The sequence below is a fragment of the Paraglaciecola sp. genome, from assembly GCF_039964565.1.
Taxonomy (GTDB): Bacteria; Pseudomonadota; Gammaproteobacteria; order Enterobacterales; family Alteromonadaceae; genus Paraglaciecola.
On sequence record NZ_JBDVXF010000043.1, the window covers coordinates 115,343 to 230,685 of the forward strand.

Annotated in this window: 93 protein-coding genes and 1 pseudogene (2 of these 94 running past the window's edge); 28 read left to right on the plus strand and 66 right to left on the minus strand. The window is 40.5% G+C overall.

Features of this window, described 5'->3' with window-relative positions:
- Both ABJK37_RS18805 and ABJK37_RS18810 read right to left on the minus strand, forming a co-directional pair.
- Positions 1 to 286, minus strand: the 5' portion of a protein-coding gene (locus ABJK37_RS18805) for a DegQ family serine endoprotease (protein ID WP_348357109.1). 1,085 nt of this gene lie to the left of the window's left edge; only the first 286 of its 1,371 coding nucleotides appear in the window; it begins with the start codon at positions 284 to 286; the stop codon falls past the left edge of the window.
- An 86-nt stretch (positions 287 to 372) separates the two neighbouring features.
- A complete protein-coding gene (locus ABJK37_RS18810; RefSeq protein WP_348357111.1) occupies positions 373 to 810 on the minus strand; it encodes a DUF1043 family protein in 438 nt (145 codons plus the stop codon).
- A gap of 184 nt (positions 811 to 994) precedes the next feature.
- Here ABJK37_RS18810 and zapE point away from each other — a divergent pair, with 184 nt between their 5' ends.
- Positions 995 to 2,101: a cell division protein ZapE gene (gene zapE, locus ABJK37_RS18815; RefSeq protein ID WP_348357113.1), complete on the plus strand. Its 1,107-nt coding sequence runs from the start codon at positions 995 to 997 to the stop codon at positions 2,099 to 2,101.
- A gap of 136 nt (positions 2,102 to 2,237) precedes the next feature.
- On the plus strand, positions 2,238 to 2,960 hold the full coding sequence (locus ABJK37_RS18820; protein WP_348357115.1) for a YebC/PmpR family DNA-binding transcriptional regulator: 723 nt from the start codon (positions 2,238 to 2,240) through the stop codon (positions 2,958 to 2,960).
- A gap of 82 nt (positions 2,961 to 3,042) precedes the next feature.
- Here the strand turns inward: ABJK37_RS18820 and ABJK37_RS18825 are convergent, their stop codons facing one another.
- Positions 3,043 to 4,056, minus strand: coding sequence for a 5'-methylthioadenosine/S-adenosylhomocysteine nucleosidase (locus tag ABJK37_RS18825; RefSeq protein ID WP_348357117.1), 1,014 nt, complete (start codon positions 4,054 to 4,056; stop codon positions 3,043 to 3,045).
- A gap of 229 nt (positions 4,057 to 4,285) precedes the next feature.
- Here ABJK37_RS18825 and ABJK37_RS18830 point away from each other — a divergent pair, with 229 nt between their 5' ends.
- Positions 4,286 to 5,062: a YkgJ family cysteine cluster protein gene (locus tag ABJK37_RS18830; protein WP_348357119.1), complete on the plus strand. Its 777-nt coding sequence runs from the start codon at positions 4,286 to 4,288 to the stop codon at positions 5,060 to 5,062.
- A 37-nt stretch (positions 5,063 to 5,099) separates the two neighbouring features.
- Here ABJK37_RS18830 and folE read toward each other — a convergent pair whose 3' ends face one another.
- The 4 genes from folE to ABJK37_RS18850 form a co-directional block, all read right to left on the minus strand.
- On the minus strand, positions 5,100 to 5,654 hold the full coding sequence (gene folE / locus ABJK37_RS18835) for a GTP cyclohydrolase I FolE (RefSeq protein WP_348357121.1): 555 nt from the start codon (positions 5,652 to 5,654) through the stop codon (positions 5,100 to 5,102).
- Positions 5,655 to 5,842: 188 nt separating this feature from the next.
- Positions 5,843 to 6,025: a hypothetical protein gene (locus ABJK37_RS18840; protein ID WP_348357123.1), complete on the minus strand. Its 183-nt coding sequence runs from the start codon at positions 6,023 to 6,025 to the stop codon at positions 5,843 to 5,845.
- 48 nt (positions 6,026 to 6,073) lie between these two features.
- Positions 6,074 to 6,502, minus strand: coding sequence for a CopD family protein (locus tag ABJK37_RS18845; protein ID WP_348357125.1), 429 nt, complete (start codon positions 6,500 to 6,502; stop codon positions 6,074 to 6,076).
- Positions 6,503 to 6,517: 15 nt separating this feature from the next.
- Entirely contained in the window at positions 6,518 to 8,194 is a 1,677-nt protein-coding gene (locus ABJK37_RS18850; protein ID WP_348357127.1) for a chloride channel protein, read from the minus strand.
- A 181-nt stretch (positions 8,195 to 8,375) separates the two neighbouring features.
- Here ABJK37_RS18850 and ABJK37_RS18855 point away from each other — a divergent pair, with 181 nt between their 5' ends.
- Both ABJK37_RS18855 and erpA read left to right on the plus strand, forming a co-directional pair.
- Positions 8,376 to 9,080 (plus strand): DUF6776 family protein, encoded by a 705-nt coding sequence (locus ABJK37_RS18855; RefSeq protein WP_348357129.1) that lies wholly within the window; start codon positions 8,376 to 8,378, stop codon positions 9,078 to 9,080.
- A 225-nt stretch (positions 9,081 to 9,305) separates the two neighbouring features.
- Entirely contained in the window at positions 9,306 to 9,650 is a 345-nt protein-coding gene (erpA, locus tag ABJK37_RS18860) for an iron-sulfur cluster insertion protein ErpA (protein WP_215926995.1), read from the plus strand.
- 23 nt (positions 9,651 to 9,673) lie between these two features.
- Here erpA and ABJK37_RS18865 read toward each other — a convergent pair whose 3' ends face one another.
- From ABJK37_RS18865 to rpe, 10 genes are all read right to left on the minus strand, one after another.
- Positions 9,674 to 10,375 carry a hypothetical protein gene (locus tag ABJK37_RS18865; protein ID WP_348357131.1) on the minus strand — a complete coding sequence of 234 codons (702 nt, stop codon included), beginning with the start codon at positions 10,373 to 10,375 and terminating at the stop codon, positions 9,674 to 9,676.
- A 93-nt stretch (positions 10,376 to 10,468) separates the two neighbouring features.
- Positions 10,469 to 10,597 carry a hypothetical protein gene (locus tag ABJK37_RS18870; protein WP_348357133.1) on the minus strand — a complete coding sequence of 43 codons (129 nt, stop codon included), beginning with the start codon at positions 10,595 to 10,597 and terminating at the stop codon, positions 10,469 to 10,471.
- 337 nt (positions 10,598 to 10,934) lie between these two features.
- Positions 10,935 to 11,753, minus strand: coding sequence for a DUF1338 domain-containing protein (locus ABJK37_RS18875; protein ID WP_348357135.1), 819 nt, complete (start codon positions 11,751 to 11,753; stop codon positions 10,935 to 10,937).
- A 24-nt stretch (positions 11,754 to 11,777) separates the two neighbouring features.
- Entirely contained in the window at positions 11,778 to 13,250 is a 1,473-nt protein-coding gene (gene astD, locus ABJK37_RS18880) for a succinylglutamate-semialdehyde dehydrogenase (protein WP_348357137.1), read from the minus strand.
- Between the two features lie 2 nt (positions 13,251 to 13,252).
- A complete protein-coding gene (gene astA / locus ABJK37_RS18885; protein ID WP_348357139.1) occupies positions 13,253 to 14,287 on the minus strand; it encodes an arginine N-succinyltransferase in 1,035 nt (344 codons plus the stop codon).
- A gap of 10 nt (positions 14,288 to 14,297) precedes the next feature.
- Positions 14,298 to 15,518, minus strand: a complete 1,221-nt coding sequence (locus ABJK37_RS18890; protein WP_348357141.1) for an aspartate aminotransferase family protein — start codon at positions 15,516 to 15,518, stop codon at positions 14,298 to 14,300.
- Positions 15,519 to 15,775: 257 nt separating this feature from the next.
- Complete coding sequence (locus ABJK37_RS18895) at positions 15,776 to 16,939, minus strand: HDOD domain-containing protein (protein WP_348357143.1); 1,164 nt, start codon at positions 16,937 to 16,939, stop codon at positions 15,776 to 15,778.
- Positions 16,940 to 17,069: 130 nt separating this feature from the next.
- Positions 17,070 to 17,696, minus strand: coding sequence for an aminodeoxychorismate/anthranilate synthase component II (locus ABJK37_RS18900; protein ID WP_348357145.1), 627 nt, complete (start codon positions 17,694 to 17,696; stop codon positions 17,070 to 17,072).
- A 24-nt stretch (positions 17,697 to 17,720) separates the two neighbouring features.
- Complete coding sequence (gene trpS, locus ABJK37_RS18905) at positions 17,721 to 18,725, minus strand: tryptophan--tRNA ligase (RefSeq protein WP_348357147.1); 1,005 nt, start codon at positions 18,723 to 18,725, stop codon at positions 17,721 to 17,723.
- Between the two features lie 50 nt (positions 18,726 to 18,775).
- Positions 18,776 to 19,447 (minus strand): ribulose-phosphate 3-epimerase, encoded by a 672-nt coding sequence (gene rpe, locus ABJK37_RS18910; protein WP_348357149.1) that lies wholly within the window; start codon positions 19,445 to 19,447, stop codon positions 18,776 to 18,778.
- Positions 19,448 to 19,766: 319 nt separating this feature from the next.
- On the opposite strand from rpe, the gene ABJK37_RS18915 reads away from it, so the two are divergent.
- Positions 19,767 to 20,450 carry a TorF family putative porin gene (locus ABJK37_RS18915; protein ID WP_215927013.1) on the plus strand — a complete coding sequence of 228 codons (684 nt, stop codon included), beginning with the start codon at positions 19,767 to 19,769 and terminating at the stop codon, positions 20,448 to 20,450.
- A 194-nt stretch (positions 20,451 to 20,644) separates the two neighbouring features.
- Complete coding sequence (locus tag ABJK37_RS18920) at positions 20,645 to 20,947, plus strand: hypothetical protein (RefSeq protein WP_348357151.1); 303 nt, start codon at positions 20,645 to 20,647, stop codon at positions 20,945 to 20,947.
- A gap of 24 nt (positions 20,948 to 20,971) precedes the next feature.
- Here ABJK37_RS18920 and ABJK37_RS18925 read toward each other — a convergent pair whose 3' ends face one another.
- The 9 genes from ABJK37_RS18925 to pilM all read right to left on the minus strand — a co-directional run bounded on the left by ABJK37_RS18925 (position 20,972) and on the right by pilM (position 29,878).
- Positions 20,972 to 21,805 carry a Dam family site-specific DNA-(adenine-N6)-methyltransferase gene (locus ABJK37_RS18925; RefSeq protein ID WP_348357153.1) on the minus strand — a complete coding sequence of 278 codons (834 nt, stop codon included), beginning with the start codon at positions 21,803 to 21,805 and terminating at the stop codon, positions 20,972 to 20,974.
- Between the two features lie 73 nt (positions 21,806 to 21,878).
- Complete coding sequence (locus tag ABJK37_RS18930) at positions 21,879 to 23,417, minus strand: SPOR domain-containing protein (RefSeq protein WP_348357156.1); 1,539 nt, start codon at positions 23,415 to 23,417, stop codon at positions 21,879 to 21,881.
- Between the two features lie 70 nt (positions 23,418 to 23,487).
- Complete coding sequence (gene aroB / locus ABJK37_RS18935; RefSeq protein WP_348357158.1) at positions 23,488 to 24,555, minus strand: 3-dehydroquinate synthase; 1,068 nt, start codon at positions 24,553 to 24,555, stop codon at positions 23,488 to 23,490.
- A gap of 39 nt (positions 24,556 to 24,594) precedes the next feature.
- A complete protein-coding gene (gene aroK, locus ABJK37_RS18940) occupies positions 24,595 to 25,110 on the minus strand; it encodes a shikimate kinase AroK (RefSeq protein ID WP_215927021.1) in 516 nt (171 codons plus the stop codon).
- 222 nt (positions 25,111 to 25,332) lie between these two features.
- Positions 25,333 to 27,099 (minus strand): type IV pilus secretin PilQ family protein, encoded by a 1,767-nt coding sequence (locus tag ABJK37_RS18945; RefSeq protein ID WP_348357160.1) that lies wholly within the window; start codon positions 27,097 to 27,099, stop codon positions 25,333 to 25,335.
- Complete coding sequence (locus tag ABJK37_RS18950; RefSeq protein WP_348357162.1) at positions 27,092 to 27,631, minus strand: pilus assembly protein PilP; 540 nt, start codon at positions 27,629 to 27,631, stop codon at positions 27,092 to 27,094. The genes ABJK37_RS18945 and ABJK37_RS18950 overlap by 8 nt, the downstream gene beginning before the upstream one ends.
- On the minus strand, positions 27,628 to 28,245 hold the full coding sequence (locus ABJK37_RS18955) for a type 4a pilus biogenesis protein PilO (RefSeq protein ID WP_348357164.1): 618 nt from the start codon (positions 28,243 to 28,245) through the stop codon (positions 27,628 to 27,630). Before ABJK37_RS18955 ends, ABJK37_RS18950 begins: the two co-directional genes overlap by 4 nt.
- The gene (locus tag ABJK37_RS18960; RefSeq protein ID WP_348357165.1) at positions 28,242 to 28,826 is read right to left on the minus strand and encodes a PilN domain-containing protein; all 585 of its coding nucleotides are present in this window, start codon (positions 28,824 to 28,826) and stop codon (positions 28,242 to 28,244) included. Before ABJK37_RS18960 ends, ABJK37_RS18955 begins: the two co-directional genes overlap by 4 nt.
- A complete protein-coding gene (gene pilM, locus ABJK37_RS18965; RefSeq protein ID WP_348357167.1) occupies positions 28,814 to 29,878 on the minus strand; it encodes a type IV pilus assembly protein PilM in 1,065 nt (354 codons plus the stop codon). The genes ABJK37_RS18960 and pilM overlap by 13 nt, the downstream gene beginning before the upstream one ends.
- A gap of 138 nt (positions 29,879 to 30,016) precedes the next feature.
- Between pilM and ABJK37_RS18970 the strand changes: the two genes are divergently transcribed.
- The 4 genes from ABJK37_RS18970 (at position 30,017) to ABJK37_RS18985 (ending at position 35,971) form a co-directional block, all read left to right on the plus strand.
- Complete coding sequence (locus ABJK37_RS18970; protein WP_348357169.1) at positions 30,017 to 32,650, plus strand: penicillin-binding protein 1A; 2,634 nt, start codon at positions 30,017 to 30,019, stop codon at positions 32,648 to 32,650.
- Between the two features lie 76 nt (positions 32,651 to 32,726).
- Positions 32,727 to 34,421: an NAD-dependent malic enzyme gene (locus tag ABJK37_RS18975; RefSeq protein WP_348357171.1), complete on the plus strand. Its 1,695-nt coding sequence runs from the start codon at positions 32,727 to 32,729 to the stop codon at positions 34,419 to 34,421.
- A 74-nt stretch (positions 34,422 to 34,495) separates the two neighbouring features.
- On the plus strand, positions 34,496 to 35,260 hold the full coding sequence (locus tag ABJK37_RS18980; protein WP_348357173.1) for a YiiX/YebB-like N1pC/P60 family cysteine hydrolase: 765 nt from the start codon (positions 34,496 to 34,498) through the stop codon (positions 35,258 to 35,260).
- Positions 35,261 to 35,353: 93 nt separating this feature from the next.
- On the plus strand, positions 35,354 to 35,971 hold the full coding sequence (locus tag ABJK37_RS18985; RefSeq protein WP_348357175.1) for a LysE family translocator: 618 nt from the start codon (positions 35,354 to 35,356) through the stop codon (positions 35,969 to 35,971).
- Here ABJK37_RS18985 and ABJK37_RS18990 read toward each other — a convergent pair.
- Positions 35,968 to 36,342, minus strand: coding sequence for a DUF3703 domain-containing protein (locus ABJK37_RS18990; protein WP_348357177.1), 375 nt, complete (start codon positions 36,340 to 36,342; stop codon positions 35,968 to 35,970). The genes ABJK37_RS18985 and ABJK37_RS18990 overlap by 4 nt on opposite strands.
- Before the next feature lie 157 nt (positions 36,343 to 36,499).
- Between ABJK37_RS18990 and ABJK37_RS18995 the strand changes: the two genes are divergently transcribed.
- Positions 36,500 to 37,714, plus strand: coding sequence for a Xaa-Pro peptidase family protein (locus ABJK37_RS18995; protein ID WP_348357179.1), 1,215 nt, complete (start codon positions 36,500 to 36,502; stop codon positions 37,712 to 37,714).
- Positions 37,715 to 37,737: 23 nt separating this feature from the next.
- Here the strand turns inward: ABJK37_RS18995 and ABJK37_RS19000 are convergent, their stop codons facing one another.
- The 16 genes and pseudogenes from ABJK37_RS19000 to ABJK37_RS19075 all read right to left on the minus strand — a co-directional run bounded on the left by ABJK37_RS19000 (position 37,738) and on the right by ABJK37_RS19075 (position 56,903).
- A complete protein-coding gene (locus tag ABJK37_RS19000; RefSeq protein ID WP_348357181.1) occupies positions 37,738 to 37,983 on the minus strand; it encodes a YdcH family protein in 246 nt (81 codons plus the stop codon).
- Positions 37,984 to 38,024: 41 nt separating this feature from the next.
- Positions 38,025 to 38,936 carry a 2OG-Fe(II) oxygenase gene (locus tag ABJK37_RS19005; RefSeq protein ID WP_348357183.1) on the minus strand — a complete coding sequence of 304 codons (912 nt, stop codon included), beginning with the start codon at positions 38,934 to 38,936 and terminating at the stop codon, positions 38,025 to 38,027.
- Positions 38,937 to 39,095: 159 nt separating this feature from the next.
- A pseudogene (locus ABJK37_RS19010) lies at positions 39,096 to 39,512 on the minus strand (enoyl-CoA hydratase/isomerase family protein); the annotation flags it as partial.
- A 29-nt stretch (positions 39,513 to 39,541) separates the two neighbouring features.
- Entirely contained in the window at positions 39,542 to 39,691 is a 150-nt protein-coding gene (locus ABJK37_RS19015; RefSeq protein WP_348357185.1) for a hypothetical protein, read from the minus strand.
- Positions 39,692 to 39,978: 287 nt separating this feature from the next.
- Complete coding sequence (locus tag ABJK37_RS19020; protein WP_348357187.1) at positions 39,979 to 40,455, minus strand: Rid family hydrolase; 477 nt, start codon at positions 40,453 to 40,455, stop codon at positions 39,979 to 39,981.
- Between the two features lie 188 nt (positions 40,456 to 40,643).
- Positions 40,644 to 41,042, minus strand: a complete 399-nt coding sequence (locus tag ABJK37_RS19025) for a transposase (RefSeq protein ID WP_348357432.1) — start codon at positions 41,040 to 41,042, stop codon at positions 40,644 to 40,646.
- Positions 40,994 to 41,167, minus strand: a complete 174-nt coding sequence (locus ABJK37_RS19030) for a transposase (protein ID WP_348357189.1) — start codon at positions 41,165 to 41,167, stop codon at positions 40,994 to 40,996. The genes ABJK37_RS19025 and ABJK37_RS19030 overlap by 49 nt, the downstream gene beginning before the upstream one ends.
- A 442-nt stretch (positions 41,168 to 41,609) precedes the next feature.
- A complete protein-coding gene (locus tag ABJK37_RS19035; protein ID WP_348357191.1) occupies positions 41,610 to 42,716 on the minus strand; it encodes an SGNH/GDSL hydrolase family protein in 1,107 nt (368 codons plus the stop codon).
- A gap of 358 nt (positions 42,717 to 43,074) precedes the next feature.
- The gene (locus ABJK37_RS19040) at positions 43,075 to 45,042 is read right to left on the minus strand and encodes a serine hydrolase domain-containing protein (RefSeq protein ID WP_348357193.1); all 1,968 of its coding nucleotides are present in this window, start codon (positions 45,040 to 45,042) and stop codon (positions 43,075 to 43,077) included.
- 142 nt (positions 45,043 to 45,184) lie between these two features.
- A complete protein-coding gene (locus tag ABJK37_RS19045) occupies positions 45,185 to 46,270 on the minus strand; it encodes an AraC family transcriptional regulator (RefSeq protein WP_348357195.1) in 1,086 nt (361 codons plus the stop codon).
- Positions 46,271 to 46,938: 668 nt separating this feature from the next.
- Positions 46,939 to 47,631: a FadR/GntR family transcriptional regulator gene (locus ABJK37_RS19050; RefSeq protein WP_348357197.1), complete on the minus strand. Its 693-nt coding sequence runs from the start codon at positions 47,629 to 47,631 to the stop codon at positions 46,939 to 46,941.
- Positions 47,632 to 47,697: 66 nt separating this feature from the next.
- Positions 47,698 to 49,830 carry an alpha-galactosidase gene (locus ABJK37_RS19055; protein WP_348357199.1) on the minus strand — a complete coding sequence of 711 codons (2,133 nt, stop codon included), beginning with the start codon at positions 49,828 to 49,830 and terminating at the stop codon, positions 47,698 to 47,700.
- Positions 49,831 to 50,199: 369 nt separating this feature from the next.
- Positions 50,200 to 51,645 carry an SLC5 family protein gene (locus ABJK37_RS19060; protein WP_348357201.1) on the minus strand — a complete coding sequence of 482 codons (1,446 nt, stop codon included), beginning with the start codon at positions 51,643 to 51,645 and terminating at the stop codon, positions 50,200 to 50,202.
- Positions 51,646 to 51,675: 30 nt separating this feature from the next.
- Entirely contained in the window at positions 51,676 to 52,440 is a 765-nt protein-coding gene (locus ABJK37_RS19065; protein ID WP_348357203.1) for a SapC family protein, read from the minus strand.
- Between the two features lie 4 nt (positions 52,441 to 52,444).
- Entirely contained in the window at positions 52,445 to 53,995 is a 1,551-nt protein-coding gene (locus tag ABJK37_RS19070; protein ID WP_348357205.1) for a tryptophan halogenase family protein, read from the minus strand.
- 145 nt (positions 53,996 to 54,140) lie between these two features.
- Positions 54,141 to 56,903 carry a TonB-dependent receptor gene (locus tag ABJK37_RS19075; protein WP_348357207.1) on the minus strand — a complete coding sequence of 921 codons (2,763 nt, stop codon included), beginning with the start codon at positions 56,901 to 56,903 and terminating at the stop codon, positions 54,141 to 54,143.
- Between the two features lie 651 nt (positions 56,904 to 57,554).
- On the opposite strand from ABJK37_RS19075, the gene ABJK37_RS19080 reads away from it, so the two are divergent.
- Positions 57,555 to 59,156, plus strand: a complete 1,602-nt coding sequence (locus ABJK37_RS19080) for a glycerol-3-phosphate dehydrogenase/oxidase (RefSeq protein WP_348357209.1) — start codon at positions 57,555 to 57,557, stop codon at positions 59,154 to 59,156.
- A gap of 145 nt (positions 59,157 to 59,301) precedes the next feature.
- On the opposite strand, the gene ABJK37_RS19085 is transcribed toward ABJK37_RS19080, so the two are convergent.
- From ABJK37_RS19085 to ABJK37_RS19135, 11 genes are all read right to left on the minus strand, one after another.
- Positions 59,302 to 61,410 (minus strand): TonB-dependent siderophore receptor, encoded by a 2,109-nt coding sequence (locus ABJK37_RS19085; RefSeq protein WP_348357211.1) that lies wholly within the window; start codon positions 61,408 to 61,410, stop codon positions 59,302 to 59,304.
- Positions 61,411 to 61,447: 37 nt separating this feature from the next.
- Positions 61,448 to 62,779, minus strand: a complete 1,332-nt coding sequence (locus ABJK37_RS19090; RefSeq protein WP_348357213.1) for a DUF3526 domain-containing protein — start codon at positions 62,777 to 62,779, stop codon at positions 61,448 to 61,450.
- Positions 62,776 to 64,212, minus strand: a complete 1,437-nt coding sequence (locus ABJK37_RS19095; protein ID WP_348357215.1) for a DUF3526 domain-containing protein — start codon at positions 64,210 to 64,212, stop codon at positions 62,776 to 62,778. The genes ABJK37_RS19090 and ABJK37_RS19095 overlap by 4 nt, the downstream gene beginning before the upstream one ends.
- The gene (locus ABJK37_RS19100) at positions 64,209 to 64,919 is read right to left on the minus strand and encodes an ABC transporter ATP-binding protein (protein ID WP_348357421.1); all 711 of its coding nucleotides are present in this window, start codon (positions 64,917 to 64,919) and stop codon (positions 64,209 to 64,211) included. Before ABJK37_RS19100 ends, ABJK37_RS19095 begins: the two co-directional genes overlap by 4 nt.
- A gap of 322 nt (positions 64,920 to 65,241) precedes the next feature.
- Entirely contained in the window at positions 65,242 to 66,321 is a 1,080-nt protein-coding gene (locus tag ABJK37_RS19105) for a two-component system response regulator (protein ID WP_348357217.1), read from the minus strand.
- A gap of 2 nt (positions 66,322 to 66,323) precedes the next feature.
- Positions 66,324 to 69,671 (minus strand): response regulator, encoded by a 3,348-nt coding sequence (locus ABJK37_RS19110; protein ID WP_348357219.1) that lies wholly within the window; start codon positions 69,669 to 69,671, stop codon positions 66,324 to 66,326.
- 293 nt (positions 69,672 to 69,964) lie between these two features.
- Complete coding sequence (locus ABJK37_RS19115; protein WP_348357423.1) at positions 69,965 to 71,257, minus strand: HAMP domain-containing sensor histidine kinase; 1,293 nt, start codon at positions 71,255 to 71,257, stop codon at positions 69,965 to 69,967.
- Between the two features lie 8 nt (positions 71,258 to 71,265).
- Positions 71,266 to 71,949: a response regulator transcription factor gene (locus ABJK37_RS19120; RefSeq protein WP_348357221.1), complete on the minus strand. Its 684-nt coding sequence runs from the start codon at positions 71,947 to 71,949 to the stop codon at positions 71,266 to 71,268.
- Between the two features lie 113 nt (positions 71,950 to 72,062).
- Complete coding sequence (locus ABJK37_RS19125; RefSeq protein WP_348357223.1) at positions 72,063 to 73,502, minus strand: efflux transporter outer membrane subunit; 1,440 nt, start codon at positions 73,500 to 73,502, stop codon at positions 72,063 to 72,065.
- Entirely contained in the window at positions 73,495 to 76,632 is a 3,138-nt protein-coding gene (locus ABJK37_RS19130) for an efflux RND transporter permease subunit (protein WP_348357225.1), read from the minus strand. The genes ABJK37_RS19125 and ABJK37_RS19130 overlap by 8 nt, the downstream gene beginning before the upstream one ends.
- A 3-nt stretch (positions 76,633 to 76,635) precedes the next feature.
- A complete protein-coding gene (locus ABJK37_RS19135; RefSeq protein WP_348357227.1) occupies positions 76,636 to 77,826 on the minus strand; it encodes an efflux RND transporter periplasmic adaptor subunit in 1,191 nt (396 codons plus the stop codon).
- A 215-nt stretch (positions 77,827 to 78,041) separates the two neighbouring features.
- Here ABJK37_RS19135 and ABJK37_RS19140 point away from each other — a divergent pair, with 215 nt between their 5' ends.
- The 7 genes from ABJK37_RS19140 to ABJK37_RS19170 all read left to right on the plus strand — a co-directional run bounded on the left by ABJK37_RS19140 (position 78,042) and on the right by ABJK37_RS19170 (position 91,055).
- The gene (locus ABJK37_RS19140) at positions 78,042 to 82,337 is read left to right on the plus strand and encodes a DEAD/DEAH box helicase (RefSeq protein WP_348357229.1); all 4,296 of its coding nucleotides are present in this window, start codon (positions 78,042 to 78,044) and stop codon (positions 82,335 to 82,337) included.
- Between the two features lie 228 nt (positions 82,338 to 82,565).
- Positions 82,566 to 83,573 (plus strand): adenosine deaminase, encoded by a 1,008-nt coding sequence (gene add / locus ABJK37_RS19145; protein ID WP_348357231.1) that lies wholly within the window; start codon positions 82,566 to 82,568, stop codon positions 83,571 to 83,573.
- A 692-nt stretch (positions 83,574 to 84,265) separates the two neighbouring features.
- On the plus strand, positions 84,266 to 86,266 hold the full coding sequence (locus tag ABJK37_RS19150; protein ID WP_348357233.1) for a hypothetical protein: 2,001 nt from the start codon (positions 84,266 to 84,268) through the stop codon (positions 86,264 to 86,266).
- A gap of 152 nt (positions 86,267 to 86,418) precedes the next feature.
- Positions 86,419 to 86,892, plus strand: coding sequence for a hypothetical protein (locus tag ABJK37_RS19155; RefSeq protein WP_348357235.1), 474 nt, complete (start codon positions 86,419 to 86,421; stop codon positions 86,890 to 86,892).
- 201 nt (positions 86,893 to 87,093) lie between these two features.
- Positions 87,094 to 87,663, plus strand: a complete 570-nt coding sequence (locus ABJK37_RS19160; protein ID WP_348357237.1) for an ECF-type sigma factor — start codon at positions 87,094 to 87,096, stop codon at positions 87,661 to 87,663.
- Positions 87,664 to 87,667: 4 nt separating this feature from the next.
- Entirely contained in the window at positions 87,668 to 90,334 is a 2,667-nt protein-coding gene (locus ABJK37_RS19165; protein ID WP_348357239.1) for a serine/threonine-protein kinase, read from the plus strand.
- Positions 90,288 to 91,055, plus strand: coding sequence for a protein phosphatase 2C domain-containing protein (locus ABJK37_RS19170; RefSeq protein WP_348357241.1), 768 nt, complete (start codon positions 90,288 to 90,290; stop codon positions 91,053 to 91,055). The genes ABJK37_RS19165 and ABJK37_RS19170 overlap by 47 nt, the downstream gene beginning before the upstream one ends.
- A 59-nt stretch (positions 91,056 to 91,114) precedes the next feature.
- On the opposite strand, the gene ABJK37_RS19175 is transcribed toward ABJK37_RS19170, so the two are convergent.
- The 4 genes from ABJK37_RS19175 to ABJK37_RS19190 all read right to left on the minus strand — a co-directional run bounded on the left by ABJK37_RS19175 (position 91,115) and on the right by ABJK37_RS19190 (position 96,616).
- Entirely contained in the window at positions 91,115 to 92,461 is a 1,347-nt protein-coding gene (locus ABJK37_RS19175; protein ID WP_348357243.1) for a DUF1302 family protein, read from the minus strand.
- A gap of 2 nt (positions 92,462 to 92,463) precedes the next feature.
- Positions 92,464 to 93,297: an outer membrane lipoprotein-sorting protein gene (locus ABJK37_RS19180; RefSeq protein WP_348357245.1), complete on the minus strand. Its 834-nt coding sequence runs from the start codon at positions 93,295 to 93,297 to the stop codon at positions 92,464 to 92,466.
- Positions 93,297 to 95,636 carry an MMPL family transporter gene (locus ABJK37_RS19185; protein WP_348357247.1) on the minus strand — a complete coding sequence of 780 codons (2,340 nt, stop codon included), beginning with the start codon at positions 95,634 to 95,636 and terminating at the stop codon, positions 93,297 to 93,299. The genes ABJK37_RS19180 and ABJK37_RS19185 overlap by 1 nt, the downstream gene beginning before the upstream one ends.
- A gap of 86 nt (positions 95,637 to 95,722) precedes the next feature.
- Positions 95,723 to 96,616, minus strand: coding sequence for an alpha/beta hydrolase (locus ABJK37_RS19190; RefSeq protein ID WP_348357249.1), 894 nt, complete (start codon positions 96,614 to 96,616; stop codon positions 95,723 to 95,725).
- Between the two features lie 310 nt (positions 96,617 to 96,926).
- Here ABJK37_RS19190 and ABJK37_RS19195 point away from each other — a divergent pair, with 310 nt between their 5' ends.
- Together ABJK37_RS19195 and ABJK37_RS19200 are read left to right on the plus strand one after the other, a co-directional pair.
- Positions 96,927 to 97,505: an ECF-type sigma factor gene (locus ABJK37_RS19195; RefSeq protein ID WP_348357251.1), complete on the plus strand. Its 579-nt coding sequence runs from the start codon at positions 96,927 to 96,929 to the stop codon at positions 97,503 to 97,505.
- 224 nt (positions 97,506 to 97,729) lie between these two features.
- A complete protein-coding gene (locus ABJK37_RS19200) occupies positions 97,730 to 97,921 on the plus strand; it encodes a hypothetical protein (protein ID WP_348357253.1) in 192 nt (63 codons plus the stop codon).
- A 128-nt stretch (positions 97,922 to 98,049) separates the two neighbouring features.
- Here the strand turns inward: ABJK37_RS19200 and ABJK37_RS19205 are convergent, their stop codons facing one another.
- The 6 genes from ABJK37_RS19205 to ABJK37_RS19230 all read right to left on the minus strand — a co-directional run bounded on the left by ABJK37_RS19205 (position 98,050) and on the right by ABJK37_RS19230 (position 106,942).
- A complete protein-coding gene (locus tag ABJK37_RS19205) occupies positions 98,050 to 100,710 on the minus strand; it encodes a serine/threonine-protein kinase (RefSeq protein ID WP_348357255.1) in 2,661 nt (886 codons plus the stop codon).
- 201 nt (positions 100,711 to 100,911) lie between these two features.
- The gene (locus tag ABJK37_RS19210) at positions 100,912 to 102,444 is read right to left on the minus strand and encodes a flavodoxin domain-containing protein (protein WP_348357257.1); all 1,533 of its coding nucleotides are present in this window, start codon (positions 102,442 to 102,444) and stop codon (positions 100,912 to 100,914) included.
- 35 nt (positions 102,445 to 102,479) lie between these two features.
- The gene (locus ABJK37_RS19215) at positions 102,480 to 103,313 is read right to left on the minus strand and encodes a DUF4198 domain-containing protein (protein WP_348357259.1); all 834 of its coding nucleotides are present in this window, start codon (positions 103,311 to 103,313) and stop codon (positions 102,480 to 102,482) included.
- 30 nt (positions 103,314 to 103,343) lie between these two features.
- Positions 103,344 to 103,871, minus strand: coding sequence for a DUF2271 domain-containing protein (locus tag ABJK37_RS19220; protein ID WP_348357261.1), 528 nt, complete (start codon positions 103,869 to 103,871; stop codon positions 103,344 to 103,346).
- A gap of 93 nt (positions 103,872 to 103,964) precedes the next feature.
- The gene (locus ABJK37_RS19225) at positions 103,965 to 104,564 is read right to left on the minus strand and encodes a PepSY-associated TM helix domain-containing protein (RefSeq protein WP_348357263.1); all 600 of its coding nucleotides are present in this window, start codon (positions 104,562 to 104,564) and stop codon (positions 103,965 to 103,967) included.
- A gap of 53 nt (positions 104,565 to 104,617) precedes the next feature.
- A complete protein-coding gene (locus ABJK37_RS19230) occupies positions 104,618 to 106,942 on the minus strand; it encodes a TonB-dependent receptor (protein WP_348357425.1) in 2,325 nt (774 codons plus the stop codon).
- 564 nt (positions 106,943 to 107,506) lie between these two features.
- On the opposite strand from ABJK37_RS19230, the gene fur reads away from it, so the two are divergent.
- Entirely contained in the window at positions 107,507 to 107,932 is a 426-nt protein-coding gene (gene fur, locus ABJK37_RS19235; RefSeq protein ID WP_348357265.1) for a ferric iron uptake transcriptional regulator, read from the plus strand.
- 511 nt (positions 107,933 to 108,443) lie between these two features.
- Here the strand turns inward: fur and ABJK37_RS19240 are convergent.
- On the minus strand, positions 108,444 to 109,685 hold the full coding sequence (locus ABJK37_RS19240; RefSeq protein ID WP_348357268.1) for an ATP-binding protein: 1,242 nt from the start codon (positions 109,683 to 109,685) through the stop codon (positions 108,444 to 108,446).
- A gap of 759 nt (positions 109,686 to 110,444) precedes the next feature.
- On the opposite strand from ABJK37_RS19240, the gene ABJK37_RS19245 reads away from it, so the two are divergent.
- The 5 genes from ABJK37_RS19245 (at position 110,445) to ABJK37_RS19265 (ending at position 114,391) form a co-directional block, all read left to right on the plus strand.
- The gene (locus ABJK37_RS19245; RefSeq protein WP_348357270.1) at positions 110,445 to 111,299 is read left to right on the plus strand and encodes a MipA/OmpV family protein; all 855 of its coding nucleotides are present in this window, start codon (positions 110,445 to 110,447) and stop codon (positions 111,297 to 111,299) included.
- A gap of 18 nt (positions 111,300 to 111,317) precedes the next feature.
- Positions 111,318 to 111,755: a DUF3019 domain-containing protein gene (locus tag ABJK37_RS19250; RefSeq protein WP_348357272.1), complete on the plus strand. Its 438-nt coding sequence runs from the start codon at positions 111,318 to 111,320 to the stop codon at positions 111,753 to 111,755.
- Between the two features lie 26 nt (positions 111,756 to 111,781).
- Positions 111,782 to 112,471 (plus strand): response regulator, encoded by a 690-nt coding sequence (locus ABJK37_RS19255; protein WP_348357427.1) that lies wholly within the window; start codon positions 111,782 to 111,784, stop codon positions 112,469 to 112,471.
- A gap of 20 nt (positions 112,472 to 112,491) precedes the next feature.
- Positions 112,492 to 113,775 (plus strand): ATP-binding protein, encoded by a 1,284-nt coding sequence (locus ABJK37_RS19260; protein WP_348357274.1) that lies wholly within the window; start codon positions 112,492 to 112,494, stop codon positions 113,773 to 113,775.
- Between the two features lie 214 nt (positions 113,776 to 113,989).
- Positions 113,990 to 114,391: a hypothetical protein gene (locus ABJK37_RS19265; protein ID WP_348357276.1), complete on the plus strand. Its 402-nt coding sequence runs from the start codon at positions 113,990 to 113,992 to the stop codon at positions 114,389 to 114,391.
- 912 nt (positions 114,392 to 115,303) lie between these two features.
- Here the strand turns inward: ABJK37_RS19265 and ltrA are convergent.
- Positions 115,304 to 115,343, minus strand: partial view of a group II intron reverse transcriptase/maturase gene (gene ltrA, locus ABJK37_RS19270; protein WP_348357278.1) — the 3' end only. It continues 1,625 nt past the right edge of the window; the window shows 40 of its 1,665 coding nt (coding positions 1,626-1,665); the start codon falls outside the window, past its right edge; its stop codon occupies positions 115,304 to 115,306.

Consider the following 115,343-nt stretch of genomic DNA (forward strand, 5'->3'; position numbering starts at 1 on the left):
CGCCCGAACCTAACCCTTTGAAGGGGCGTTCTTGCACTTGTTCATCGGTGCCACCAAAAAAATGCTTAAACATTTCAGGTACCCTTTGGCGAGATACTTGTGTGCCTTCGACAGAAATGCTGACAATAGCCGGTGTGGCCTTATCTAACATTGGAGCTAGACTAGGTACCTCGTCTTTATCCTTCGAGAAAAAGGGTAGAGCGGCATGAGACACTAAACTGAGCGACATGCTTGCCGTCACAATGCAACAAGCTACAAAAAAACGATTGAGTACTTTTCTATTCATCGATTGTTATCTCCAACATCAAAATTTAATTACAATACTTAGGACCACTTAAAACACAAAGAGTACCTAGTACGTTAAAAAGTTCATTATTTGGTTTCTTTACTGGGTGTTTCTTCTTGGCCAGAAAACAACCCAGAACTTTCTGAAGAAAAATCTAAAGGTTGTATATCTGCCGTTGCTCTTTCACGAGCAGGTTGAGGGTTTTTATTGCGTAAGTAAGCAGTAGTGTGCTCACCAAAATAATTCAGCGAATTACCTTCAGGGCCAGCCTGTTGGCTAATTAGAAGGTTTTCATAGTTTTCAACCTGTCGTTGTAATTCAGTTGATTGAGTGACTAATTTGTCTGCAATTTGTTTGGTTTCTTGAATATGCATTGCAGCTTGTTGATGCATTAATTCTTGAATCGTTTGCTTACTAGCAGCCTCGTCGGATTCGTTATTTGGTTTATTGCTGAAAAATTTTGCAACAAAAAAACCAATAACTCCGCCAACAAGTAATAACAATACCCCTACCAACCAATCCATAATCACTCCTATTTCTTTACGTATTTTTGCTCATTCGATTCGCAATTAATTAATAATTTATAGCGTATTGACCATGAGCGCGCCTGCAATATGCGTTATTATACGCTCAGCATTTTTAATGCGGTCATTTTATTTGTATTCAAGTGTTAAATACACTCAGAAGTGAAAGGAAAAACGCCGAAAAATGATTGAGTTTACGCCATGGCAAAAATATCAAAAAGATTTACAAGATCCTGAGTTTCAATACGATGCCGCCCAAGAAAATGCTGTAAAAGAATTGCAGAGGTTATATGACGAGCTAACTCACCCAGAGAAAAAATTAACCTGGCGAGTCAAGTTGCAGAGTAAGTTTGGTAAAGGAATGCGTAAGCCTAGTATTCAAGGAGTGTACTTCTGGGGGGGAGTAGGGCGAGGTAAAACATACTTGGTCGATACTTTTTACGAATGTTTGCCCTTTGAAAGCAAACTGCGGATTCATTTTCACCGCTTTATGCACAGAGTTCATCAAGAATTAAAACAATTGCAAGGCCACTCTGATCCACTAAAAACTATAGCGAAGAAGCTTGCCAAAGAAACTAAAGTGATTTGTTTTGATGAATTCTTTGTTTCTGATATTACCGACGCGATGATTTTGGGCACGTTAATGGAGGAACTTTTTGGCCATGGTATCGTGTTAGTTGCTACGTCAAATATCGTGCCCGACGAGTTATATCGAAATGGCTTGCAGCGCGCTAGGTTTTTACCGGCGATAGAGTTAATTAATCAAAATACACGCATTGTAAACGTAGACAGTGGGGTAGATTATCGTTTACGTACTCTAGAGCAAGCCGAAATTTTTCACTTCCCTTTAGACCATCAAGCCACTCAAAATTTACATAAATATTTTGTGCAATTGGCCCCTGAACTGGGTTTCGAAAATCAAACAATTGAAGTAGAAGGTCGCATGATCCCCACCTTGCACCATGCTGATGGGGTGGTGATGTTTGAGTTTCGCGCCATATGTGACGGACCCCGCAGCCAAACTGATTATATGGAGATAAGCCGCTTTTACCACACGGTACTGATTGCTAACGTAGAGCAAATGGGACAGTCCAAAGATGATATTGCACGGCGTTTTATTGCAATGGTGGATGAGTTTTATGAACGTAATGTAAAATTAATTATGTCGGCAGAAGTCTCGATGGAAACCCTTTATTTAAAGGGGCAATTAGATTTTGAGTTTAGGCGTTGTCTGAGTAGGTTAAAAGAAATGCAGTCACATGATTATTTAGCCTCTCAACATATTCCATAACCGGCATAAGTGAAACGTAAACACAGTAGTGAATTCACGCATTAAATGGGTTTTGTTATCTACCTCGAAAATCGGTAAAATCCAGTTATTAAATCTAAATGAGTTAGAAACTCGACAATATTAGAAGAGCAAAAAAATGGGAAGAAAGTTTGAAGTACGCAAAGTCTCCATGGCTAAAACTGCAGGAGCAAAAACTAAGGTCTATTCTAAATACGGAAAAGAAATTTACGTTGTCGCAAAAAATGGTGGTACCGATCCACAAGCCAACCTGTCATTACGTCGGCTGATTGAAAAAGCAAAAAAAGATCAGGTTCCTAGCCATGTTATAGAAAAAGCCATTGATAAAGCTGCTGGTGGTGCGGGAGAGGATTACGTACCAGCCCGATATGAAGGTTTTGGGCCAGGTGGATGTATGGTGATCGTCGATTGTTTAACCGACAACAATAACCGCACAATTACTGATGTGCGTAATTGTTTTACTAAAACAGGCTCAAAGTTAGGAGTAGAAGGTACTGTTGGTCATATGTTTGATCACCAAGCTGTGTTTGCTTTTAAAGGCGATGATGAAGATGCTGTGTTAGAGACATTAATGGAAGCCGATGTTGATGTCACAGAAGTAGAGTGCGAAGACGGCTTGATAACGGTTTATGCGCCACACACAGAATTCAATAACACCCGCACAGCACTCACCGACAATAACGCTGATATAGAATTTGAAGCTGAAGAAATTACTTTTATTCCACAAACAGAATCAAACGTTAGTGGTGACGATGTTGCTACATTTGATAAGTTTATGGACATGTTAGAAGATTGTGACGACGTACAACACGTGTATCACAACGCGGTTGTTGAGCGCTAATTGTTGATAGTGAATAGGATGCTAAATAATAAGCTGAGCTTCAATTCAGTTCAGCTTATTATTTAAACTTTAGGTTTTACTTTTATTGTTCCAAGGCAACTATCTGGTCAAGCAAACCAATCATTAACTTGGTGCCCGTACCAGACGCTATGGCATCAAATACATTTTCGACATTTTTACCGTGTTGTGCGCCGGCTAAATCACTGATCGAACGAATAATTACCCAGTCTACGTCATTTACAAAACACACTTGTCCAACTGCAGCAGACTCCATTTCGGTGACCTCTGCGCTGTATACCCGCTGCAGCCAATTGCGATATTCAGCGTTATCTAGAAACACTGAACCTGTCACTCCGTTGCCACCGATCTTTATTTTGATGGGGTTTCCTGAAGGCATTTTGATTGGACTCACCGCTTTAACTGCTTTTTTCGCTAATTCGACTAATTCAGTTGTAGCGCTAAAATAAGGCATTTGTTTAGGCTGCTCCCAGCCTTGTTTGATGACTGCCATTTCTTCTGGGTGAATGTATCCAAAGTTTTCGTACGCTGGAGAATGAGGATCTTGTTTGCGCCTTTCTTGGTATTGCTGTTGTGCATTTTCATAATAATCAGGTAATACAAAGTTACCTGGCTCTTTCGGGTCGGGGTTCACATAAACAGACTCATCATGGAAGTACCAACGCTCTGGAACAGAAATGTCACCTGGTTGGAAATCAGGATTGACGGCACCAGCGATGCCCATCATTACGACGCGGTCTATAGGGAAGTAATCCAGTGCCATCTGCATGGTCATCGCCGCATTAGGTACACTTATACCTGTTGTAAATATCACAACGGGTTCGCCTTTATAGGTTCCTAATTGGTATTTGACACCTCTGATGGTTAGAGTCTGATTGATTTGTGCATCGGACAATTTGCTGAAGGCTTGATCTATTGCTTTAATTTCTGGCGCGTAGGCGGCCACAATTGCAGTCCACTTGTTTTGTTCTGTAAACTCTTTTGGTCCATAATTGTGTGGGGTTTTCGCAAATGTATGGTTAGTTATTAGCAACAGGCTAAAAACTAAAAAAAGACGGCTACTAAACTTTTTTAACATAGTGATGTTCTCGATAGTTTCATTGGTGAATGCCCCTTAAAAGTGCAAGGCAAATTATAAAAACTGACTAAGTGGTTCACTTTTAACCTGAATGCACCAGCTTAGATAGTTTTTAAAGAGTGTGGATCAAACATAGAAATTTTGTGCCAATATTCACATTTGGAATAACTAAACATTGATTGTAACGCCTTGTATCGTTAATGGTGCAATAAACGGAGTGCAATACTTAGTGAAAACCAAGTCTAAGGCAAAGCTTACCGCTAACTTTGATTTAAAAATTGGAGATGAGGTCGCTTCTTTGAGTGCCACCGTGCCAGATCAAAAAGTTACTGTTAGTGAGTTGATACCGGTTTATCAATTACTTGCTAACGACATTGTTTCCCATTCTATTGTTCAAAGCGCCAAAGCGGGCAAAAATATTAGTTGCAAAGCTGGGTGTAGTGCTTGTTGTACTCAGGCCGTTCCCGTTTCTGAATTAGAAGCATTACACCTCGCAAAGGTAGTTAAGAGTATGCCCGAGCATAGGCAGAAACGAATTCGACAGCGTTTTGCCGATACTCAAGCGGCAATAGCCGCTGCTGGACTGACTCAGCCCATGCAAGAGATCGCCAAGCTTGATAAGAAAAGCCGCAACGCCCTAGGAGTAAAGTATTATTCATTGAAGCTTGATTGCCCTTTTCTTGAAGATAAGCGTTGCAGTATTTATTCGGATCGGCCGTTAGAGTGCCGAGAGTTTGTAGTGACATCAGATCCCAAGCATTGTATTGAACTCAATCCACAAGAAATCACACACCTTGATTCTAAGCTAAGGCTAACACCTGTATTACGCACCCAGAGCCAAGAGCTTTTTGGGAAAAAATCATCTGGCTGGATGCTTTTGGTGAATTGTCTTGATTGGGCAAAAACAAACAAGACACGTTTAAAGAAAAAGTCAGCTATGTTTTGGTTACAGGACCTAATTGACCTTGCCACGAACCGAAAGGTTAATTCCCATAAAACACCATAGTAAATTTAATAGCCAAATAGACCTCACGCTATTAACGTTATTTACCAATTAAACGCAAAAACTCATTTCGAGTCGCATCGGATGATCGCATGGAACCTAACATCACTGAGGTGATCATTGATGAGTTTTGCTTTTGTACTCCACGCATCATCATGCACATGTGTTTACCTTCCATAACAACACCAACACCTGTGGCTCCTGTGACCTGTTGTACAGCGTCGGCAATTTGTTTAGTTAATCCTTCTTGGATTTGTAAACGTCGTGAGTACATATCAACAATGCGAGCAAATTTTGATAAACCCAATACTTTTCCATTTGGCAAATAGGAGATATGGCAGCGTCCGATAAAAGGTAAAATATGGTGTTCACATAGAGAGTAAAACTCTATGTCTTGTACAATTACCATTTCGTCTGTGTCTGCTTCGAAAATTGCGCCATTAACCACTTCGTCTAACTCTTTTTGATAACCGTCGGTTAAAAACTGCATTGCTTTGGCTGCGCGATTAGGCGTATCTAACAACCCTCCACGACTGACGTCTTCTCCCAAAAGTGAAAGAATATCTGAGTAGTGGCCGGCTAATTTATCTGACATGTAATTTGACTCTTCGATGAGTAATATGAATGAGTTATGTGTAGGTAATACAGGAATAACCCATAATTTGATTTTCTAATAGTAACATTTTCTGTTGATAGGATTAAATACTACTGTCAAATTAATATGTTATGTCAATCAGCATAAACAAATGAATAATTGGATTGGTGTCATGAGCAGCTAGTGGTTTAAGGTTTTCTACCTTTTTGTTGCATTGATAGGCGAATTTCTAGCATGTAATGGTCGAGGGCAGTTTTTGCTTCTTCATAAGCCTGTGCATAATCTTCTGATGAGGGGTGTTGTTTATACTCTTCAAATGCTGAGTCGGTTTGGTCAAGTAAGGATTTTAGGCGTTGCTGGTTGACATCCATATCGATTCTCCTGATCTTTTACCTAGAGTATAGTGTCCATTAAATATTTTAAAGAAACTTTACAATCGCTAAAATAATAATAGCCAAAACAAACAGAACAGGGGCTTCATTCAAAAAACGAAAGAAACGAGGCGAGTGTTTATTTTGGTCTATTGCGAATCTTTTCACTAACACCAGTAAGTAAAAATGATAGACATATAGCACAGTGACTAAGGTAAGTTTAAGGTGTAGCCATTTGGCAGCAACAAACCATTCTTTGCCATACAGGCTGATTAACCACATTCCAAATACCAAAGTTAGTAAGGCAAAAGGGGTAACAAAATACCAAAGTCGCCTTTCCATAATTTTGAATTGATCTTTAACCGCTTGAACATCAGTTTGTGCGTGATAGACCATAAGTCTTGGCAAGTAAAACAAGCCAGACATCCAAGCAACCATAAAAAATATGTGTAAGGCTTTAATCCACAATATCGTCATCGAAGGGCAGGCTTCCTAATAGTTAGCTTTATGCAAATAATGGCGTAAGGTTTCCCATGAAATTACACCGACTATATCATCAGTGCTATTCGCATAGATGTAAATAGCGCCAGCCCTATTAGGCGACAAAATGGCATACACTTCTGCCAAAGTCGCTTGAAACCTCACTGGCTTCATAGGGGTAAGTGTCATGCGAATGGCATCGCCATCTTGTCCATTATCGTAACTTACCAAGGCGAACTCAGTCTGGCCATCAACACTAGACTGATACACTAACGCCTTTTTTTCAGCGGTGGCCAATTCAGAAACTAAGCGCTCCTTATCTTGTTTAGTCAAAGTAAACTCTGTATTCATTATTGCCAATACACCTGTTCTTTGTAGATACTCCATCACTGAGGAGATCGTATAAGGTAATTTTTGATAATCCAGTTGGCGTATAAAGATAGAACGATTGCCAAGAAACTGAGTCGCAGTGACGTATGCAGGAACTATTACCAAAATGGCGGGTAAAACAAGTTCTGGGCTATAGGACAATTCCATAACTGCTGATAGTGCGGCTAAGGGGGCATGTACTACTGCTGCCATCAGCCCTGCCATGCCCAGTAATGAAAAACTGCCATGAATTTCGCTTACATCAGAAACAAACAATCCCAGAGGGCTGGCCAACAACACTCCGCTGAACATACCAATTACAAATACCGGGCCTATTATTCCTCCTGGCACTCCGAGTCCCAAGGCAACAATGGTTAAAACGAATTTGGCGCAAAGCACCCATACCAATAATTGAATGTCATAATTTTCAGAAAATAACGCGTGAGCTGAATTAAAATGCGTGCCCAGTGCTTCGGGAAGTATAAAACCCACCACACCAGTTATGACACCAGCAAAAAGTAAGCGGCGCACCATATTGAATCGTCGAAAACCGCGAATAATGGCCATCAAACTGTTATTAAAAAAGGTGGCCAATGCTCCAAGTACAATCCCAAATATTACCAAATACAGATATATCCAGTGATTAAAGTCGTTAAATTGGATAAAGGCTAATTCTTGGACTTCTCCAAATACAGCGCGTGTCATTACACTTCCACAAGCTGCGGCAAGCATGATTGGAATGAAAATATGAATCTTGTATTCGCGTATTACCACTTCCATCACAAATAGGACAGCAGCAAATGGAGTGTTAAAAGATGCCGATATAGCTGCAGCAATACCACATCCAGATAAAATACGAATACTGTTGTCGGGTAACTTCAACCACTGACCAATAAAGCTGCTACCGAAAGCGCCAAGATGAACCGATGGTCCTTCTCGACCCACCGAAAAGCCGGAAGCTAGAGCGATTGCGCCTCCTAAAAATTGGTTAATTGTGGTTCGAAAAGGTATATGGCCAAAGTAGTGTTTGACCCTGTGGATCACAAAAGGTATGCCCATACGGTAATGCTTAAAACCAGTTAAATAAGCAATAATGACAATCAATAATGCCCCTACCATAGGCACAAATAGACGAATGTTGGCTGGCAACGCGCTGAAATTATTTACTTCAGGCAAAAACAATAACTGTAACCACTCAATAAATAGACGAAACACTATGATTAACGCCGCAGAACAAACTCCAGCCACAATGGCGGTAGCGCACAATTGAATTGAGGTACGTGGTGTGGCGAGCTCTTTTCTGAAGGCGTTGAGATTCATAAATATAACTATTTATTGCTCAGAGGTTTAAGAGCTTATCACAAGTCCTTGTATTTTATAGAGTTAAACTACAAAAACAGAAAGGTTAGGTTTTTAATAAATCATTCAACCATTGTAAATCACTAAATGATAATATTCTGCCAATGTAGAAAAGCGCAGTGGCTTCATAAAAGGGTAAAAATTGATTATTTCTGATCTCAAAACTAAGCTGGGGGCTTTCCAGTTTTATTTCATACTAGGTGCGCTAATTGCTGCGATCCTTTATTTGGGTTTTTTTTGGGGAAACGCCCATTATTCACAGCAACAAACGACCATTTCCACCCATGAAAAAAGTATTCAAAACCTGAAACTAGAAAATGAACAACTCACCAAAAAACTGAATGTTTTGGGTGTTGAGCTGGAAGTGGCAAGACTAACGCAGCAGCAGCAATTTATTGAAATTGGAAAAAGTATCGATGTCGAAAAGGATTTGCGTACGCAACTCGCTTTTTATCAACAAGTGATGGCACCTGAACTAAACGAACAAGGATTTTTAATTGATGGCTTTAACATAGAGCCAGCTCTGAGTGATAATTCGTTTAGATTTGAACTCGTTTTGATGCAGCAAAATAAAACTAAAAATACGCTAAAGGGGAATTTACACGTTACCTTAATCGGCAGTGAAGAGGGCAAAGCTAAGCAATATTCCATCGATTCTATGCTATCTGACCAAGAACAAAAAAGCCTGACTTTTAGCTTTAAATACTTTCAGGTAATAGCTGGTGAAATAAGATTACCCGAAGGTTTTCAGCCAGAACAAGTATCCGTGCATGCCAATATTTTTCAGTTTAAACGTAAAAAAGGTGAGTTAACTACAGTATTTAATTGGGACATCAACTCAAACTAGCTCAATGCAATGATGTGCTCTTTTGATAGTATTTCTAAGCAACTCATTGGCGTAACACCTAATTTTTGCTTGGGTTGAATTTTTGAATGGCCACGGCACTAGGTTTACTAGAATATGCAGGACTGGATAGTAATTAATTAGTCTTAGTGAATACTTGACCGTATTAGTCAGGTACTGGATAATCCACATAATGATAAGTTATACCGAATTTTGCCGAGGCAAGTTATGACAGTGCAAGTTGCTTTACCTATTGAATTTTCTGATGCCGCAGCTAGAAAAGTAAAAACATTGGTGGAAGAAGAAGAAAATCCCAACTTAAAACTACGAGTGTATGTCACTGGTGGTGGTTGTTCGGGTTTCCAATATGGTTTTACTTTCGATGAAAAAGTGAATGAAGGGGACACCACCATTGATAAAAATGAAGTGACCCTGGTAGTTGATCCTATGAGCTTACAATATCTTGTGGGTGGTGAGGTGGATTACACCGAAGGGCTAGAAGGCTCACGTTTTTTAGTGATAAATCCTAATGCAACCACTACTTGCGGCTGTGGGGCTTCGTTTACTGTATAGAGTAGGGCTATAAGTCGATTAGACTATGAATGCTCTCTTTTAGTGTCTCGGCATAACGTTCTCTGTAATTTTAGGTATTGCATAACTTCTTTTGACGGATTTAACTCGAGATTTTCGTTTTGTCCCATTTTAAGTCTGTCTTTGCGCCATTGAGTAACTAGCTCTTCCAGTTTGTTTTCTAAAGATTCTTGCTTTTCCTTATCGTCAACATAAAAAAGGTTAGCAGGCATGGTTTTCTCTGAACTAGGTTGCATATAATCAACTAATGAGAAATAAGCTAAAAAATTGAGTTCAAGAGTCTGTTTTTCTTTGATACTTTCTGACTGATTTTTTTCATCGATATACGAAAAAGCAAGTTCACTCAATCCTTTCAATTGGTTGTTTAGGGCCGCCTGCATAAGCCAATACCTAGCTTTTTTCATAATATTTTTATCCAAAGGTTTTAGCGTATATACGATGTCGGGCTGATCTTTCGGCCGCAGTCTATCTGCTTGGAAGTTCTCATGAATAGCGTGCCACTTGTAATTAATTCCAAGCGCGAGCATTGCTGTCGAGTCGCCATTTTTTGCGGCTTGTAGCAAGTCAGCTTCTGATGAGTACGCGTATATATTGGCGAGTGTCGCAATGTCTATTCCCCCAGAATCTTCTATCCACTGGTACACAGCTTGTTGATCAACATCAGCGTTTAACTGTTGGTGTGTAGCGCATGATGACGTTTCTAACACGTCGCTTGGAATTGGTTGTGCCTTGATATTTGACTCTGAGTTATGATCAGGAATACTTAAGAGATTGGGATTTTTTGGAATTGTTTTGTATTTTTATTTGTCTATTAGAGACGTTGAAGTGGCTGTTTGTATTTTAGCGGCACTACTTTCAAAGAAATCATGGGGTATTGTCCAGAAAACTAACAATAACAGTACCGCCAACAGTCCAACTAATTTTTTCACTAATACCATTCCGTAATGATAACTGCTCACTCAGCGAGATTCTATAGTGCCTTAATCAAGGCGTTCGAATGAAGGCCTAGTGGTGCTAAGTCGAGTTCGGACAACGCAGAGTAAGGTGCTTTAGAATTCGCCCAAAGGGAATGCCCCAGCCGTTTTCACTCTTTGTTACAGCCATTTGAAAGGGGAATGCCATTCCTGCATGACTGCGCCTCGATTGAAAACGGCTGGGGCATTCTGAGTGGGTAGTTATCAATACGGATTGGTATTTAACATCCTTGTCTTTAAGTTTTTAAAATCTGGCAGGACCTGATTACAAATTCTATTTAATCGATACCTTTTAGGTGTGAGTACTTTCAAATATTTTGTCGGCAGAGGCGGCGACAAAGCCTTGGTACAATTTTCCTGTTGGTGTTTTATAACGTTGCGCAAATTCGTAAAAACAGCTAGGGACCAATTTCTTACCATTGGTGAATTGCACTTCGATTTTGTCAGCCATAATAGAAGATTGCGCCAACAATACCTCTGGACCACCTTTAATTTCACCGCCAGAGTTGTTCAACACAAAGCCGGAATCTTTCAGTAATGTATTGAGTTCTGCCAGAGACTGGAAGTGCCCCATGTGGTTTAAACTCACAGTAAAATGGTTGGCTCTAAATCCCCATGCTGACATCCAAGCAGCGTATTCAGAGTGTGCCACCAGTACATCATATTCTTGGGTACTAATTTGCCAGTGTGTACCTGAATACAAAAAGTTGTCTTGCTGAGCCGCATTTTCCGCGATGTTAGCTGTCATCTTGCGAATGATTTGCTGAACCTCAAGCGGCATTGCTTCAACAATTAGTTCACTGATAAATACTTTAGGTTGAGTATCATCCGGATGTTCGAAATGTTTGGCACGTAACTTTTTTTCTACAAAGTCATATTGCCCTTGTTCTGTGTAACCTAACGCCAAAAAATGTGCTGCAAGCTTTTCTAAATTAATCTTTTCAATATTAAACGTACGTAATGCAATATGGTCATTACCCAACTTAGAGTTTTTACCAGAATGCTCAAATTCATGGCCTTCTAATAAATCGTGTACTCTTTTGGCTGAAGGCGTAATGCTTAAATAATCTTGCCATAAATGGCTAAACAAAGTGTCTATTTGGTTGTGCATGGTGTGAAACTCAGTTCCTATAATTTAAATACTTAAGCCCGGACTCAAGGTTCCAGGCAGCGTAGTTTTTTCCAGTTCAACAGATGCAACTGGGAACGCGCAGTAATCTGCGGCGTAGTAAGCACTTGCTCTATGGTTTCCACTATCACCTATTCCTCCAAAAGGAGCGGCTCCGCTAGCGCCAGTAATAGGCCGATTCCAGTTGACAATGCCCGCTCGAATACGCTGGTAAAAGTGTTGATAGTCTGCCTGTTTATCAGCCAGTAAACCGGCTGATAACCCAAAGCTGGTATTGTTTGCTTCGTCTATGGCTTGGTCAAAATCGTTGTAACGGATCACCTTAAGAAGCGGACCAAAATGTTCTTCATCTGGCATATCTTTAAGAATATTTGTCACTTCAATTATGCCGGGGCTAACAAAGCCCGATTCGGTGTCTAGATGTTTAAGTTCAACGAGAGAGGTTGCGCCGAGCTCAAGTAATTGTTGTTGGGCCAACACCATTAATGATGCAGCGTGTTGCGAAACCATCGCGCCCATAAAAGGCTGTGCTTCTGCGTCATACATGCCTACTTGAATATTTTTGGTCGCTTCGATTAGCTTTTTAAGTATTGCATCACCGGCTTCACTTTGTTGAATAAACAAACGACGAGCGCAAGTACAGCGTTGTCCTGAAGTGACAAAAGCGGATTGGATAATGTCATGTACTACAGCATTAATATCAGCGGCATCTTTAACTATCAGAGGATTATTTCCACCCATTTCCAAGGCGAGTATTTTCCCCGGATGGCCAGCGAACTGCTCATGCAATAATTTGCCTGTGCGAGAGCTACCAGTGAAAAACAAACCGTCTAATCCATTATGTGCAGCAAGCGCTTTTCCAGTTTCTACTTCGCCTTGCACCATATTTAAGACGCCTGCAGGTAAACCGGCTTGTTGCCATAATTCTATGGTTTTTTCAGCAACGACTGGAGTCAGATCGCTTGGTTTAAAAACAATGGTATTACCTGATAGCAATGCGGGGACTATATGCCCGTTTGGTAAATGACCTGGGAAATTATAGGGACCAAATACCGCTACTACACCATGGGGTTTGTGGCGAATAAAAGCTTTGCCTAAAGGCATGGCGTTTTCTACTGTGCCAGTACGTTCATGGTAGGCTTTTTCAGATAACGCAATTTTGCCAATCATCGCGCCTACTTCAGTCGCGGTTTCCCACAGTGGCTTACCGGTTTCTTGTGCAATACTCAAAGCCAGTGCTTGTTTATTTTCTCCGAGTAATTCAGCGAACTTTTTCACATATGCTAAACGTGCATCGAAAGTAAGGTTGCTCCAAGACACAAACGCTGAACGCGCTGCTTCAACAGCTGCGTCGACTTGCTTGGGAGCGGCAGATTTAGCCTGCCATATAATGTTCTTTTTTGCTGGATCGATTGAGCTGATGTTATGACCTTCGCCAGCGTGCCAATGACCATCGATAAAATGTGTATGTTGATTCATATTTATGTCCTGAAATGAGTAGGAGCAAAGCGAATGTCATCGCCGTCACTTACGCCGAGAGCATCTGCGGCTTCTTGGCCAATAATTGCAAGTCCTGTATCCATATTGATATTCAGTAAAGTGCATACTCCGCGGAAATCTTGCACTTTCGTATTGATAACAAAAAAGGACGAATGACTGTCTGTCACTTCATCAGTTACTTTCACTTGCATTTTTCTACTGGCTTGGGCTGTTCGAATATTTTTCAAGTTTGCTTCAACAGTTGGACCTGCATCGAAAATATCCACATAACCTCTACAGCTAAAACCTTCTTGTTCTAGAAGCTGCAATGCCGGTTTGGTTTTTTCATGTACTTGCCCGATTACTGCTTGAGCCTGTTTGCTTAGTAAGCTCACATAAATGGGATACTTAGGCATCAATTCAGCGATGAACTGCTTTTGCCCTATACCTGTTAGATAATCAACAGTAGGAAAGTCCATTGAAAAGAAGTGTTCTTCTAGCCATTGCCAAAAAGGAGATTCGCCATTTTCATCATTAATGCCACGCATTTCTGCGATAATAATGTCTGCGAAACGCTGTTTATGTTCCATCATAAATAAAAAACGGAACTTGGATAGTAGCCTACCATTTAAGCCTTCTCTGGCATTTTGACGCAAAAACAAGGTGCAGATTTCTGATACACCAGTGTAATCGTTACACAATGTTAGGATATCCACATCATTATAAATTTTGAGTTCACGAGATGCATGCACCACTTTGCTTAAGTGATAATGATAAAATGCATCGTCTAAACCCACACCTGCTACTATCCCACTCGTACCTACAACTTCTTGGGAGTCTTGGTCTTCCATGACAAACAGATAACTCTCATCTGAAGGTTCGGTTACTTCTTTTGCAAACGCTTGAACGGATTTGTCTATTTTACTTCTAAGCAATACTTCATTGACTGGCAAAGATGTAAAACCCACCCCAGATTCTTGGGAAATGGCATACAGTGACGAATAATCGTCACTGTGGATCGGGCGAATGATTTTCATTTTCGCATACTCACTTTGAGGAAACGTCAGCGCCAACTACTTTTGCAACAGCACGCTCAAAACGCACTAAGCCTTCTTGAATATCTTCATCTGGGATAATCAGTGATGGAGCAAATCGCACTACATTAGCGCCTGCAATCAAACACATTAATTGTTCATCTGCTGAAGCGACTAAAAATTCTCTGGCTCTACCTGCGAATTTTTCATTTAATGCAGCGCCTAATAATAGTCCTTGGCCACGTATTTCCGAGAAACATTGGTACTTAGCGTTGATTGTTTCTAAGCCTTTTCGGAAAAGTTGTTCTTTTTGTTTTACGCCGTCCAATACTTCTGGAGTGTTAACAATGTCTAACACCTTTTCGGCTACTGCACATGCAAGAGGATTGCCGCCATATGTACTTCCGTGAGTACCTATTTTCAGATGTTTAGCAATGTCTGTTGTTGTTAACATCGCCCCAATTGGGAACCCTCCTCCTAATGCTTTAGCTGTTGTGAGTATATCTGGAATTACCCCAAGGCCCATGTAGGCATACAAATCGCCGGTACGGCCTACACCTGATTGCACTTCATCAAAAATAAGTAGTGCGTTGTGTTTATCACACAGGGCTCGCACCCCTTTAATAAAATCAATATCAGGACTAATTATGCCGCCTTCGCCTTGTAAAGGCTCCATCATAACCGCACAGGTTTTGTCGGATATCAATGCTTCCAAACTTGCTAAGTCATTATAGTCTGCATGCTCAATGGCACCGGGCTTAGGGCCAAAACCGTCTGAATAGGCTGTTTGTCCACCTACCGTTACGGTAAAAAAGGTGCGCCCATGAAAGCCTTGCTTAAAAGATAAAATTTGATCTTTTTGATCACCGCTGTTGTCTAGAGCAAAACGGCGCGCAAGTTTTAAAGCGGCCTCATTGGCTTCTGCGCCTGAATTAGCAAAATATACTTTTTCAGCAAAGGTCGCATCAGTTAACTTTTTAGCTAGGCGAAGTGCAGGCTCGTTAGTCAGCACATTACTTAAATGCCAAAGCTTTTGGCCTTGTTCTGTCAAAGTAGAAACAAGTTGTGGATGGCAATGCCCCAATACATTGACTGCAATGCCTCCTGCAAAGTCTATGTATTCGGTACCTGCTTGATCCCATAAGCGAGAGCCTAATCCTTTCACAGGAATAATTGCTGCTGGATTGTAGTTTGGAACCATTACGTCATTAAACAAGTCGCGAGTTACATTCATACTATTGCCTTTCAAGTGTCATATTTTGGCTTAAAAAAGAGCGATAGTATGGCAGAAGGTTTAGCGCTTGTCTTCAGAGATATTAAATGCAAAGCAGCATTTTTAAAGGGGTTCACCTAGTTTTGCATGATTTGTGAATAACTATCTATTCGAGGATAATGGCATTGTTATTGGTTGTGTCATATGAGGCCAATACTATAAACCGCTATCAGCCTTTTTAATAATTCAAAAGATCTTGCATGAATATGCTTAAAAAATTAATCGTTTCTCATTATTGCATCAAGAGAACGCATATCAGTTATTTTAAGTAACTCAAGTGAGCCTTTAGGCATCCCTATTGTGCGTAAAAAGTCTTTCGACTGTTGTAAGTCAATTAATCTATGTCCCTTTAACATACGATACTGAGCATAGGCTTTGCCCTGTTTTAATACTAATGCCAATGGCGACAACTCTGCGTTAGGTTCATTATGCGCAACTTCAAACATTGCGTTGGCGATAAATACGCGTTGCATTGCCATTTTATTGATTAGATTGGCGCTAACAGTTAGTGCATGTTTGTCGATCAATTGATTAAGGAACGGTCCTGAAGGGGTAATCCTTGTCAATGCTGAGTGTTCTTCATGCTTTTGTGCGAGTTGTGTTTCTTTTAACGCTTCACGGAGCACGTTTTCGAATAACCTAAAATACAATTTCGAGATTACAATTTTGCCCATGGTTTGTAACATGCCAAGGCAAAAAGCATGGTTTTGATTGACTCCCACTATAGATGCTATTTGTTTGCAGGAAATGGCCGTTGCCAAAGCTTCTTCCCAAATGCGTAATTTTATTTGTGGGTAAGGATCGGTTATTTGAGGTAGCGAACGTTTGAAAGCTAGGGATGTGAGTATGATTATTAAATTTTCTAAGCCAAAAAAACTCAGCCCGACTCGCATGGTTTCTACAATTATGGCTTTGCCCTTATTATCAAAACGTCGGTATTTAGGTTGGTTAACAAACCTCATCAAATCATTAAAAAACCAAGGTAATTCACCGGCAAGGGGTTCGATTTTGGAAATGGTTGCTGCCTTAACACCTACTAAGTCGAGTAACTTAGGCAGCGCTGGGTCAATTCCCATGACTTTTGAATAAAGGTGCTCAGTATCTTTTACACTTTCTTCAAGGCGCTTTGCTACTTCGGTATCTACTTGTTCAGATATATTTTCTAGGAAACTAAGATCGGACTTAGTATTGAGATCTTTTTCGCGAATAGCTTGTTTTTCGACACGCAGCAGTGACCGAGCAGTTTTACTTTGTTCAAGTTCAACCACGTTTTGTGCTGGTTTGCCTTCTCCGCTAACGACTTGTTGTGCCGACTTTACGTCTAAAAATAACGCCTCAAAGCGTTGTTTAACTAATTTTTCGGCCTGTGTATCTGTACTCATTAATTGTTGTTTCTTTTGAAAATGCTTTGAATGTAATTGATGAATTTTGGCGGCGAAATATTCCGTATAGCCTCGCCATTAAAATTCACGCGCAATGTTACATTAATACTTTGGAATTTCTACACTGTGACTATAGTGCTTTAGTCGAAGTTTTGCTGTAAATGAAGTTGTTTAGTATGTGATGTCCAAATTCAGTTAATAGAGATTCTGGATGAAATTGTACACCATAGATTGCTAAGGTTTTATGTTCAATCGCCATCACTTCAGCTTGTTTAGATATATGTTCTAACTCAATATTTTCAGTTTCACTATTAAAACACCAAGCTGTTATTTTAAATTCTTCGGGGATGCTAGCAGTTTCTAACACTAGTGAATGGTATCGCGTGGCGGTAAAAGGGTGCTGAATGCCATTAAACAAAACAGACTTCTGGTGTTGGATTTGAGACGTTTTGCCGTGTTTAATTTGTTGCGCGTTAACTAGGTTTGCGCCAAAAGCCAACCCTATTGCTTGATGTCCTAAACACACACCTAAAATTGGGATCTTACCAGCAAAAGTTTTGATGGCTTCGAGGGTTACCCCGGCTGAATGTGGTGTGCCGGGGCCGGGTGAAAATACTAAATATTCTGGCGCTAACGCTGCTATTTGTTGGCAACTAATTTCGTCATTGCGAACCACCAATACCTGTTGTTCTAACTCTTCAAAGTAGCGAGCTAAATTGTGGGTAAAGGAATCATAGTTGTCTATCAACAGCAGCATAGTAGTGCTTAATTACCGCGTAATTTAAGGGCGTTTAACAAAACCTACCGCATCATACGCTTTTGCAAGTGTCACCGCTGCCCGTTGGCTGGCTTTTTCAGAACCCTGACGCATGATTCTGTTTAGTTCGCTTTGATCGTCCCGTAGCGCCTTAAAGTTTTGCTGAATAGGTTCGATTAATGCCACCACAGCGTCTGCAACATCTGACTTTAAGTGACCGTACATTTTATCTTCATAGCCTGGAACTAAGGCCTCAACGGGTGTGTTAGTGGCACATGACAATAAGCTCAATAAATTTGAGACACCAGGCTTTTCAGCCACATCAAAGTATATCCGTGCTTGGTCGTCAGAGTCGGTAACAGCGCGTTTTATCTTTTTGGCTATCTTTTTGGGATCTTCTAAAAGACCGACAAAGTTATTGACGTTGTCATCTGATTTCGACATTTTTTTAGTTGGATCTTGCAAACTCATCACTCGCGCACCAAATTCAGGAATGTACGGATCCGGTATGCTAAATGTTTCGCCATAAACATTATTAAAACGCGTGGCTATATCTCTTGCTAATTCAAGATGTTGTTTTTGGTCATCGCCTACTGGTACTTGATTAGCTTGATATAACAATATATCTGCAGCCATTAATACGGGATACGAAAACAACCCAGCGTTGATGTTTGAGACATTTTTTGCGGACTTGTCCTTAAACTGAGTCATACGATTCAGTTCACCCATTTGTGTATAACAATTCATCAACCAGGCCAATTGCGCATGTTCAGGTACATGGGATTGCATAAAAATAGTACTTTTTGCCGGATCGATTCCACAAGCTATATAAAGAGCCAATCCGTCTAAGCAGGCCTGATGCAAGGCTTTAGGATCTTGTCTTACGGTGATAGCGTGTAAGTCTACCAACATATATAAACAGTCATGGTCATCTTGCATTGCGACCCACTGACGTAGTGCACCCATATAATTGCCAATGGTGAGTTGACCTGAAGGCTGACAGCCGCTGAGTACAATTGGTTTTGTCATGGTAATTGGTTCTACTTATATAGTGTTAAAAAATAGCGTTAAAAGAAAAGCTAATTAGCCAAAGCAAGTTCAGAGCGCATTTGCTCAATCACTAGCTGATAGTCTGCTTGGTCAAAAATGGCAGAACCGGCTACAAACATATCGGCTCCCGCTTCTGCGATGGCGCGAATATTATCGACTTTTACGCCGCCGTCAATTTCTAATCGAATATCAAACCCTGATTGATCAATTAATGCTCGGGTTTGTGATAGTTTTTCTAAAGTCTGTGGAATAAAAGATTGACCTCCAAAACCAGGATTAACAGACATTAATAAAATATGATGTAATTTATGCATGACATGATCTAAATGTTGTAAAGGAGTGGCAGGATTAAATACCAAACCTGGTTTACATCCTGAATCTATAATCAGTTGCAGACTTCTATCCACATGCTGTGATGCTTCCGGATGAAAACTAATATAACTCGCACCGGCGTCGGCAAACTGTTTAATCATGTCATCCACTGGTTGTACCATAAGATGAACGTCGATATCTGCTGTTATGCCATATTGACGTAATGCCTTACACACCAAAGGACCAATAGTTAAATTGGGTACATAATGATTATCCATCACATCAAAATGTACTACATCAGCTCCCGCGGCCAAGACCTTGTCTACCTCTTCACCTAACTTGCTAAAATCAGCGGATAAAATAGAGGGGGTAATCAAATAAGGTTTCATTATTTTCCTTGGCAATAAAAGCCAATACTTTACAGAAAAATCCAAATAGACAAAAGCGCCCTATCTGCACCATTAGTGAAATATTGTTCATTTATGGTGCACTTATCATTTACGAAAAACCCATTAAATACTTTCCATTACTTTATCTTTTTTATAATTAATCAATAAAAACAGCGTGTTAGGACTAGATGTCAGAGGGCATTCTAGTTGCCCGCAATTAGGCATCAGATTTGCGTTATGGAGTTAATAAATAAAAATAATATGACAGAAAGCCAACGTTCATTACTGAAAAATATAAAAATACTAACGGAGTACACACATGAAAACTTTAAAAATTACTTCTATCGCCGCCGCTGTTTTAGCAACATCTAGTTTTAGTCAAGTTGCACTAGCTGACGTCGAGTCTAATTTTGGTGCGACAAGTAACTACTTATGGCGTGGCGTAACCCAAAGTGGAAACGCACCTTCATTATCTGGTGGTTTAGACTACTCAAACGAAAGCGGTTTCTATGCAGGTACATGGATTGGCACAATTGATTGGTCTGATGAAACTTCTGATGACAAAGGTGCAGAAGTTGATTTCTATGCAGGATTTGGTGGGGAAGCAGGTGATTTTGGTTACGATGTTGGTTATATCTATTACTATTATCCAGCAACGGGTTACGAAGACAGTAATTTTGGAGAAATCTACTTAAACGGCAGTTTTGGTGATTTAGGTTTCGGTGTAGCATACACTATTAACAGTGATGCAGATGACGATGTACCTTTTGGTACTGGCGATTTGTACTATAACGTGAGCTACGGTTTTGAATTGAGTAACGATTATACCTTAGGTCTTACTTATGGTTATTATGACTTTGATACACCGAGCATTGATGTTGATTACGGCCACTTCCAACTAGATTTAGGAAAAGGTGATTTTACCTTAACTATCTCAAAAGCAGACAAAGAGTCTGGAAGCGACGATACCAACTTTGCAGTTAGTTGGGGCACGAGTTTCTAGAAGTATTGTAATTGCAGGTTATTACTAAAAGGAGTGTTTAGGCACTCCTTTTTCGTTTTGAGTACTAATTTTTTAGACTAGGTTATTGTAACAAGCGATGAATGACCTAACTATTCAGATAAAGCACAGTTGTTGATAATTTCATCACAGGTATAATGTCAGCAAATATTTCAACGCGGATCGCGGATAACACTGTGAATAAGTATTCAAAATCGTTATTTACCCTAACTGGAGTGACCTTAACGGGTTTAGCCGTTGTTGCTATATTGAATTTTTCTCAGCTTTCTTTAAATGATAGAAGTGCGTTTTGTGGAAGCCTAGAAAATGCTGTCTTAGATCATGAGCTACCTGTTAGCCATCCCATAAATAGATGTGCAAATGACCAACAACAAGGTGTAAGTTGGTCTGAGTGGTTCACTGGGCGTTCAAGTTCGTATCAGTTTCATTTCATCGATTTACTCGAGTTATTATCACGTATCGGAAATAACGAAGCCTAAGCTTTAATACATGCTTTATTACAGTTATTTAGTTTGATACAGCGCTAATAGTTCTGCCACCTTTAATCTAGTACTTCCATTTTGACTAATAAAACGACTTACCTGAAGTTGTGTCATGTCAGCGCCCTGATAAATGTCCCTAGTAAACTCAGTATCATGATTACTTAGCAATACGGGAATGTTGCGCGCGTGACCTGTGCGGCGCGCCAAAGACGCGAGTTTTAGTTGGTTGTCTAGGGTAAAACCACCCTTAGCATAACTATTAAACATAGCGGTTTTGCTGATGGGGGCATAAGGAGGATCACAATATATGACTGAGCCTTTTCTGGCTCTAGCGAACACTTTTTCAAAAGACTCGCAGGTAAAGGTGGCAAGTTGAGATTTTTCAGCAAAGTACCAGAGTTCTTTTTCTGGAAAGTAAGGGGCCTTGTATCTACCAAAAGGTACATTGAATTTACCGCTATTGTTATAACGGCACAACCCGTTGTAGCCATGTCTGTTTAAATAAAGGAAGTATATGGCGCGTTCGTAGATATCGTCACTATCATTAAATTTTTGCCTCATCAAATAATAGCGTTTTTCTTCGTTAAAGATTGGTGTAAAAAACTTGGCGCTGTCTGTGATGTAATCAGAAGAGCGATTTTTTACGATATTATACAAATTGATCAAATCAGGATTAATATCGTTGAGTAGGTACTTAGAATAATTGGTATTGAGAAATACCGAACCCGCTCCCACAAATGGTTCAATGAGCTTTTTTGCCGCCGGAAGTTTAGCGTTTATATCTTCGATTAGGCTGTATTTGCCACCTGCCCACTTCAAAAAGGCTCTGTTTTTTTTATCTTTTGTTACTGCCAATTTTTTAACCAAGTCAGAGCCGCTAATTTATCAGGCCGAATTGTAACGGCACTGAGCTAAAACAACAAATAGCTTAACGCCTAGCGCTAGTAATTTCTTGCTTTACTTGCGTAATGCGCTTAACAAAAGGGGTATTCATTAGCATAGCGTCTGATAAAGTGGTGATTTCCGCTCTGGCCGCTTCTATTGAATCAAAATCTTGATTTTTCAGCAATACATACCAGTCACCTCCGTAACGTTGGGTCTTATATAACCACAGCTGTTGGCTGAGCTGATTGTCAGAAACGTATTCCTGCAAAATACTGATATTAGCCATCGCTGCAATTTGAATCACATAATGGTTGCTGGGCAGTGCTAGCATTAATTCTGGGGTTGCGGTTAACACTCCTGATATTGGGTTTTGCTCGGTTTTATCCGGAGAATCGGCCATAGTATCGAGAGTTAAGCTATCGACGCTTTCTACACTAAGCTTTGGTTGATCAAGCATTGAACCTAACTCTACGATATCTTCAACCTTATAATCGTTAACCCTGGTGGTAGCTTCGCTGACTTCAGTCATTTTTTGCTGCGCTAATGTCTCATCTAATGGTGTTGTATCGTTATTAAGAACTTCTGGCACATCTACGACATCCACTACCGCTTCAATATTATCGGTTTGTAGAAGTATTTTGTTTGATTGTTGTGTAAGTCTGGCGCTAGCTGAATTCCAATCAGTGATCAATTCATCTTTGGTGATGCTTTCCTTAACATTGGGCTGATCGATAGGGTCCGCTAACTTAGTCGTTACTTGCAGAGGTGCTTGGGACTCTGGAGCGGCTACAAGTTCGGTTTTGTTGTGGATAGTAGACGTTTCAGATGGTGTAGCGATAAGTGTTTGTTGACCGCTAAAATAAGCCAATATATTTTCTACTTTTCCAGGGTATTGCCAGCCTAATATTCCAGAAAAAACAACCAAAAAAGCCGTAAAAAATAAGGTGGTCATTGCCCATTTCTTATAAATGGGTTTGGACTCGTCATCGTGGATCTGACGATCTTCTATACGTTGAGCAAACTTTTTCCGTTTATCTTGAATGAAAGTTTCCAGATCAGAAAATTCGTCGATCTCAGCCTGCTGGATTCGAATCGGACTATTTAACATGATCGGCTGTTCTTTGGAACCGGTGCCTAAACTAGCCTTAGTTGTTTCAGCCCAATTAGATAAACCCATCAGCAGCACATTGAGGTGTTGTTTATTGTTGGCAAAGCGACTTTGCAGTACCAAATCCCACAGCTCTTTAACCAACTTGTCAGGGAGTTTTTCGGCGTGAAATACACTGATTAAAATGGGACCGTTATGATTATTTAATGATGCCAATAATTGGTTGAGAGGCCGGTTAAAGTCTGCTTTTTGGCTTTGGCTAATAAGTTGGCGAAACAGCTTTTCACGATAGACCACTAATGGGGTGAGTTCATTGGCTGTTAGTAAAGCCAGATCAGCTTGTTCATTTTGGTGTGCTAAAAAGCTTTCTACAACCTGTGATTGTTGGCGTATTTTATCACTACACACAAACACAAGTTGAGAAGAGTAACTAATTAGATAGTCTAAGCGATTGTTGAATTCTGACGCTGCCATTGTATGTACCTAGGTAGAAAAGATTGTTACAAGGTGCAAACCCCTTTGTTATAACAATCAAAATTATGTCCTAAGTAAGAATGGCGCGTAACACCTCGTCTGAAATTTCATTTGTAACAACTGCTTTGCCAATTTCTTTGGGAATGACAAAAAATAGTTGACCGGCTTGCACTTTTTTATCGTGACGCATATGTCGAACGAAATCGTCGTATGTCATATCACTAGGTGCAACCGTAGGTAAATCAAATGCTTGCAGCAAAGATTCGATGCGACTGAATTCTGACGCTTCGAGCCAATTCATCTTAGTTGCTACTGCAGAAGCAAGAACAATGCCTGCTGCGACAGCTTCGCCATGTAACCAGTTACCGTAGCCTTTTTCTGCTTCAATAGCATGGCCAAAAGTATGTCCTAAATTAAGTATGGCTCTTAACCCTGACTCTCTTTCATCAATGGCAACAATTTCGGCTTTGATTTCACAACATCTGGCGATCATATATTGCAGTGCTGCTAGTTGTTGCTGTTTAATCGCTTGTTGATTGTCTTCTAACCATACAAAAAACTCGGGATCATAAATTACACCGTACTTGATCACTTCAGCCATACCCGCAGCAAATTCACGTTTGGGTAAAGTACTCAAGCTGTTGGTGTCTATTAAAACCGCCTTAGGTTGATAAAAGGCGCCAATCATATTTTTACCTAAGGGATGATTAACAGCAGTTTTTCCACCTACTGAGGAATCAACTTGTGACAACAAAGTGGTTGGTACTTGTATAAACGGCATACCACGCTGAAAACTGGCAGCTACAAAACCTGTGAGGTCACCTATCACTCCGCCACCTAATGCGATTAACGTGGTGTCACGACCTGCCGACATTTCTAACAATTTCGAGATTACCATCTCAAAGCTTTCTAGGTTTTTATGTTGCTCACCATCAGGTATCACAATTTTGCTGACTTCATACCCAGCTAAAGCTCGACTGACAATGGGAAAATAAAGTGGTTCAACTAAGTCATTTGTCACCACTACTACTTTTTTGGTGAGAAGATGTGAAGTTAAAACCTGAGGATCATCAAGCAGATTAGCTTGAATCAATATAGGGTAGCTACGCTCACCCAACTCAACTGTAAGTGTTGCCATAAGTAGCTAGCCCTATTATTGCTATATAAGAAAGAGGAGTTATAGACCTATTTTTGCTATGATCTGGTTAGCTACGGCGCGAGCACTTTGGTCGTCGGTATCAACAATGTAATCGGCAGCATCTTCATATAATGGATTGCGTTCTTCAGCTAGATTACGCAAAACGGTTTCCGGATCATCTTTCTGCAATAGTGGACGTCGCTTATCACGCTGAGTCCTAGCGACTTGCTTATCGATAGTAGTTTGTAAATATACTACTATGCCTCGCGCTGATAACCTGTTTCTAACGTTCTTACTGACTACAGAACCGCCGCCTGTCGCCAAAACGATGCCTTGTTTATCAGTTAAGTCGTTAATGATGTTTTCTTCACGTAGACGAAAACCTTCTTCCCCTTCAAGATCAAATATCCAAGCGATATCTGCGCCTGAACGTCTCTCGATCTCTTGATCAGAGTCAAAGAATTCTAAATGAAGTTCGTCTGCAAGGTGCCTACCAATAGTGCTTTTACCAGCACCCATTGGGCCTATAAGGAATATATTACGTTTTTCAGCCATTTTTGCTTATTTCACAACTATGTTTAAGGGGTAGAAAGTTCGTGCGGCTACCCTTTTATGGATTAACCAGACCTCGTCGAAAATTTCGATGCGGGATTATCTCAGTTTTACAGTGAATTTTGCAAGCTTTGTAAAGATTATGCGGCAGGAATTATAAAAAAACAGCCTAATCAACGGATTAGACTGTTTTTTCCTGAACCAAAGTTGCTACTTGGGTAAATATTAATTACGTCGTAATTCATCAGTTAAGATTTTTGGGGTAACAAAAATTAATAACTCACGTTTTTCTAATATTTCTGAGGTGTTCTTAAACAAGTAACCAACAAAAGGTAAATCACCCAAAAGCGGGACTTTTCGTACATCGTCGGAACTACTTTGTTGAAAAATACCCCCTAAGACTATGGTTTCGCCATTTTCAACCAATACTTGGGTACTAATTTCTTGGGTATCTATGGCTACCGCATCACCTGTTGAGGTTGTGACTGTGTCTCCTCGCGTATCTTGAGTAACGACTAAGTCCATGATTATCCGACTGTCTGGAGTAATATGTGGGGTGACCTTTAAACTTAATACCGCTTTTTTGAATTCAACTGAAGTGGCACCACTTGACGTGGCTTCGACATAAGGAATTTCCGTACCTTGTTCGATATAGGCTTCGTGCTGGTTTGCAACGGTAATTCGAGGACTGGCAATCACTTCACCTTTATTTTCAGACTCTAGGGCAGACAGTTCTAAATCGATAATTGTTCCATCAAGTAAGCGCGCAATTTGTATACCTATGCTACCAGCCGGTTCACTAACCGGTAGTGATACATTAAGACGATCTGATATAGACGGAACCACTCCGCTAGCAATGGAATCGGCACCGCTCAACGAACCTGAAATTGCACCATTATTCATCGTATCACTTAGTCCCCACTGTACCCCTAGCGATTCACTGGCGTTGTCTCTCACTGTTACCATACGTGACTCAATTAGTACTTGTTTAATAGGGATATCTAACGCCTTTACTAATAATTTGGCCTCATCGATTGACGTTTGTGTATCTCTTAGCAAAAGTGTGTTGGTTCTTTCATCAACTGCAACACTTCCCCTAGGGGTTAATATACTGTTTTCAGTACCTTTAAGGATGGCGGCAAGATCTTGTGCTTTGGCATAATTGATTTGTACATTAGTAGAAACTAAAGGAGCCAGTTCTGCTACTTGCTGTTTAGACTGTAACTGCTGGGTTTCACGTGCTGTGAGTTCTTCAGTTGGTGCTATCAGCAAGATATTGCCTTCTAATCTTTTATCTAATCCTTTGATTTTTAGAATCATATCTAATGCTTGATCCCAAGGAACGCCAGACAAACTGATAGTTACGTTGCCAGTTACAGTATCCGTTGTGACTAGGTTAAAGCCGTTTACTTGGGCAATAATTTGTAATACTTGGCGCACTGGTACATCTTGAAAATCAAGGGATATGGGTTCGCCAGCAAAGTTACTTTTTTGGTCTTCTTCTGGCGCATCCTTCAAACGTTTTTCAATTTTTATGCTTAGACTATTGGCACTTTTTTGATGACTGAAGGTGATTCTGTCTTGCAGAGCAAACACCACTTTGGTTTGTTCTTCTTCTTGAAAGGTTTCAATGTTATTGACTGGTGTGGCGAAATCTACAACGTCTAACTTAAACAGTTGATCGTCACCTAGTTTTGTTCGTGGCAAAACCAAACTTAAAGATTGACCTTTTTCACTCAACTGTAACTGGAAATTTTTATTGTTGAAGGTCATTAACACTTCTGCGCCGCCACTAGGTAAACGTGAAAACTCAACGTTTTGCAATTCAGAACGAAATACATTGTCTAACTTAGGTTGTGGGTCAATCAAAACCGCAGTCTTTTCTTGGCTTAATGACTCAAATGTAAACAGACCAAAAACTACGGCTAATACCCAATACCAAGTGGGATTAGTTCGATTAAGTTTTTTGTTAAAAATAAAACGCTCAGACATTGTTTTCTCCTGCCTTCGAAAGCATGGTGAGTGTGGCTTGCTTTTTTTGCCAGCAGCCAGCACCATCGGGCAGCATTTCAGTAAAAGAAACTGTGCCATTTTGAATAGAATCGATTTTCCCAAAAAACAATCCTAGGTAATCGCCAATTGTAGCTTTAAATAAACTGCCTGTATTGGACTGAATAAGTGCCCATTTTTTGCCATTAGATTGAAATACCCCAGTAACAGATAACGCATCGATACCAAATTTCTCTAAGGGCTGTTTGCTACGATTAAAGTCTGGTTGAGCACAATTTGGTTGTGCAGCGATGGTAAGCTCTACTTCGGCTCCAGTGTTTCTTGGGCGCTGAAAAGGACTTCGTAAAGTGTCGGCCGAATAGATAAAAGTAGGTTTGCTTTCAAATTCTGGGTAAGGCTCAATGTTAACAGAGGTCGTTTGTTTGACTTCATTAATAAATACCTGCAAATCGTCAACTTTAGCTTCACAGCCACTAAGTAGTAACACAGCAATCACTATCTTGAGTTGTTTCATTGTGTTTGCTCCTTAGCCGCAGTTTCCTGCTCATTGGAGGTTCTATAGGTTTTAGCCTGAACTTTGAGTTTAAGAGTATTGCTCTCTTGAGTCACTTCAAAATCGTGCACGGTAACAATACGTGGTAATCCTGCGATTTCCGAGGCAAATTGCCCAAAGTTGTGGTATCCACCGTATACTTCCATCTCGATAGGTAATTCTGAATAAAACTCTTTTGGAATTTCTCTTTGCCAATTTAGTAATCTAAAAGTGAGTCCGGCTGAGGTACCCACTAAGGTAATGTCATCTAACAACCCTGGGGTTTCATTACTGGTTGGAAGCGATTTCAACATAGAAGAAAAGTCACTTTGTAACTGGCTTAACTGTTCTTCGTAAGCGGCTAGGTTGACGGCAATACGATATTTACCTTGATAAGTTTGCTTTAGGGTTACTTCTTTATTTTGGGCTTCTTCTAGAACAGGTAATTTATCTTTCAATAAGAAATAATAACCACCCAATAGACCAAATACTACTACAAACAAAGCCACCAAAGACTTAACTTCGAAGGGCCAAGTGGCGATTTGTTCGAAGTCTAAATCGTTGATCTCTTTTAACTTGTTAACATCAAATTTCATTTGCTTGGCTCCTCGGTAATCACTGAGAAATCCGGTGCAACGCTAGGATTGATAGTAAATGTGAGCTTAAAATCACTGACGGCTTCGAGAGCTGATGTGTCGGCCTTAATTGAAGATAGTTCTCCGCTACTAAAGACGGTTGAGTCTTGCAACTGTCGCATGAAATCTGCCAACCTATTGTTAGATTCACTGACTCCTAATATTTCGATCAAATTGCCTTGACGAGAAAAACTACGAAACGATAAGCCATGGGGAACCAATCGCACTAACTCATCTAACACTATAGGAACCGCATTTCTGCTGGACTCTAATTGTTCGATCAAAGCCATTCTTTGCTCTATTGCTTCTTTGTCTTTTTTGATATTTTTAATTTTTTCAATTTGTTGATCTAAAATGGCTGTTTGTTGCTCGATAAAATTATTGCGATAGTTTTGGTTATCTATCATCTTATCCAATACATTTCCGGCGGCAAACATCAGGCCAAAAGCAGCGAATGCTAAGCCGCCAAGTAAGGTTAGGTAATTCTTTTTTTGCTCAGCTCTGCGACTCTCGCGCCAAGGCAATAAATTTATATGTGCCATGGTTGAAAACTCCTACTGGCCAAACCCGTAGCAATAACAAGTTGACCGGAGACTTGTTCGAAATCTCCTTGGTTAACTGTTTCTGCTATCGTCATATCGGTAAACGGGGAGAAGCATACAACTTCAATGCCTAAATCAGCGCTTAAGTCTTCAGGTAAAGATTTGAGATGATTTCCACTTCCGCATATTAGTAGAGAGCCGGGGCGGGTTTCACCTGTCGCACTAATATACAATTGTAAGGCTCGGTTTATATTCTGTTGTAGGTTAGCCAGAAACATTGGATAAGAGTCTTGTTTCCATGTTTCCGGTAACGTGCCATCAGTCAACTGTTGTTCAATTTGAGAGCGTTCTTGGCTATACAACATGGTTAAGTCTTGAATCAAGGCATCCATACCAAAGTTGTGATCTTTGGTATAAATAACGTTTCCATTTTTTACCGCGCACATTTGTAAGTGGCTTGCACCAATATTAATGCAACACACCGTTTCTTCATCAGTTTGAGGGTAAAAGTTTGCTACCGCTGCACCTAGGGCGTAACTTTCAACGTCAACTATCTTAGCCTCATAACCTACTTCACCTAGTAGGGTGATTCTACGGTCGACGAGTTCCTTATGCACTGCACTTAAGAGGACTTCAACTTTGTTATTGGTGGTTTGACTTATCCCTATCTCTTCAAAATCTATATACACTTCATTTAACGGGTAGGGAATTAAACTATCTGCTTCCAATTCAATTTGGCTTTCAAGTTCGTGATCTGTTTGCCCAGGATCCATATAGACAATTTTGTTCAAAACAGTAGAGCCCGATACGGCTATTGCAACGAGCTTATTTTTACTTTTTAACGCAAGCTTCACTTTTTTTAGTGCATGGCTGACAGCTTCGAAGTCTTTTATTTCACGCTCTGCAAAAGCATTACCCTGAATAGGCTCGCAAGCGTATGCCTGCAAACTATATTTTTCACCTGATTTTTCTAGTACCACGGCTTTAATAAACCGAGTTCCTATATCTAGGCCAATCATTTTTTGTACTTTAGGGCCAAATAATTTTTTCAATTGTTAGACATCCAAATGAATGAGAAAATTTCCACGCCATCATTATTACGTAATTTTTTGTGTTTTATGGTTCTAATAACTGTACATAGGTATAAAATGTAGATCATTTATTAGAAGTTGCCTTGGTATTATCTATCCGTGAAGTTACTTAAACCCGCATTAATAACCATCTCTGTCACATTTGTTGTCGGTATTGTAATCCTTTTAGGTACCTATTTTTATATCAAATCTGACCTACCCAGTGTCGACGTTCTTAAAGATGTTCGATTACAAACACCCATGCGCATCTTTACCCAAGATGGCAAGTTAATCTCCCAGTATGGCGTAAAACGCCGCATACCGCTTACCCTTGAGCAAATTCCAGAACAACTAAAACAAGCTGTAATAGCTACTGAAGACAGTCGCTTTTATGATCATCCGGGTATAGATCCTATCGGCATGATGCGCGCTTTTATTAATTTAGTCGTCACTGGCGAGAAAGGTCAGGGCGGTAGTACCCTGACTATGCAAATGGCGAGAGATTTTTTCCTTACACGTGAGAAAAAATACATCCGTAAAATACGAGAAATAATCCTAGCTTGGCATATGGAGCAGCTACTTAGCAAACAAGAAATCCTTGAGTTGTATTTAAACAAAGTAGAGTTAGGTCATCGAGCATTTGGTTTTGGCGCTGCGGCGCAAGTTTATTATGGTAAGTCACTTGATGAACTTACATTAGCGCAAATAGCTACCATTGCAGGATTACCTCAAGCGCCATCAGCTCTCAATCCTATTAGCAGCCCAGCTCGTTCTTTGGCCAGAAGACGCATTGTGTTAATGCGAATGTTAGACGAAGAATATATTGATCAGGCACAATTTCAGCAAGCCGTAAACGCCCCGGTAACCGCTAAAAAATATGGGGCAGAAATTGACTTAGATGCGCCTTACTTAGCAGATATTATTTACAGTGAGATGATCGAACTCTACGGAAAAGACGAAGCCGAAACTGGCGGTTATCAAATTTACGCTACGGTTTCCTCTGACATGCAAGCCGCGGCTCAACAAGCAGTGCGCAGAAATTTACATGATTATGATGAACGTCATGGCTATCACGGGCCTATCGAACAGCTATGGTCGACAGCGAGCGCGGACGACAATAATGTGCAAACTCACACAGTTGCAGAGACACAGTTAGATACTTCAGCTCCATGGTCTGAAGAGCAAATGTTAACTTATCTACAAGATGTACAAACTTTTGAATCAATGCATCCTGCTATTGTTGTTAAAGTGAACGAAAAAGACATCATTATTTTCAACCAACAAGGTAAGTACAGCATAATTGATTGGGACGGTTTAGATTGGGCTAGACCTTACATAAATGATTCTAAGCAAGGGCCAGATCCCAAAACTGCTTCAGATATATTGCAAGAAGGTGCGCTAATTTTGACGCGCCAAAGAGAAGACGACCAGCACTGGCAACTGGCGCAATACCCACAAGCTAGTGGTGCTTTTGTTGCACTGGATCCTAAAAATGGTGCGGTGCAAGCTGTAGTAGGTGGTTACAGTTTCTACCAAAGTCAATTTAACCGCGCGACTCAAGCCAAAAGGCAAGTGGGTTCAAATATCAAACCCTTTATTTATTCAGCCGCCCTAGAAAATGGTTACACTTTGGCAAGTATCATAAATGATGCGCCTATTACTCAGTGGCAATCAGGTTCAGGTAATGCGTGGCGTCCTGAGAACTCTCCTGCGGAATATGATGGTCCCATACGAATGCGCGTAGCATTAAGTAAATCAAAAAACGTGGTATCGGTGCGTTTACTGCGGGCTGTTGGGTTAGATAACGTCGCAGAATACCTGACTCGTTTTGGTTTTAACAAAGATGACATCCCCTTAGATGAAACACTATCGTTGGGTTCTGGCTCTCATACACCACTAGAAGTGGCAACTGCCATGGCAGTTATCGCCAATGGTGGTTTTTTAATTCAACCTCATTTTATTCAACGTATAGAGAATGAAATGGGTGACATATTATGGGAAGCGAACCCTAAGTATGCATGCGATCCTTGTGTTGCACCTGATCAAACGGCGCAAATTGAGACCGACCCAGAAGATATTGAGGCGTTGTTAGCCGCCGAATTCGGTTTGACACATCAAGAGGAAGAGCCCGTTAACGATATTTTATCCGCGCCACGGGTTATTAGTGCTGAAAACGCATTCTTAGTTGCAGAGATGATGCGCTCTGCGGTGCAAATTAATGGCTCATGGGATAATCGAGGCACGGGTTGGCGTACCGCATTATTGATGAACCGCCGTAGCGATGTTGCGGGTAAAACAGGTACTACCAATGACGTACGAGATACTTGGTTTAGCGGCTTTACACCTGACTTAGTTGCCACTGCTTGGGTTGGGTTCGACGATAATAACCGTCGTTTGGGACGTACGACTCGAAACCAAAATTTGGTGAACAAAAATCCGCAAAAATTTAATTATATCGGTAATGCACTAGTTGGTAGCGAATCAGGGGCCCATGCTGCGCAACCTGCGTGGATAAGGTTTATGCAATATGCGTTGGCGGATAAACCAGAACATATGCTTCCCATGCCTACAGACTTACTTACTATACGTATCGACAAAGGTACCGGTAAACTTACTAATAGAACCGACAAGACATCTATGTTTGAATACTTCACTCAGGGCACAGAGCCACAAACTTTTGTAGCAGATGCACAAATTATTGAGGCTGCCGATCAAAGTGAACAAAGTCAAAAACAAATAGAAGATATATTTTAAATACCTAACTGCTTTACTGGCCTGTAAGTGGCCAGTAAAAACTAAATAATAATATAAAACCACAGGACAAACGTTAATGGCCAACCCAGCTACAAAGAATGCACTCTACATTCCTCATTCTGGTCCCTCCTTATTAGAAACCCCTTTGTTAAATAAAGGCAGTGCATTTAGTTCAGATGAACGTATTACGTTTAATTTAACTGGCCTTATTCCGCCGCGCTACGAAACCATAAAAGAGCAAGTAGATCGCGCCTATATGCAGTATTCCAGTTTTGACGAACCTATTAATAAACACATCTACTTGCGGGCCATTCAAGACAACAATGAAACTTTGTATTACCGCTTGGTTAAAGAACATATCGACGAGATGATGCCGATAATTTACACCCCCACAGTAGGGGACGCATGTGAGCAGTTTTCAGATATTTACCGTAGCTCTCGCGGTTTGTTTATTTCTTATTCTGAACGTCATCAAATGGACGATATTTTACGAAACGCCACTAAACGTAAAGTAAAGGTCATAGTTGTCACCGATGGAGAACGCATTTTAGGCTTGGGTGACCAAGGTATTGGTGGTATGGGTATTCCAATTGGAAAGTTATCTTTATATACCGCTTGTGGTGGAATTAGCCCAGCCTATACTTTACCGGTAATGTTAGATGTAGGTACTAACAACGAAAAATTGCTGGCAGATCCCATGTACATGGGCGCGCGTCATAAACGTATTGGTCAGGAAGAATACAACGAGTTTGTTGATATGTTTATCAAAGCCATATACAGACGTTGGCCTGAAGTAATGTTGCAGTTCGAAGATTTTGCACAACCTAACGCTATGCCTTTGCTAGAACGTTACAGAGATAAAATTTGCTGCTTCAATGACGATATTCAAGGCACGGCGGCGGTTGCTGTAGGTACTATTTTGGCCGCGTGTAAAAGTAAGAACGTTAAATTGTCACAACAAAAAGTGGCCTTTGTTGGTGCAGGATCTGCGGGTTGTGGCATAGCCGAACAAATAATTCAGCAAATGTGCTTAGAAGGAATTTCTGACGCTCAAGCTCGCAGCCAAGTGTTTATGGTGGATCGCTATGGTTTACTCACTCAAGGTATGCAAGGTTTAAGAGACTTCCAGCAGCGTCTTGTGCAAACAAGTGATGCAATCCAACAGTGGTCATTTAGCAGTGAATATCCTTCATTGCTTGATGTTATTAATCGCGCCCAACCGGATATTTTAATCGGTGTATCTGGGCAAGCAGGACTATTCACTGAACAGGTTATTCGCAATATGAAAAAGCATTGCGAACTACCGATTATTTTCCCGTTAAGCAATCCTTCTCGTCAAGTCGAAGCGACTCCGCAGCAGGTTATTGAATGGACTGACGGTGAAGTCATTATTGCTACAGGGAGTCCGTTCAAACCCGTTGAGTATCAAGGCAAAACTTATCCTATTGCGCAGTGTAACAATAGTTATATATTTCCAGGAATTGGTTTAGGTGTCATTGTAGCCAAAGCCAGTTTGATCAGCGACGAAATGCTTATGGCAACGAGTTTAGCTTTGGCTGAAGCCTCACCGCTTGCAGCAACGGGTGAAGGTAATTTACTTCCCTCGTTAGGCGAAATTGCACAACTGAGTAAAAAAATCGCGTTTGATGTGGCAAAAATAGCAATGCAGCAGAACCTTGCCCTAGAAGTATCTGATGAGATTCTAGAAGAACGCATTGAACGAAATTTTTGGATGCCAGAATATCGACCCTACAAACGAGTAAGTATTTAACAATTGCGTATATTTCTGTAAGAAATGACTTGATGTTAAATTCAGGTAGTGACTTTCATTGGGGTGAGTGTTGAATGGGTTTGATGAACAAAATTGGCCGTTGGTTAGCAGCGTATTTGGAAAAACCAAGTGGCAGCATTCAGCCTTCAACCTGCACTCCAGAGTTGCTAGCTGCAACTATTAGAGTAGGTGATGTATTGTTGGTGGATGGTTCTAGCCGGATCAGTACTGCTATTAAATACCTCACTCAATCAACCTGGTCTCATGCTGCTTTATGTATCGCCGATGACAGTGAAAGTATCGAGCCTAGTAGTAGTAAAGTGATTTTAGTTGAAGCTGATGTGTTGGATGGAATTAGAACCATACCTCTGAATCATTACGAGCATCTACATACGAGGATTTGTAGGCCTGTAGGATTGAATACCGAAGACCTAGAAAATGTCACTTCCTTCGCGACTGGGAAAATTGGACATCAGTATGATATGAAAAACGTGTTTGACTTGATGCGCTACTTAGTTCAAACGCCACCAGTACCTAATCGCTGGCGCAGAAAAATGATTGTACTCGGTAGTGGAGATCCCACTAGAGCTATTTGCAGTTCGTTCATTGCACAAACATTCCAATCAATTCGTTATCCGATATTGCCGAATATTTTTTTCGAAAAAGCTAAACTGCCTCAAAGTCAGGCATATTGTGATGAAGTGTTACAAATTCGTCACCACAGTTTATATGTGCCGAGGGACTTTGATATGTCGCCTTATTTTAAAATAGTTAAGCCTAGCCTAACAAAGGAATTTGACCCCCATACATTAGAATGGGATGAGTACCTAAGGGGTTAGTTGTATCAATCTCTAATCCTTATTCTCTTTTAAATAGCTTTAAATTTGAATCCAAAATCAAACCGTTTAAACCTAAGTTGAAGTTCCGAAATTATGCCTACTCTTGCCACAATAGCCGTGTTTGTTCCTACCATGTTTTTTATATCAATTACCCCTGGTATGTGTATGACGCTAGCCATGACATTGGGGGTAAAAGTGGGGCTACGTCGTACCTTGTGGATGATGCTTGGTGAGGTATTTGGCGTGGCATTAGTTGCGGTGTTATCAGTAATGGGAGCCGCAACTATCATGTTGAACTATCCCACATTATTTGTGTGGTTTAAATGGATAGGTGGACTGTATCTGATGTATCTAGGGGCCAAAATGTTTTGGGTCAGCAGCCGGGTGTCTTTCGAATCTGACGAAGCTTTAACACTCAGCCGTAGCGCTTTGATATCGCAAGGTTTTGTAACTGCCATCGCCAATCCTAAGGGATGGGCATTTATGTTATCAATATTGCCGCCTTTCATTGATGCATCTAGAGAAATTACCTTTCAACTGTTGGTCTTAGTAGGCATTATTATGTTAAGTGAATTTATCTGTTTGTTGATTTACGCGACGGGTGGCAAAGGTTTAAAAACGCTACTTAACAAAGGTAATAATATCCGTTGGATGAACTGTATTTCTGGCGCTTTATTGATAGGCGTGGGTTTATGGTTGGCCCTAAGTTAATTCGCCTTGCTGTTATTGGCCTTAGCAATAATAGCGGCAAGTTTAGGATCGACAGGTAACACCTGAAAAGGGCTTACGCTGGTTCCTCCAGTGTTGCCGCTTGGTATCAAACCCATTGCCGTTTTTGTTGCCGCTCCAACTATACGTAATACTTGACCTACCCCCTCTTTAATATTGACTTGCCTCACTGCCCAAATCAGCATCAAAACATGTACTTTAGTATGTAAAAACGTTGATGCCTGACCCAACACATGAGCGTTTTCTAAATGGGTAAATTCCACCCTAACATGGCCATGTTTTCTGGCGCGTTTCGCTAAGCTTAATTCCTGTTCAACATATGGTTTGATATGTTTGTAAAAGTGTCTATCCATTATTATTTTCCGCGATTGTTGAGTGTCAGTTGAATTAAATCATAGCGGCATGATGAATATAAGGCTACTTAAACAGTGTGGGTGATATGATCATCACTATTATCGAATTAAAGTGAAGCCCAAGAGTGTACTTACGGGTAGCAAAGAAGGAAACAATATGACAACCATTGGTGTTGGTACTCAGACCGCAGAACAAGCATTAGCCTCATTAAATGATATGACCGCAACGCTTACCCCAATTCAACCAGAGGAATTTTTAGCTCGTATTGCTAAGGCGCAGTCCTATATGCAAGCCAATAATATAGATGCAATCTATCTCAACGCAGGTACCAATCTGACTTATTTTACGGGGATGAAATGGTATGCCAGTGAGCGTATGGTGGGGGCAATATTACCGGCAACAGGCCAGGTCCAATACCTAGCACCATTTTTTGAGATTGGTAGTTTAAATGGTTTTAAAGTCATAGATGGTCCTATACATGGCTGGCAAGAGCACCAAAACCCCTACGCTTTGTTTGTTGAGGTATTAAAGCAATTAGGGATAACGGATACAGCCACTATTGGTATTGACGAAAGTGCTCAGTTTTTTATTTTTGATGGTATCAATAAAGCGCAAACCGGCTTAACACTCATTAATGCACAAGCAGTGACCGCTCATTGTAGAATGCATAAATCAGCTAACGAATTAGCGTTAATGCAAGCTGCAATGGACATGACACTTGCCGTGCATCAAGCAACAGCCAGTATGTTACATATAGGAATAAGTACAACAGAAGTTGAAGCTTTTATCGAACAGGCACACCAAAAAGTAGGCGCGCCCGGTAACTATTTCTGTATCGTGTTATTTGGTGTGGCGACCTCATTTCCTCATGGTGTTAAAGATCCTCAAGTCTTGAAGGAAGGTGATGTAGTGCTAATTGATACTGGTTGCAAAGTACACGACTATATATCTGACATTACTCGTACCTATGTGTTTGGTGAGCCAACCACAAGACAAAAGCAGTTTTGGAATAATGAAAAAGCTGCTCAACTTGCGGCTTTTAACGCGGCTCAAATAGGAGCGCTTTGTGAGGCAGTGGATGAGGCAGCTCGCCAATACTTAGCTACACAGGGATTAGGACCAGAGTATCAAACCCCTGGCTGTCCGCATCGCACTGGTCATGGTATAGGTTTAGACATACACGAATGGCCTTATTTAGTTGGCGGAAATCAAACTCCCCTTGCCACAGGCATGTGTTTTAGTAATGAACCCATGTTAGTAATACCTGATGAGTTTGGGATTCGCTTGGAAGATCATTTTTATATGACAGACCAAGGTCCTCGTTGGTTTACCCAACCAAGCCACAGCATTGAGAACCCCTTTGGTCTATAGTTTCTATTTTACTTTTAACAACGCTAGCTGTTAGCTTTTAACAATTGTTGATACAACTGGTCTTTTAAGGCCGCACGCCGTAACTTTTTAGCGTGCATAGCTTCGTCGTCAATGGGTGAGTCTTGTAACTCTAACCCGCGAATTTCTTTGTCTAGCGCATCGTATTCTTGGGTTTGAGTTGCGAAATTTTGGTCGTTTTCGGTCAGACTTTTTATTTGTTCAATAAAATCTGGAAAATCGCTTTTTAGAGAGTGGTTTTCACCTAACATATTTCATATCCTCTTGTGATTAATGCCTACATAAGCGTAGGCTAAAATGGTGCAAAATCATCTTGTTTAGTTGCAGGCACAGTCCAGCGTTGCGTCGCATCGAAATTCACCTGATTGGTTTCACGTGGTGGCATGGCTCCATTGTTACCAAATAACCAAAGAACAAAATTGGACCGTGTACCACTGGTAATTGACTGAGCGGCATGTGGCACATGGCCTCTATGGATCACAGCAGTACCGGGTGTAAACTTTATTTCACTGGTTAATCCATGCTGAGGGTCATAAAAATTCAGCGCAGAACCAGCGTAAGACTCTTCTGGTGAGTTTAAGTTAATGTTTAAAGTTACAGCCGAAGCATCGGTATGCGGACGAATTGAAGTATCTGTAGAGGGTTGATAATGAATAGAAAACCCAAAACTTTGAGTGTCGTAACCGGTGATCTCTGGAAATAGCATACGCGCAATAGGGCGCATATATGTATTAATGAGTTCTTGATAAAACGCCTGAAAACTCGGCGCCGCAAGAAAACCTTCGGAGCGTCTATCTAACATCGCGCCACGACGATTTAACACTATGCCGTAAGGTGGGCGTAATGGAATTTGTGCATCCCATACGTTTTCTAAATAAGTGCATAGTTCAGCAAGACGCTCAGGATTAAAAAATTGGCATTCAAATACATTAGGCGCTACTTCTTGCCAAAGATCTTGCACCGCGTTTTCTTTGCTGGGATCTTGCCATGCTTGCGTTACTGCATTGCGCAAACGCCCATCAAGCAAAGTGCTATCTAGAGAAGGGATCAGAATATTCTCGTTTTCCTCCCACTCTTGCCAAGCGTTCCTTAATAACTGTTGATTAACATTCCAAAATTGTTGTACCGAAGGCGCGCGGTGCAACATTGCTTCCCGTGAAGGTAAAGTTAATTCACGGGCTTGTTGTAATTGATTAATTGACATAATTTACCTCCACTCAAGTTGAGTGTGTTTGTAGTGATACCCTAAAACAGCAATTTATTACATACCAACTCGTAGATAAACTGCTGCTCTAAGGAAACAGAATTTAGATTTTTTATATAATGACTAGTTAATATCTTGGACTTGCATAACCACATCGTTTCAGTTTCGCTGGGTTTCAATGTCGTCTTCCAAACGTTGCTCATCAGCTAGAGTGAATCGTTTGATTGCAGGCGTTTTGCTGGTGGCTTGATATAACCAGTAAGCTTCAGCTTTTAACGCGTCTGTAATCGGTTTATCAATTGATTCATAAACCGCTTGTTTACAGGCGTTGATAGACTCGGCTGGAAACTCTGAGATTCTTTTAGCAAGTGTATCCACGTATTCTCCGATTTCTTCAGGATCCAATGCTTTGTTGATGGTGCCGAGTTGTTCAGCTTCATCAGCGTCAAAATCACGGGCACTTAGAATTATTTCTAAGGCTTTCCCTAAACCAGTTTGACGTGCCATACGTGAGGCGCCGCCACCACAAGGTAAAATACCCATGGCAACTTCCATCTGCATAAATTTATATTTACCTCAGTCTCTGACCCTATCGATTACTGACCCTATCGATTAAGAGGAATTCTAACATGCAATATGTCTGGCCCCGTTAGAGCTGATTTTTGCTCTTCAACTGACAAGTGATATTGTGGGTCACGATGCCAGTAGTTGGCTTGTTGAGGTTTAAACGGATCGAAGAAAAGTTGTGATCCCATAAAAATCGGCTGAGGAATAACCTGATTAACAGCGTTTAATAACGCCTTATTACAAATCAACCTAAACAACACTAACCTTTGGTTTTCAGTTAAATATTGTCCGGAGGTTAGGCCAGAGCTATTGATTGCTTTACTGGCATAAAACTCATGATTATCTATGCACCAGGCTTGGTGAAAAGTATCTACAACCTGCTTAACCGCAGATAGGGCAGAAGGAGCAAAAAATTTACTTAGTTTTGCATACCCATTTTTTGCTTACTGTTGTTTAGTTTGATAACTGGTCATTACTAAGGATTAGTATCGCTACTAAATGCAGCGATACATTCCAATTCAAGTCGTGCATTTAGGCCTAAACCGTTAGTAGCAAAAGCGCTACGAGCCGGAAAGTGTTTAGTGAAATATCCTTTATAAACCTCATTAAAAATGGGCCACTCTTTTATATCAGCTAACATAGCAGTGCATTTTACTATGTCGTTCATGGTTAAGTTATGTTTAGCTAAACTCGCCTGAATGTTCTCCATGGCTTGTTTCGTTTCATTTTTAATTCCTCCCGCAATCAGCTTACTTGAGTTGGGTAGAGTGCCTAACTCACCGGACAAAAATAACAAATCACCTACGCGAACGGCATTTGAAAACGGATAATTATTATCAATATTTCGCTTTGATGAAAAATACTCTACTTGGGTTGCTAAGGCCTGACTGGCGCCTGTGACCCAAAGTAAGATTGAACAAAATATGGCTACTCGTGTTTTTTTTGATTTCATATCAATAGCTCTCTATGTTTAGACTAGTACGTGTTTTTTTAGGACTACAAACTTACCATACCTATTGATATCCGAATCGATAGGGTAAGAGACGTTGATTTAGTTAAATACTCTAAAAGCTCTATCATTTGGTTGAGCTTTTTCGGAAGTTACGTAAGTTATCAGGGTCTGAGTCATATTAAATCATTTCAACCATTTTTCTTCTTTCGCCAGCCCCGTTTACCTTCAATAACCCGCCTTCCTGTTAGACTCTCAATGTCCGCAAAAAAACTATCATTACGTAAAGCTAATCCTTTGTTAGTCGCTTGACGAATATCTTCCAACAACTTACCTTCGATTTGATGGGAAAACAATCCTCTATACGCCGACTGACGCGCCTGCTCATTTATATCAAGGCGAGTATAAATTGAATGAGGAGTTAACAAGTCACTCTTTTTACCAAGTGCATTGCATTGATAACTTGACCAAAAATAATCGGCTGGCTCATCGACCATTAATGCCCTCACAGGGTTCATCTCTATGTAGCGATAAACTTGCATTAGGTAAGTTTCTTCTTGTAGTAAATAGGATTTAAACCGTCCTCCCATAACGTACCTGTTCGTTTGTAACTGCGATTAAAATACATCACATACATTCTCCCAAGAGACTGCATCATCTGAGAAATACCATTAACATTACTTGGTGTGCATAAAAGGTGAACATGATTGGTCATCAGTACTCATGCATGAACACTGACTTTATATTTCTTAGAATACGTTTTGAGCCAACCAATATAAGCCTGCATGTCCTCTTCACATGCAAATATCGCCTGACGATTATTCCCTCTCTGGATAACGTGCTCTGGAACTCCTGCACTAGACATTCGCAATCTTCTCGCCATACAATTAACCTGTTTTTTTTAGCAGTGAAAGTAGTATAGTTCACTTAAAGTGACTCTGACTCTGAGGGATCCGATTGATTTGTGCAGAGGATTGTTTTTACGAATTTAGTCTTTGTTTAGCCAATAAAACAGTACCTCGAGAGCAAGCAAAAATAGAACTAATTAAAAGTATTATGTATTCTCAATCAGAGGCTTCGATACTGTCAACAATATCCTAATGAGGGCCAAATGAATTGCATTTATTTGATAGTGGTAACCCATTGTTTTTGACAATCTACCACTGCATTAATGACTTTATCTTGGCACTTAATTTGTCTGCGTTTTGTATATGTTGAGCAATTCTTGGATGGCCTCCATAGCCGGTAAAATCAAAAGATATGAATTCAATTTGATTGTGTTTGTTTTGTTTATTTAACTCTGAAATTGCAGTTTTGACATAAGCAACCCAATGTTTACGTTCGGCTTTTGTGGCATCCATGCTGCCTAACGCTGAAATAAATTGTGCTTTTGGATAGACCGCTTTCAGCTTCAACATGAAAGTTTTATACGCCTCAATTATCTCGCGTTCAGTTGGTGCAGGTTGTAAGCGTTTTTCGTTTTCAATCAACCAGCTATCGTTTTGCCCCAAGTTAACCACTACTACCTCAGGCTGCCATTGGGTGAAATCCCATTGAGACCCATTATTGCCTGCTGCAGAAATTTGGTCGAAATATTGTGGCATAATAAAGTCAAACCAGCTCACCATAATGCCAATGCCGCTTAAGGATATTGAATGAAATTCTGCGTTTAGATTACGCGCAGTAATAGCCGCGTAGGACCAGTAATGATTTTTTTCGGACTCTAAATTATCCTTGCCATTATTAGCCCCTTCATTACCCATGCCTGACGTAATAGAGTCGCCAAAAAAGGCAATTTTTCGTTTTAATGCTTTTGGTGGCGCTAACAATTTTGCACTATCGTCAAGCTTTAAACCCAGAAAATGTGTACCCCCTTCTTGGCCTTCGGTGCGTTTATATATTTCAATTTGGTTTGTTGTGTTGGATTGATTAAACAACAAATAACTCAAATCATATTCATGCAAACCTTTTTGCAACGAAATGACGGCTGGAAATTGATCTTTCCCGTTTAAAATGACATTAAAATAATTGTTACCATTTTCATCATCCATTAGAATCACTAAAGAATTACCAGTAAAATTAGCTTTTATGCTGGTACCTGGCCATGAAATTAATGGTTGATTGGGGTCTGAAAAATCGACTCTACCGGTATACAAAAATCCTTGGTCGGCTGCAGATATTGTTTGTGCTGAAAACGCAGGTGATATTATTAAACAGCTTAAAATTGCAGCTAGTCGACAACTTAATTGACACCAATTTTTCACTATTATTGCCCTCAAAATTTAACTCTATACTTATCAAGAACATCATCGATAAGCTGGTTATGTGATGTAAATTGTATCCTATATCTTTGTCCTGAATTCGGTGTTTTCTATTAAATTAAATGCTTAACTTGGGATTTATTCAGCAAATCCGAGTTTTGCTCCCCATGATTTTTTTGTTATACGCGTATTTTTGAAATTGCCTGTATATCTTTTTCATTTTCTTTATTTAACTTTTGATAATTGGAGTGTGTAAAAAACTTTGGACCAATCCAGCCATCTTCATGCGTAAAAGCCATTGACCAAGCTAAGTTATTAGGACATACATGAAAGTCAGCAAGGTTAGGATTTCCTTTCATTTTTACTGAATTTTGATAAATTTCACTTTGCTTATCAAGGTGCCAGATACATCAAAACCAATAATGTTGGCATCATGATTTCTATTAAAAAATGCTCTCAAGAAATAACCAGTGTTTCCAGAAAAAAGGTCATTGCCGAAAGTAGTTAAAAACACTGTGTTACGCAAGTTTTGGGCTTTGAGTTGGCCGTTTTCAAGCACAATGTCATAGCTTGTTTTTAACTCTGGACTATAAAATCGGCCAGTAAATTCCGCTAGGTCTACGCTAGGGTTTATGGGAGACGGTGTTATGGCAGGTTTGCCAACAATGCTTTGGCCACCATAAATGCCCTCTAGCATGGTAAATTCGCCTTTTTCAAGCCGCAACTTTCTACCATCGTTGCCAAAGCTAAATTCATTCCTGGTTAGGTGTGTTAGTGGTTGTTTGGCACCTCCCATAATTTGTACGTACAGTTGCTTTTTGTTGCGAGTGATTGTGTAACTGATGCCCCCTAAAATTTCAAATTCGCCGATGTAGTTATCTAATTCTTGTATTGATAATGGATTGGTTGTAGGTGATATTTGAGTTGGCATTGGCATATAAAATTCAGCAATTTCGTAAGCGGTATTTAATGGATTGATATAGGGTAAGTTGGCCAACACAACAACAGTTAAGTTTTCGCTCGGTATTCTCAACAAATAGGTTTTAAAACCCGCGATCGTGCCACCATGGCCGAATGTGGTAACGCCTTGAAAATTATCTATAGTCTGTCCAAAGGCGTAATTAGTTGTTCCACCATTGTTGAAAATGCCTGTGGTCTTCATTTGTTTGATAATACTGAGATTTCCAACTTTGGGTTGTTCAAAGTTGCTTGCCCATTTACCTAAGTCTTCAACAGTGGTTGTTAATCCCGTTGAGCCAACCATATTAGAGTTAAGCACACTTTTCATAAATCCATCAGTAGCGATGCGATAAGAGTTCGCTCTATTCTTGACGAGCTCTCGGTGGTCAGATGGAAAAGCACTGTTAGTCATGCCCAAAGGTTGGAAGATGCGTTGCTTAGTAAACGCCTCGAAAGATTTTCCAGATACTCGCCCTACAATCTGTGCTAACAAGAAATAGCCTGAATTACTGTATTCGAATGTTTCACCGGGTTCAAAATTCAACGCTTGTTGATTTTTCAAGAGCGAAAGTGCGGCGGCTTGCGTAGCTATATCATCATCTTGACGCCCCGCCAAAGCTTGTAAAACGTTTTCTTCACGTAAACCACTCGTGTGATGTAATAAATGTTTTATTGTGATGTTATTGGTAAAAGAGGGTAATTCAGGTAAGTGTAATTTGAGTGAGTCCTCTAATGACAACTTTCCCTCATCTGCTAATAGTAGTATGGAAAATGCTGTGAACTGTTTTGAAATAGAGGCCACATCAAACACAGTTTGGGCGGTTATTGGGATATTGTATTCAAGGTTAGCTAAACCAAAACCATTGCTATGTACTAGCTTACCATTTTTGATCACCGCAATAGCCAGGCCGGGTGAAGTCGCGCTATCCCACCTGGCAAGGTACTGGTCAACTTTGCCTGCAGGTGTTAGTGCTTTTTGATTTATGCTGACTAACTCTAAACTGTAGGCAAATGCTTCATTTGAGTCAGCGAAAGGCTGCACCTCAATGGCATAATTACCACTTTGTTCGGTTGTGATTGTGGCTAGTTCTTCTCCAAAGTTACTGGTTAAATCAAACGCTTGTATTTTGTTACCTTGAGGATCTAACGTCGTGAGCTTAAGATCCAAACCTTTTTGGATTAGTTGAAATTTAGCAAATTGGTTTTGCTCTAGTGAAATGTTGAAACGATGTTTATCGGTGCCAGCAATTTTAGCGTTGATCAGTTTACCTTCGCTTAGCTGCATTAATGTTGGCTGAGCTGTCGCCAACTGAGCAAAAATTAACAGTAAAGCAGCAAGAATGATTTTGGCAGTTGAAAATACAATCATGTTAATAAAGCCTTATTAAGTTTGTGTAAGACTAAATTAGAGTGATTTTCGTTGAGGTTCGACCGATTAAAAAAAGTCGTACCATTTAAAATTTATTTTAAGTTCGACTTTATTTTGAACCGTACGATTTTCTTTCAAGTCCTTATTGGTTTGGCGTTCTGCGATATTCAGTCGGTGTTAAACCGGTTTGGTTTTTAAAGGCCGTATTAAAGGAGGACTTGGAGTTAAAGCCTACTTGATACAATATTTCGAGTACGGTCATCTTTTTATTAGACGGGTCGATCAGCATTTTAGCTGCATCTTCAATTCTGTAACGGTTGATAAAATCAAAAAAATGTTGGCTCATCTGCTGGTTAATTAAAATAGATAAGTCTTTGGCTGGCATTCCCATGGACAAGGCCAATTTCTGTAATGTTAAAGAAGGGTCTAAATAAGGCTTATGTTGCCGCATAAAATCCGTCACCCGAGTAATTTGTGCCTTATTTTTACTATTATTGTCGTTATTTGTAGGCTGAGTTGCAGCTTGTTGTTGCACTAAGTTTTTGACCAAGGGCAGCTCGGAACTGACCCCACGGAATAACTCAGGAGAAATAAGCGCTTTAATCACAAACCAGGTGGTTGCTGATAAGGCTGTTAACCCAACTATTAATTGCAAGGTTGTAAACAAGTGCGTGTAAGATGTATAAGTAATCACACCTTTAAATGATGCCAAGGTACCGGCTACCACAAACACACAAGTCAGTTGCACTAACCAGCGAAAACCTTGGTTTTGGGTATTGGTATAGTTTTGCCGATAAATGCTTTGATATCTTCGCAGGGTTAACCCCACTAGCAGAATATAAGTAAGCCATTGTACTTTACTAAGTATGGCTATGATTTCTCTGTCCACAGACACAACCGTAGGTAGTAGGTTTGCCACAACAAAGGGGATTGTATGACCTAAATGCACCCATTTGACTCGAAAATTTTGATAACAGATTGCAAGCACATACAAGTAAAAAACAGGCATTTCTAAAAAAGAAAAGGAAACACGAAACGTTTCAAGATTAATGCTACCGGGAATGAAAGCCCAAACAAACCAACCACTTAAGTTTATTGCGGTTAAAAATGCAAATACCGCAAAAAGCCGATTTGCCAGTTTGTTAGTGGTTTTTACTGTTAATAAAAACACCATCAAAATCAATAATACAAAAACACATAACACGCCAATAACGCTGATAAACTGCAATGTATACAAACCTCTTCAATTAATGGCGGCGTTATAATGCCGATATGTATTATAACGGCTCATCATTTTTAAGAAAGTCTTCAAATAGCAGATAAAATTTTCCATTAGTTTTACGTTAACGCATATTCCTCTTGCAACCTGTGTGGGATCTCGAAAATGACTACTTAGCCTTGGACGAACTGGGAGACGACCCGACGAATGCAAATTCACGGGCATTCCATTATTTGACGCATAAAGGAAATTACGTTTTAAGCTACTTGGCGATGGACCGAAAATGAGCACTTTTGAGCAAAATAATATAATTATGCCAACGACCGACTAGTCGTAATTTTGTCATAAGAATGAAGGAAATAAAGTGCTGTTAAACGCTCTAAAAAGTCATAAAGATTTCAAGAGTCAATACTGACTGCTCACTGATATGCTCTTTACGACAAAGTCGCAAGGTAATGAAAGCAACAGAATCTCTTGGTAATCACACTAATTTAAAACTCCGAGCCTTTTAGTGGGTTGCGTATTGGGTGCTTGTAAAGTTGCAAGACGTTTTTAGTCAAATAGATTGTCTGCCGGTACAGACTAGGTAATACTCAAAGAAAGCAATGCATAGAATAACGAAGAAAATTCTGATACTAAGAGTTATCATGCGTTACAGAATAAAAAATAGTATCGCTTTATATTCGTGACTCAATCAAGGCTAAAGCATCAGCTAGGATATCTTCGACTAGTTGATAGGCTCGTTTTTCATCGCCTGATTTTATTGCATCAAACACATCAGCATGAAATGAGACATCAGTGTTTTTAACGCCTAGAGTTTGGTTGTTATAACGAATACTGACTTTTAATGCTGCTTTGACAAACTGAGTAAATTGAATGAAAAACCTATTTCCACTGGCTTGTAAAATTGCATTAAGAAAACAGATATGCGCATCAAGTTGATCATCTAAGCCTTCTTCGGCTTCTGCTATTCTAAATAGAGCTTCTTCAATTTGTTTTAGCTGTTTGGGCGTTGCGTTTCGTGCCGCAAGTTTCACTGCGTTGGGTTCTATTGCCGCTCTGACTTGTGTAAATTCTCTCAATAAACTCAAAGAGGGTTTACTTTGTAATATCCAAGAAAGCACATCGCTATCGAACAAATTCCATTCCGTTTCAGGTAATACTCTAATACCTTTTTTGGGTCTTGATGAAATCAGTCCCTTTGCCGAGAGCATTTTTACAGCCTCTCGGGTGGAACTTCTACTGACCTCGAATTGCTCACAGAGAATTGCTTCAGAAGGCATGCCCTCGCCGACAGGATACTTACCATTTACGATTGACACACCTAGAGTATGAGTAAGCTGTTGGGTTAAATTACGGTTTTGAGACATACTAATTCCATTCAAAAATACTAAGCCGCATATAAACGGCTTCAATCGAGCAGTGTACGGTAAATTCTACACCTTGTGTAGCTTGAAAATGAGACTAGTTTGCACGAAGGTGATCGGCAGTTGCATGCCATACTGCATTAGCACCTCTCCACTAAAGGTCTGGTTTTCTATTTTGCTTAAAATAGAGGGTGAATACTCTTTGAGTGAGGTTGGCCAGACTAAGTTGAAGCGGTATTCGCAGTTTTTTTCTAAACCAACAAACCTATAGCGTTTTGGCTGGGTTCTTCTGCTTTCAAGCACATGATTATAGGCAAATAATGCTTGTGTTTTACAGTCAGAGACCACGCCATAATCGATTGAATTTTCGTTTGAATCTAACCTATAGTGTCTACCACTATGAATTAAGTCTCTGTGAGCTTTGTATAGTTCCACCCCAGCTTTCAATTTATCTATGTCTTCTGTTGTTAATTCTCGAGGGTCCATTTCCATACCCATGCTAGCAAATAGCGCAACAGCTATGCGAGTGTCCATGCTAATCCGTCTGCCGGTAATATGACAATCGCGAGGACCAACGTGTGATCCTAAAAGTTCAAGAGGAAAGAAAAATGAAGCACCACGTTGGATACTTAGACGGTCGAGTGCATCATTTGAGTCAGATGTCCATACACGGTCGGTATGTGCCAATATGCCATAGTCGATGCGGCCGCCACCAGACGAGCAACTTTCAATTTCAACATGAGGATGTGCGCTTTTAATTCGGGCAATTAACGCGTAAACAGCTTTTGTTTGTAGGTGAATCGCACTTTTTCCGTTAGCATTGCCAGTGTGATTAATATCGCGATTCATATCCCATTTAATATAGACAATATCCGGATAAGCACTTAAAACGGCACTGATTTGCGAAAATAAATAATCGCTTACCTCTTGGCGTGTTAAATCCAGTACCAATTGGTTTCTAAACATGATTTGTGGATTACCTTCACTCGACAACACCCATTCTGGATGCGCTCGATACAAATCACTATCAGGGTTGACCATTTCTGGTTCAAACCAAATCCCAAATTCCATTCCTTGTAATTTCACATAGTCAATAATAGGACTCAGCCCTTGGGGATAAACCTTTTCATCTACCGTCCAATCTCCCAAACTACTGGTATCACTATTGCGCCCTTTAAACCAACCATCGTCAAGTACAAAGCGCTGAGCGCCTACCGATGCTGTGATATCGGCTAACTGTTTCATGGTATCTAAATTGTGGTCGAAATAAATTCCCTCCCACGTATTGTAGAAAACGGGACGCGAGCTAGCTGTATATTCCGGGCGGCGAAGGTTTTGGCGCACATAGGTATGGAAATGATGGGATAATTCACTAAAGCCATTTGCTGAATAACTGACATAAAGATTCGGAGACTGGTAACTTTCCCCTTGCTTAAGCTGAATTTCTTCTCCCCCTATTAACTCTCCCATTTGCACATAAGTGCGCTGTTCAGGCAAAAGCTCTACTCGAGTGCGGTGATTTCCGCTCCAGCCAAGATGAAATCCATAACATTCACCTTGGCGTTCATTTGCGAATTCTTCATGTACTAATACACCTGGAAAATTATCGTGTGAGGTTTTTCCTTTACGATTTTCACGGACGTAAGCACCCAAAAATAAGTCAATAGTGCTTTGCTGAAACTCAAGTGCCCAGCGGCCCTCAAAAGAAAGCACTTTAGTAACGTGATCAGGAATAACGAATGTTGGTGCCGCGCAATCGGTAACCGTAAGGGGCTGTTTTGATAGGTTGCGAACTACAGTATTAGCAATGACTACGTGACTAGATAGGTCGAGGGTTATTTGATGATTTATCTCAATCCCTCGAACTTTATCCTCAGAGATAAAACATACTTTGTTCGGTGCAGTTTGTTTGATATCAACAAGACTTGCTCCAACAGACCAAGCATTGGCGGTATTGCTTAAAGTGATACCTGGAGAGCCGGTAAAGCCGTTCCCCAAACAGGGAGAAAGACTAATAGGTACTTCTTCAGCCAGTGCACACTTAGGTTCTTGTCGTGTAGACAATACTTCTAGCATGCGGTGATTACTTTGCTGGTTGAGACGTTTACCGAAATAAAGGATACACGGCGTACCTCGACGGCAATCGAAAATAAGGCTCATGTAATCTGAATGTAAATCTATAAAATCCGCCGCTTGGCTCATGATGAGAGGCCTTGTACTGTGTTAATAAACTATAGGTATTTTAGTTTGAATACCTAAGAATGTAAATAAATCATATAAATATGTTAAATGTAAGATTACGGTGAGTTTTCGCTGTAATAATACGATTTTTCCAGCTGCTAGAGTGTGCTTTAAAAGGAGTCATACTTCACAGTTGAGCAAATCATTCACGTTACTAGAACAGGTCAATCTTCTGTGATTTATTGCGAGATATATTTTAGATTTTCCATTATTAGAGCCATATTAAAGCGCTAACTTTCATCAAATAATTTCAACACTTGTAGATCAATGAGGCGCGCTGTTTACTGATGCTACACAGCCCGCCTCATTAGACATCAGTGTTATTGATACTCAGCTGTTAACCCATTGGAACTGAGGTTTTTGCTTATAAACTACCCAGTTGAGCAATAAAGACAAAATAATGCAGCTAATCAGAGTAACAAACATCAAATGGATGTAATGCAAATCAAAGGGGGCAAAAAACGGAGAAAATTCAAATGAAAGTAGAGCGTATAAAGTTACACCAAAAATGACCGAAAATAGGCCGGCACCTGCATGCACATTTTTAAATACCAGACCTAAAATAAACACCGATAAAATTGGCATACTCAAAAGTCCGTAAAGTTGCTGGATGAGATTGATGATGCTATCGGCTTCTCGGTAAACTAATACTAAAGCTAACGATAACAAAGTGATCAAAATTGTCACAAAACCCGATAGTTTCTGCACGTTCGGTTTTTTATTAAAATACGCCTCGTGGATATCGCAAACATACAGGGCAGTTGCTGAATTTAGATTACTGTTGAATGTTGTCAACACTGCGGCTGCCATAGCAGCAGCAAATACACCACTTAAGTAATTGGGTAACAAATCGCCCACAATAGTCCCATAGGCTGCATCACCGATATCGCCATATAATTTGAAAGACACAATACCTGGTACCACGATAATAGTAGGGACAATTAATAGTCTTATTCCAGCTGCGGCAAAGACACCCTTTTGTGCTTCTTTTATATTGGGCGCTGCCATGGCTCGTTGTGTAATAACTTGATTGGTACCCCAATAAAACATTTGTATAAAAATCATGCCGGTAAAAAGGGTATGCCATGGGATGGGTGAATCATTGTCACCAATTAAAGTGAGACGCTCTTTGGGGATCCCTTCAAAGTTATAGTCAATGGCGTTTAATGCTAAAAATACCACCACTACCGCCATGATAAGAAGAATCACTCCAGAATAAGTATCTGAAACTGCGACCGCTCGCAAGCCACCAAAAATCGCGTACAAAGCGCCTACTATCGCGAATACACTAGCGATATACATTATTGGGATATCTATGTTAAACATGTTTTGCATAAATAAAGAGCCGCTATAGATAACCGCAGGACAAAAAATCAAGGCTGAGCCGAGAAAAAACAAAAGGCTAATTACCGCGCGTATATGTTTATTGTGGTAACGTTTTTCGAGTAATTCAGTTGTAGTAGTACAATTGTATTGGTAGTAAATAGGCAAAAATACTTTGGCCAGTATAAACAACCCAATAACGGCAGAAAATTCCCACAGGGCCAATAAGGCCATTTGATTACCGTTCATACCAACAAGTTGGTCAGTACTTAAATTCGTTAAGGTAATGGAACCGGCAACGTAATACCAAGCCAATCCTCCACCTGCTAAGAAGTATTCTTTGGTTTGATCGGTTTTGGTGTGTCCTTTGCCTTTGCATTGCAAATAGGTCAAAAAACCTATTGCGGCTGTAACCAATAAAAAGATAGATATCTGTGTAAAGTCTGCGTTCATATTGTTCTACTTATCAAAGTTTTAGGTGAGTTATGCAAGTGTGTTGGGCTTGCTTACTTCCATTTTTATAGTGCTAATTGAGGCCTTGCCAGGCAATGCATTATGTCTATTGATTAGAGAGTTGAGCTGATAAATAGACATCAACATAGCGTGAATAGGCGTCAGGTAACCTGCGTCATTCAAATTTACTAAAGTATCGCCCGGGAGACTTCTCAAGCGGTCTTCGTCAATAGTATGAAGTCCTGTAATTTTGTTGGTTTGACCGTTGCCATAAACAATATGTAAATCTAAGGCTTTGATCAGACTAAGCTGTTCAAGTGTTTGGGTTAATTGATGGGTTTGCGACAGACTGTTTATTTCGCTGTCTAGCGCTTGAGTTACTTTAGATAAATGCGGGCTAGCTTGTTTGTCTGCGTTAAATAAAGCTTCACCTTGTTGCTCCGATAAAGCAACGCTTTGTGCATCAAAGCCAACCCCATATTGTTTTTCTTGATTTTCTAATTGCATTAGATAGAAGGGGTAGGTTTGTACACTCAAAGGTTGGAACACTGATTGCCAATGCCCATCTATTACAAATAAGTTGTGTTGAAGTTCAATGCCACACATGGCTGAAAACGCCCAAGCGCCGTTAACATTGTTACGACTTAAAAATACCGGAAACGAGCAGGCAGCGTTGGCAATTTCAGAGGCTCGCAACTGAAGCAGGTGCTGCTTTGCTGCGTGCTCAATTACGCCACTGGGAATTATTTTTAAATTGTGGTGATTTTGACTGCTAAGCTCAGTTAATAGTGGCATGCTGCTATATTCCTTGGGGTAGTTGTTGACCTGCGCTCGTGGTATTTAACCATGTATTAATAAATGTTCGATGGTCTGGTAAAGACTGCAACATTTGTTGAGTGAGTTGTTGGTTTCGCTGCTTGATTACTTGTGCTTGTTGGCCTTGGTCATAGAGGTAGTGTTGCTGGGTGAAATCAGGTTTAAAACCCATGCCATAGATTACGTATTGATAACTGGCTGCTGGAAATAGTTCGATCGCACTTTCAAAATCAGCATGTATTGGGCCACGATAGGCCCACACCGACAAATCTTCTTTTAGAGACTCAGGTATAGTTTCACTCTTAGAATGAGCCTGCCAATAAGGCTCGGGCCGTTTTGTTAAGGTGTAATGTAATTTTAAAAAGTCGATGATTCTTGACCATTTGTAGTCCATTTGTTGATTAAAACGCTTGGCAATAGTCGTCATGTTTTTACGTTGTGGTGGTAAATTTTGAGCCACAAACCGCGATGAAATTTCAATTAGCATAATTGCAGTGGCTTCGAGAGGCTCTACAAACCCCGCTGACATACCTATAGCAACGCAGTTACGGTGCCAAAACTTCGCTCTATGTCCACATTTAAACGAAATTTTTCTCGGCTCAATGTTTTTCGCTTGCGGACCCAGGTAGGTTTTCAAATTATGCAGTGCTTCATCATCAGATAAAAACTGACTAGAATAAACATGACCCACCCCTCGCCGAGTGACTAAACCAATATCCCAAATCCACCCCGCATTTTGACCAGTTGCAATTGTGTGTGATGGGATAGGGGCATCTTCACTTGGGTAAGGTACGTGTAATGCAAGAGCTGTGTCGTTAAATAAGTATTCTTCTTTACTTATAAAGTCGACTCCTAAAGCTTGTCCCAGCAATAATGAACTAAACCCAGTACAGTCAATGAATAAATCTGCTGCTAGTTCTTGCTGGTCCTCTAAGATAATACTGCCAATATCTTGGTTTTCATTTAATTTGACTTGTTTAACTGTGCCAATAATGTGTTTAACACCTAAAGTGTTGCGACAATGTTGCTTCAGTAAATCCGCGAATGCGCCAGCATCAAAGTGATAGGCATAGTTACACTGGCCCGAATATTCTCCTTCGCTTATGCTTCTTGGCGCTAAGTTTGCTTCGCACAGGTGATGTTGATAATTCGCCTCTATCGCGAAATTTTCGATGCGATCAACGTAAGGTGCGAGATCGATGCGTCCGTAACCAAGTGGCACTGTAAAAGGATGATAGTAAAAATCATCTTGTTGTTTTACCCAATTGACAAACTTACCACCTTGTTTAAATGTGGCATTGCAGTGAGCAAAAAAGTCGCTTTCTTTAATCCCGATGTCTTTAAGTGTATTTTTCATCGTAGGCCAAGTCCCTTCACCTACACCAACAGTGGGTATATCTGACGCTTCCACCAAGCTGATTTGTATTTGTCCTTCTGTGATTGCTTTTTTGTGTTTCGAAGCAATGATAGCTGCAGCTAACCATCCAGCCGTTCCACCGCCAACTATGGCTATTTTTCTTACGTGATCAGTCATAATTAGCGTTGCCTTAGGTCGATTTCAAAAATACAAATTGGTTTTTACACATAATATACATTCACTAAAACAATTTAGGTTGCTCCTTAAAGTAAAAAAAGTGATGGTGTAAACAAACCACCATCACTTTAACAGGACTCTTTACTTAAAAGGTTGCACGTATGCCAACCGCATAGCGTGAACCATTATCTTCAATAGAATATATCTGATTAGCAAAACGTCCAGTTTGCACTAGCTCTTCTTCAGTAATGTTAATACCTTCAAAAAACACCGTCATTGTTTCGCTAATGTCATAACTTGCACTGATGTCGATTTGACCGAAAGTTTCGGTATTAACGGGCTCTCCATTGAAACCGTTATCTATATTACGTAGGAAGCTTTCTCGATTATTGTAAGCCACCCGAGCCTGCCAATTGTCTTGCTCATAAAACAATACCAAGTTTTGGGAATCTCCCAGGCCTTCTAACGCAAATGCAGTTGAGGTATCGCTACCTAATTCAACCGAACTGTCTACCACAGTTGCATTGGCTGTTATACCGAAGCCATTTTCGAACACGTGGGTCAAGGCTACTTCGAAACCTGTAACGCGAGCAGATTCACCATTTTGCGGACGGCTCACCAAATACGCTTCTTGTAATCCGTATAACTCTTGCGCCGTGATAGGATCATTTACGTCTAGATTTGAACATGCTTGATCTGCGCACAAAAAGTCAGGCTGATCGGCACGATTTTCCAGGGTAAAGGTTTCTTCTCCTGTCAAAGTGGTAATGAAATTTTCCACTTCTTTACTGAATAGCGCGAACGAAAATAAGCTAGTGTCGGCGTAATACCACTCGTATGAGATATCCCAATTGGTTGACCTAAATGGTTTAAGTGCTGGATTGCCACCGCTTGCAGTTAGGTTTTGACGTCGGGGTTCACCAAAATTTGTTGCTGGCGACAAGTCACTCATTGTTGGACGAGTTAAAGAATCGTAGGCCGCAAAACGAAGAACCATGTCATCTTGTATTTCCAATTTGATATTTATATTAGGTAGCAAACTCGAATATGAACCACCTTCCACAATATCTGTTGCAGGTCCAAAAACGTTAGAAAACAAGGTTTGGTCGCTTGTTGGTACAACATCAGCGATAAAGCTTTGAACGGCTTCTACGTCAACATTAGTGGTTGAATAGCGCGCTCCAATATTGATGTAAACCGGCATGTCATCTATGTCGCTATTAAAGTCAAAGCTAAGGTACAGAGACGAAATTTCTTCATTAATGGTATAACGATTGTTCAAAAGCTCTGGCGTAATGGGGTTGCCCGTTTCTGCCAAATAGTCTATATATGCGTCGCCATCATAGGTATAAAAAGTATCAATCAAACCGGTAAAGAAATTGTTTGCCGTGTACGGACGAAAATCAACACGATCCAATGGCGCAGCGTCGTTGTAACCACAAAAAGCACATTGACTGGCAAAAATTTGGAAGTTTTTCTTTTCGCGATCTTGATAGTAAGCACCAAAATTAGCGCCAGTGAAAACATCTCCTCCAGATTCATAGGTAAAGTCGGCTTTCAATTCAGTGATGGTATCTTCAAAACTTGGTTGGTTACCTTTTTCGTTGTAGTGCAGTCTAGCTAGGTTAGCATCTGGCAAGTTACCGTTTTGGAATCCATCGTGCTGTACTGTTGGTGTTGCACCAGTGCCATCGAAGGTATAATTGTTGATGATACCAATGACATTAAAACGGTCTTTACCGGCTCGGTCGTTTTCTGCGGTCGAACGAGAGGCGTCAAATTCAACCGAAAGAGCATCGTTGATTAACCAATCAACGTTAAGGCCGAAGGCACTATTGTTAATATCACGAGAGTTACGGGTGTGAGAAACCAAATCAGTCGCTGGGTTACCAGAACTGACAAATAACCCGACATCTTGAGAAAAGCTTGTTAGTGTTCCAGTTGCTTGGTCGATAGTGGCAGAACCGACACGGTCAGGCTCAAACCATGATGCTAAATCGGTAACCAAAGAGTCAACTTCAAACTTAGATACCATGCCATCTAGGGTAATAGTAATATCTTCTGACGGCGCATATTGCAAAACCAGATTCGCGTTTGTTCTAGTTCGTTCTTGGTTGTCTATTACTTGATCCCAATTTCTTGGGATATATGCGTTGGTAAATAACACTCCATCACGTGAGTTAGAGATTGTTTGACCTGGTCTCCATCCTGCTGTTTGTATGCTATTTATTTGAACATCTCGTTTTTCATGGCTAACCGAAAATAACACACCCATGGTGCCATCATTGAAAGTGTTGGATACTAAACCTGAAATGGAAGGCGAGGTTTCTTCAGAGAGGCTTTCATACATTCCCTTTGCTGAAACTGACGCGGTAAAGCCATCATAATCAAATGGGCGAGCGGTGATGAGATTAATAGTGCCGCCTATACCACCTTCCTGCATATTAGATGTTGTGGTTTTATATACGTCGGCACCGACGATTTGGTTAGCTGACACTGAATCAAATGCAAACTCGCGGCCTCCCGTTTCTGAAGACATTTGACGTCCATTGACCAAGACAGTGTTGAACTGAGGACCAAACCCTCGAATAGTTACTGCTTGTCCTTCACCGCCATTTCGATCTATCGATACACCGGTAATTCGTTGCAAAGACTCTGCAACATTTAAGTCTGGAAACTTCCCTATGTCTTCAGCTTTAATGCCGTCTGACACTACGCTAGCGTTTTTCTTATCGTCCATTGAAGCTTTTAAACTACTGCGATAACCACTTACTGAAATTACCTCGATATTATCTTCATTTGCGCCTGCTTGTTGCGCTACAACCGAATGAGACGAAATTAACGCGCCGATCACGGCTGAAGCTACTGCTGAATATTTGCCTATATTTTTAAAGGAATGTGTGCTCATGTCTTGCCCTCTCGTGTGTGTACAGGCGCGATTCAAGTTTTACAAATTAAATAATTAACTATTTATTTGCAGTATGTGTTTATGCGCCGAGTCATTTGTCATAAATAGGGCATTAAGCCTATTTATCATATAATAGATTCAAAATAGTAAGATGATCAACCTAAAATAAACAAAAAATTAACAACAAAGGCTGTAAATTACATTTTTTTGTGCTTCAGGTTGCAAGGATGTTATGTTGGTATTAATTTAAGTGTTTGATAAATATGTGTTATTCTGATCTTTGTTTAAATTTTTAACCGTTTTAATTATTATTGTTAATATAATATGATAAATATCACTTTAGTGATGTTTATCTGCCTGCGAATAATGTGGCTTATCAAAGTGACTATCTTCTATGGGATAAATGGGCTGGGTCTTCCGAATAAATATGTTCGTTTTCGCTAGAAAAAAAACCGGTAAATAGACTGATTTAGAGTGTTTGTTGATGATTTCAGTTTTCAGGTTTTTCAAATCTTGAACTTGTTAGTAAGCTAAATATTCATGGCGGTAAGGCGTTTATCCATTTTATGTCAATCGAATAAATAATAGTCATTGAAGAGTTAATATTCATGTCTTATAGTATTTATATGATAAATAGAGGTGGGAGTTAAGATGCATCTTCGTCAAAGCAATCTCAAAAAGTTAATTCAGCGAGAACTCGATGTGTTAATCATCGGTGGTGGTATAAATGGCGCCGTTTCAGCCGCAGCATTGTCACGAAAAGGAGCAAAAGTAGGATTGATTGATGCAGGGGATTTTGCTGGGAAAACGTCATCTAATTCCTCTAATCTTGCTTGGGGAGGCATTAAATATTTGGAGAATCACGAATATTTACTGGTAAACAAGCTGTGTAAAAGTCGTAATCATTTGATGCGAAGTTATCCTTCTACTGTTCAAGAGATTCGATTTTTAACCACGCTTCAACGGGGCTTTCGCTTTCCTGCTTGGTTCGTTTTTATCGGTACTTTGGTTTATTGGTTTATGGGGCGGTTTTTCACAAAGGCCCCAACTTTTTTGACCTCCAAGCAAATCAAAGCTTCTGAGCCCGCGATTAACATTGCTAACGCTCAGGGGGGATTTGAATACTCGGATGCTTACCTGCATGACAATGATGCACGATTTGTTTTCAATTTCTTGCGCACAGCCATGGATAATAATGCCTATGTTGCTAACTACGTGTTGGCCACAAATTGTGTAAGACAAGGAAGTTCTTGGTTAGTTGAAGCTAAAGACAATATCACAGGTAAGACATTTACTATTCGCTCAAAGGCAATTATTAATGCTTGCGGACCCTATGTGGATGAGCTGAATCATAAAGTCCAGCAAACAACCCAGCACCAGCATGTGTTCTCGAAAGGAATTCATCTAATAGTTAATAAGCTTACTAAAGTGGACAAAGTTCTGGCGTTTTTTGCCTCCGATGGGCGTTTGTTCTTTGTGATCCCTATGGGACAAAAAACTTGTATAGGAACGACAGATGAGAAAGTCGATGAACCTGATTGTACTGTCACATCTGCGGATCGAGAGTTTATTCTTAATAACGTCAACGTTTTGCTTGATTTGGACACTCCGTTGACTGCAGAGGATATTATTTCAGAACGTTGCGGAGTACGACCGCTGGCGGTTAAAGACAGCAATGGCAATCCAGATTGGGTCGCGTTATCTCGTAAACATGCGATTGATACTAATACTGATGATAAGTACTTAAGTATATTTGGGGGAAAATTAACCGATTGTTTAAACGTTGGGGAGGAAATTTGCGAGATTATTGAAAATCTGGGTATCGCATTACCGCATCGTTCAAGTATTTGGTACGGGGAGTCCGATAATAAAGTGAAAGCAGAATTTGAACATCGAGCTGACTTAATGGATTTAGACACCCTAACTCCGGCATATTCTTCTGAGAAACTAAGTACCAGATTATGGCGCAGATATGACATGCACGCGTTGCAGATTTTAGATGAAATTCAAAGAGATCCAAGTCAAGCCGAACAACTGCTTGAAAACGCAGAATACATCCGAGCAGAGCTACACTACGCAGCGAAACGAGAGATGATAACCAAACTAGAGGATTTTTTACGCAGGCGTTCGAAAATAGAAATGGTGTTAAGAAAACAAGATATTGTCAACACAAAAGGTATTAAGGAAGCCTGCGAAATCCTGTTTGCAGAGCAGGCCGACGCTAAGCTAAAAGAATATTGTGATTCACAATAGTGAGTGGATAGTGTTTTATTTATTTTTTTGCAGCTTCAGCCTATTGGATGTTGTATGTGCTGTGAATAACTTGATATAGATTCAATTTTAATTTTAGAAAAAAGCTCGCAGGTATATAAACCTACGAGCTTTTTTAGTTATAGATTTAAAATGTATAGTTGGCGGAAACTCTGACACTTCTTGGTGTACCAGGCTGGACCCAAACGCTTGCATAGGAGTTAGTGTAATACTCTTCATCAAACAGATTGTTCACTTCAGCTCGTACAGTGAGAGCGTCAGTCACCGCATAACTAGATGCGATACGTACCGTAGTATATTCAGGCAATTTAAAACTTGGTTGACCAAACTCGCCACTTCTTTCACCTACATAAACAACGCCCGCGATTAAATCTAGAGCTTTATCAGCAAGCTCGGTTTGCTGAACCAGTTGCAGGCTTAATTGATTTTCAGCAATATTCAGCAGCTCAGAACCGGCAGGTACAAAGTTATAAGAAATAAAATCGGTATAGTCATTTTTGGTTTCTGCATCAATATAAGAATAAGAAAGCCATAGGATTAAAGACTCAGTAATATTGCCTGTTAAGTCGAGCTCTACACCTTTACTGGCCGCTTCACCAATGGCGGTGGCGTTAAAGTCAGCATCGAAGGTGGCGATGTTAGATTGTTTCACATCAAACACTGCGAATGTACCTGACAGAGCGCCGTCATTTAGTGAAAACTTAACACCTAACTCTGAGGATTCTGACAAATTAGGATCTAAACCGTTCTCATCTGTTGCCCCAGAAAGAGGGCGAAAGTTTTCACCATAAGTGGCATAAAAAGATAACGCGTCTGAGGCTTTATAAACCACACCTAATTGTGGGGTAACTTTTGATTCTGAATACTCGAAGGTACTATCTGCAAGGCGATTAACCAGTTCTTGTTGGTAGTCATCAAAGCGAGCACCAATACGAATATCTAGTTTATCGGTTAAGCTAATCTGATCTTGGATGTACAAACCCATACTCTCTTGGGTTTCAACGCGATCAATATTACTTGCCAAGGCTAGCGATGATTCAGGGTATTGGCCGTAAACTGGGTCATAGATGTTAATGCTTTGGTCAGTTGACCTGTCTCGAAGAGCAAACTGATCATTCTCGAATTTATCGGCATCTATACCAATAATAAGCTTGTGGCTTAATCCTCCGGTATCAAAATTTCCGTTTAATTCAGCGCGCAATACTTGATAGACCGCATTGTAGTCGCGATAACGGCTAAAGCGACCAAAATTACCTTCATCGTCAGGTGCTGAAAAACCGTTTTCAGAGGCTAATCCCTCGAGCGAGGTATCACGATAATTAAAGCCAAGTAATGCACTCCAGTCGTCGTTTAAATCTTGATGATATTCCACTTGGTGGCCAAGCACGTCGGTTTCTATTTGGCCATAATCTGGCTCACCGAGAAAACGACTTTCTGGAATCACACCAAGCTCTCCGTTAACAGCAATCACGCCACGGTCAAAGGGAGTTTCTTGATGGCTATATTCAAGCTCATAAGTCAGATGACTGTCATCATTGATTGACCAAAGAACAGAGGGGCTAAAACCTTGTTTTGTAGTTTCAACTGTGTCGCGAAAGCTTTCGGCGTCTTCATAAAAGCCAACCAATCTAATCGCCACATCATCAGACAGCACCTTGTTGATATCTAGGTCGGCTCGAGCGGTACTGAAGCTACCCGCTGATAAATTAATCTCAGTTTTTTCGTTAAAGTTGGCGCTCTTGGTGACTAGGTTGATAGTACCACCAGGTTCGCCGCGGCCAAATAAAGCAGCACGTGGGCCTTTTAAAACCTCAACAGATTCGACCCCAGACAAGTCACGAGAGCCGCCAAATCCACGTCCAGCATTAAAGCCGTTCACTAGGTAGTTACTAGGCAAGTTTTCATCGCCCACAAAACCACGCACAGCAAAGCTATTCCATAAGCCTCCAAAATTATTTTGACGTGCTACAGAGGCCGACAAGTCTAAGGCTTGGTTTAGGTCGAAGGCACCGGCATTTTCAAGCACTAGCGAATTGATCCTTAATTCAGACTGTGGGGTTTCTAATGGGGTGAAATCTCCTTGATAGGCTTGACGAGCACCCATTACTGTGACTTTTTCGATGGCATCTATATTGGCTGTTTCCGTTTGTTGCTCGGCATTGGCATGAGCCATATTTAGGCCTGCTAAACATAGGCTTAAGTAGCGTAATTTGAGCCCATTTTTATTGATTTTCATGGTGTTACCTTATTGTATAACTTTGTTTGAACTCGAGTTAATTGGTATTGCTAACTGTGTCGGTTTTGGATACTTGACCTTGCATGACATCTTCAAACTTAGGCATAGTGTCTAAAAGCCTTTGTTTTAATTCCTTATCACCACTTTGACTAGCCTCAAGTTCATGCATTTTAAACAACGGTGGATAATAAAAATGCCTGAGTTGTTCATGGAATTTGCGTATTTGTGTTTCGTATTCGAAAGCTGCGAGCGCGTCGGTATTTGCCGCACGAGTTAACACTCTTTGTAATAAAAGAGGGGGTGATAGCAAGGATACAAAACCAGCCAAATCATATTTATTTTTTGCCGCTTGTTGATAAGCTTGGGCTAAAGGCGCTGCCTTTTGGTCGCCTACCTGTTGAAAGGCGTAGTACCACTTCCATTCGAACATACTGTTTGTTTCGGTGTAATCTTGCCATTGTGGATGAGTGGCGACAAAAGCGTCCATAGTGGTGGTGACTGGTAAGTCCCAAGCATCGTTCACCGCTTCTCGTTGCACCATCACTATGTCACCACCTTTAGGCGCATGAGTGCTTTGGTTAATCGCTAAGTCGCCTAAAATTGGAATAATAAAAGCAAATAACACCCATACACCCATTAATCCCGATGCTACCCAAGGGCTGTTAGTGGCATTTCGGCCCCACCAAATGCTCAATAGTGTCCACAATACTAAGTACACAAAGCAGGCAAAAGTAACGATAAATACATCGGTAGCAGCTGTGCCACTAATGTTCGCGCCTATCCAAAAGGGGAGTAACAAGCCTACAAATAGTGAACCAAATCGCACTATGCTACGAGCACCCCACAAGCTGATCGGTGAATGTGCAGTGGTAACCAGTAAATCAAAACGGCCGTTGGCTCGCTCGTTGGCAAATAAGTCATGAAACAGCAAAATGATAAACAACGGCGCTAACGCACTGATCACAAATACAAAGTCAAATTTACCTATTTGCGCCAGCTCAGCATTGGACGTATCACTTTCATAAATTTGTCCTTCTAGGGCTAACATTCTGACTCGATGTTTCCACGGGAAAACATCACGTTCACCTAAAGCAGCAAAGGCTAAATTACTAGGTGGCAGGTAAGTTAGATGAAAGGTGTAATAGGCCAACATGCCAAAATCGTCATGTTTGTGTTGTGCATCTTGTCGGTCAATTTCATCAGCAACTTTTAAGCGTTCGATTGTGGCATGTTGCTCATTGACCTCGTTAATGCCGCTGACCACGGCAAACCCAGACACCACTATACTGCAAAGTAAAAGCAGCAAAATATAACGCTGGCGGCACATAAAGGCCCACTCGCGTCTTAATGATTTGATTAAACTGCTCATTGCGCGCGTCTCCCTATAAATACGGCTAATATCAGTAACGCGGCTATCCACATAAATAATTGCATAAATGCCCAAAAGCTATATTGCAAACGTTTGGCTGGGGCATCGGCTGTAAAGTTGAAGTCTTGTAACACTTGCCAGTTTTGCGCACTCACTCGGGCTTGATTTGAGGCTTCTTTATCCACATTACGATTCATATCGTCTTGGTAACTGAGTTTGTCTATGTGCACTTGATTTAAAGCCTGAACAAATTCGAATCGCAGTGCTTCGGTTTCTCGTAAGAAGCGATGGTGAGTTTCAATACTGGTACCGGCTAAAATCATAGATAAGGTGCGGATAGCTACCACCGGCGACAACCAACCAAACTGCCGAGCGACTTGGCTTTGCGCCAGCTCTTCGGACATGCGCTGTTCGGCAAATTTATTTAAAACGTTGGTTAATTCGGCTTCCGAATTTTTTGCGACAGTACCGCGAAAGTTAACTGGCAACTCTTCGATTGAGTCCACATTGTATTGGGCCAATAAATTGGCTTTTAGTTTGGCGAACGCCGGATCGGCTGCGTTATGGCCGTCGCCTAATTTGCGTAATTGGGCGATCACCTCAAAGTCGCTTTCGAGTTTACCTGCTGATGGCACAGAAATGGCAGCTGTGGTACTGGCTACTCTTGGCACTATGATACAAAACAAAATCCACACAAACATTAATACGCCAAAGCTCTCACTGTTTTTACTCATGGCACATGAACATAGAACAATCAAAATGATCCACACTACTAGATAGGCAAAGTAACCGAACAAAAAACTCATAGCGGTGAGTAAGGACTCACCTTGGATCACAGTGACCACTGCAGACACCAGTATGGGTACTAAAATCAAGCCAATTACCGCAAGCATGGCCATTAATTTGCCGATTATCACAGTGTAAATAGACACTCCTTGCGACAAAATAAAAGTCAGGGTTTGTGATTCTCGCTCGCGGCTGATAGAACTAAAACCAATCAAAATTAATAATAAAGGGATTAATATTTGAATGATAAATGCCGGATCTAAACTACCTAGTTTAGTCAGTGCTGTGCCTTGTCTTTGGTCGGCAAACATGGCGCTATTTTGTCTATGGCCTTCTAGAAAAATCGAGTTTCCAGTAAAGGCATCGACACCGGGATCTAAGCGGCTTAAAGGTGATGGGGTACGAAAAGCGTAGTGCCCATAATGCACCATGCGGTGTGGATGGCGGTCAGGCTGCTCGGTAAATGTCTGCTCGGCTTGGTTTTGTAACTCCGCTCTTTGATGATCGAGCTCCATGGTTTTCACTGTGGTGACTATTACCGAGGAAACCGTCAGAAGCACTCCAAGAGTTAATACGGCTAAGGCCAGTTTTGACCTGAGCCAATATCGCCATTCATCTTTGGCTATGGCTATTATTTGCGATTTCATGCCGTGTCCTTTTGAGTAAAGGCCGCGTGGACGAGTTCTGTTTCTATTTGTTGTCCTGCTTGTGCAGAAAATTCGCCTACTAATTCTCCTTCTCTGAGTAAACCAATACGATTCGCCACTTGGCAGGCACCATACACATCGTGGGTGACCATCAAAATAGTCGAGCCATTGGCAGCCAGTTCACTGACGAGTTGATTAAATTCGTCAATCGCCACAGGATCTAAGCCCGAGGTGGGTTCATCTAAGAAAAATATCGGTGCTTCACGAAGTAAAGCTAAGGCAATCGCCGTTTTTTGGCGCATACCTTTTGAATAGGTGCTCATGTGGCGTTCTCGTGCTTGCGGTTGCAAGGCAACGCGGTCAAAGGCTTGATTCACTTGGTCATCGGTTTTGCTGATGTTGGCGAGTGATAAGAAGTAGTGGATATTTTCGCGGGCCGTTAAATGCTGATACAAAGTGGCTGATTCGGGCAAGTAAGCGGTGTGTTGACGTACGGCTTTTACGTCATCTTGCACTGCGCGGTCATTGACCATCGCTTGGCCAGTGGTGGGCTGTAAAAAGCCTAAAAAGGTTTTTAAAGTAGTGGACTTGCCGGCACCATTACCACCAAGTAAGGCATATATTTCACCTTCTGCTACTTGGAAGTTAAGAGATTTTAAAATATTACTCTGATTAATCGTAATACAAAGATCTTTTGCCTCGATCATCGGCTTTTGTTTGTTAGGTGCTGAGACGTCCAATTTAATTTCCACTTTTGATAAAAATAAAACGTGGATGATAATGTTATAACATAACGTTATCAAGAGGGAATCTTAAATCATCAAACGAAAAACGCGTTCGGTGAACGACAAATATACACGCTCACTAACTAGTTTTTTTCATCATGAGTACTTTTTAATTCGAGATTAAAGAAGTGTCCAGCAGCCAATACAACTAAAATTTAGCACGACCTGATAACTAACTCGGGCGTTTTTTAGTCAAAACCATTGGTGGTGTTTACAATTTTTCCACTAGTTGAAGAAGTCTTTATTAGTCGTCTGCATATTTTTGTGCGGTAGCATAACAAGATTCTTGTATGCGTAAAAAAGCTTCAACCATTTCAGGATCAAAGTGGCTGCCTTTTCCTTGTTCAATAATCGCCACTGCTTTTTCGTGAGGGAAGGCCGGTTTGTATACCCTTTTACTAATTAAAGCATCATACACATCGGCTAGTGCCATTAGTCGTGAAGACACAGGAATGTCATCACCAGACAAGCCTTGAGGATAGCCACTACCATCCCATTTCTCGTGATGACCATAAGCAATTTCTTTAGCAAAACGTAGAAAGTTATTGTTGCTATTCATTGTGCGAATAGCTGACTCAATGGCGTCATGGCCAAAGGTAGGATGTAACTTCATTACTTCAAATTCGGCTTCTGTTAATTTACCTGGTTTGAGTAAAATACTGTCGGGTATGCCTACCTTACCTATATCATGGAGGGGAGCGGACTTGTACAGCATAGTAATATTTTCGGGAGTCAGAAAATCTTTGAATTTGTCTAACTTGCTTAATTCTTCTGCCATAAGTTTCACATAATATTGGGTTCTTCGAATATGGTTACCTGTTTCCGGATCCCGTGATTCGGCAAGAGCACCCATTGAAACCATGGCGACATCTTGAAGCTCTTCCATTTGCATGGTGCGCTCAACGACTTTCTGTTCTAACTGAGAGTTTTGTTGGGCTAATTGTTCTTGGGCTTCTTTTAAGGCTAAATGATTTTTTACCCGTCCAGCTAAAATAGCCGGTGAAAATGGTTTGGTAATGTAGTCTATTGCACCTAACTCTAGACCTTTAGCTTCATCTTTTATTTCAGATTTAGCGGTGAGAAATATAATAGGAATATCTCGAGTTGACGGGTTAGCTTTTAGTTTTTGACAGACTTCGTAGCCATCCATTTCAGGCATCATGATATCCAGTAGGATAAGGTCTGGCCGTTGTTTTTCGACTATTTTTAACGCAAGGGCCCCATTAATAGCTGCCATAATAGAGTACTTTTCGCTTAAGACACTTTTGACTACATTGATGTTACCTGGCGTATCATCCACTGCTAAAATAATTTTTCTATCCATTGTTATTTCTTTCCTAGGTTTTGAGTGGCAACAAAATCTCTTGAAAACGTGTCAATAATTGTTTTTGCTTTTTCGTAATCATAATCTTGCAACGTAGTATACAAATGTTTAAGTGAATTTCGGTACGTGAGCTTCACACTTTTAAGAAGTTGCTGGCAAGTATCTAGGGCTTCTACGTCAAAATTGTCAATTTGAGCATTTATTTTCACCAATAACGCTTCTACGTCAATATCCATTATTTCTGGTTTCAATGGATTTTTATCAACAGCACGACGAATAATAGCTAGGGTTGTTATTAGCGATTCAATTACAGCATTGACTTTATCATCTGCCACTAAGTTATTCTCTATTGCCTGCTCTGCTTCTTGGGTTGCAGTGAATAGTTCAGTGGCTCCAATATTGCCTGAAGTCCCTTTTAATTGGTGTATTTGCGATGTTATTGTCTGCCAATTGTTTTCCTCAAGAGCTCGCTTAAGTGTTGTTGCGGTTTGCTCTTCATGTTGTAAAACTTGAGATAGGATTTGCAAGTAGGTTTCTGATTTTCCGCCTACTCTTAACAAAGCATTTTCCACATCAAAGCGAGTTAGTTCTGTTAACTCAGGTCGTTTAGAAAACGTCTCGTCGACGATTAATTGCGAGGCAACAAGGTTGCTCTTGTCAGTTAGTACATCAATTAAGGTATTAAAAAACTCTGAGGTATTAATTGGTTTACTGATGTGCCCGTCCATCCCAGTAGCGATACATTTTTCTTTTTCCATACTCATCGCGTTAGCTGTCATGGCTATTATTGGTAAGTTATTTAATTCACTCACACTGCGAATTTGTCGAGTGGCTTCATAACCATCCATTTTAGGCATTTGAATGTCCATCAGCACACAATCAAATTGTTGTGTTTGTAATACATCCAACGCGTGTACGCCATCATTGGCTAACGTCACAATTATACCAGCCTGCAGCAGTAACTCCTGTGCCACTTGTTGATTAATCAAGTTATCTTCTACTACCAAAACTCGTTTACCCGCTAGATAATTTTTATTTAACTCGAGTTGGCGTTGAATATACGATGATTTATGTATTTCAAAGGAATGTTGTTCTCGATTAATTACGGATATGATTGAATCAAACAAAGTCGAAGAGCTGATTGGTTTTGATAATAAACTGGAAATCCCTACTTCTTCACTTTGCTTCTGAATATTTTGGGTGTTGTAGGCATTGACCATTATAATGCGAGGAATTAATTTGATATCGGGATCTTCCTGAATCAAACGACTGGTTTCTATGCCGTTTAATTCAGGCATTCGCCAGTCCATTAAAATTAGGTCGAAGGGAGAAGTGGCATTTTTTAAAGTGCTAATAGCTCGCTTGCCACTTTCAACTAGGGTCGGTTGGCAGCCATATTGTGTCAATAAACTACTTAAAACTTGCCGAGAAGATAGGTTGTCATCAACCACTAATATTTTTAGGTTGTTAAAGTCTTCGGAATGGATACGCCAATATTCAGGTTGTTCAATATTATCAAATTTGGCGGTGAACCAAAATTGGCTGCCCTCGCCGAGTATACTATTTACCCCTATTTCACCGTCCATCATCTCTGTTAGCCGTTTACAGATAACCAGTCCTAATCCAGAACCGCCATATTTTCTGGTAGTAGAAGTATCTGCTTGTGAAAATGATTGAAAGAGGTTTTTAGTGTGAGTCTCACTTAAGCCTATCCCTGTGTCTAATATGTTGAATCTTATGGTGGTTGAAGAATTAGACTGTTCTTCGCAGCGCACTTGCACCAACACCTCGCCCGACTCAGTAAATTTGACTGCATTGTTAATTAGGTTTAACAAAATTTGTCCTAAGCGAACAGGGTCACCCATTACTAAGCGAGGAACATCTGAGTGGATATAAAGTATTAGCTCTAGTTGTTTCTTCTCAACCTGGATTTGCACTAAATTCGCTACATTTTGTAACACGTCTTCGATGGAAAACTCGGTTATTTCGAAGTCTAGTTTGCCCGCTTCAATTTTAGAGAAATCTAGGATGTCGTTGATGACTCTGAGCAACGCTTTGGTCGAAGTATCTATATTGACTAGATAGTCCCGTTGTTTAGGGGATAAATCGGTCTTTAAAGCTAAATGAGACATGCCTAAAATAGCATTCATCGGGGTTCTAATTTCGTGACTCATATTGGCCAAAAAGTCTGATTTAGCTTGGGTTGCCAGCTCTGCTTTGGCTTGAGCTTCTTTTAAATCGGTGATGTCAACTATTACACCTAATAGGCCACCACGTGTTCCATCACTTAAGTCAAAAGTATTTACCCAATACAATACATGGTGATCTTTACCATCGGCAAACCGCTGCACCAGCTCGTGGTGTTGTGAGCCGCCTTTGGCCAATAGTGTTGAATCTTCTTGATGATAAATTTTACGGCTTTCAAGGGGAAGATACACTAAATCCATGACTGTCTTGCCAATGATATCGTCTCTATTGATACCATAGGCTCGTTCGTAGGCAATATTACAACCTACAAACTTACCTTGTGGATCTTTAATAAAAATGGGGTTAGGGATGGTATCAATTAATGCTGACTGAAAACGAATATGGTTTTGCCGCTCTATTTCTACTTTGTGATGGGCCGTTATATCGTCAACAATCCACAGTATGCCTTTGCCTAAATCTGGAGGGGAAATCGGGTCTAGGGCTTTACCCGATAACGAACACCAAATATGGCTTTTTTTACGTGTGCAGAGCAAACGTCGAGACTTAAAGTGCTTTCCTTGCCTTAAATAATCTTTTGATTCAATTCTTAGTTGTTCGAATTCATTAGGGTTGGCAAACAAGTCTTTTACTTCGATACCAAGAAGCTCTTGCGAGGTATCGTAACCTAGTAACGTCGCTAAGCAGTCATTGCTTCGCTCTATTTTACCCAATTTTCGGTGCAACAGCATGCCAATTTGGGCATTGTCAAAAATATTTTGTAATTCCCAATTTACGTCACCTAACTCTGTCTCTGCACGCTTTCTTTCAATCACTTCAGTTTTAAGTTTACGATAATGACGTATAAATAAGAAAATTAAGAAAAGTACTACTACTAAAAATAATACAACGACTGTTGATTCCACCCAGCCATAGTTTTGCTGGCTTTGGGCTTTTAGTGCAGGGGAAGAAATGGCAGCTAATTCTACTAGATAAGGAGCACTTAACTGTGAGGCATCAAATTGGCTGGTAAAAGAGTTAAGGGCTAATGGTTCTACATGAATTGCTGTTTGGGCTGTACTAGAGACACAGAAACTAACCACTATTGCGTTTATCAGGCGAAGCATAAAAACAAAATAACGACCTTCCTTTTTGTTATTTGGCACCTTCAAACCTCTAGATCTTTCAATACATTATTGTGAGTCTGAGTAACACTATATCACTGGATATTCATAAAAATTAGAGGTATACGCAAATTAAAGGATAATTTTATTCACTTATTGATAGAGGACAAGGAAAAACGAGTTCAGTTATTTTTAATCTCTACCAACAATCTCGGGTCTCAATTGACCATCTGTGATGGTCTATATAATAAAACCGTTACTAATTTGAGATTATGATTGGTCATTAAAGTCTACAGCTATCGGGTAATTATCTTGTGTGTTGTGAAAGTCTAGATTCAGTGGCTTTCAAAATCGATGGTTGCTCGATAGCTACCTTGTGAACTGTGCTTGGAATATTGCCAGTTATGATGCGTTATAATTTTTTCACTTAGTTGTAAACCCAAACCATAGCCATGGCCAAAGGCGATGGGGCTTTTAACTGATTTGCCGTTAAATTGGTCGTTATTATCAGTTACGTTAGTGTTTATGATGGTTATGCAGCTGCCGAGTTGTTTAATAGTCACAAACCCTTCTTGGGTATGCTGGTATGCATTTCGAATGAGATTGTTTATAACTATTTGACAGGCCACAGATACTACATTGACACAGGTGTTCTCACTTTCAATTTCTACATCAACGTTTTTTCCATCCAGTAAATAAGCTAAATCGCTGCAGGCTTGACGGATTATTTTACTCAGATCAACTGGCTCTGGGACAATGGCGATATCTTCATTGCGACTGAGCCATAATAATGTGTCAGTTACATTACTCAAATTGAGTCCTGCTCTTTGAATTCGTTGTAACGTTAATTGTTGTTTATCGTTGGCAGGTTGTTTTTCGTTGAGACGTTGTAGTAAGTCTACATTGCTGCGGATCACTGCAATAGGGGTGCGTATTTCATGGCTAGCATAACTCAAAAATCGTTGTTCTCGTTCTAAACTTTGGTGCGCGGACAGCAAGCTGTCTTGTATTAAAGTCGCTAATATATTTAATTCGTTGTAGTTAAAGTCTGGAGGGGTGTTTTTTAGGGTTTCCTGATTTAAAGATTTAGCCCAGTCCTTTAACGACTCTACCGGTTTAGTGATTTTTTGCATGATTATGAACAGACAAACAGAAAATAATACGATGGCAAAAATCGCTATTACAAGGGCCCAAATTAATGGATTGGTTGGACGGCGAGTTTCGGTAATCAAAATGATATCTTTTTCAAGCATAATTTTTGAAACAAATCTCTGCTCGCCTTCGGCGGTCCTATGCAAAACCACAAAAAATATATTTTTGGGAATAGTGAAAAACAAACCTTGGTCTTTGATTTTATGCAGTCGCCCTTCTTCAATAGGAGGATTTTTAAAACGTTGCCGTATAATTTCTGGTGTATCTTGCCAGCGGCTAGCAATAGTAAAGCTAGCGATATCTCGAGGTTGACCATCTTCTACTTTTGTTGTTTTTGCTAAATCAAACATAGTGCCATTGATGCCGCGATCTAAGCCATCAATATAATAATTTGCGCTTAGAAAAGAAAAGCCTATTGCCATAGCCGAGCCAAGCAAAACCACACTGATAAAAAAGTAAAGTCTTAGACTTGGCATGATTTTCACTATTGGCTTCCTTTTTCTCGTTGTTTTATGGCAAAACCAACACCTGAAACTGTGACTAAGTCGATATCAGCTGATACGGCTTCTAGCTGTTTGCGCAAATGATGAATATGTACTTTCAAACTATTACTGTCTGGTTGCTCTTCGCCCCATACTAACTGCATAATTTTTTGCCTAGAGACAGCTTGAGGTGCCGCTCTTACTAAGATTTCTAACAACTTAAAGGTAATAGGAGAAAGTTTTAATGGGCTTTGTGCGATAGTTGCAATTTTTTGAGTTAGATCTATTGATAATTCACCAAGCACTAAACGTTTCGCCTCTCCACTGCGGCGTTTAGCCAGTACTTGCACTCGAGCAACTAATTCTTTCATGGCAAAGGGTTTAACTAGATAATCATCGCTACCGGCTTCAAATCCTTGTAATTTATTTTCCAAACTATCCCGTGCAGTTAGCATTAATATTGGAATATCCATCCCTCGTTCACGTAGTGTGTTGCAAAGGGTTAAACCGTCCATTTTGGGCATGTTGATATCTAGTATCATCATTTGATATTGATTATTTTCGACTAAGTTCAAGCCCATTAAACCGTTGCTAGCATGGTCACATTCAATTGACTCGATTTCTAGGTAATCCACTATTGTGGTTGCTAAGTCAATATCATCTTCAACCAACAGTACATTCATCATTTAGACAGTTTTCCTAAATATTTTAATGTGTTAAATCTCCCGTAAATATTGAATTTAAGGGGATTTTATAACGACTTATCTAAGCTAGCATAGGGTATTAGCCACATACAGGTTTAACCGCTAACTTCATTCGAATTTTGCTGGGCCAAGCCTCCTCCCAATACACGATACAAAGTCACACGATTATTAAGATCAGCTTGTTTAGTCAAAATAAGTGACTGCTTGGCTTGATACATAGTGCGCTGCGCTTCTAGAGCATTTTGAAAACTATCCACTCCGCCTTCATAACGAGCTAAAGATAAATCATAACTGCGGCTAGCCGCTGTCACTAAAGCTTGTTCAGCGTAGAGTTGGTCTTGAATTGTGGCTCTACGAGCTAAGGCATCGGCGACCTCAGAAAAAGCACTTTGAATGGCATATTCGTAGGCTGCTAGATATTTCGTTTGTTGTGCTTGGCTTAACGCTAAATTGGCGTCATTAGCGCCAGCATCAAAAATGGGCAGGGTTAAATTAGGCGCTAAGGTCCAAATAGAACTTGCGCCACCACTGAATATATCGGCTAACACATTGCTGGCTAATCCACCTGTCGCTGTGAGTGATAAGCTTGGAAAAAATGCTGCTCTCGCTACGCCAATATTAGCGTTAGCTGATTTAAGTGAATGTTCTGCAGCCAGCACATCGGGGCGTTGTAATAATACCGATGAAGACAATCCAGCGGGTACATCGCTCAGTAAGCTTTCACTACTGGGTAAATCTTGAGGCAATAAGTTGTCAGGAATGGATTCGCCCACAAGAAGCTGCAATGCATTAAGGTCTTGCGCTACTTGAGTGGTAAAATTAGCAATATCTGAATTGGCGTTGTGATAGATGGTTTCGGCGCTGGCCACATCTATTCTCGAATCAACCCCAAGTTGCAAACGTTTGTTAGTAATCGCCATGACTTTTTCAGCGTTAACAGCGGTTTCTTTAGCCAAGCTCAATTGGTTTTTATCCGCAGCTAAGGTTAACCAAGCATTGGTTATTTCACCAATTAGTGAAATTTGAGCGGCTTTAGCTACTTCTTCACTGGCTAAATAGGCCTCCATTTGCACAATGTTCAAGCTACGAGTTTTACCAAATAAATCAATTTCATAGTTAGTTAATCCCGCTTGTGCCTGATAGCTAGTAGTGATCTCTGACGAAGTAGTTTTAGAGCGGTTGCCACTTAAACCAAGATCAATTTGCGGATATATATCGGCTTTTTGAATGCGATAAGTGGCCCTGGCTGATTCAACGTCGGCCAGGGTTTGACGCAAACTACGGTTACTGTTTAACGCCAGTTCTATGACCTGAGTCAAACGTGAGTCTTGAATAAAGCTTTTCCAAGGTACCTGATTAGCATACTGCTTGGAAAACCCTTGGGGTTGTAGTTCAGTTGAATTATTCAAGGTATTCACTATGTCTATTTCAGAACGAATATAGTCAGGCGCCAAGGTGCTGCATCCAGCTAATATTAAGGCCCCCGCTATGGGTAATAACCTAGCGCATAAGGTTCTGGTAGAGATATTAATCATGGCCATGCTCCAATGGTTTTTTATTCGGGAATATGCTGCGAATTATTACGAAGAACATAGGGACAAAAAAGATCCCTAGAACTGTTGCAGTTAAGGTGCCGCCAACAATACCAGTTCCAATGGAAATGCGACTATTGGCGCCCGCCCCTGTGGATAAAGCCAAAGGTAATATGCCAAACATAAAGGCCAAAGAGGTCATAATGATGGGGCGTAATCGTAATTTCGCGGCATTCATGGCCGAGTCAATTAACGACATGCCTCGCTGGTATGAAGCTTCGGCAAATTCCACAATCAGAATCGCATTCTTAGATGCTAATCCTATGGTGGTTAACAAGGCCACTTGAAAATAAATATCGTTTTCTAGCCCGCGTAGCGTGGTGGCTAAAGCAGCACCAATGATACCCAGAGGAATCACAGTAATAACCGACAAAGGCACCGACCAGCTTTCGTACAAGGCTGCTAACGCTAGAAATACCACCAAAATAGAAATGGCATAAAGGGCGGTTGACTGGCCACTGGATATTTTTTCTTGGTACGACAGGCCACTCCATGAATAGGTGAGTTTGCCTTGGCCTACTTCTTCGGTTAAACGTTCCATTTCTGCCATAGTCTCACCCGAGCTGACACCATCGGCACCGGCTCCTTGAATTTGGAATGAAGCTATACCATTGAAGCGAGATAAACTTTGAGGCGCACTTGACCAAGATGTAGTACTAAAGGCCGAAAATGGTGTCATGGTGGTTTCACCTTGAGCATTTTGCCCTCGAATATGCCAGTCCTCTAGGTTTTCTGGTTTTGAACGATATTCTGCATCACTGGATATATACACCTTTTTCACTAGCCCATCATCAAGGAAGTCGTTGATGTAAGAGCCCGCCCACGCATAGGTTAATGTGTTAGCAACATCTTGCAGTGATAAACCCAGTGCCGTGGCTTTGCCATTATCAATATTAATTTTTAATTGTGGAGTTTCGCTAAGTGCCCCTTCGCGAATACCCACTAACGTATCGCTTTGTTGAGCTCGGCTAACTAACTCATTTTTCAGAGCTGTGAGTTCTTCACGGCTAGTGCCTGATGCAGCTTGCAGCTCAAATGTGAAGCCATTGCTTTGCCCTAAACCTTGTATAACCGGTTGCGACATAGCAAATACTCTGGCGTCGCGTATTCCAGCTAAGTTTTGATTCATGCGCGCTATCAAGGCGTCCGCGCTTTGGTCTTCTTCTAGGCGCTCATCCCAAGGTTTTAAAGAAACAAAACCCATTCCGGCATTTTGACCACTGCCAGAAAAGTTGAATCCGGAAATAGAAAATTTGCGAATCACAGTGTCTGACTCTTCTTCGGTTAAGTATTTTTCTACTTGTTCTGCGACGGCTCTGGTACGTTTGATAGAAGCCCCTTCAGGTAAACTAATTTGAAACATAGTGCTGCCTTGGTCTTCTTGAGGTAAGAAGCTACTTGGTAATCGGGTGATTAAAATACCTAACACAGCCACAATAACGCCATATACCAATATCCATCTTATTTTTCGGCTGATAACATTTTGTACTTTGTCGCTATAAGAGTGGGTCATACTGTCAAAACCACGGTTAAAGCGGGCAAAAAAGCCTTTGCCTGTTTCGTTATGTTCGGTCTTAGTTAATATACTGGCGCAGAGTGTTGGACTCAGGGTTAAGGCTACAATCACTGACAGGGTCATAGAAGAAACAATCGCAATTGAGAATTGCTGATAAATCACTCCAGTTGAACCACCAAAAAATGCCATAGGTAAAAATACCGCTGACAACACTACAGCAATACCGACTAAAGCAGTGCTGATTTCGTTCATGGATTCTATGGTGGCGTCACGTGGGGATAGGTTCTTTTCGCGCATTAGTCGTTCGACGTTTTCTACTACCACTATGGCATCATCTACCAAAAGGCCGATAGATAGCACTATGCCAAACATAGTTAAGGTATTGATTGAAAAACCAAAAAAGGACAACACCCCAAAGGTACCCAATAACACGATAGGTACTGCAATAGCGGGGATAAGCGTAGCACGCCAGTTTTGCAAAAATAACCACATCACCAATACCACCAAAACCACCGCTTCAACTAGGGTTTTCACCACCTCGCTGATGGATATTCTAATAAAGTCGGTGCTATCTCGGGGGAAAGTCACTTCGTAACCGTCAGGTAAATTTTGTGCTAGTTCAGCAACGCGGTCTTTTACTCTAGTCGCTGTGTCTAGTGCGTTGGCTCCGGGAGATAGCATAACGGCAATACCTGAAGCAGGGTGACCATTTAAACGAGCGATAGAATCATAACTTTCACTACCAATTTCTACGTTAGCCACATCTCCCAGCAGCACGTTGGCACCATTGGCGTCGTATTTTATGATGATATTTCGAAACTCATCTGGTGTAGACATCATAGATTGCGCGGTAACTGTAGCATTGAGCTCTTGAGTATCTATCGCTGGAAGTGCACCAATTTTACCTGCAGGTACTTGGATGTTTTGCGCTTGAAGTGCGCTGCTGATATCAGAGGGCATCAGTTCATAAGCGGCAAGTTTGGTTGGATCTAACCAAATTCGCATCGCATATTGTGAACCAAATACACGTACGTCACCCACGCCTTCGATTCGGGCTAGAGCATCTTCCATATTAGACGCAATGTAGTCAGATATATCATAAGCGGTAGCTTGGTCGGTGCTGTCGTAAACAGCGGTTACCAATAAAAAGTCAGAGTTTGATTTTTTTACGGTAACGCCCTGATCTTGTACTGACTCAGGAAAACGCGAGTTAACTTGTTGTACCTTATTTTGCACTTGTACTTGTGCGTAATCTGGATCAGTACCCTCTTCAAAGGTCACGCTAACCGACGCTCCGCCGTCAGATGTACTTGAAGATGAAAAGTATAAAAGCCCATCGAGTCCAGTTAGTTGTTGTTCCAGTATTTGCGTGACGCTGTTTTCGACGGTTTGCGCGTCGGCACCTGTATAGTTGGTACTAATACTAATAACAGGTGGTGCAATACTCGGATACTGAGCTATTGGCAGCGATAAAATCGACGCTAAGCCAGTCAGCATGATAATAATTGAGATAACCCAAGCAAAAACCGGGCGGTCAATAAAGAAACGAGCAAACATAAATTATACGCCCCCTTGTGACGATAACGAATGTTGTTCTGGGTCACTGATTGTGACCATCAAACCTTTGTTATTCATCTCGACTTCGACTGGATTTACTTCGGCGCCAGGGCGCACCTTTGCAGATCCTTCCACCAACAATTTATCATTTACTGACAATCCATTCGCGATGACCCATTTATTCTCAAAGGGTTCAACTGTCTGTACTTGGCGTTTTTCAATGAGATTGTTATCGTTGATTACATAGGCATAGGCCTCACCTGTGGCAGAATGAAAAATACCTTGTTGTGGTACTAAAATAGCGTGTTTGTTGATTGCTTCGTTCACTTCAGTTCGCACAAACATACCGGGCAACAATATGCCGTCCGGATTAGGAAACTCCGCCCGTAAAGTCACAGAGCCGGTTGCAGCATCTACCGCTACTTCCTGCATTTTTAACTTGCCTTTGTGGTTATATTCAGTGCCATCTTCCAAGGTCAAAGTGACTTGGGTATCACCTCGTGAAATGCCATTTTTACTCATTAAATTACGCAGTTTTAATAGTTCTTTACTGCTCTTTTTCATATCGACGTAAATAGGATCTAAGGTACGTATTGTGGCTAACGCACTGGCTTGTTGCGCCGTCACTAATGCACCTGGAGTAATACTAGATATACCAATGTGGCCAGAGATAGGCGCCTTAATTTCAGTGTATTCTAGATTAATTGCAGCAGAGGCTAACGCCGCCTGATACTTTTCGATATTCGCTTTGGCTTCAAGATAAGCGGCGTGGGCGTCATCAGCATCTTGTTGCGATACCCCTTCAAATTTTAGTAATTCAGCGTAACGGTCGTCTTTTAATTTCGCGGTGGCCACTGATGCATTGGCGCTATTTAAGTTGGCTTTTGCTTCATTGTAGGCAGCTTGATAGGTGGCGGGATCAATTTGATAAAGCAATTCACCTTGCTCGACAGAATGCCCTTCAGTAAATAGGCGTTTTTGCACTATACCGCCCACTTGAGGACGCACTTCAGCACTGAGTGACGCAACGACTCGCCCTTGCATTTTAGTGTCGATATTATGTTCGGTTGCGGCCACTTCAATATATGAAACTGCAGTGGTGCGTTTGCTTTGTACTGGATCACTATCTGGTTGACAACTACTTAGTAAAATAGCGGTAACTAGTAAGCTTACGATATATTTTGAAGGTTTCATGTTAAAACATTCCTCGTTGAAAACTGTGATAAAAAGTTCTGGCCAATACCGTTTTAATGTGGATTACACAAAAGTTTAAAGAGTAAAAGCGTACTATTGAGCAAAGATTAACAGCAGCAAGGTTAAGACAGGGTTAAGGTGGTTATAAATTGTTTACGCCGCATAATTTTGTTAATTTCTGCGCACATAAAATAAAGGTCGTAAGTGTAGCTGTAATGAAGTGTGCCTCATTGATCCATTCACAAACCGAACAAAAAATTGAATCTCTTTATCACACTTTTTTGAGTTTTGATGAGGCACAGCAAAGTGTACTCACTATTTTGGCTGTCATTTATAAACCTATTGGCGTCACAAAATTACGGTTGTTGTTAGATTTATTAGTAGAGAGAGGTTTTTTACCTTTAAGTAAAAAAAACTATCGCTTAGCTCTTCAAAACAAAGACCCAATGAGGCAACAGTCTCTATTGGATGTGAGCAAGGAAGGTTTGCTGCTAAATAGGTTGTTGGCTAACCAATTAGTTGTGCATATAGCGCAACTATCTACGGTTCATGCAATATCAGACAAAGATAAGTTATTAGAAATCATCATGGCAGCCGAAGAAGTGGTACCTGTGGTGGATAGTTATAATTGGCAAAATAAAAAAACAAATCAACATAGAGTCGTGCGGGATCTTTATTATTTGTATTCTAGCGATAAATTATATGAAGAATTAGAGTTTAATAAAAATCCACAAATTATCGATCACCAGCAAAACCTTGTGTTAGTTGGCTTATTCTTTATACCTTTTAATTTTGATGTGTTTACTAAATTGCCGAACAGCGTGCAGTACCAAGCCTTTGCCACTCTGATTAGGCTGTGTCAAAGAGAAGGGCAAAGTTGCGAATATCCTATTCAGTTATTAGAACAAGTTTGTCAGGCTCACAGTGATCCGCAAGATGTACTGTATAACCTTGAGTGCCAACATTTATTGGCCGAACAATACTTGTATCAAATGCGCTTTGAGGATTTTATCGCATTGCATAGCCCTCAAGATACCAGTAGTTATGGCTTACAGTTGTGGGGGGCGTACAGCTTTTTACGTGGAGAAAACCAGCAAGCCTTGAGTTATTTTGAACAAGCGCTTAAAGCTAAAAACAAATTAACTAAACGTAAAAAACAATATCTAAACGAAGTATTGGGTTACTTTTACAAACTGGCATTAATGGTGGAGGCCAATCAACATGATGCGAGTTGTTTTATCACAGCCAAACAACAAGTTGAATTTGAAGATAGTGATCGTAAAGCTAATAGTGATTTTTATGTGCTTGGGCGTATTTTATTTAGGCCAATTAATAGCTTGTCTAGTGCTGAACAATACTCTGTACAAATGGAATACAGCTCGATTGATGAAGACAACGACTTCTTTTGCCATCAGCTCTGTTATCTCACTTTTTTAATCGGCCAAGTGTGGTGTAACAAAACAAATGAACAGAAGTTTGTAGACTTAGCGACTAAACATCAGGCTAATTTTACTAAATTAGGTTATTCCCTATTTGCAGAATTATGTGGGCAAATAGCGGTAAGTATTGGCAAGCAAGCTTCTATTACTAGCGCAAAGGCGGTTGATGTAGAAGTCGCGGATATTTGTTCTTTGGTCACTATCAAAGAACAGTGGGATTTAGCTTTAGATAAGCTGATTGCCCTTAATCCTAAAGGGCCAAATAATGCCGCGCCCGACAAACCAAAAGTGGTAAAACCTATACGTTTGATTTGGGAGCTGGAACATGATTATTACGATTCGATAAAAGCGCGAGAACAAAAACTCAGTAAATCGGGTTGGAGCAAAGGGCGCACGATTTCGTTAAAACGCCTTAAAGAAGAAACCGATAGTATTGAGTACTTGAGTGACAGTGACAAACATCTTTGCCGAACGATTAAAGTGTATCAGTCTTGGGGCTATTACGGCAAAACCGAATATGTACTGCAAGGCTTACCCGCATTAAACGCCGCCGTGGGTATCGACAATTTGTATTATGCTGATGACTTAAGTCAAGTTATTGAACTGACTAAGTGTGGACCAGAATTATTAGTCAGTGAACAAGGTGATCAACTCTGTTTAAGTATTGCTAATTTGTCTGCTGAGATCGATGAGGAACAACAAGGGCAAAGTGTTTACGATCTCAGACCTATTTCTGACACCCAACTGCAACTTACTGAGTTTTCACCAGAGCATATTAAAGTCGCGCAAATTATTGGTGAAAGTGGTTTGTTAATTCCCATTGGTGCTAAACAAAAGGCGCTAGATGGTATTGCAGCTATCGCCCCATTCTTAAATATTCAATCGGATATGTCAGAGCTTGATACTGGCCTAGATACGTTAGAGTGCGACCATAATTTAGTGATCAATATTGAACCAGTGCAAACTGGACTGGCTTTTACCTGTGTGGTGATGCCCTTCGGCGAGCAAGGGCCAGCCTTTAAGCCGGGTATTGGTAACGCCAGTTTAACCAGTGACATAAACGGTAAGCGAGTCGCTACGCAACGAGACTTAGTACGAGAAGAGACCTTGTTAGACGAGCTCGATAAAGCTTGCCCTGTGTTTTTAAACATGGCTGATAACAGTTTAGTACTTGATGAGCTACAAGCTGCATTGGAGGCCTTAGAGCAATTAGAGGCGGCTGTTGTAGCGGAAAAGTTTGAGCTAGTGCTGCGCTGGCCAAAAGGTAAGAAAGTGACGTTAAGTAAAACCTTAGAAAGCCAACACTTACAATTAAAAATGGGTAAAAAGAGCGAATGGTTTGATATTAGCGGCGACTTGCAAGTAGACAACGAACAAGTCATAGAGTTACGTAAATTATTGGAATTGGTCAAAACCAGCAACGGCCGATTTATCGAATTAGGTAGTGAACAAATACTCGCTTTGTCTGAAGATTTACGTCACAAGTTAGAGCAAATTAACCAAGTCACAGACGATGGTAAGTTCCATCCCTTAGCTAGCTTACAGCTAGAAGAAGCCACCACAGGCATGCGTATGAAAACCATCCACGCCTGGGACGAACAAACCCAAAGAATGCACCAAGCCAATGGCATAAAACCAATCATTCCCTCGACCTTTCAGGCTGAATTACGTGATTATCAACTGGTGGGCTTTGACTGGGCATCACGCTTAGCCCATTGGGGAGCAGGCGCATGCTTGGCTGACGATATGGGCTTAGGTAAAACCTTACAAGCCTTGGCTGTGTTATTGGCCAGAGCCAATGATGGCCCAAGTTTAGTGATAGCTCCCACATCAGTGTGTTTTAACTGGCAACAAGAAGCGTTAAAATTTGCGCCCACACTGAATATTAAATTGTTTGCCGACTCTAGCGGTACCTTGCAGCGTCAAGACTTGTTGAATGAGTTAAATCCTTTTGACTGCGTGATCATCAGTTATGGCTTGCTGCAACGAGAAAGCGAGTTACTTAAAAGTGTCCATTGGCACACTATTGTGGCTGACGAAGCTCAAGCTTTAAAAAATCCATTAGCCAAACGGACTAAAGCTGCTTTCGCTTTAAAAGGCGACTTTAAAATGATCACTACAGGCACCCCCATAGAAAACGACTTAACCGAGTTATGGAGTTTATTCCGCTTTATTAATCCAGGATTACTGGGCAACATTAAACGTTTTAATGAACGCTATTCGCTGCCCATTGAAAACGCCAAAGAAGACCCACTCGCCGCCCACAAAGCCAGACAAGGCTTAAAAACCTTGATCCAGCCGTTTATTCTGCGTCGCATGAAAAACCAAGTGTTAACCGAGTTACCGCCCCGTACCGAGATTAATATTCAAGTTGAAATGTCTGCCAAAGAGCGCGATTTTTACGAAGCGTTACGATTGAACGCCATAGACAACATCAGCCAGAGCGGCCAACAAGGCAATGTTGGGGAACAACGCATTAGAATGTTGGCTGAGTTGGTGAAACTGCGCCAAGCTTGTTGCCACCCCAAGTTAGTCATGTCAGAAAGCACATTATCCAGTGCCAAACTGGCTGCGCTTGATGAGCTATTAGAAGAGCTTCAAGTAAATCACCATAAAGCGCTGATTTTTAGCCAGTTTGTTGGCCACTTACAAATCATCAAACAACACCTCGAAAGCAAAGGCTTGAGTTATCAATATTTAGATGGGTCAACCCCACAAAAAGAGCGGCAAAAACGCGTTAACGCTTTTCAAAGTGGTGAAGGGGATATCTTTTTAATCAGCTTAAAGGCTGGTGGCTCTGGCTTAAACCTCACTGCCGCAGATTATGTTATTCATATGGATCCTTGGTGGAACCCTGCGGTAGAAGAACAAGCCTCTGACCGCGCCCACCGTATGGGGCAAAAGCGGCCAGTAACTATTTACCGTTTGATCACCCAAAACACCATAGAAGAAAAAATTGTGGCATTACACCAACATAAACGAGACTTAGCCGACAAATTATTATCAGGTAACGAAGCCGCCACTAAGTTATCGGTTGAGGACATGTTGGGGTTGTTGAAAGAAACGTTTTAGACTGATTTGAGAACAACATCTTCGCTTTCTAGAATGCCTAGATAGCTGCTTCTGACTATGGCGATGACTGTTATTTTGCACAGAGTTAGTGCGAATGTATGTGATTATTAAGCCATTAATACGTGCAATGTATAGCTAGGTGCTGCCTAAGTCTTGCAGAACAAGGTGTGAGACATAGGTATTAAATTTGCTTAATCAAACAAACATAAACAAATTTGAGTGAGTCGTATGCAAACCTTTATTGAAAATATCCCTAAAGCAGAATTACACGTACATCTTGAAGGCACGCTTGAGCCAGAATTAAGTTTTGCTCTGGCTAAAAAGAATCATATCGAACTTGCCTATGACTCACCTGAGGCATTAGTGGCCGCTTACGACTTTCATGATTTACCCTCGTTTCTAACTATATATTATGCGGGTATGAGTGTGCTGGTAGACGAAGCCGATTTTTATCAATTAACTTATGCCTACTTAAGTAAAGCGCGTAGCCAAGAAATTATTTATGCTGAGTTGTTTTTTGATCCACAGGCACATACGACCCGAGGAGTTGACTTTGAGACTGTGATTACAGGGATCCATAAAGCACAACTAGCAGCGGAACAAAATTTAGGTATCAAAAGCCAGTTAATAATGTGTTTCTTGCGAGATATGAGTGCAGAATCGGCCAAGCAACATTTAGAAATGGCGCAACCTTATCTTGACTGGATAATTGGTGTTGGCCTTGACTCTGATGAAAGAAACAACCCACCCATTAAATTTGCTGATGTATTCGCTAAAGCTAAATCGATGGGGTTAAAGTTAACCATGCATTGCGACGTTAATCAGTTGAATACACAAACACATATAGAGCAATGCATAAATACAATTGAAGTTGACCGTATTGACCATGGGATTAATTCGCTAGAAAGTGAAGAGTTATGTGAACTGATTAAGGATAAAAAATTAGGATTGACAGTTTGCCCGGTTTCTAATCGATTTGTGGTGCAATCCCTGACTTCTAACGAAATTCATAAAATGCTCAAAAAAGAGATGTTAGTGACCATTAATTCAGATGATCCTGCTTATTTTAGAGCTTACCTAAATGAAAATTTGTTTGAGTTACAAAAGGAAGGTCAGTTTAGTGAGGCTCAAATAACCACTATGGTAGGTAATGCGTTTAAGGTTGCTTGGTTAGATGATGAAACCAAAAAAGGCTATTTACAACAACTCGAAAACTACACTCGCCAATATCAGTAGTTTGTCGATTAGCATACTTACAGCCTGCATAGCGCTATCCAGGCTGTTTGTTTTTACGTTGAAATAGACTGTATCCCCACAGAACAAAAACGGGGGGGCCGTTAAGTTTCCATGGACATTACGCGACTAAAAACGTTTTTCAAACAGCAGTCACTACCAAGCCATATTTTTGAATCAACGCCACTGTCATTTCACTTCAATTAGAACCATTGATTATTGCGCCTCAACTTTCTGCTTTTTAAGTTGTGTTAGAAATCAGACGATTCAAAAATTGTCTGGCTAGCCTTCCGATATAGAAAATAAGCATCGGCAAGAGCATACCACCGAAAAAACAAACCTGTAACGCAAGAGGTCGTTGACAAATCGACCTAAATTGCAGCTAGCTTTTTATTCATGCCTGTACAGATTCTTCTATTCTCTAATCGCAATGCTAACCCTTGGCATCGTATATTTGTGCTGATTTTTGCAGAAGTAACTTTGTTGTCTAGATCTAGCCACCTTTACCTAGGAAGTTCCTAAATCGCCGGATTTATTGCACAAATCACTAAATCATATGTCGCGTTTTTCTCCGCTTTGCTTCAATAAATTTGACTAAAACGAATATTTTTCAAAAAAAATGAGGGGTTTTTCAATTCCCTTACGCTTCGTAAATAAGACGTTTAAAAACAAGTTATTTAACTGAGGCGGAAAAAATGAAATTACCTTTTAATGAAATCAAGGAACGCTTAAATAATTGCGGTCTAAATTTATATATACCAATTGTTGCGATTGGCCTATCAGCTTGTGGAGGTGGTGGCGGTGACAGTAGCAGTGGCGGCCAAAGCCAAAAGGCAGGAAACCCACCCACTGTGACTGTTGATGCTCGTCAGATAGTAAGCGTGGGTGAAGCGGTAACCTTAACAGCTTCTGCAACGGATCCTGACGCTGACACCATAAGTTACTCTTGGCAACAACTCAACGGCGACTCAGTGGCCAATACTCAAGGCTTCGATACTGCCAGTGCAAGTTTTAATGCGCCGGATGACGTGAACTCCATTCAATTTAGAGTAACGGCTACTGCTGGAGGCCAGAGCGATTCGGATACGATTACCTTGGTGGTGGTGGAAGATGTTAACACTGCTGTTTTTGTTGATGCTAATTTTGCGGGTACGTCGACTGGCAGCATAGATGCGCCTTACACTGATTTTAGTCAGGCCGTTGAGCAATCTTCCGAGGATGCCGATTTCTACCTGCAAACCCCAGATGCGCAAGCTTCATATGCACTTTGGCATGGTATCGATGTATCTGCTCGGCCTAGGCTAAGCGGCGGAAATAGTATCTACGGTGGCTACAATGACGACTGGCATTATGATCCACAAAATAACCCAACACCATTAACTGCTGAACGAGTTGGATTGATTTTCGAAAATATCGACCAACCCTCCAAGGTGGCAGGTGTTGCTCTGCAAGTTGCCGAACAAGTAGATACCGACCTCCCAATGCTTGGTATTTATGTTGAAGACGGTGCGAGCGAATTTACCCTTGAAAATAGCATCATTAAGGTTGATGGATTTGCACCTGATAGCGCCATGGGAAATTTTGGTTATGTAGTAGGTGCATACTTTGACAACGTAAACAGTACTTATGTAAAGAATAATCAAATTACCACCGGTGACGGCAGGTCTACCGCAAATATGGCGATTAGGCCGAATACGACGGGAGCAGATGGTAATGATGGCGAAGATGGTCGTGTTGGCCTGAATATTGTCGGTGGTGATGGTGGGGCAGGCTCAGAAGGTTGGAATGGCGGAAAAGGGGGGGATGCAGGTAACTCCTCATTTGAAACCGGAAAGGACGGTGTAGCTGGCAGTGGCCGAACGTCGGCTCCGTTTGTATCAGGAGGTAGTGGTGGTATCAGAGGCTTTTCAAACAGTAATGATGGAAAGGGAGGAGCCGGTGAAAACGGAGATAACGGAGCCAGAGGAAACCCAGGTAATGGCGCTACGGGCTGGGGAACGATAAATAACAGTGGTGCTTATGTTACCAGTAACGGAGAAAGAGGCAGCACAGGTTACTCTGGGGCTGGTGGCGGTGGCGGCGGAGGCGGCGCTGGAGGATCTTTTGGGCAAAATGGTGGCGCTGGTGGCGGCGGCGGTGAAGGTGGCGGCGGTGGAACAGCTGGTTACGGTGGCCGCTCTGGTGGTGCATCTATTGCCCTACATATAGTGGCGGGGACCTTAAATGAAATCATTGGTAACACACTTGTTTCTGGCAATGGCGGAAATGGTGGCCGTGGAGGCTTAGGTTCCGATGGAGGTGAAGGCGGCAGCGGTGGCGAGGGTGACCCTGGTAACCTTAGTGGCGGCGAAGGTGGTGACGGCGGTGATGGTGGCAAAGGTGGTGAAGGTGGCGTTGGAGGCTCAGGTGCAGGTGGCCCCTCATTCGGTATTTTTATTGGTGTTTTTACTCCTGCAAAGATTACAGATAACGACATCACTACCGGTACTGGGGGCAACGGTTCAGAAGCGCGTTTTAGTAATGAAGATGATGTGGCTGCCGGAGAAGGCGGTTGGAGTTACGGCGTATTTGATGTTCTTACTACGGATAATTTTAGCGTCGAGCTAAGTGGCAATACGTATAACATAGGCTCTGGTGGAGAGCATGGCGGTACAAAAGAAGGAACAGGGCAGTCTGGAAACAGCAACGTTGAATAACGATTTCACGTGAAAATCACGCTGCTTTTAAACCGTTTTGCTAGCGGCAGTTTATGTCTGCTAGCAACCTCACAACTGGTAATTTTTTATACTTTTTTTCTACTAGAAATCAAGTCACTGATTATATACCACTAAAACAAAGGAATCTGATTATGTTAGGCAAAACTAAGGTAAGCACTTTAATGTTAATCTGCCTTGTATGGGAGACTGCGTTACAAGCACAGGTGACGCAAATACCAGAAATTTCAGCATTTTTACCCTCTATTACCGACGTGAAACCAAAAGAAGTCACTCCGTTAGATGGGCTATGGACCATTTCCAGTCTTGACAAAACCGTGCGCATTGACCGCGGCCGAATTTATGCAATCGACGGTTGGACCCATTTGTTCGTGTTAAAGATACAACCCGGCATGGTGGTCAATCACCCATTTAAACAACAATCTCTTGGAGTATTTGTGGGTGACGATCTGCCTTTGCAGGGATCTTTGAAGGCTGTTTTGACTGGTGATCGTATTCTTGACATCAACGTCGATGGAGCCCTTGGCCCAGTGAATTATCAGATGATCCCTCAGCAATTAGACGATTCTGACACCTTTAATCAACTTATTAAGGAGATTAGGCAATGAGAGCGCTAGAGCGATTTATTTTACGCGGTGCACATCTAAAGCGTGCAAATACCTAAAAAGTTATAGCTAAGGGGGCGTTCATGGCCTTGAAGTTTTTGGTTACCTTTGAGGTGCTTGTTTTTTATGCAAAAATAAAATACCTATCGAGGGCACTAAAATGCACAACTCGAATAGAAAATACTATGCAGGGAGTCAATTGTTATGTCTACTTTCTCAAATAAAATTGAGTCTTTACCAACGGAAATACAATCATTGGTGCTTGAAGAGTTGCATCGTATTGCTTCACGTTTTATGCGTGGTGAACAACAAGGTCATACGCTACAAGCCACAGCTTTAGTTAACGAAGCTTATTTAAAGTTGGCGAACAAAACGATGCATGTAGTAGACAAAAAACATTTTACCGCTATCGCTGCCCAGCAAATGCGTAGAATTTTAGTAGATCATGCGAGAGAAAAAAACGCCGCCAAACGTGGCGGAAATCAAGTAAAAGTGACACTAGTTGATCATCATGGTGATATCAATGCTCTTTGCGGACACAATCAACTTGAGTTGATTTACATTGACGAATTGCTAAATCAACTAGCGACATTTGATTCTCGTGCTTCGCAAATTTTTGAACTAAAACTATTTTCGATGTTAAGTCACCCTGATATTGCTGAATTATTACAGCTATCTCTAGCGACTATTGAGCGCGACATTCAGGCGGCTAAAGCTTGGTTTAAAGTGCAACTGCAAGCCGAAACGCTAAATTCATCGGTACCTGAAGGATAAATTCATGGATCAGCAAAAATGGTCTTTAATAAAAGATCTGTTCAATCATGCACAGACGTTGCCTAAAGAACAGCAACGTGGCTATGTCACTGAGCATAGCAATGGTGACTCTGAGATTATCGCCAATGTTTTGGAAATGTTAGGGGTAGATGATCAAAAACAAAGTCCCCCTAACTTAACTAATATTGTGGCTGCAACGGCATCAGATTTACTGTTGGATGAACAAGTTCTGCGGGTTGGTGATTTAGTCGAGCACTTTGAAGTTGTTGGCCCCATTGGAGAGGGGGGAATGGGCAGCGTGTTCTTAGCAAAACGAAAAGAAAACGACTTCGAACAGTTCGTTGCGATTAAGGTTATTCATCGTAAACATATCACTTCGCAAAATGTCAGACGCTTTAGGCGAGAACGGCAGATTCTAGCGTCTTTGAATCATAAAAACATTGCTAGTTTTATTGGCGGAGGCGAAACACAACAAGGCCAACCCTATATTATTTTGGAGTATGTTAAAGGGTTAACTATTACGCAGTATTGCCAGCAAAATAACCTGAACATTGAGCTGCGTATTGAACTATTTAAGCAGGTATTGGCCGCAGTTATTTATGCCCATCAAAACCTAATTGTACACCGTGATATTAAACCCAGTAATGTACTCGTAAATGCTCAAGGAGAGGTTAAACTTCTTGATTTTGGGATTGCTAAGCTTATTCAAGACACTAGCGAAAATTCCAATACTTCAGGTGATTTCACTCAAGAGTTTGCTCGCGTGTTAACGCCTGCTAATGCCTCGCCCGAACAAGTGCTTGGTAGCAATATTACTACCCGCTCAGATGTGTATGGTTTAGGTGCGCTGTTAATGCACTTGTTAACCGATGAACCTGTTTTCGACAGCACTGATTCTTCTAAAAGCAGTATTGAATCAATGATACTCGATAGTTTGCCAGTTCGTCCGAGCGTTAAATGTATGGCTTGCGACGATGAAAACATACGTAGCCGAGCAAAAGCCCTTAAAGGTGATTTAGACACAATTGTAATGAAGGCATTGCAAAAAGAGCCTGAAAGACGCTACTCGAGTACCGAACACCTGTTAGAAGATATTATTCGTCATCAGCAAAACTATCCTATTTCGGCAAAGCCTGACAGTGTGACCTATAGAGTGTCGAAATTCATTCAGCGTAACACCTTGAGTACCCTGTTCGTTTCATTGTTTGTGGTGAGTTTGTTAAGTGCCAGTATCATCATCATGCAGCAGTCTAAAGTCATTCAACAAGAGCGAGACTCGGCGGTACAACAAGCATTTGTCGCTAAAGAAACCGCCAGATTCATGACCAACATTTTTGATGCTGCCAGTCCTAACGTGCATGCGGGCGAATCCATTAGTGTCAAATCGGTGTTAGACCAAGCCGCCACAGATCTAGCAAACTTGCAGAATGATCCTTTTATCAAAGCGCAGTTAAGTATTACTTTGGCCAAAGTGTATAACCAGTTAGGTGAGTATCAACAGTCGTCAGGATTAATCGAACAGGCAGAGGGGTATGTGTCGGAGTCGACACGCACATCTGTGTTCAGTGGAGACATTTCCTTGAAGTACTTATTAGGGAATGAGAAGGGGAGCCTTTTATTAAATACCGGACAATATAAAGAAGCATTGCAATTGTTCAGTGCGCTTAGTGCCGATTTAGCCCGTGACCAGTTTCAGGGGCTGAGTTCTGATAATTTCGACTTATATTATATTTGGATTGAACATGGCTTAGGTAGTGCGTATTCCTACAATGGCCTAGAAGAAAAAGCGCTTGTGCATTATCAAAATTCTTTGACACGCTCTGAACAAGTTATTGCGATGGGTAAAGTGCATGTTGATGAATTGACCAAGGATTTGGCCAGTCGTTATTTTGGCTTAGGCCATTCGTTACGCCACACTGGAGATTTTGCAGCTTCAAGTGAAGTATTGTTGCGGGGCATAGAAATTGAAAAGTCACTCAATAGGCCGCCAAGTCTAGACTTAGCCCACGGCCTTAATCAACTCGCCAGTACCCTAACAAAGCTTGATGAATTTGACAAAGCAGAAGTCTATGCCCTAGAAGGTTTGCAGATTAGGCGGGATATTCTTGAATACGGCCATATTGAAATTATTGCCAGTACGGGCATGTTAAGCAACATATATGCAAAACAAAAACAATTTAGTAAAAGTATTGAGATGCGAAAAGACATGCTTGATATGGTTGAACAAGCTTTGGGTATTGAACATCCTTTTTACGCCACTGTCATGAATGCACTAGGTAAGTTACATATTTTGGTTAGCGATTATGACAGTGCCCAATCTTATCTGGTTAGTTCACATCAGAAATTTATAAGACTGTTTCCTGAAGGTCATAAACATATTGCAGATGTATTAACTACTTTAGGTGATTTAGCTTTGCATCAGGCACAAAATGATGAAGCGCTGATGACCCTGTCAAAAGCATTGAAAATGTTAGCGGAAAAAGCCCCTGATATAAGTCATTTGATGGCTAAAACCAACGCACTTTATGGGATCGCGCTATATCGTGACAACCAAGGTGAAAAAGCACTTGAATATGAAACCAAAGCATTAACCATTCTAAAAAACTTGTATGGCGAGGAAGGGAATGAGTACCAAGGGTTATATCAACGCATACAAGCTGCGAAGCTATAAAATGTATCACTCACATGGAAATACTCACAGTGGCTTAATTCGCGCAAACAACCAAGATGCTATTTTTATGGATGATACGGCGGGTATTTGGATAGTGGCAGATGGTATGGGTGGTCACAATGCGGGTGAAGTCGCATCGAATTGGGTTTGTGAGTACTTACCAAACGAAGTAAAAAATCAACCAATTACAGTTACTCAAGCCATTCAAAATGTTCATCAAGAACTACAGGAGCTAGGTTCACAGCGCCCCGAGTTTAAGGGCATGGGCACAACTATGATAATGGCAATTGTACATAAACAACATGTCGAACTTTATTGGAGTGGTGACTGTCGAGGGTATTTAGTGGGTCACGACACGTGTACCCTTGTAAGTAAAGATCACTCGGTGGTGCAAAACTTAATTGAATTGCAGGTGATTGATGAAAAAGCTGCGGCCCGTCATCCGCAACGGCATATTGTCACTTCTTGTTTAGGTGGTAATCATTCGAAACCTAAAATTGATACAATTCGATTATCGCTAAACGAAAACGATACCTTACTATTGTGTTCAGATGGACTTTACCGAGAATTAAGTGATAGGGATTTGTTAGGCATTATTAGCAATACCAATCACCCAACACCAGTAGCCGAAAGGTTAGTTAAACAAGCCAATCAACTAGGAGGGCGAGACAACATTTCGGCTGTGTTGATTACTAAAAATGGACTTGGGGAGGTAAATTAAAAAAGCCAAACATCGCTATTTGAGCTTTTTAGATGTTTTGCAGCCGATTCTCAGATTGTTCAAAAGGTATAGGTAGCTGCAAACCATAATCTTGAATTGTCTTTAAATTGACCAAATTGGCTGTTTTCGTCGCCAAACAACCAGTCTATGCCGCTGCGTAGTTTTAGCTTATCGGAGTATTCATAAACAAGTTCTGGGCGTAACACACCGTCCCGTTGATTGATGGTGCCTAACAACTCTACTTTAAATAATAAACGGCCATTTATGAATAAGCGCTGGGCTCGCAGTGTTAAAATCGTGTCTGTATCAGGGCGCAACAAGTCGAACTCCTGTGAATCGATATAATCAAGCGCCAGTTGTGCGTTTACAAACCATTGCTCTGGTGCGCTCCAGTCAATACCAAAACCGGCTAACAAGCGCTGTGCAACTGCAGACTGTAAAGGTGTATCACCTATAATATTAATAGGCTGATCAGGTATGTAGGCAAGTTCGCCACGTAACACTGTTTCACCTATCGTGGCATCATAGGTTGCGCCATATAGCGTGCGGCGCTGATAGTTAAGTTCTACAGCAATCTGTTCATTCATTGCTTGGAGAGTTGTTAAGCTGAGTATTGGGTCTGTATCTGGGCCTCTAAATAGTAAAAATGATATGTCACCTTCACCTAAAGGATGAGAAACACGCGCTCCAAATGTCGATTGTGCAAGACTGTTGTTGCGGTTTTGACTGCTTATATTAACTGGTGTATTGGTGACATCTACCCCCCCAGTAAAACGTGTTGAAGTAGTAAAAAACAACGTTCCAGGTTCTGCTTGTTGGGTTATTGTGCCATCTAGTGCAAATGAAGTGTCTAGTTTAAAGTTACCTATTTTATTGCGCCACCGTGCTCCCCACCTAGCTATACGTTCAGGTCTAACGTCAGTAAAAATAAAATCACGTCTGCGCACAGGATCAAAACGGTCGGTAATTTGAACTCCGTCTAACACTCCCCATGGCGTGACTTGTTTACCTAATGTAAAGCTATGAGCTCGTTTGCGCCATTGAATAAAGGCTCTATCTATTTCAAGACGAGTATGTTTTTTATCAACTAAAGGGCGACTCAGTGATGAATAACCATTGATTGTGCCTAAGCCAACATCATCATTAGCAAACTCGGCTCTTGCTTCAAGTTGGGCACTCCAGTTACGACTCAAGCTAAAACGTGTTTGTGAAGCGAGACTAAATCGCGAAAATTCTAGATCACCGTTGTGTAGATTAGTGCTAAATCTGTAGTCGATAGACCAAATGGTTGACGTATTTGTTGCCGCATATACTAAATTTGTAAGGCCTAAATATAATATGAGCATGACTAACAATGGGGGAGCCATATTTTCACCGGTTTTTTTAAAGGGCACAGTGACCAACATTGTTATTCACCTTCATCCAACAGCATAAGTGGTGCGCCATAAGCTAGCTCGTCGGCAGAGAGCAGGTTTGATGGTAGGTTAGGCAGGTATTGCATATCGCTAAGTACAATTTCCGTTTGATGGGACAGCTGTGAATTGAATACAGAAAAGTGAGTGGCTATCCAAGTTTCAGCAATCATTTCCAACTTTGAAATAGTGATTTCTTTTAACGGGGCATGATAAACATCGGTATATTTTATGTTTACTGGAAACCATGTGTCAGGGTCAATTTTAGATGTGAAACTTGCGTAGCCAAGTTCTTGTTTAATACCTTCATTTTTAGGCGTTCCTTGCAAAAAATAAAAGCTTTTGCCATTTTCTATTTGTTGTTCACCTAGACTAAAATCCCAATCTTCTAATGCAAACTTAAAGTTGTCTTTAATATCGCCATAACTTAAGTCGGTACCCATAAAGTAGTCACCTCTGCTAGATGCTGGCAGTTTTCGTACTCTGTCGGTCGCAGGCAGATATAACCAGTTTTGGTCTTGGCTGTTGCTGTTGTCGTGACTTAAAAAACTCGTGTTTTGTAGCCCAGCAGGTTTGGTAAAGTAAATGCCTATCTTAGTTTTAGCAGGCTCTTGAGAATGAACTAATAGTGCCGAGCGCTTACGTTCTGAGCCCGACTCATTTCGCATAATAAAATGCATGTAACCGACACGCGCTTTACTAGCTGAACGATTGACTATGTTTTCAGCGACCTCCATTGGACTTAAACTTGTTGCAGGTTCTGTCGCCTGTACGACGGATGAAAATAAGCACAGAAGGCTGATATTTATATATAAGAAAAAGTGTTTCATTAGCAGGTCCCTTTAACATTTACTAAAAACGGTTCTGTTTTACCCAAAGAGTAGAGTGCTGGTATGATAAATATTGCCCCTACTAAACTGCCTATAGCGGCTGAAGCCACCAACGTACCAAACCACTGCAATGGTGGCGCAGAGCTTAAGCACAAAACACATAACGCAACAGCTAAGGCCATTGCCGAAAATAAGCAGGCTCGAGCTGTCACTAAATAATCCCCTGTAAATGCCTCTTTAGTACTCGCACCTTGTTGTTTAGTTTGCTGAATACTCCAAATTAGGTGAATCGCAAAGTCGACACCTAAGCCGGTAGAAATGGCTGCCGTCATTGAGGTGGCAGGTGCAATGTCGATGCTAAACGCGCCCATAAAGGCGTAGGTAAATAACACACCAGTGGCAATGGGTACTAAACTTAACAACGCTCGTAAAAATGACCTAAATACTAACAAAGAGGCAAGGAACACAAACAATACTGCTAATCCCAAACCTTGAAAGTGTGATTCGGCTAATAGGCTCATCCAACCTACATTAACCGCAACCCTGCCGCTAACCTTGGCTTCTAGGTTGTTTTCAAGGGACCATTTGTGGGCAATATTATTAAAAAGAGCAACCGTGCCAACAACGTCGCTATATTTGTCGGTTGTGAGCTGCGTGCGTATCAATGCATACTGATAATTAAAATCAATTTCTTCGTTAAAGTCGCCAGGATCCCCCGAAGCTTCATACAAAAACATATATTGTGCGGGCGCATTACTAGCAGTTGGGAGACTGCCCTTTGGCGCATCAGTCAACACACTATGCATTAAGGTCATATAGTCGACAATTGAGGTGGTTTTTGCGACAAAGGGCTGCTCACTGAGTTTACTTTGTAAATCTGCGATCCCTGTCATGGCTTCTGGTGTCATTAACCCTCCCTCTTGCGGTGCAGATACCACTACGTCCAAAAAATTTAAGCCTTGTAAGCGTTCATTCATTGTTAGGTCGGCAATACGCACTTGTTCATCAGTTTGAAAATAACTTTGTCTTTGGTAATTAAAGTGAGCGTGAAGCGCAAAGTAAGACATAGTAATGATTAAAAAAGCCGTAATGCTGGTCGTCAGTACAGGTTTGTTAAACGCTTTTTGGGTGACAGTTTTAATGAAACGGTCGGTCAGGATAAACTCAGATTCAGTTCGCTTACTATTAGGTTGTAAGTTACTCAAAACAATAATCGCAGGTAAGGCCGTTAGGCTAAGTAGCCAAGCCATGAGTGAACCTATGGCTGCAAACCAACCAAACTCAGAAATGGGCTGTATGCTTGAACCTAAGGCTAAGCCCGTAAATCCAGCAACAGTTGTGATTGTAGTTAATGTGACTGGCAAAGCCGTATGTTCAAGTGCATCTAGCAAATTCTGCTGTCGTGTTTCTGTAATTTGAGAGCGGCACTTGTGTAAAAATATGCTTGATATGTGCAGGCTATCGGCGATAGCTATAGCCATTATAATGACAGGCAAAGCAGTAGTGATTAGGTAATATTCAGCCCCTAACCACCCCATCAAACCTATGGTCATTGCCCCAGAACCAGCGATAATATAGAAGGGACCAATCAAACCACGCACATTACGTAACGCTAACCAAATAATCACTAGGGCGGTGAATACCGCAGCAGGGATAAACTTGCGACTGTCTTGGGTAATCATCTGGGCTAACCGACCGTTCATAGATGCCACACCGGTAACATGGACTTTTAAATAAGGTGTAGACTCTGCATTCGCAATGGCTAGTATTTTACTATAGGTGTCGGTGGCGTGATTGGCATCTTCAACGGGAACAATCAAGGTTAACGTATCACCGCTTGGTGACGCCAATAATCCTCTCATCATACTCATGCTATTGACTCGTTCAAATGCTTGCTGTGCACCTAACATAGAAATTGGTCCGGAAGGTACAATTGGCTCTACAATTAAATCGCCATTTTCACCTCGAATAGCGCTTTCGTTGAGAATGCTAATAAAGTTTTGCTTTTTGACATTGGGTAAGGTGCTTATTTTTTTTTCTATACGGCGTAAGGTTTCGATGTTTGTTGGTGTAAATACGGACCCACTTTTCGGTACAACGAGGCCTACTATTATGGGATCTTCTAATCCAAAAATAGCCGCGGCTTGTTCTCTGGCGACTGAGGCGGGATGATTATGCGGGACAAAAGCATCTACCGATGATTCTTTGTGCACTTTGGCAATGCCCAACCCCAAAAGCAAAACTATTAAAAACGACCCAAAGGTTACCCGCTTGGGCCGCTGAATGACCCACTTGAAATAGCGAGTTTTGAAAGTGTTTGTGTCCATATATGTACTCATAGTGTTGCTCCGTGGCGTGCTGCGTTTTATCAAAATTTAAACACGTCCGTTTATACAAAGATGTCGAATAGTCAGTTGTGCTGACATTAAGCTAGCCCCAAAATATAATTAGTCGCTTCGCGAATAACCTGCGGGTCCTGTAAAATCTTTCTATGGCCTAGTTCACGGGTTTTTAAATAGCGGGCACCACTCCATGCAGCTGCCAAATGATTTCCATCAGCAACGGGTATCAAGCGATCGTCTTCATCATGAATTAACAAACCGGAGACGTTTATGCTTTTGATTAATTGGGTTATGTCGGTCTTTTTTGCTTCTAGGGAATAACGCTTTTTGAGTGTTAAAAAAAGCTTATTCATAATAGATTCGGATAGCCCTGTCACTGTGTTAAAGACTTGCAAGTGCTTGTCGAGAGACTTCATGGGGGCAATTAAACACAGCCTTTGAGGCAAAAAATCTCGGCTTTGGCTAAGTAGCAGTACAGTTGCGGTACCCCCAAAAGAGTGCGCCACAATACCAAATGGTTTTCCATAAACGCATATAACAAACTCTAGGGCCGATGCGAAATCACCTAAATGAGTGGCTTGTTTACTAGAACGACCATGGGAGGGCATATCAAAGGCAATGACCTTATATCCATCTTTAAGCAAGGGGGCAATAAACCCTTTCATCCATATAGAGTTACTCTCCCAGCCATGAACAAGATAAATAATTTTATCTCCACTGCCCCAGGTGTGGGTAACGATATAGCCATTTCGATAAGGTAAGGTCGCAGTTTGAAACTCATGTGGAAGTTCATTGACCCCATAAGGCCGACGCTTACGAGTGTGCATAAAGTGATAAAGAGCAATGTTAACACCCAGTGTTGGTAGGGCGTTGCAACAGAGCTGGAGAGCCGTTCTTTGTAGTTTTTGTGATAGATTTAGTGCATAGGTTTTGTCTACTCGATCGTTAGAGTATTTAGGAGCGATTGTTGTTGTCATCACGTTAATCCTTCAATGATAATGAATCTAATGAAAGGCTTCTTGAACTCATCGAACTGTGTTTTCAGAAGCCTTTTTATATGGGCTATATCAGTAAGCGACGGCTTGATGTAAAAACGACAACAAAATTACAAATAATTTAAAATGACCTCTTAGAGTGCTTTGTAAATACTATGTTATTTGCTTTATTCTGAGGTTGGGCTGTATATTTAGTTAGATTACCTACACTCTTACTTAATCGTGAATTACAAACCGAATAAACGTAGTAAGTTAGCCGTATTAAACACAATCAACTCATAGGCTTTTTTGAATGACTGCAAAAATTTGCAAAGAGAATATTACTGAATTGTTGGACCAATGGCAGAATGGTGATGAAGCGGCGTTGGCTAGTGTTAGTAATCTCGTGTATTCAGAGTTAGAAAGACGAGCTCGGGTTTATATGAGCCGAGAACGAGCGGGTCATACTTTAGAAACTGCTGCACTGGTAAATGAAGTGTTTTTAAATTTATTTGATGCGGATGTGAGTTTTGTAGATCGCCAGCATTTTTATACTTTAGCAAGCAGAACCATGCGCCGTATTCTAGTCGATCATGCCCGTAGTATTAGTCGCAAAAAACGCGGTGCGAATGCCTTGAAAATCACACTTAACACCCAGTTAAATGATGCTGAATTAGACATGACACAGTTTCTGTCATTACATAACGCATTAGAAAGTTTAATCGTATTAGATGATCGTAAGGCCAAAATACTTGAGCTAGAAACATTCGCCGGCTTAAGTATTCAGCATATAGCCGATTTATATACGGTATCAGTCAGAACAATAGAGCGAGAATTGAAGTTTTCTAAGGCTTGGGTGTATCGAGAGTTGGCACTTGAAGAGTCTACATAGCTGTCATTATTGATTAACCGCTACAGGGTTTAGCACCTTGGCATAGAGATACTTCGCTCTAAGGCTGTCTTGATTATCCGGATTAGGGGATCACCTTTAAGCTCTTTTTAATACAACCGTCCTAATCCCGCTCCGAGTTTTATTGACATTTTTTTGAACCATAGTAAGTTTGTTTAACTTATTTGGTTTTCGAATGAGTTGAATTATATTAGGGATAAATAAATATGAATAAGAAAAAATTATGTGTAGTTTTAACTTGTGTAGTCGGTATGTCTTTTACTAATTTTGCGTATGCTGAAGTAATTCCTGAACAATCAATATTTGAGCAATTATTAAGCTTTTTTGGTAATATGAATAACCCTCTTTATCAAGGTGATGGGAATAGAGGTGAAAACCCTCTTTATAAACAACAATAGGTAATCCCTGATACTAAGTGGGTTGAGCGAGAATCATCGTCTCACCCTGCATTTTCTCACCCTACTCGATGGCTTGTTTTTACACGAATTCAAGTACCAAGTGCGCGATCCTATCAATATTCTACACACTATTGAACATTGTCATTTGGGGTATGTTGTTGCATCAATTTTTTCAGTAATTGAATATTTTCGGCTAAGTTAGGGTAGTCTTGTTCGCTGTCTATTTGAGTCACTTCTATGGCCTGTTTAAGAAACTTTATGGCACTTAATGGTTGGTTGCTGATTAAATCGAGTGCCAATAATTCTGTGTATAAAAAGTAAAGTGATTCGGATTTGTCTTTAATATCAAACGGGGTAATTGTTGTAAACCTCCGCCATTTCTGCAGCACTGATGTATAAACTTCTCTGGCTTTATCTAGATTTCCGGACGCTTTGTAAAGCTTCCCTAAGGTGCGATATTCCAAAAGCGTTTTCTTACCAAGTTCACCATATTTGGCTGTTATATCATCGATGACTTCAAGTGATAACAAAATGGCTTCGTTGTGCAAAGACAGTTTTGATAACGTTTGGGCCTTGAACGTTTTTGTATTAAATACGTGAAAATGGTTTTCACCAATAATTCCAGGTAGGGTTTGCAGTGATTGATTTAAAATCTGCAAACACTCTGTATAACGTTCTTCCGAGCTTAATAATTTGGCATAGAGGTACTTCGCTCTATGGCTGTCTTGGTGATCTGGTCCTAACACTGAGTCGGTGAGCGTCATTAACTCTTCAACAAATGGTTTACTAATATCAAATGCCCCTTGCTCGTGATGAATAGTGATTAACCTTTCGAGTATATAAATGACCAAGGTATGTTTGTCACCCAAGGTTTCTTTTGCTAACGATAAAGCTTGATGATAAAAGCTTGTCGACGTCTCGATATCACCATATTGCTGATAATCATTACCTAAACTTGCTAATGCAAGTACCGTCATTTGGCTTTTCTCACCTAAATGTTTTTTAGCGCTTTCAAGCACTTGTAAATGAGTGTCAATAGCTTTTTGATGTTGCCCGGAGTTATTGTAATAACCACCTAGGTTGAGCGTATAACCTATAGTACGCTCGTGCTGTTCTCCCAATACTTGTTTAGCTTGGACAACTATGGTTTCTAATATGATACGCCTATCACTTTGCCGGTCTGCTCGACTATAAGCATTACTTAGCTCATTTAAGGCGGTGATATGTCCGTCTATATCTTTATCAGGAAACTTTTGGTAGAGCGCATTAGCTATTTCTAATTGTGCAATTGATTCTTGGAGCTTTCCAATTCGCATATAAATGTAACCAATTGTTCGGCGTATTTCAGCCAATACCATGGGTTGTTCAGCCAGTTCTGATTGTTCAGGATCGTTAAGTTTTTCGGTCGCCGAATCCAGTACGTTACGTACCGTTATTTCGTTACCTTGAGCCTTGTCGGGATCGATACTATCGAACATGTTCGTAATAAACTTAGTGACGGCCTTGGATTTTTGTTGTTCTGTCAGCGCAGTATCCCGCTCTTGCTGTGCAATATCTCGTTGAAGTTCTACTTGTGTTGATTGATACCAAATAGCAGCACTTGCACTGATTACTGATAAAAAAAGTACTATGCCCATGAGTGACGATAGTGCATTTCTTCTAAAAAACAGATAGCTATGATGAGGCCAACTAGGCGAACGGGCAAGCACTGGGTGTTGACCTAGCTTACGGGTTATATCTTCTGCAAAATCAGCTGCAGAATTGTATCTATCGCTGCTACTAGCTTGAATCGCTTTTGTGACAATGGCATCAAGGTCAGTATCAATGAGTTGCGCGGTATTTTTATAATAGGAAACTGGGTTATTGCTGGCCTTTTTACTTGGGATGGTGACTTGTTGAGCCTCAATGTACTCAAGTACTTTTTCTTTACTCGTTGCGTCCACAGGAAAGGTAATACTGCCTGTTAGCATTTTATATAAAACTGCGCCCAAGGAGTATATATCTGAAGATACACTTATGGTGCCTCCTGATATTTGTTCGGGGCTAGCATATTGTATGGTGAGTAAGCGGGGAGCGTCTGAACTTAATTCTGTCTTGTTTAATAAATGGGAAATACCAAAGTCCATGACTTTAGGCTCGCCGTCTTGGTTGACTAATATATTTTCGGGCTTTAGATCACAATGTACGACCAAGTTTTGATGGGCATATTGAATCGCGTCACACACCTTTACGAAAAGATTTAGGCGTTGTTTTAAAGTCAGTTGATGCTTTTCACAATATTGGTCTATGGGTAGGCCTTCGACATACTCCATAACTAGAAATGGGACCCCGCCTTCTGTTGTGCCGCCATCTATAAGACGCGTTATATTATTGTGTTCCAGATTAGCGAGTATTTGTCGCTCTTCTTTAAATCGGATCAACAAATACTCACTAGTGCTCATCGACTTTATGAGCTTAACAGCCACCCTTTTTTCATATTGGTTGTCTGCTCTTTCTGCAATATAAATTGCCCCCATGCCGCCCGTTTCGATGCATTTTATTAGTTTGTATGGCCCTGCCATAGTGCCGCTTAAATCTTGCTGGGAATCAAAAACACTATGGGTGACTTTTCCTACAATTTGGCCAAGCGCTTGGGTTTCTTGGGTATGTTTTAATAGGCTGATAATTGCCTGTTGAATGTCGGGTTCGTTTGCAAATTCTTGGGTGATAAATTCAAGTCTAGAATCAATAGGTAACTCTAGCGCTTTATGAAAATACTCCTCGATGGTTGGCCAGTTATCACTTTTCAAGATTATCTTCTACGTTTACATTCAATTTACAACCAAAGTAAACTATAAGTTTGATTTGTACAACAGGCACTTATGGTGTGAGGTAACACCGCAAATTTGCTTACTGATAGATTTTTTGAAACTTTTTAGGGGAGCATTCACAGCTGTTGTTTCATTTTTTTAGGATGTTGTTGACTCGCCAACTTATTACTTATGGTTAGCTTAATAAACATCCCGAATATAATGTCCTTGCTGTTGTAGTTTTTCAACAACCTTTTGTCCTAATATATCGAGTAAGGCTTGCTGAACACTTTCTCCCATACCTGATAAACAACCACATACATATATTACCGCGTCATTATCAAGCCACCGCTTGAGTAATAACTGTTCATTTTGCAGTATATTTTGTACATATTTAGGATGTTGGCTGTCTCGTGAAAAAGCACAGCTTAGTTTAGTCAGATTTTTTTCTTTTAAAGAAAATAAAAGTTGATTAATAGGTAATTGAGGATCGCTATTTCGTTCGCCAAAAATTAACCAGCTATCTCCAATGTCTGAGTTACCTTGTTGCTTAGCTAGTATTCGTGCTGCTAACTGGGCTTTTAAGCCGGCTATACCACTACCTGTACCAATCAATATAATAGGTTTGTTTAGTTGATGGTTATGATGCTGAGGAATGGATTTAATTTGCCCTTGGATTATGTCGCCCAATTGACAAAAATGTCCTAAGTAGCCAGAAGCCAAGCCTAAGGAGTTATCATTCTTTCTTAATAATCGTACCACTAATTGCAATTGTCCATTTTCAGAAACAGACGCAACTGAATAACTACGTTTACTTAAGTAAGGTAACTGTGCTAATAAGTCATCAATAATAGTTGGACAGGAATTCGGTAATTCTCTTACCGCAAGCCATGCTCTTAAGCTTTGTTGCTGCCCTTTGTAAGTTAATAATAAGTCGCCATCTAAGTTGTTCTTATCTAACCAACTTTCAACTCGATTGATGGGGTGTTGTGGTTGGATGTCGACTAAATCACCTGCTTGCCAAACTGGCGAAGCTCCAATACTTTTAAAACTAAGGTGTAATAACGCCTCGTCGTCATATCCAGGATTAAGTATTTCTCGGCCAGTTAATTGCCAATATTGTGGAGAAGAGACTGCTGTAATTGGTTGTGTGTCTTGTTGCAGATTCAGCCACTTAGGTGTGATGTCTGCTAAATGTGTATGCTGTTCATCATAATTGTCAACTGTGATGACGTCTTCTAATAACTCAGCTTTTGCCTCTAACATGACTTGGTTAACGTGAAAACCAAAGGCACAAAATTCAGGGTAGTTCCTATCACCTAATGCAATAACGGAATACTGTAAATGACTCAAAACCATAGAGCCCGCAGCAGTAGCTTGTTTTTCATCTGCTGCCGGTAATTCACTGGTGAGGTGTTTTGCGAAGAGGTTACCGTTGTCCGGGGCTTCTCCATCACCATAGGTACTTACTACAAACAGTACTTTTTTTACCTGTTTTAAATGCTCAAGAGTTACATTGTTTAATGTCATGACACTTGAGGTGGATAAACTCAAAGCTTGAGCACAATTATGGGCAATGGTTTGTGCATTACCTGTTTGACTGGCGTATACAACTAAAACTGAACTATTAAGTGTAGTGTCTACCCTTTGTCGTGCTTTGTGTAAACGCCACATAACACCACAAAGCACAAACCAAGCGACAATGAGTACAACTGTTAGATACAAGCTTTGCATAAATTTACTTTAATCAGGGAACATTAAACCAATAGTTATTCTGGTAACACAGAAAAAGTTGCGCCATAACTACCTGTTCTTTTGGTGGCTGGGGCTTGAGCAAGTTCATCTTCAAATTCAGCTTCAAGCAAGTACATACCCGCTTCTGGCCATGTGACATTCACGTAACCTTTTTTATCCGTGACTAGGTCAATTTGATTTTGTTCGTTACGGTAGCGTGTATTACCCTTCACAAAAGCTAATTTAACGCCCACAGCTGGTTTACCTTGGAATATAAATTGGAATTTAGCCGTTTCGCCAACAAATAAATCATTTGGATGTGTAACAGGTACTAACTCTAGACCTGAGTTGGAGGGGTTAAATACTTTGTTGCTGGGTTCTCCCGCTGTGACAAATGTTTCTAAGGTTCGGTAACTTTGTGATACTTGTAACTCATCAGCATTTTGGGGAACTGCTGTAGCAAAGTCCGCATCATTAGCGGTTTGTCCTCGTCCTGGCCATCTTTTACGATTACCTTCTTTATCTTTCCAAGATGCACGTAAACCACCAGAAGCATAACCAATTTTGTAAGTTCCTTCAGTCACTAGATTTAAGTCAAAAGTTGTGCGGTATTTTCCTGTATGGGCATTTTCCACGTCAATTAAGTTGCCATTTGGATCTGTCACCTTTAACCCTTTTACTCGCAATGGTACATGTTCTGGGACAAACAAAGAGTTTGACACCGCAGCGTCAAATGTTACCCAAGGAGCGTCACCAGACAAGTTAGTACTACTCGGCACTATCCAAGCTCTATGGGCAGAAGCATTAAAACTTAATCCTATGAGCATGCCCATAGAAATTAACACTTTAAACGGTCTAGATATTTTCATTATTCGATTCCTTTATTTTATTAAAATTTGTTAATTAAGCTGAATATTTACATTGCCCAATTCTGAGCTGCCCTTGGCTGATTTAGGATAATCACTGGCTTTAGGTGGCCAAAACAAAGGTATGTTAATGACCTCTTTGCCACCGACTTCTCTAGACGCTTCTATGCGTAATTGATAATCACCTGAGGGTATACTTGATAAGTGTTTTGCATCTAAATCTATCGACAATCTATGTTTACCAGGACCTTTGGTTGCTGACGTTAAACCATCAAATGGCTGTTCGGCTTTTCGGCCAACACGTCGCCACCATTGGCGAATGTCTTTCAACCATTTTTTCCCTTCATTGTCTTTCATATCCAAGTCGTACCATAAGGCAACTTGTGTTGCTCTGCGGTTGCTGTCTTCTAACCAAACCGCTACGTAGGGTTTATGATATTCGGCCACATTCATACGAGGAATTTCTATTTCCACCGATAAACTATTATCAGCGGCATAACTAAAACCACCAAAAGCAAGACTATAAACAAGGGATAAACGTAAAAAAATTTTGGACTTCATGCATTTTCCTTACAAATATTTAAGCTTAATAGACCCAATAAAATACCAAGGCATTTAAAATAAACGCACCTAGCAAAACACTGTTATTAACGCTTAATGTAAACTGGTTAAAATTATAACTAAGGGTAAAAGTACGCCTAACGCCACTATTGGCCAGGTAGACAAGCGAAATGTTGATTGTTTATAGAGCAACCATAAACCACTTAAACAAAATACAATTGAACAGACTGCAAAAATATCTATAAACCAAACCCAAGCAGTATTGGTATAACGACCTTTGTGTAGATCATTAAAAAATGAAATCCAACCTCGGTTAGTTTTTTCATAAATTAATTCACCACTTTCAATATCGATTGAAAGCCATGCATCCACACCAGGGTTGGGCATTGCTAAATAAAATTCGCCGTCATTCAGTTCACCCACTAACCTGGCAGAAATATCTAGTTGATGTTCGGACGATAAGTACTGCCTAATATTGTTAGGCAGAGTATCTTCATTTTTAGCAGTGGTTTGCCAAGCTTGTAACATCACTTCAGGGATACTCGCCTCTATGGTGGTGATATCTGAATTAGCAGGAATATCCGCCGCATGGTTAAGTGTTATGCCAGTCCACGAAAAAAATAACATGCCCACAATACAGATGGCTGCACTTATCCAATGCCATTGACGAGCGTTACCTAGAGCTAATTTCATTGTGTATTCAATATTCCTCAAAATCAGGGGCAAAAGCCCCTTTCGAGCATTAGTTAAAAAGTAGCGTTAAGACTAACCCAGAAACTACGTGCTTTATCTTTGATATTGTAATCATCGGTAAATATAACTTCATTGTCATCGTCTAAGTACTGACCGTCATTAACTAATTCAACATAGTCCGTAGCATACGAAGTAAAGTCTTTATCAAGTAAATTGTTAACTCGTAAATTTACACTGACACTATCGGTAAACTTATAGCGCGCACCTAAATTTAGTGCATTGTAACTTTTGTAATATAACGCTCTATCTAAAACACTATCCCAATCTCTGTATCGATCTGAACGAATTTCAAATTGGAGATAGGCATTAAGTTTTTCAGTTATTGACCAATTAGTTGAAAGATTAGCCATGTGCTCTGCAGTGTTAGTTAATGGTTGACCTGCACTAGAACCACTTTTTTGCTCGCTATCTGTCCATGTGTAATTAGCACTAACATTCCAATCTTGGTTAACTACAATTCGCCCCGCGACTTCAACACCCTGAAGGTCAACTTTGTCAATATTAATTTTTTGGCTATAAGTGGTATAACCTAATGAATCATAAGCACCTAAGTTTACACAAGGACGAACATTATTGGTTGCTATACAGCTTTGAATTGTATCGCCACGGGCAATTTTATCTTTAAATTTAGTATTAAAGTAAGTGATGTTAAAGTTGTGACCTACAACATCATCACTCCAATATAAAGCAATCTCACCATTTACACTTGTTTCGGGTTGAAGGTCTGGGTTTCCTGCGAAGGGAGACGTGCCTTGGCCGCCAAAACCTGTAATGCCGTCATAAAGGTCCGTTGTTTGAGGCGTTTTAAAACCAGTACTTACACCACCTTTAATTGTCCAATTACCGGATAAGGTGTAAACAGAATATAAACGAGGAGACACATTACTACCAAACACGTCGTGATTATCATATCGAACACCAGCGGTAATGGTTAATGGTTCAATAACTGTCCAGTTGTCTTCAATAAATAATGCATACATATTCTGTTCTTGTACGCCATTTGCTTCACCTTCTTCCATTCCGAATACACCGTCAAGTAACTCGCCGCTAGTTACTTGAGTACCAACAACTAGATTATGGTTACCGGCTAGATTATCTAGTGGAATATCTAAACGCGCGTCTAATGTATATTGGCTGCTTTCCAATGGACGTTGATTTCTAGGTAAAAAAGTTTCAGCCGCTAACGCTTTGCGTGTTTCTTCGTCCATTCCTGCGTATGCTGCATCGGTGCCATCATACATTTCTTGCAATAATTGACGCTCAGCAACACTTAATGGCATTGTACGACCATTGTTTTGTGTATCTACATAGGATAAAGAAATAAATGAACGGCCAAAGTCCCACTCACCGTTATAACTTAATGACCACCATTGACGATCAAATTCTTGATCAGCAGCATAACCAGCACGAGGAGAAACCGCTCCACGTGATGTGCGCCAAATTGATTCAATATTGTCTTTAGTACCTAATGGGTAGCTAATTTCACCACTTTCGATATCGTAGGTGGGTGTATTATCGTATTTTTGTTGAGAATTATCGTAATCAAAGCGCACGTCGTGGTCTTTAGCTGGTGTAAACAATAATGAGAAACCATATTGTTTATTGGTATTATCAACTGTTTTACCCCCACTTCCAAAACCCAATGATCGATAATGTACGTCACCATTTGGATCTGTCGCTGGTTCAAATTCTGGTGAAGACGCCAAACGTTCGTATACACTGCCGCGTAAACTTACGTCTAATACACCTTTAATTAATGGACCCATTACAGAGAAGTCAGTCGTAATGTCATCACCAAATTGGTCATCACTTTGCAGGCTACGGCCAAACGTTAAGGAGCCTGACCATTTACCGTGGGACTTTTTAGTAATGATATTAATTGCGCCACCTAAAGCATCAGCACCATAAAGGGTCGATGCTGGACCACGGATCACTTCAATACGTTCAATAGCATCCATTGGTGGAATATGTCCAAATGCATTGCCGCCGAAGTTATTTGGATAAATGTCACCATGGTTATTTTGACGTTTACCGTCAACCAATATCAATGTGTATTCACTCGTGAGGCCTCGCATACTAATAGAGCCTTGACCGGTTTTATCACGGCTAGAACCAACATCTACACCTTCTTGATATTTAATGGCATCAAGCAGTGTGGTGAAGGGGCGACTACGAATATCGTCTTCCGTAATAATAGAAATACTGGCTGGAGCAGCGGTTAGTTTTTGTTCAAAACCAGTAGCGGTAACAACTATTCGTTCTAGTGACGACTTAGTTTTACTTTCCGCATTATTAGTTTCTTGTGCATTAACATTCATACCAAATGCCATGGCAATACATGTTGCTAGGGTTTGATACTTAAACAGCTTACTCATTGAAGTTCCTTATAGTGTGTTCTGTACGTGTAAATGTTGAATCAGGAATTTGAAGGGCGGATACTTTAAAAAACATGGCAACAAATGTCAATCTAAATGATAGTGATTCTTATTTGTATTAGCGGGGGGGGGTAAATAGACTAAATTACAATACGATTTTGGTGTATTAAACTTATTGAGTGCTTATCGCGAGAGAATGTTTTGCCTTAATAAAGACGTTTCCATAACAGGTATTATCGAAGAGTCAGAAATACCCATACTTCAAAAATACCCCCTGATTTACAAAGTGACTAATGAAATGTCATTAACCGCTTGAAAATATGATGACTTGCTACTTATAGACTTTAAAAAGTAATTTGTTTTCTTGAGCTTATAAAATTATTGCAAATAATAACGATTATCATTTGCAATTGACTGGCAGTTGTCGTTACACTCTGTCATTAATTAACCAATAGCTGTGAGTAAATTCAACTAACTGCTCAGGTTAAGGATGATGAGAGGCTTATAATGGAACAAAATAGAGAACTAAAAAAAGCGGGGCTAAAAGTGACTCACCCTCGTTTGTTGATCCTCAATATTTTACAAGATCCCGCCCACCAACATATCTGTGCCGATACCGTTTATAAATTGTTATTGGAAGCAAAAACTGATATTGGTCTAGCCACGGTTTACAGAGTACTCAACCAATTTGATGATGCAGGAATAGTTGAGCGTCACCATTTTGAAGGGGGGAAATCTGTATTTGAATTAAGTAACAAAAATCATCACGATCACTTAGTGTGTTTAAAATGCGGCAAAGTTATCGAGTTCGAAGATGACATAATTGAACAACGTCAGAAAGACATTGCCGTTACAAATAAAATGAATCTTACCCATCATAGTTTGTATTTATATGGCGAGTGCAAAGACGGTTGTAACGAGAATATTAATTAATGAGGTAGCGTTTAGCTTACTAAGTCGTTTTTTGTGCTGCTCTTGGTTGCTTATTTTCTGTTAACAGCAAAACACCTATTTCTGAACAGCGGCCAACACAAGCGACCTTAAACTGATATCACAAGAAGTCGAAGACATAGTCGTGTTTTTAGGCACTTTAATCTATGGCTGGTCACAATAAATTAGGGCTCCTAATAATTAGTTAGACCTGATAGGGGACAGCCAATGAAATGACGATGTTTTGCTCCGTGGCGTATAATTTATAAAACCAAAAACCATTAAAAAAGCCCGCAGACTATAAAATCTGCGGGCTTTTTTTGTTTTTAGTTTATGTGACTAAGAGTAGCTACATAGTTAATTTCGACTACATCATGCCGCTCATCGATGTGTATACCATTGCTAATAAATGAAAAATATAAAGCTTTGGAAACGGTACCCCGCTTTATACCCCCTTCAATAATGCAACCTGATGACAATGCAAATCTGGCAATAAAATACCTATCACATTAGACTATCTACCCCATAATGATGATAACGGTGCTGCCCAAATGTTTTCACCGAGTGGCATAGTTTCGGTACCGTCATATAACAACAGGCCTGTTTTAAAACGATTACCAGCGAGCCCTGCCAACTTTTTTAATCCTTTTAAGTCTTTCTCGGTAACAGTGGCTGACGCTTTGACCTCAACCCCAACAATATCCCCTAACGTATTTTCAATTACAAAATCTACTTCAACTTTATCAGTATCTCGGTAATACATAATGCGATAATTACCGTCAGAATTTGTAGTATGTTTAAGAAGTTCGCCATAAACAAATGTTTCAAGTACATTGCCGAATCGAGTTTTATCTAGTTGAATTTCATCTTTTGTTAAATCAAGCAGTGTGCTCAACAAACCTGAATCAATAAATTGTAGCTTTGGGGTTTTGACGACACGATTGAGCCGATTACGAGACCAAACGTCTATTCGTTTTAGTAAATACATTTGCTCAAAAATGCCGATATATCTGGATGTTGTTTTACCATCAAGGCCTACTTGACCGCCAAGTTTACTATAATTACACATTTGACCTACAGTCTGGCATAGCGCACTTAGAAAACGAGGTAATTGATCAAGTTTATCAATATTTGCAATATCTCTAACATCCCGCTGGATAATAGCGTCAATGTACTGTTGTGACCATTTGGCTCGTCTGCGACTTGTTTTTCGTGCCACTGATTCTGGATAACCACCTTTTAGAACACGATCAACAAGCTCAGCACCGACTGATAGCTGCGCAGCCTCAAGAATGTGCCCTTGAAATGCGTTATCGATCCAATTAGCAGTTTGTAGCTCTATTTCGCTTTGAGACAGAGGTAATAAAGATAAAGTTTCCATTCGTCCGGCCAACGAATCAGCAACCTTTGGCATTGCCATTAAGTTTGCTGATCCGGTAAGCAAGAATCGCCCTGGACGCCTATCTTCATCTACACTCTTTTTAATCGCTAATAGTAATTCTGGAGCGCGTTGAATTTCATCAATAACAACCTTGTCTATGTCTCTTATCATGCCAACTGGATCGTTTTTAGCGGAAAGAAGTGTTAACTGATCATCTAATGTCATGTACTTGATTCCCTGCTCAACCGATACTTGCTTAATTAGGGTTGTTTTGCCAGCCTGACGTGGTCCCGCTAGTAAAGTTACGGGTGTATCTTGCTGTGCTTCGAGTAGACGAGGCTTGATGAGTCGAGAATACATATCTATTTTATCCACAATAACATTCCTCGATAATTTGGGATTATACTAACGTAAATTACGGATTTAAACTACTTGCATTTCGGAATATAGGCTGTTGAATTCTGGCGGGACTAAGCTAATTAACCGCAGTGATAAATCTTAAAAAACAAAGATCATATAAGATTTTGACTTACTTTAATCCATTAAAAAAGCCCGCAGACCATAAAATCTGCGGGCTTTAAAGTGTTCACATTGCATGCTTATGCAATGTTATGCACGGCTATGCAATTACATCATGCCGCCCACAAAGAGGCTATCTATTCGTTTTTATTAAGTAAATTACATGGGAATTAGTTTCGATACCCCAACTTATACCCCTAACTGTTTAATGAAATAATACTATTTCAAGCATGTTTACTCTATTGAAAACAGAGCGTTACACTACTTACTATTTCATTCATTTTACTTTCGTTTAACCTTTATTCCGTAACAAGTATATCCTTTTGTCACAATGCAAATAACCTCTTTAAAATAGATAAAAATAAGATTTAATAAAAACTGAATTTCATCCTAAACCTCTATAGAATCATACAGCTGTATAGCTTTTAAAGGCTTAGCATGCGAGTGAATATCTATTTACTGCATTAATCTAGTGCATCACAATAAGGAAGTTATCTGCTGTAATTACAACCTACTTCAATTGCTACATTTTGTTACAGATGATGGATCTTGTTACGTCAATATTCTTTTTACATCGACATAATGTAATCAATTTCAACAACGCAGATAAAACTCATGAATAATAACAAAATAAACAAATCTCTTTTTCCGCAATTTTCTTTGGCCGCAATAATGTTTGCCGGCGCTAGTTTATCTAGTGCCAGCTATGCAAATGATATTTCCCATAAATTACGAGATGCTAGAGGAGAACAAACGACTACCGAAAACTACTTTGAATTGGGACTGGAATTGGCTACAGGTATAGCACCAAGCTTAACTGATGACGATGATAAATGGGCCGGAGGCTATGCTGTTGTCAACGGTAACTATACGTGGAATAACTTATTTATTGAGAAGTATGGTGAAAGCGGTGAAGGGCTTATACTTGGATACAATGCTTACGAAAGTGAAAATTGGTCATTGGATCTTGTTGTCGGCCCCAAATTTCGTGGTCTAAATTTCGATGATAAGTTTAATGATCTTGATGAAAGAAATACAAGTGCCATGTTGGGCGGCCGTTTAACCGGTTATCTAGGAGACAACGTATTACAATTTACGCTAAAACACGATATCAGTGGTAGTAGTGAAGGTACGCTGGCATCGGCTTTAGTGGGTCGCAATTGGCAAGTGAGGAATTGGAATTTTCATGGTTTAGTTGGAGTGCATTTTTTTGATAGCAAGATCAATGACTATTACTATGGGGTTTCTGAGGCAGAAGCGTCACGTACACAATTTACTGAGTACCAACCGGGTTCTAATGTTAACTTTAGCGCTGAAGCTGGGGTAACTTATCCAATCTCAGAAGAATGGGTTTTTCGCAGCACAGTACGGTTTAGCTCCGTATCAGATGAGGACATGAATAGTCCCTTATTTGAAACTACCCGTTCAACAAAAATGTCATTAAGCACCAGCGTAAGCTATGTCTTTTAAAAGAGTAAGAGATTAATTATGCATACTTTATTCCTCATAAAAAAAATAAAACCAACCTGGCTTGCAAGGTCTTTGGTCTTGCCTTTGTCGATAGTGATGCATAGCAGTGTTTATGCTTCATCAACTGATAGTATCAATACCGTACAATTGGAAGTAACGCCAAAGCCTTGTGTCGCATTACGTAAAGGTCAAAAATGTTATCTCGAAGTGACTTTTAACTGGCGACATCCTAAAGTTAGCAATTATTGTCTTGTTAATTCAACGACGAGCAAAACAATGAAGTGTTGGCAACAACAAGCTAAAGGGGAGTTCAGCTTTGATTTTCAATCAAAGCTGAGTAATAACTTTGTTTTACGTAAACAAGAATCATCAATAGATATCGCCCGAGCCACAATTCCCGTGGCTTGGGTATATAAATCATCAAAACGCGCAAAATCAACTTGGAGACTATTTTGACCGAAAGCATTTCTGGCAAGCATATTATGTTGGTAGAAGACGATATGTCGCTAGCCGAATGGTTTGGCGACTATCTGGGTGAGCAGGGTTACTTGGTAACGCTGGCAACCAGAGGAGATGTTGCCATTGAGTTGATTGAATCCGATCAACCTGACCTAGTGATATTGGACATCATGTTACCAGTCAAAGATGGTTTTGAAGTTTGTCAGGCTATCCACCCATTTTATCACGGTCCCATTTTAATGATGACGGCTCGTGATCATGAAACTGACGAAGTGCTAGGGCTAGAGCTAGGCGCTGATGATTATGTGGTTAAACCAGTCAAACCAAGGGTATTACTGTCACGGATCAAGGCGCTTTTCCGGCGTTCTACTTCTTCAAAAGTAGCAGCAGAAATAGATCCAAATAAACTTACCTTAGGTCAGCTCTGCATTGATGCAAATTCTCGTACTACTATGTTGGCAGGCGCTAAAGTGGCTATTTCGTCGAACGAGTTTGATGTGTTATGGCAACTTGCCCAGTCAGCAGACAACCTGGTTAGTAGAAAAGAGCTAGTAATCCAACGCAGAGGTATTGATTATGATGGTTTTGATCGTTCGATCGATATTCTGGTGTCAAGAATTCGAAAAAAACTTGGCGATGACGCTAGCAATCCCTACAGAATAAAAACCGTGTGGGGTAAAGGCTATCTATTTGTTAAAGACGCTTGGGAGTAAACCATGTCTAAGAGTATACAGTGCCCAAATTAACCTTATCTCTGCTATTGGTAATATTACTGGCAGTTATAGGTATAGGTGGCGCACTGGACAATTTGTTTAACCAATATCAAACACAGCCAAACAAAATATCTGATGAATTATCGGCCTATCATCAATTAGGGACATCTTTGGCTGCCACCATAGATAAGCAACAAGACCCTCAACAATTAATCAATAGCTGGCAGCAGAAAAGTGATCTTTCAGTGACACTCGTGCACCTTGATGATTTCTTTTTACCTGACTCATTAAGAAGTGCCTTTTATGCGGGAGAACCACTTGAGTTTGAATCGGATAATAATATTTCAATCCACTTTATTGTTCCTTCCCAGAAACAAGTTTTGATCTTTAGTATTCCTCCTGTTGTTAAAGCAAGTAACCCAAGTACGTTACAGCTACTGTTAACCATCGTTTTCTATTTAGGTATTTTAATGGTCGTGCTTATTTGGCTCTCGCCGTTAATTAGACAACTTAGGCAATTAAGACAAACCACCAAAGCGTTTGGCGAGGGACAGTTACAACAGCGAATTAATGTTAAGTCAGCCTCTTATATCGCCAGCATTGAAAATGAATTTAATCACATGGCTGAGCGGATTGAATCGCTGATCAGCGATAACAAACTACTTAGTGATGCCGTAGCCCACGATTTACGAACTCCTTTAGCAAGGTTACGTTTTGGGATAGAAATTTTACAAGAAACAGAAGAACCAGAAACGAGAGAAAAGTACCAACATCGCCTATCTCGAGATATTGATGAAATGGAGCGGTTAGTCAACGTATTGTTAAATTACGCACGGATTGAACAATCAATGCTGGCGGCTAAGCTACAAAAAATCAACTTAAACGAACTGATCAGTCAATGCGTGGGCGCGATAACGGATAGCAACAAAATCATTAATTGGCATGCTCAATCTGATGCAATGATTAACGGCGATGCGAATTACTTAAGTATGCTGATCAATAATTTGCTTGGTAATGCTCTGCAATATGCTCAGAATGAAATTACGATGACTGTTGAAAAAAGTGACTCAACTTTACAACTTCTTGTGAGTGATGATGGCCCTGGCATTCCAAAGGAAAAACGCAGTGAATTGTTGAAACCCTTTATGCGTGGAGATCAGGCTCATGAAAAGTCTGGCTATGGCATGGGTCTAGCCATAGTCGCAAAAATAGCCCAATTACATGGTGCAACATTTGATATTAGTGATTCAGAAGCGTTGGGGGGTGCTGAATTTCGTGTGACTTTCAACGAATCCCTCAAGTAATAAAACCTAATATTTACAATATTCCCGTACACTTGTAAACGTATAGGGGATACCTAATAAACCTTCCTAAAAACCACCTATATTAATGATCAGTTGTCTTCACCTTCGTTTATGTTTTTTATTTATACACTTTGTTACAGATGATGGAACTTGTTACGTCTCGTTTTTTTATTTTTATATAGTGATCTCACTTCAAAAATAAAGGAAATAAAAAATGACAAACTACATCAACACATTCAATGGAAAAATGAACAAACTAAAATCAGCCATTATGATCACTTCTATAACGCTCGCACTATCTGCTTGTGGCGGCGGTTCAGCACCTGAAGTAACACCTAGTGTTCATGTACCAGTTTCTACAGCTTCGACAACTACACCCGTTGCTTTCGACTATCAAACAGTCATTGATGAAATGGTTTCCGGTATCATTCCTGGTGTCGTATTATTAATCGAGTCCCCTGAAAAGAGGTTCTTAGGTAGTGCTGGGCTTGCAAACAGCGAAAACCAAAATCCGATGCAGGTATATTACACCATGCCAACAGCCAGTGCAGGTAAGCCAATGATAGGATTACTTGCAGTACAGCGCCTGTTTGTGAGAGCACTATGGATAATTTGATTGAAAAAGTACTGACTAACGAGCTTTAATAGCTGGCGCTTATCAAACGTCAGCAATATAGTTAAATTAAGACAATAAAAATGTTGTACACATATATAAATAATAAGAAAGCCCGAATAATGCTATTCGGGCTTTCTTTTGAACACGAGTTTTTTACACAGGATAAAACGTTTAGTACAAGGCGTTATGAGCGTAGCGTACGTTAGTTTGTACGTGAGCAAAATAACAACGACGTAATCAACGTTTTAGACCAGTAAAAAATGTCGGGTAAGGAGCAATCATTACTGATCGCCCCTCCCCTAAGAACCGTACGTGCGAGTTTCCCCGCATACGGCTCAAGCCTTTATAAGTCTATACCTGAATACAGACCAGCGACTTTATAATAAAGAGGGTGTCCGAGCAGTTACCTGCCCGGACTTTTTAAAGTAAGCCACATTCATTAGCTGCTATCATCAAGGCACTAAGTGCATAAATAACTTTAGCTAAATCAATAGTTACTACTGTTTTCAAATCGAACTTCATGGCAAAAGCCTCTAGTAAGATTTGGGCGCCCAAATAATAAAATTTGGCATTTATATACCGCCTTAGCCAAGGCGGTCGCAATGAACTAGTCACGTGATTAGTTTAAAGCAACGGATAAGATCTATAATTTCATTAACTGATACTATTGTTATTCAACTGCTAATAGCACGCAGATGCCGCTTTTAACGTGGACGTACACGACGAAACGTGACACCGCCACCATTTCGATTAATAGTTTAAAGTTCTACCAAACTTGCAGTTTTTTTAAGGTGATTTCCGTAAACACCCAGTTAATTACGTTATTTCAATTTATCCTTAAGCCACCGTATCATTAGTGACAATTGAGCTTGATATGCTCACCTCTTTATATATGCCCTTTTGTACTGAAAATCAATCCTTTGTTTGTATTACATGCAATTGCCTGTGGCAG

Coding starts and splice junctions, on each gene's coding strand:
- ABJK37_RS18825 (WP_348357117.1), bottom strand. CDS start 4,056: ATGTTAAAAAAGTTTAGTAGCCGTCTTTTTTTAGTTTTTAGCCTGTTG.
- ABJK37_RS18990 (WP_348357177.1), bottom strand. CDS start 36,342: ATGGATAGACACTTTTACAAACATATCAAACCATATGTTGAACAGGAA.
- ABJK37_RS19170 (WP_348357241.1), top strand. CDS start 90,288: ATGAGTACCAAGGGTTATATCAACGCATACAAGCTGCGAAGCTATAAA.
- add (WP_348357231.1), top strand. CDS start 82,566: ATGCAAACCTTTATTGAAAATATCCCTAAAGCAGAATTACACGTACAT.
- ABJK37_RS19230 (WP_348357425.1), bottom strand. CDS start 106,942: ATGAATGTTAATGCACAAGAAACTAATAATGCGGAAAGTAAAACTAAG.
- ABJK37_RS19150 (WP_348357233.1), top strand. CDS start 84,266: ATGAAATTACCTTTTAATGAAATCAAGGAACGCTTAAATAATTGCGGT.
- ABJK37_RS19190 (WP_348357249.1), bottom strand. CDS start 96,616: ATGACAACAACAATCGCTCCTAAATACTCTAACGATCGAGTAGACAAA.
- ABJK37_RS18845 (WP_348357125.1), bottom strand. CDS start 6,502: ATGACGATATTGTGGATTAAAGCCTTACACATATTTTTTATGGTTGCT.
- ABJK37_RS18995 (WP_348357179.1), top strand. CDS start 36,500: ATGACAACCATTGGTGTTGGTACTCAGACCGCAGAACAAGCATTAGCC.
- ABJK37_RS19210 (WP_348357257.1), bottom strand. CDS start 102,444: ATGCAAAGCTTGTATCTAACAGTTGTACTCATTGTCGCTTGGTTTGTG.
- ABJK37_RS19255 (WP_348357427.1), top strand. CDS start 111,782: ATGTTGGTAGAAGACGATATGTCGCTAGCCGAATGGTTTGGCGACTAT.
- ABJK37_RS19140 (WP_348357229.1), top strand. CDS start 78,042: ATGAAGTGTGCCTCATTGATCCATTCACAAACCGAACAAAAAATTGAA.
- ABJK37_RS18820 (WP_348357115.1), top strand. CDS start 2,238: ATGGGAAGAAAGTTTGAAGTACGCAAAGTCTCCATGGCTAAAACTGCA.
- astD (WP_348357137.1), bottom strand. CDS start 13,250: ATGAATCAACATACACATTTTATCGATGGTCATTGGCACGCTGGCGAA.
- ABJK37_RS18975 (WP_348357171.1), top strand. CDS start 32,727: ATGGCCAACCCAGCTACAAAGAATGCACTCTACATTCCTCATTCTGGT.
- ABJK37_RS19165 (WP_348357239.1), top strand. CDS start 87,668: ATGGATCAGCAAAAATGGTCTTTAATAAAAGATCTGTTCAATCATGCA.
- ABJK37_RS18875 (WP_348357135.1), bottom strand. CDS start 11,753: ATGCACAACCAAATAGACACTTTGTTTAGCCATTTATGGCAAGATTAT.
- ABJK37_RS19075 (WP_348357207.1), bottom strand. CDS start 56,903: ATGAGCACACATTCCTTTAAAAATATAGGCAAATATTCAGCAGTAGCT.
- ABJK37_RS18980 (WP_348357173.1), top strand. CDS start 34,496: ATGGGTTTGATGAACAAAATTGGCCGTTGGTTAGCAGCGTATTTGGAA.
- ABJK37_RS18985 (WP_348357175.1), top strand. CDS start 35,354: ATGCCTACTCTTGCCACAATAGCCGTGTTTGTTCCTACCATGTTTTTT.
- ABJK37_RS19200 (WP_348357253.1), top strand. CDS start 97,730: ATGAATAAGAAAAAATTATGTGTAGTTTTAACTTGTGTAGTCGGTATG.
- ABJK37_RS19155 (WP_348357235.1), top strand. CDS start 86,419: ATGTTAGGCAAAACTAAGGTAAGCACTTTAATGTTAATCTGCCTTGTA.
- ABJK37_RS19085 (WP_348357211.1), bottom strand. CDS start 61,410: ATGAAAATCAATAAAAATGGGCTCAAATTACGCTACTTAAGCCTATGT.
- ABJK37_RS18810 (WP_348357111.1), bottom strand. CDS start 810: ATGGATTGGTTGGTAGGGGTATTGTTATTACTTGTTGGCGGAGTTATT.
- ABJK37_RS18850 (WP_348357127.1), bottom strand. CDS start 8,194: ATGAATCTCAACGCCTTCAGAAAAGAGCTCGCCACACCACGTACCTCA.
- ABJK37_RS18960 (WP_348357165.1), bottom strand. CDS start 28,826: ATGGCACATATAAATTTATTGCCTTGGCGCGAGAGTCGCAGAGCTGAG.
- ABJK37_RS19265 (WP_348357276.1), top strand. CDS start 113,990: ATGACAAACTACATCAACACATTCAATGGAAAAATGAACAAACTAAAA.
- ABJK37_RS19040 (WP_348357193.1), bottom strand. CDS start 45,042: ATGATTGTATTTTCAACTGCCAAAATCATTCTTGCTGCTTTACTGTTA.
- ABJK37_RS19250 (WP_348357272.1), top strand. CDS start 111,318: ATGCATACTTTATTCCTCATAAAAAAAATAAAACCAACCTGGCTTGCA.
- trpS (WP_348357147.1), bottom strand. CDS start 18,725: ATGACAAAACCAATTGTACTCAGCGGCTGTCAGCCTTCAGGTCAACTC.
- ABJK37_RS18840 (WP_348357123.1), bottom strand. CDS start 6,025: ATGGATGTCAACCAGCAACGCCTAAAATCCTTACTTGACCAAACCGAC.
- ABJK37_RS19160 (WP_348357237.1), top strand. CDS start 87,094: ATGTCTACTTTCTCAAATAAAATTGAGTCTTTACCAACGGAAATACAA.
- aroK (WP_215927021.1), bottom strand. CDS start 25,110: ATGGCTGAAAAACGTAATATATTCCTTATAGGCCCAATGGGTGCTGGT.
- ABJK37_RS19005 (WP_348357183.1), bottom strand. CDS start 38,936: ATGTCAATTAATCAATTACAACAAGCCCGTGAATTAACTTTACCTTCA.
- ABJK37_RS19100 (WP_348357421.1), bottom strand. CDS start 64,919: ATGATCGAGGCAAAAGATCTTTGTATTACGATTAATCAGAGTAATATT.
- ABJK37_RS19090 (WP_348357213.1), bottom strand. CDS start 62,779: ATGAGCAGTTTAATCAAATCATTAAGACGCGAGTGGGCCTTTATGTGC.
- ABJK37_RS18915 (WP_215927013.1), top strand. CDS start 19,767: ATGAAAACTTTAAAAATTACTTCTATCGCCGCCGCTGTTTTAGCAACA.
- ABJK37_RS19025 (WP_348357432.1), bottom strand. CDS start 41,042: ATGGGAGGACGGTTTAAATCCTATTTACTACAAGAAGAAACTTACCTA.
- ABJK37_RS19220 (WP_348357261.1), bottom strand. CDS start 103,871: ATGAAGTCCAAAATTTTTTTACGTTTATCCCTTGTTTATAGTCTTGCT.
- ABJK37_RS19105 (WP_348357217.1), bottom strand. CDS start 66,321: ATGGATAGAAAAATTATTTTAGCAGTGGATGATACGCCAGGTAACATC.
- folE (WP_348357121.1), bottom strand. CDS start 5,654: ATGTCAGATAAATTAGCCGGCCACTACTCAGATATTCTTTCACTTTTG.
- ABJK37_RS19225 (WP_348357263.1), bottom strand. CDS start 104,564: ATGAAATTAGCTCTAGGTAACGCTCGTCAATGGCATTGGATAAGTGCA.
- ABJK37_RS18955 (WP_348357164.1), bottom strand. CDS start 28,245: ATGAAATTTGATGTTAACAAGTTAAAAGAGATCAACGATTTAGACTTC.
- erpA (WP_215926995.1), top strand. CDS start 9,306: ATGACAGTGCAAGTTGCTTTACCTATTGAATTTTCTGATGCCGCAGCT.
- ABJK37_RS19015 (WP_348357185.1), bottom strand. CDS start 39,691: ATGGGATCACAACTTTTCTTCGATCCGTTTAAACCTCAACAAGCCAAC.
- zapE (WP_348357113.1), top strand. CDS start 995: ATGATTGAGTTTACGCCATGGCAAAAATATCAAAAAGATTTACAAGAT.
- astA (WP_348357139.1), bottom strand. CDS start 14,287: ATGAAAATCATTCGCCCGATCCACAGTGACGATTATTCGTCACTGTAT.
- ABJK37_RS19070 (WP_348357205.1), bottom strand. CDS start 53,995: ATGACTGATCACGTAAGAAAAATAGCCATAGTTGGCGGTGGAACGGCT.
- ABJK37_RS19030 (WP_348357189.1), bottom strand. CDS start 41,167: ATGACCAATCATGTTCACCTTTTATGCACACCAAGTAATGTTAATGGT.
- ABJK37_RS19115 (WP_348357423.1), bottom strand. CDS start 71,257: ATGCCAAGTCTAAGACTTTACTTTTTTATCAGTGTGGTTTTGCTTGGC.
- ABJK37_RS19055 (WP_348357199.1), bottom strand. CDS start 49,830: ATGAGCCAAGCGGCGGATTTTATAGATTTACATTCAGATTACATGAGC.
- ABJK37_RS19125 (WP_348357223.1), bottom strand. CDS start 73,502: ATGATTAATATCTCTACCAGAACCTTATGCGCTAGGTTATTACCCATA.
- ABJK37_RS19060 (WP_348357201.1), bottom strand. CDS start 51,645: ATGAACGCAGACTTTACACAGATATCTATCTTTTTATTGGTTACAGCC.
- ABJK37_RS19080 (WP_348357209.1), top strand. CDS start 57,555: ATGCATCTTCGTCAAAGCAATCTCAAAAAGTTAATTCAGCGAGAACTC.
- ABJK37_RS18945 (WP_348357160.1), bottom strand. CDS start 27,099: ATGTCTGAGCGTTTTATTTTTAACAAAAAACTTAATCGAACTAATCCC.
- ABJK37_RS18895 (WP_348357143.1), bottom strand. CDS start 16,939: ATGAGTACAGATACACAGGCCGAAAAATTAGTTAAACAACGCTTTGAG.
- ABJK37_RS19120 (WP_348357221.1), bottom strand. CDS start 71,949: ATGATGAATGTACTGTTGGTTGAAGATGATATTGACTTAGCAACCACA.
- ABJK37_RS19195 (WP_348357251.1), top strand. CDS start 96,927: ATGACTGCAAAAATTTGCAAAGAGAATATTACTGAATTGTTGGACCAA.
- ABJK37_RS19130 (WP_348357225.1), bottom strand. CDS start 76,632: ATGTTTGCTCGTTTCTTTATTGACCGCCCGGTTTTTGCTTGGGTTATC.
- ABJK37_RS19135 (WP_348357227.1), bottom strand. CDS start 77,826: ATGAAACCTTCAAAATATATCGTAAGCTTACTAGTTACCGCTATTTTA.
- ABJK37_RS19215 (WP_348357259.1), bottom strand. CDS start 103,313: ATGAAAATATCTAGACCGTTTAAAGTGTTAATTTCTATGGGCATGCTC.
- ABJK37_RS19245 (WP_348357270.1), top strand. CDS start 110,445: ATGAATAATAACAAAATAAACAAATCTCTTTTTCCGCAATTTTCTTTG.
- ABJK37_RS19065 (WP_348357203.1), bottom strand. CDS start 52,440: ATGCCACTATTAACTGAGCTTAGCAGTCAAAATCACCACAATTTAAAA.
- ABJK37_RS18900 (WP_348357145.1), bottom strand. CDS start 17,696: ATGCTGCTGTTGATAGACAACTATGATTCCTTTACCCACAATTTAGCT.
- aroB (WP_348357158.1), bottom strand. CDS start 24,555: ATGGCAACACTTACAGTTGAGTTGGGTGAGCGTAGCTACCCTATATTG.
- ABJK37_RS18930 (WP_348357156.1), bottom strand. CDS start 23,417: ATGGCAGCGTCAGAATTCAACAATCGCTTAGACTATCTAATTAGTTAC.
- fur (WP_348357265.1), top strand. CDS start 107,507: ATGGAACAAAATAGAGAACTAAAAAAAGCGGGGCTAAAAGTGACTCAC.
- ABJK37_RS19050 (WP_348357197.1), bottom strand. CDS start 47,631: ATGTCTCAAAACCGTAATTTAACCCAACAGCTTACTCATACTCTAGGT.
- ABJK37_RS18890 (WP_348357141.1), bottom strand. CDS start 15,518: ATGAATGTAACTCGCGACTTGTTTAATGACGTAATGGTTCCAAACTAC.
- ABJK37_RS19185 (WP_348357247.1), bottom strand. CDS start 95,636: ATGAGTACATATATGGACACAAACACTTTCAAAACTCGCTATTTCAAG.
- ABJK37_RS18950 (WP_348357162.1), bottom strand. CDS start 27,631: ATGAAACAACTCAAGATAGTGATTGCTGTGTTACTACTTAGTGGCTGT.
- ABJK37_RS19180 (WP_348357245.1), bottom strand. CDS start 93,297: ATGAAACACTTTTTCTTATATATAAATATCAGCCTTCTGTGCTTATTT.
- ABJK37_RS19000 (WP_348357181.1), bottom strand. CDS start 37,983: ATGTTAGGTGAAAACCACTCTCTAAAAAGCGATTTTCCAGATTTTATT.
- ABJK37_RS19175 (WP_348357243.1), bottom strand. CDS start 92,461: ATGTTGGTCACTGTGCCCTTTAAAAAAACCGGTGAAAATATGGCTCCC.
- ABJK37_RS19095 (WP_348357215.1), bottom strand. CDS start 64,212: ATGAAATCGCAAATAATAGCCATAGCCAAAGATGAATGGCGATATTGG.
- ABJK37_RS19020 (WP_348357187.1), bottom strand. CDS start 40,455: ATGAAATCAAAAAAAACACGAGTAGCCATATTTTGTTCAATCTTACTT.
- rpe (WP_348357149.1), bottom strand. CDS start 19,447: ATGAAACCTTATTTGATTACCCCCTCTATTTTATCCGCTGATTTTAGC.